The 109,617-nt window shown below is 70.8% G+C and carries 108 protein-coding genes and 1 tRNA gene; 56 read left to right on the forward strand and 53 right to left on the reverse strand.

What is annotated here, in order from left to right:
• The 5 genes from ACFQZY_RS11630 to ACFQZY_RS11650 form a co-directional block, all read left to right on the forward strand.
• Nucleotides 1-254: electron transfer flavoprotein subunit alpha/FixB family protein (locus tag ACFQZY_RS11630; RefSeq protein ID WP_377415874.1), on the forward strand; the 254-nt coding region annotated here is incomplete at its 5' end.
• Nucleotides 255-325: 71 nt separating this feature from the next.
• Nucleotides 326-2,146: an acyl-CoA dehydrogenase gene (locus ACFQZY_RS11635; protein ID WP_377415876.1), complete on the forward strand. Its 1,821-nt coding sequence runs from the start codon at nt 326-328 to the stop codon at nt 2,144-2,146.
• A gap of 10 nt (nt 2,147-2,156) precedes the next feature.
• Complete coding sequence (locus ACFQZY_RS11640; protein ID WP_377415878.1) at nt 2,157-3,116, forward strand: NAD(P)H-dependent flavin oxidoreductase; 960 nt, start codon at nt 2,157-2,159, stop codon at nt 3,114-3,116.
• Between the two features lie 69 nt (nt 3,117-3,185).
• Nucleotides 3,186-4,292 (forward strand): PA0069 family radical SAM protein, encoded by a 1,107-nt coding sequence (locus ACFQZY_RS11645; protein WP_377415880.1) that lies wholly within the window; start codon nt 3,186-3,188, stop codon nt 4,290-4,292.
• 133 nt (nt 4,293-4,425) lie between these two features.
• A complete protein-coding gene (locus ACFQZY_RS11650) occupies nt 4,426-4,980 on the forward strand; it encodes a hypothetical protein (RefSeq protein ID WP_377415882.1) in 555 nt (184 codons plus the stop codon).
• Here the strand turns inward: ACFQZY_RS11650 and ACFQZY_RS11655 are convergent.
• From ACFQZY_RS11655 to ACFQZY_RS11710, 12 genes are all read right to left on the reverse strand, one after another.
• Nucleotides 4,967-5,557 (reverse strand): hypothetical protein, encoded by a 591-nt coding sequence (locus ACFQZY_RS11655; RefSeq protein WP_377415884.1) that lies wholly within the window; start codon nt 5,555-5,557, stop codon nt 4,967-4,969. The two genes, ACFQZY_RS11650 and ACFQZY_RS11655, sit on opposite strands and share 14 nt — an antisense overlap.
• Nucleotides 5,558-5,677: 120 nt before the next feature.
• The gene (gene dnaJ, locus ACFQZY_RS11660) at nt 5,678-6,823 is read right to left on the reverse strand and encodes a molecular chaperone DnaJ (RefSeq protein ID WP_377415886.1); all 1,146 of its coding nucleotides are present in this window, start codon (nt 6,821-6,823) and stop codon (nt 5,678-5,680) included.
• 111 nt (nt 6,824-6,934) lie between these two features.
• On the reverse strand, nt 6,935-8,878 hold the full coding sequence (dnaK, locus tag ACFQZY_RS11665) for a molecular chaperone DnaK (protein WP_377415888.1): 1,944 nt from the start codon (nt 8,876-8,878) through the stop codon (nt 6,935-6,937).
• Between the two features lie 89 nt (nt 8,879-8,967).
• The gene (grpE, locus tag ACFQZY_RS11670) at nt 8,968-9,531 is read right to left on the reverse strand and encodes a nucleotide exchange factor GrpE (protein ID WP_377415890.1); all 564 of its coding nucleotides are present in this window, start codon (nt 9,529-9,531) and stop codon (nt 8,968-8,970) included.
• Between the two features lie 129 nt (nt 9,532-9,660).
• The gene (locus tag ACFQZY_RS11675; RefSeq protein WP_377415892.1) at nt 9,661-10,011 is read right to left on the reverse strand and encodes an FKBP-type peptidyl-prolyl cis-trans isomerase; all 351 of its coding nucleotides are present in this window, start codon (nt 10,009-10,011) and stop codon (nt 9,661-9,663) included.
• Between the two features lie 52 nt (nt 10,012-10,063).
• Nucleotides 10,064-10,366 (reverse strand): winged helix-turn-helix transcriptional regulator, encoded by a 303-nt coding sequence (locus ACFQZY_RS11680; protein WP_377415893.1) that lies wholly within the window; start codon nt 10,364-10,366, stop codon nt 10,064-10,066.
• Nucleotides 10,367-10,530: 164 nt separating this feature from the next.
• Nucleotides 10,531-11,013, reverse strand: coding sequence for a MarR family winged helix-turn-helix transcriptional regulator (locus tag ACFQZY_RS11685; protein WP_377415894.1), 483 nt, complete (start codon nt 11,011-11,013; stop codon nt 10,531-10,533).
• A gap of 13 nt (nt 11,014-11,026) precedes the next feature.
• Nucleotides 11,027-12,724 carry an acyl-CoA dehydrogenase family protein gene (locus tag ACFQZY_RS11690; RefSeq protein ID WP_377415895.1) on the reverse strand — a complete coding sequence of 566 codons (1,698 nt, stop codon included), beginning with the start codon at nt 12,722-12,724 and terminating at the stop codon, nt 11,027-11,029.
• The gene (locus ACFQZY_RS11695; protein WP_377415896.1) at nt 12,724-13,713 is read right to left on the reverse strand and encodes a Bug family tripartite tricarboxylate transporter substrate binding protein; all 990 of its coding nucleotides are present in this window, start codon (nt 13,711-13,713) and stop codon (nt 12,724-12,726) included. The genes ACFQZY_RS11690 and ACFQZY_RS11695 overlap by 1 nt, the downstream gene beginning before the upstream one ends.
• A gap of 38 nt (nt 13,714-13,751) precedes the next feature.
• Nucleotides 13,752-14,516 (reverse strand): SDR family NAD(P)-dependent oxidoreductase, encoded by a 765-nt coding sequence (locus ACFQZY_RS11700; protein ID WP_377415897.1) that lies wholly within the window; start codon nt 14,514-14,516, stop codon nt 13,752-13,754.
• Nucleotides 14,517-14,518: 2 nt separating this feature from the next.
• Complete coding sequence (locus tag ACFQZY_RS11705) at nt 14,519-16,387, reverse strand: feruloyl-CoA synthase (protein ID WP_377415898.1); 1,869 nt, start codon at nt 16,385-16,387, stop codon at nt 14,519-14,521.
• A 16-nt stretch (nt 16,388-16,403) separates the two neighbouring features.
• On the reverse strand, nt 16,404-17,198 hold the full coding sequence (locus ACFQZY_RS11710) for a crotonase/enoyl-CoA hydratase family protein (RefSeq protein WP_377415899.1): 795 nt from the start codon (nt 17,196-17,198) through the stop codon (nt 16,404-16,406).
• 93 nt (nt 17,199-17,291) lie between these two features.
• Between ACFQZY_RS11710 and ACFQZY_RS11715 the strand changes: the two genes are divergently transcribed.
• The 7 genes from ACFQZY_RS11715 (at nt 17,292) to ACFQZY_RS11745 (ending at nt 24,321) form a co-directional block, all read left to right on the forward strand.
• Nucleotides 17,292-18,155 carry an amidohydrolase family protein gene (locus tag ACFQZY_RS11715; RefSeq protein ID WP_377415901.1) on the forward strand — a complete coding sequence of 288 codons (864 nt, stop codon included), beginning with the start codon at nt 17,292-17,294 and terminating at the stop codon, nt 18,153-18,155.
• Between the two features lie 251 nt (nt 18,156-18,406).
• Nucleotides 18,407-20,329 (forward strand): PrkA family serine protein kinase, encoded by a 1,923-nt coding sequence (locus ACFQZY_RS11720; protein WP_377415903.1) that lies wholly within the window; start codon nt 18,407-18,409, stop codon nt 20,327-20,329.
• Nucleotides 20,330-20,351: 22 nt separating this feature from the next.
• Nucleotides 20,352-21,650, forward strand: a complete 1,299-nt coding sequence (locus ACFQZY_RS11725; RefSeq protein ID WP_377415905.1) for a YeaH/YhbH family protein — start codon at nt 20,352-20,354, stop codon at nt 21,648-21,650.
• A complete protein-coding gene (locus ACFQZY_RS11730; RefSeq protein ID WP_377415907.1) occupies nt 21,647-23,179 on the forward strand; it encodes a SpoVR family protein in 1,533 nt (510 codons plus the stop codon). Before ACFQZY_RS11725 ends, ACFQZY_RS11730 begins: the two co-directional genes overlap by 4 nt.
• Nucleotides 23,180-23,314: 135 nt before the next feature.
• The gene (locus ACFQZY_RS11735; protein WP_377415909.1) at nt 23,315-23,629 is read left to right on the forward strand and encodes a YqjD family protein; all 315 of its coding nucleotides are present in this window, start codon (nt 23,315-23,317) and stop codon (nt 23,627-23,629) included.
• 6 nt (nt 23,630-23,635) lie between these two features.
• The gene (locus ACFQZY_RS11740; protein WP_377415911.1) at nt 23,636-24,043 is read left to right on the forward strand and encodes a phage holin family protein; all 408 of its coding nucleotides are present in this window, start codon (nt 23,636-23,638) and stop codon (nt 24,041-24,043) included.
• Nucleotides 24,040-24,321, forward strand: coding sequence for a YqjK family protein (locus tag ACFQZY_RS11745; protein ID WP_377415913.1), 282 nt, complete (start codon nt 24,040-24,042; stop codon nt 24,319-24,321). Before ACFQZY_RS11740 ends, ACFQZY_RS11745 begins: the two co-directional genes overlap by 4 nt.
• A gap of 69 nt (nt 24,322-24,390) precedes the next feature.
• On the opposite strand, the gene ACFQZY_RS11750 is transcribed toward ACFQZY_RS11745, so the two are convergent.
• Entirely contained in the window at nt 24,391-25,902 is a 1,512-nt protein-coding gene (locus ACFQZY_RS11750; protein ID WP_377415915.1) for an MFS transporter, read from the reverse strand.
• Nucleotides 25,899-27,026 (reverse strand): family 1 glycosylhydrolase, encoded by a 1,128-nt coding sequence (locus ACFQZY_RS11755; protein WP_377415917.1) that lies wholly within the window; start codon nt 27,024-27,026, stop codon nt 25,899-25,901. The genes ACFQZY_RS11750 and ACFQZY_RS11755 overlap by 4 nt, the downstream gene beginning before the upstream one ends.
• Before the next feature lie 144 nt (nt 27,027-27,170).
• Between ACFQZY_RS11755 and ACFQZY_RS11760 the strand changes: the two genes are divergently transcribed.
• Nucleotides 27,171-27,620 carry a hypothetical protein gene (locus tag ACFQZY_RS11760; protein ID WP_377415919.1) on the forward strand — a complete coding sequence of 150 codons (450 nt, stop codon included), beginning with the start codon at nt 27,171-27,173 and terminating at the stop codon, nt 27,618-27,620.
• Between the two features lie 231 nt (nt 27,621-27,851).
• Here the strand turns inward: ACFQZY_RS11760 and ACFQZY_RS11765 are convergent, their stop codons facing one another.
• Nucleotides 27,852-28,208 carry a Bug family tripartite tricarboxylate transporter substrate binding protein gene (locus tag ACFQZY_RS11765; RefSeq protein ID WP_377416325.1) on the reverse strand — a complete coding sequence of 119 codons (357 nt, stop codon included), beginning with the start codon at nt 28,206-28,208 and terminating at the stop codon, nt 27,852-27,854.
• Nucleotides 28,209-28,260: 52 nt separating this feature from the next.
• Between ACFQZY_RS11765 and ACFQZY_RS11770 the strand changes: the two genes are divergently transcribed.
• Complete coding sequence (locus tag ACFQZY_RS11770) at nt 28,261-28,653, forward strand: LysR substrate-binding domain-containing protein (protein ID WP_377416327.1); 393 nt, start codon at nt 28,261-28,263, stop codon at nt 28,651-28,653.
• Between the two features lie 411 nt (nt 28,654-29,064).
• Here ACFQZY_RS11770 and ACFQZY_RS11775 read toward each other — a convergent pair whose 3' ends face one another.
• From ACFQZY_RS11775 to ACFQZY_RS11785, 3 genes are all read right to left on the reverse strand, one after another.
• Nucleotides 29,065-30,177 (reverse strand): 5-methyltetrahydropteroyltriglutamate--homocysteine S-methyltransferase, encoded by a 1,113-nt coding sequence (locus ACFQZY_RS11775; protein WP_377415921.1) that lies wholly within the window; start codon nt 30,175-30,177, stop codon nt 29,065-29,067.
• A gap of 66 nt (nt 30,178-30,243) precedes the next feature.
• Complete coding sequence (locus tag ACFQZY_RS11780) at nt 30,244-31,194, reverse strand: PDR/VanB family oxidoreductase (protein ID WP_377415923.1); 951 nt, start codon at nt 31,192-31,194, stop codon at nt 30,244-30,246.
• A gap of 22 nt (nt 31,195-31,216) precedes the next feature.
• Nucleotides 31,217-32,269 carry a Rieske 2Fe-2S domain-containing protein gene (locus ACFQZY_RS11785; RefSeq protein ID WP_377415925.1) on the reverse strand — a complete coding sequence of 351 codons (1,053 nt, stop codon included), beginning with the start codon at nt 32,267-32,269 and terminating at the stop codon, nt 31,217-31,219.
• Nucleotides 32,270-32,416: 147 nt separating this feature from the next.
• On the opposite strand from ACFQZY_RS11785, the gene ACFQZY_RS11790 reads away from it, so the two are divergent.
• From ACFQZY_RS11790 to ACFQZY_RS11835, 10 genes are all read left to right on the forward strand, one after another.
• Entirely contained in the window at nt 32,417-33,190 is a 774-nt protein-coding gene (locus ACFQZY_RS11790) for a GntR family transcriptional regulator (RefSeq protein ID WP_377415927.1), read from the forward strand.
• Nucleotides 33,191-33,318: 128 nt separating this feature from the next.
• Entirely contained in the window at nt 33,319-34,491 is a 1,173-nt protein-coding gene (locus ACFQZY_RS11795) for an ABC transporter substrate-binding protein (RefSeq protein WP_377415929.1), read from the forward strand.
• A gap of 232 nt (nt 34,492-34,723) precedes the next feature.
• Nucleotides 34,724-35,893: an ABC transporter substrate-binding protein gene (locus tag ACFQZY_RS11800; RefSeq protein WP_377415931.1), complete on the forward strand. Its 1,170-nt coding sequence runs from the start codon at nt 34,724-34,726 to the stop codon at nt 35,891-35,893.
• A 94-nt stretch (nt 35,894-35,987) separates the two neighbouring features.
• On the forward strand, nt 35,988-36,863 hold the full coding sequence (locus ACFQZY_RS11805) for a branched-chain amino acid ABC transporter permease (protein WP_377415933.1): 876 nt from the start codon (nt 35,988-35,990) through the stop codon (nt 36,861-36,863).
• Nucleotides 36,860-37,864, forward strand: coding sequence for a branched-chain amino acid ABC transporter permease (locus ACFQZY_RS11810; protein WP_377415935.1), 1,005 nt, complete (start codon nt 36,860-36,862; stop codon nt 37,862-37,864). The genes ACFQZY_RS11805 and ACFQZY_RS11810 overlap by 4 nt, the downstream gene beginning before the upstream one ends.
• Entirely contained in the window at nt 37,861-38,658 is a 798-nt protein-coding gene (locus ACFQZY_RS11815; RefSeq protein WP_377415937.1) for an ABC transporter ATP-binding protein, read from the forward strand. Before ACFQZY_RS11810 ends, ACFQZY_RS11815 begins: the two co-directional genes overlap by 4 nt.
• The gene (locus tag ACFQZY_RS11820) at nt 38,651-39,355 is read left to right on the forward strand and encodes an ABC transporter ATP-binding protein (protein WP_377415939.1); all 705 of its coding nucleotides are present in this window, start codon (nt 38,651-38,653) and stop codon (nt 39,353-39,355) included. Before ACFQZY_RS11815 ends, ACFQZY_RS11820 begins: the two co-directional genes overlap by 8 nt.
• Before the next feature lie 46 nt (nt 39,356-39,401).
• The gene (locus ACFQZY_RS11825) at nt 39,402-40,394 is read left to right on the forward strand and encodes a Bug family tripartite tricarboxylate transporter substrate binding protein (RefSeq protein WP_377415941.1); all 993 of its coding nucleotides are present in this window, start codon (nt 39,402-39,404) and stop codon (nt 40,392-40,394) included.
• Between the two features lie 43 nt (nt 40,395-40,437).
• Nucleotides 40,438-41,331 carry a DUF1932 domain-containing protein gene (locus tag ACFQZY_RS11830; RefSeq protein WP_377415943.1) on the forward strand — a complete coding sequence of 298 codons (894 nt, stop codon included), beginning with the start codon at nt 40,438-40,440 and terminating at the stop codon, nt 41,329-41,331.
• Nucleotides 41,332-41,335: 4 nt separating this feature from the next.
• Nucleotides 41,336-42,298 (forward strand): AEC family transporter, encoded by a 963-nt coding sequence (locus tag ACFQZY_RS11835; RefSeq protein ID WP_377415945.1) that lies wholly within the window; start codon nt 41,336-41,338, stop codon nt 42,296-42,298.
• Nucleotides 42,299-42,356: 58 nt separating this feature from the next.
• Here the strand turns inward: ACFQZY_RS11835 and ACFQZY_RS11840 are convergent, their stop codons facing one another.
• From ACFQZY_RS11840 to ACFQZY_RS11855, 4 genes are all read right to left on the reverse strand, one after another.
• A complete protein-coding gene (locus tag ACFQZY_RS11840) occupies nt 42,357-43,301 on the reverse strand; it encodes an alpha/beta hydrolase (protein WP_377415947.1) in 945 nt (314 codons plus the stop codon).
• Nucleotides 43,302-43,314: 13 nt separating this feature from the next.
• On the reverse strand, nt 43,315-44,298 hold the full coding sequence (locus tag ACFQZY_RS11845; RefSeq protein ID WP_377415949.1) for a Bug family tripartite tricarboxylate transporter substrate binding protein: 984 nt from the start codon (nt 44,296-44,298) through the stop codon (nt 43,315-43,317).
• A gap of 132 nt (nt 44,299-44,430) precedes the next feature.
• Nucleotides 44,431-45,930 carry a hypothetical protein gene (locus ACFQZY_RS11850; RefSeq protein WP_377415951.1) on the reverse strand — a complete coding sequence of 500 codons (1,500 nt, stop codon included), beginning with the start codon at nt 45,928-45,930 and terminating at the stop codon, nt 44,431-44,433.
• A 97-nt stretch (nt 45,931-46,027) separates the two neighbouring features.
• Nucleotides 46,028-46,933 (reverse strand): LysR substrate-binding domain-containing protein, encoded by a 906-nt coding sequence (locus ACFQZY_RS11855; RefSeq protein ID WP_377415953.1) that lies wholly within the window; start codon nt 46,931-46,933, stop codon nt 46,028-46,030.
• 112 nt (nt 46,934-47,045) lie between these two features.
• Between ACFQZY_RS11855 and ACFQZY_RS11860 the strand changes: the two genes are divergently transcribed.
• The 10 genes from ACFQZY_RS11860 (at nt 47,046) to ACFQZY_RS11905 (ending at nt 55,662) form a co-directional block, all read left to right on the forward strand.
• On the forward strand, nt 47,046-47,747 hold the full coding sequence (locus ACFQZY_RS11860) for a substrate-binding domain-containing protein (protein WP_377415955.1): 702 nt from the start codon (nt 47,046-47,048) through the stop codon (nt 47,745-47,747).
• Nucleotides 47,748-47,776: 29 nt separating this feature from the next.
• A complete protein-coding gene (locus tag ACFQZY_RS11865) occupies nt 47,777-48,811 on the forward strand; it encodes an amidohydrolase family protein (protein WP_377415957.1) in 1,035 nt (344 codons plus the stop codon).
• A 23-nt stretch (nt 48,812-48,834) separates the two neighbouring features.
• Entirely contained in the window at nt 48,835-49,518 is a 684-nt protein-coding gene (gene ligK, locus ACFQZY_RS11870) for a 4-carboxy-4-hydroxy-2-oxoadipate aldolase/oxaloacetate decarboxylase (RefSeq protein WP_377415959.1), read from the forward strand.
• Between the two features lie 17 nt (nt 49,519-49,535).
• Nucleotides 49,536-50,393, forward strand: a complete 858-nt coding sequence (locus ACFQZY_RS11875) for a transporter substrate-binding domain-containing protein (RefSeq protein WP_377415961.1) — start codon at nt 49,536-49,538, stop codon at nt 50,391-50,393.
• Between the two features lie 56 nt (nt 50,394-50,449).
• Nucleotides 50,450-51,433 (forward strand): tripartite tricarboxylate transporter substrate binding protein, encoded by a 984-nt coding sequence (locus ACFQZY_RS11880; protein WP_377415963.1) that lies wholly within the window; start codon nt 50,450-50,452, stop codon nt 51,431-51,433.
• A 36-nt stretch (nt 51,434-51,469) separates the two neighbouring features.
• Nucleotides 51,470-52,396 carry an amidohydrolase family protein gene (locus tag ACFQZY_RS11885; RefSeq protein ID WP_377415965.1) on the forward strand — a complete coding sequence of 309 codons (927 nt, stop codon included), beginning with the start codon at nt 51,470-51,472 and terminating at the stop codon, nt 52,394-52,396.
• Nucleotide 52,397: 1 nt separating this feature from the next.
• Entirely contained in the window at nt 52,398-52,787 is a 390-nt protein-coding gene (gene ligA / locus ACFQZY_RS11890) for a protocatechuate 4,5-dioxygenase subunit alpha (protein WP_377415967.1), read from the forward strand.
• On the forward strand, nt 52,787-53,644 hold the full coding sequence (locus ACFQZY_RS11895) for a class III extradiol dioxygenase subunit beta (protein ID WP_377415969.1): 858 nt from the start codon (nt 52,787-52,789) through the stop codon (nt 53,642-53,644). The genes ligA and ACFQZY_RS11895 overlap by 1 nt, the downstream gene beginning before the upstream one ends.
• Nucleotides 53,641-54,588: a Gfo/Idh/MocA family oxidoreductase gene (locus ACFQZY_RS11900; protein WP_377415971.1), complete on the forward strand. Its 948-nt coding sequence runs from the start codon at nt 53,641-53,643 to the stop codon at nt 54,586-54,588. Before ACFQZY_RS11895 ends, ACFQZY_RS11900 begins: the two co-directional genes overlap by 4 nt.
• Before the next feature lie 72 nt (nt 54,589-54,660).
• Complete coding sequence (locus ACFQZY_RS11905; protein ID WP_377415973.1) at nt 54,661-55,662, forward strand: aldo/keto reductase; 1,002 nt, start codon at nt 54,661-54,663, stop codon at nt 55,660-55,662.
• 1 nt (nt 55,663) lies between these two features.
• Here the strand turns inward: ACFQZY_RS11905 and ACFQZY_RS11910 are convergent, their stop codons facing one another.
• The gene (locus ACFQZY_RS11910; protein ID WP_377415975.1) at nt 55,664-55,987 is read right to left on the reverse strand and encodes a 2Fe-2S iron-sulfur cluster-binding protein; all 324 of its coding nucleotides are present in this window, start codon (nt 55,985-55,987) and stop codon (nt 55,664-55,666) included.
• A gap of 11 nt (nt 55,988-55,998) precedes the next feature.
• Nucleotides 55,999-57,186, reverse strand: a complete 1,188-nt coding sequence (locus ACFQZY_RS11915; RefSeq protein WP_377415977.1) for a cytochrome P450 — start codon at nt 57,184-57,186, stop codon at nt 55,999-56,001.
• Nucleotides 57,187-57,294: 108 nt separating this feature from the next.
• Here ACFQZY_RS11915 and ACFQZY_RS11920 point away from each other — a divergent pair, with 108 nt between their 5' ends.
• The gene (locus tag ACFQZY_RS11920) at nt 57,295-58,209 is read left to right on the forward strand and encodes a helix-turn-helix domain-containing protein (RefSeq protein WP_377415979.1); all 915 of its coding nucleotides are present in this window, start codon (nt 57,295-57,297) and stop codon (nt 58,207-58,209) included.
• Nucleotides 58,210-58,246: 37 nt separating this feature from the next.
• Here the strand turns inward: ACFQZY_RS11920 and ACFQZY_RS11925 are convergent, their stop codons facing one another.
• Nucleotides 58,247-59,158, reverse strand: a complete 912-nt coding sequence (locus tag ACFQZY_RS11925; RefSeq protein WP_377415981.1) for a LysR family transcriptional regulator — start codon at nt 59,156-59,158, stop codon at nt 58,247-58,249.
• A gap of 86 nt (nt 59,159-59,244) precedes the next feature.
• Here ACFQZY_RS11925 and ACFQZY_RS11930 point away from each other — a divergent pair, with 86 nt between their 5' ends.
• Together ACFQZY_RS11930 and ACFQZY_RS11935 are read left to right on the forward strand one after the other, a co-directional pair.
• Nucleotides 59,245-59,610: a protocatechuate 4,5-dioxygenase subunit alpha gene (locus ACFQZY_RS11930; protein ID WP_377415983.1), complete on the forward strand. Its 366-nt coding sequence runs from the start codon at nt 59,245-59,247 to the stop codon at nt 59,608-59,610.
• A gap of 23 nt (nt 59,611-59,633) precedes the next feature.
• On the forward strand, nt 59,634-60,467 hold the full coding sequence (locus tag ACFQZY_RS11935; RefSeq protein WP_377415985.1) for a class III extradiol dioxygenase family protein: 834 nt from the start codon (nt 59,634-59,636) through the stop codon (nt 60,465-60,467).
• A 70-nt stretch (nt 60,468-60,537) separates the two neighbouring features.
• Here the strand turns inward: ACFQZY_RS11935 and ACFQZY_RS11940 are convergent, their stop codons facing one another.
• From ACFQZY_RS11940 to ACFQZY_RS11970, 7 genes are all read right to left on the reverse strand, one after another.
• Nucleotides 60,538-60,756, reverse strand: a complete 219-nt coding sequence (locus tag ACFQZY_RS11940; protein ID WP_377415987.1) for a DUF1059 domain-containing protein — start codon at nt 60,754-60,756, stop codon at nt 60,538-60,540.
• 129 nt (nt 60,757-60,885) lie between these two features.
• Nucleotides 60,886-63,300 (reverse strand): RNA polymerase sigma factor RpoD, encoded by a 2,415-nt coding sequence (gene rpoD / locus ACFQZY_RS11945; RefSeq protein WP_377415989.1) that lies wholly within the window; start codon nt 63,298-63,300, stop codon nt 60,886-60,888.
• Nucleotides 63,301-63,556: 256 nt separating this feature from the next.
• Nucleotides 63,557-65,533, reverse strand: a complete 1,977-nt coding sequence (gene dnaG / locus ACFQZY_RS11950; RefSeq protein ID WP_377415991.1) for a DNA primase — start codon at nt 65,531-65,533, stop codon at nt 63,557-63,559.
• A gap of 40 nt (nt 65,534-65,573) precedes the next feature.
• Nucleotides 65,574-67,352 (reverse strand): gamma-glutamyltransferase family protein, encoded by a 1,779-nt coding sequence (locus tag ACFQZY_RS11955; RefSeq protein ID WP_377415993.1) that lies wholly within the window; start codon nt 67,350-67,352, stop codon nt 65,574-65,576.
• Between the two features lie 203 nt (nt 67,353-67,555).
• Nucleotides 67,556-68,314: a 3-hydroxyacyl-CoA dehydrogenase gene (locus ACFQZY_RS11960; protein ID WP_377415995.1), complete on the reverse strand. Its 759-nt coding sequence runs from the start codon at nt 68,312-68,314 to the stop codon at nt 67,556-67,558.
• 130 nt (nt 68,315-68,444) lie between these two features.
• Entirely contained in the window at nt 68,445-69,488 is a 1,044-nt protein-coding gene (locus ACFQZY_RS11965; protein WP_377415997.1) for an extracellular solute-binding protein, read from the reverse strand.
• Between the two features lie 242 nt (nt 69,489-69,730).
• A complete protein-coding gene (locus tag ACFQZY_RS11970) occupies nt 69,731-70,276 on the reverse strand; it encodes a phasin family protein (protein ID WP_377415999.1) in 546 nt (181 codons plus the stop codon).
• Between the two features lie 188 nt (nt 70,277-70,464).
• Between ACFQZY_RS11970 and ACFQZY_RS11975 the strand changes: the two genes are divergently transcribed.
• The 6 genes from ACFQZY_RS11975 to ACFQZY_RS12000 are packed head-to-tail and all read left to right on the forward strand — an operon-like array spanning nt 70,465 to nt 76,546.
• Entirely contained in the window at nt 70,465-71,394 is a 930-nt protein-coding gene (locus tag ACFQZY_RS11975; RefSeq protein ID WP_377416001.1) for a histone deacetylase, read from the forward strand.
• Nucleotides 71,391-71,837 carry an acyl-CoA thioesterase gene (locus ACFQZY_RS11980; RefSeq protein WP_377416003.1) on the forward strand — a complete coding sequence of 149 codons (447 nt, stop codon included), beginning with the start codon at nt 71,391-71,393 and terminating at the stop codon, nt 71,835-71,837. Before ACFQZY_RS11975 ends, ACFQZY_RS11980 begins: the two co-directional genes overlap by 4 nt.
• The gene (locus ACFQZY_RS11985) at nt 71,834-72,559 is read left to right on the forward strand and encodes a nitroreductase (protein WP_377416005.1); all 726 of its coding nucleotides are present in this window, start codon (nt 71,834-71,836) and stop codon (nt 72,557-72,559) included. Before ACFQZY_RS11980 ends, ACFQZY_RS11985 begins: the two co-directional genes overlap by 4 nt.
• 16 nt (nt 72,560-72,575) lie before the next feature.
• Nucleotides 72,576-73,982, forward strand: coding sequence for a sodium:proton antiporter (locus ACFQZY_RS11990; protein ID WP_377416007.1), 1,407 nt, complete (start codon nt 72,576-72,578; stop codon nt 73,980-73,982).
• Nucleotides 73,983-74,028: 46 nt separating this feature from the next.
• Complete coding sequence (locus ACFQZY_RS11995; RefSeq protein WP_377416009.1) at nt 74,029-75,375, forward strand: DNA recombination protein RmuC; 1,347 nt, start codon at nt 74,029-74,031, stop codon at nt 75,373-75,375.
• Entirely contained in the window at nt 75,356-76,546 is a 1,191-nt protein-coding gene (locus ACFQZY_RS12000) for an MFS transporter (protein ID WP_377416011.1), read from the forward strand. The genes ACFQZY_RS11995 and ACFQZY_RS12000 overlap by 20 nt, the downstream gene beginning before the upstream one ends.
• Here ACFQZY_RS12000 and ACFQZY_RS12005 read toward each other — a convergent pair.
• The 3 genes from ACFQZY_RS12005 to efp all read right to left on the reverse strand — a co-directional run bounded on the left by ACFQZY_RS12005 (nt 76,534) and on the right by efp (nt 78,906).
• Nucleotides 76,534-77,397: a TIGR00730 family Rossman fold protein gene (locus ACFQZY_RS12005; protein ID WP_377416013.1), complete on the reverse strand. Its 864-nt coding sequence runs from the start codon at nt 77,395-77,397 to the stop codon at nt 76,534-76,536. The two genes, ACFQZY_RS12000 and ACFQZY_RS12005, sit on opposite strands and share 13 nt — an antisense overlap.
• Nucleotides 77,372-78,202 (reverse strand): heme-dependent oxidative N-demethylase subunit alpha family protein, encoded by an 831-nt coding sequence (locus ACFQZY_RS12010; protein ID WP_377416015.1) that lies wholly within the window; start codon nt 78,200-78,202, stop codon nt 77,372-77,374. Before ACFQZY_RS12010 ends, ACFQZY_RS12005 begins: the two co-directional genes overlap by 26 nt.
• A 149-nt stretch (nt 78,203-78,351) precedes the next feature.
• Complete coding sequence (efp, locus tag ACFQZY_RS12015) at nt 78,352-78,906, reverse strand: elongation factor P (RefSeq protein WP_377416017.1); 555 nt, start codon at nt 78,904-78,906, stop codon at nt 78,352-78,354.
• Nucleotides 78,907-79,140: 234 nt separating this feature from the next.
• Between efp and ACFQZY_RS12020 the strand changes: the two genes are divergently transcribed.
• Nucleotides 79,141-80,823: a phosphoethanolamine transferase gene (locus ACFQZY_RS12020; RefSeq protein WP_377416018.1), complete on the forward strand. Its 1,683-nt coding sequence runs from the start codon at nt 79,141-79,143 to the stop codon at nt 80,821-80,823.
• Here ACFQZY_RS12020 and ACFQZY_RS12025 read toward each other — a convergent pair.
• The 4 genes from ACFQZY_RS12025 to earP are packed head-to-tail and all read right to left on the reverse strand — an operon-like array spanning nt 80,798 to nt 84,643.
• A complete protein-coding gene (locus ACFQZY_RS12025) occupies nt 80,798-82,135 on the reverse strand; it encodes an ATP-binding protein (RefSeq protein WP_377416020.1) in 1,338 nt (445 codons plus the stop codon). The genes ACFQZY_RS12020 and ACFQZY_RS12025 overlap by 26 nt on opposite strands.
• 37 nt (nt 82,136-82,172) lie before the next feature.
• Entirely contained in the window at nt 82,173-82,856 is a 684-nt protein-coding gene (locus ACFQZY_RS12030) for a response regulator (protein ID WP_377416022.1), read from the reverse strand.
• Entirely contained in the window at nt 82,837-83,535 is a 699-nt protein-coding gene (locus tag ACFQZY_RS12035; RefSeq protein ID WP_377416024.1) for a phosphatase PAP2 family protein, read from the reverse strand. Before ACFQZY_RS12035 ends, ACFQZY_RS12030 begins: the two co-directional genes overlap by 20 nt.
• 31 nt (nt 83,536-83,566) lie before the next feature.
• Complete coding sequence (earP, locus tag ACFQZY_RS12040) at nt 83,567-84,643, reverse strand: elongation factor P maturation arginine rhamnosyltransferase EarP (protein ID WP_377416026.1); 1,077 nt, start codon at nt 84,641-84,643, stop codon at nt 83,567-83,569.
• 20 nt (nt 84,644-84,663) lie between these two features.
• Here earP and uvrC point away from each other — a divergent pair, with 20 nt between their 5' ends.
• The 5 genes from uvrC (at nt 84,664) to ACFQZY_RS12065 (ending at nt 88,931) form a co-directional block, all read left to right on the forward strand.
• The gene (gene uvrC / locus ACFQZY_RS12045) at nt 84,664-86,685 is read left to right on the forward strand and encodes an excinuclease ABC subunit UvrC (protein ID WP_377416028.1); all 2,022 of its coding nucleotides are present in this window, start codon (nt 84,664-84,666) and stop codon (nt 86,683-86,685) included.
• Between the two features lie 73 nt (nt 86,686-86,758).
• On the forward strand, nt 86,759-87,325 hold the full coding sequence (gene pgsA, locus ACFQZY_RS12050) for a CDP-diacylglycerol--glycerol-3-phosphate 3-phosphatidyltransferase (protein ID WP_377416030.1): 567 nt from the start codon (nt 86,759-86,761) through the stop codon (nt 87,323-87,325).
• Between the two features lie 9 nt (nt 87,326-87,334).
• On the forward strand, nt 87,335-88,243 hold the full coding sequence (locus ACFQZY_RS12055; RefSeq protein ID WP_377416032.1) for a DMT family transporter: 909 nt from the start codon (nt 87,335-87,337) through the stop codon (nt 88,241-88,243).
• Nucleotides 88,244-88,556: 313 nt separating this feature from the next.
• A complete protein-coding gene (locus tag ACFQZY_RS12060) occupies nt 88,557-88,829 on the forward strand; it encodes an HU family DNA-binding protein (protein WP_275697278.1) in 273 nt (90 codons plus the stop codon).
• Nucleotides 88,830-88,855: 26 nt separating this feature from the next.
• Nucleotides 88,856-88,931, forward strand: a tRNA-Val gene (locus ACFQZY_RS12065).
• 66 nt (nt 88,932-88,997) lie between these two features.
• Here the strand turns inward: ACFQZY_RS12065 and ACFQZY_RS12070 are convergent.
• Nucleotides 88,998-90,860, reverse strand: coding sequence for an ATP-binding protein (locus ACFQZY_RS12070; protein WP_377416034.1), 1,863 nt, complete (start codon nt 90,858-90,860; stop codon nt 88,998-89,000).
• Nucleotides 90,857-91,495, reverse strand: coding sequence for a response regulator (locus tag ACFQZY_RS12075; RefSeq protein WP_377416036.1), 639 nt, complete (start codon nt 91,493-91,495; stop codon nt 90,857-90,859). The genes ACFQZY_RS12070 and ACFQZY_RS12075 overlap by 4 nt, the downstream gene beginning before the upstream one ends.
• Before the next feature lie 274 nt (nt 91,496-91,769).
• Here ACFQZY_RS12075 and ACFQZY_RS12080 point away from each other — a divergent pair, with 274 nt between their 5' ends.
• Entirely contained in the window at nt 91,770-93,053 is a 1,284-nt protein-coding gene (locus ACFQZY_RS12080; RefSeq protein WP_377416038.1) for a sigma-54 interaction domain-containing protein, read from the forward strand.
• Nucleotides 93,054-93,137: 84 nt separating this feature from the next.
• Here ACFQZY_RS12080 and ACFQZY_RS12085 read toward each other — a convergent pair whose 3' ends face one another.
• Genes ACFQZY_RS12085 through ACFQZY_RS12140 form a run of 12 tightly spaced genes read right to left on the reverse strand, consistent with a single transcriptional unit; the run spans nt 93,138 to nt 102,427 of the window.
• Complete coding sequence (locus ACFQZY_RS12085) at nt 93,138-94,133, reverse strand: hypothetical protein (protein WP_377416040.1); 996 nt, start codon at nt 94,131-94,133, stop codon at nt 93,138-93,140.
• Between the two features lie 15 nt (nt 94,134-94,148).
• Nucleotides 94,149-94,523, reverse strand: coding sequence for a hypothetical protein (locus ACFQZY_RS12090; protein ID WP_377416042.1), 375 nt, complete (start codon nt 94,521-94,523; stop codon nt 94,149-94,151).
• Nucleotides 94,524-94,525: 2 nt separating this feature from the next.
• Nucleotides 94,526-95,614, reverse strand: a complete 1,089-nt coding sequence (locus ACFQZY_RS12095; protein WP_377416044.1) for a hypothetical protein — start codon at nt 95,612-95,614, stop codon at nt 94,526-94,528.
• Between the two features lie 14 nt (nt 95,615-95,628).
• Entirely contained in the window at nt 95,629-96,795 is a 1,167-nt protein-coding gene (gene flhB, locus ACFQZY_RS12100; protein WP_377416046.1) for a flagellar biosynthesis protein FlhB, read from the reverse strand.
• Nucleotides 96,788-97,564, reverse strand: a complete 777-nt coding sequence (fliR, locus tag ACFQZY_RS12105) for a flagellar biosynthetic protein FliR (RefSeq protein WP_377416048.1) — start codon at nt 97,562-97,564, stop codon at nt 96,788-96,790. The genes flhB and fliR overlap by 8 nt, the downstream gene beginning before the upstream one ends.
• A gap of 25 nt (nt 97,565-97,589) precedes the next feature.
• On the reverse strand, nt 97,590-97,859 hold the full coding sequence (gene fliQ / locus ACFQZY_RS12110; protein WP_377416050.1) for a flagellar biosynthesis protein FliQ: 270 nt from the start codon (nt 97,857-97,859) through the stop codon (nt 97,590-97,592).
• 56 nt (nt 97,860-97,915) lie between these two features.
• Entirely contained in the window at nt 97,916-98,728 is an 813-nt protein-coding gene (gene fliP, locus ACFQZY_RS12115; protein WP_377416328.1) for a flagellar type III secretion system pore protein FliP, read from the reverse strand.
• Nucleotides 98,729-98,730: 2 nt separating this feature from the next.
• On the reverse strand, nt 98,731-99,057 hold the full coding sequence (gene fliO, locus ACFQZY_RS12120) for a flagellar biosynthetic protein FliO (RefSeq protein ID WP_377416052.1): 327 nt from the start codon (nt 99,055-99,057) through the stop codon (nt 98,731-98,733).
• A complete protein-coding gene (gene fliN, locus ACFQZY_RS12125; protein WP_377416054.1) occupies nt 99,054-99,362 on the reverse strand; it encodes a flagellar motor switch protein FliN in 309 nt (102 codons plus the stop codon). Before fliN ends, fliO begins: the two co-directional genes overlap by 4 nt.
• 19 nt (nt 99,363-99,381) lie before the next feature.
• The gene (gene fliM / locus ACFQZY_RS12130; RefSeq protein ID WP_377416056.1) at nt 99,382-100,377 is read right to left on the reverse strand and encodes a flagellar motor switch protein FliM; all 996 of its coding nucleotides are present in this window, start codon (nt 100,375-100,377) and stop codon (nt 99,382-99,384) included.
• Nucleotides 100,378-100,412: 35 nt separating this feature from the next.
• Complete coding sequence (gene fliL, locus ACFQZY_RS12135; RefSeq protein ID WP_377416058.1) at nt 100,413-101,033, reverse strand: flagellar basal body-associated protein FliL; 621 nt, start codon at nt 101,031-101,033, stop codon at nt 100,413-100,415.
• Nucleotides 101,034-101,050: 17 nt separating this feature from the next.
• Nucleotides 101,051-102,427 (reverse strand): flagellar hook-length control protein FliK, encoded by a 1,377-nt coding sequence (locus ACFQZY_RS12140; protein ID WP_377416060.1) that lies wholly within the window; start codon nt 102,425-102,427, stop codon nt 101,051-101,053.
• A gap of 201 nt (nt 102,428-102,628) precedes the next feature.
• On the opposite strand from ACFQZY_RS12140, the gene flhA reads away from it, so the two are divergent.
• The 6 genes from flhA to ACFQZY_RS12170 are packed head-to-tail and all read left to right on the forward strand — an operon-like array spanning nt 102,629 to nt 109,139.
• The gene (flhA, locus tag ACFQZY_RS12145; RefSeq protein ID WP_377416062.1) at nt 102,629-104,737 is read left to right on the forward strand and encodes a flagellar biosynthesis protein FlhA; all 2,109 of its coding nucleotides are present in this window, start codon (nt 102,629-102,631) and stop codon (nt 104,735-104,737) included.
• Between the two features lie 12 nt (nt 104,738-104,749).
• Nucleotides 104,750-106,390, forward strand: a complete 1,641-nt coding sequence (locus ACFQZY_RS12150; protein ID WP_377416064.1) for a hypothetical protein — start codon at nt 104,750-104,752, stop codon at nt 106,388-106,390.
• On the forward strand, nt 106,387-107,217 hold the full coding sequence (locus ACFQZY_RS12155; protein WP_377416066.1) for an AAA family ATPase: 831 nt from the start codon (nt 106,387-106,389) through the stop codon (nt 107,215-107,217). Before ACFQZY_RS12150 ends, ACFQZY_RS12155 begins: the two co-directional genes overlap by 4 nt.
• A 19-nt stretch (nt 107,218-107,236) precedes the next feature.
• Nucleotides 107,237-107,971 carry an RNA polymerase sigma factor FliA gene (gene fliA, locus ACFQZY_RS12160; RefSeq protein WP_377416068.1) on the forward strand — a complete coding sequence of 245 codons (735 nt, stop codon included), beginning with the start codon at nt 107,237-107,239 and terminating at the stop codon, nt 107,969-107,971.
• A gap of 30 nt (nt 107,972-108,001) precedes the next feature.
• A complete protein-coding gene (locus ACFQZY_RS12165; protein ID WP_377416070.1) occupies nt 108,002-108,550 on the forward strand; it encodes a hypothetical protein in 549 nt (182 codons plus the stop codon).
• Between the two features lie 13 nt (nt 108,551-108,563).
• Entirely contained in the window at nt 108,564-109,139 is a 576-nt protein-coding gene (locus ACFQZY_RS12170) for a hypothetical protein (RefSeq protein WP_377416072.1), read from the forward strand.
• Nucleotides 109,140-109,617 lie beyond the last annotated feature (478 nt).

Consider the following 109,617-nt stretch of genomic DNA (forward strand, 5'->3'; position numbering starts at 1 on the left):
CCTCGCGCGCCGCGGTCGACGCGGGCTACGCCCCGAACGACCTGCAGGTGGGCCAGACCGGCAAGATCGTGGCGCCGCAGCTGTACATCGCCGCCGGCATCTCGGGGGCGATCCAGCACCTGGCGGGTATGAAGGACTCCAAGGTGATCGTGGCGATCAACAAGGACCCCGAGGCCCCGATCTTCAGCGTGGCCGACTACGGCCTCGAGGCGGACCTGTTCACTGCAGTTCCCGAGCTGACCAAGGCCCTGTAAGACCTGCACAAGCCCACCAAGGCATCGTTCGCGATGCCTTTTTCATATCTGGACGAGTTGGAGACAAGACCATGAGCTACCGCGCCCCCGTCAAGGACATGCTGTTCAACCTCCGCCACCTGGCGGGCATCGACGAGATCGCGAAGATCCCCGGCTTCGAAGACGCCGGTTTCGAGACCGCCCAGGCCGTGCTCGAGGAGTGCGCCAAGTTCAACGAAGGCGTGGTCGCACCCCTGAACCGCGCCGGCGACCTGGATCCCTCGTCCCTCGCCAACGGCGTGGTCACCACCACCCCGGGCTTCAAGGAGGCTTACCGCCAGTACGCCGAGGGCGGCTGGCAGGGCCTGCAGCACCCGGCCGACTTCGGCGGCCAGGGCCTGCCCAAGGCCATCGGCTCGGCCTGCGGCGAGATCCTCAACGCGGCGAACCTGAGCTTCGCGCTGTGCCCGCTGCTCACCGACGGTGCGATCGAGGCGTTGCTCACTGCCGCCTCCGACGAGGTCAAGGCCATCTACCTGGAGAAGCTGGTGACCGGCGAGTGGACCGGCACCATGAACCTCACCGAACCCCAGGCCGGCAGCGACCTGTCGCTGGTGCGAACCAGCGCCGAGCCGCAGCCGGACGGCACCTACAAGGTGTTCGGCACCAAGATCTTCATCACCTACGGCGAGCACGACATGGCGGACAACATCGTCCACCTGGTGCTGGCCCGCGTGAAGGGCGCGCCCGAGGGCGTCAAGGGCATCAGCCTGTTCGTGGTGCCCAAGTTCCTCGTGAACAAGGACGGCTCGCTGGGCGCGCGCAACGACGTGCAGTGCGTGAGCATCGAGCACAAGATGGGCATCAAGGCCTCGCCGACCGCGGTGCTGCAGTTCGGCGACGGCACGGCCGCGAGCATCGCCGACAGCGCCGGCCCTGGCGCCGTGGGCTACCTGGTGGGCGAGGAGAACCGCGGCCTCGAGTACATGTTCATCATGATGAACAGCGCGCGCTACGCGGTGGGCGTGCAGGGCATCGCGATCGCCGACCGCGCCTACCAGAAGGCCGTGCAGTACGCGCGTGACCGCGTGCAGTCCCGGCCGGTGGACGGCAGCATCAACGCTGCGGCGCCCATCATCCACCACCCCGACGTCAAGCGCATGCTCATGACCATGCGCGCCTACACCGAGGGCTGCCGCGCCATGGCCAGCGTGGCTGCTGCCGCCTACGACGCCGCCCACCACCACCCCGACGCCGAGGTGCGCAAGCAGAACCAGGCCTTCTACGAATTCCTGGTGCCGCTGGTGAAGGGCTACAGCACCGAGATGAGCCTGGAGGTCACCTCGCTGGGCGTGCAGGTGCACGGCGGCATGGGCTTCATCGAGGAGACCGGCGCGGCGCAGTACTACCGCGACGCCAAGATCCTCACCATCTACGAAGGCACGACCGCGATCCAGGCCAACGACCTGGTGGGTCGCAAGACCGCGCGTGACGGCGGCCAGGTGGCGCGCGCCATCGCCGCCCAGGTCGAGAAGACCGAGGGCGAGTTGGCCGCCCGGGGCAGCGTCGCCGCCCGCGCCGTGCACAAGCGCCTGGCCGCCGCGCGCAAGGCCTTCCTCGACGTCGTCGACTTCGTCGCCGGCCAGACCAAGGCCTCGCCCAACGCGGTGTTCGCCGGCTCGGTGCCGTACCTGATGCTGGCGGGCAACCTCGTCGCGGGCTGGCAGCTGGCGCGCGCGCTGCTCGCTGCCGAGACCCTGGCCGCCCAGGGCGAGGACGCCGACTTCATGAACGCCAAGGTCGCCACCGCCCGCTTCTACGCCGACCACCTCCTGGCCAAGGCGCCCGGCCTGCGCGACGCCATCGTCGAGGGCGGGGACAGCGTCACCGCCATGGCCCTGGACGCCTTCTGAGGCCCGCGCCGTGACCCGCGTCCTGCCCGGCGCCCTCGGCCGCGTCCCGCTGCCCATCATCGGCTCGCCGCTGTTCATCATCAGCAACCCCAGGCTGGTGATCGAGCAGTGCAAGGCCGGCGTGCTGGGCGCGATGCCCGCGCTCAACGCCCGCCCGGCCTCGCAGCTGGACGAGTGGCTGCACGAGATCACCGAGGCCCTGGCGGCCCACGACCGCGCGAACCCGGACCGGCCGGCCGCGCCCTTCGCGATCAACCAGATCGTCCACAAGAGCAATGACCGGCTCGAGCGCGACATGGAGCTGGTGGTCAAGCACAGGGTGCCGGTGGTGATCACGTCGCTGGGCGCGCGCACCGACGTCAACGACGCGGTGCACGCGTACGGCGGCGTCGTGATGCACGACATCATCAACAACGCCTTCGCCCGCAAGGCGATCGAGAAGGGGGCCGACGGCCTGATCGCGGTGGCGGCCGGTGCCGGCGGCCATGCCGGCACCAAGAGCCCCTTCGCCCTGGTGCAGGAGATCCGCCAGTGGTTCGACGGCCCGCTGGCGCTCTCCGGCGCCATCGCCACCGGCGGCGCGGTGCTGGCGGCCCAGGCCCTGGGGGCGGACTTCGCCTACATCGGCTCGGCCTTCATCGCCACCCTCGAGGCCCGCGCCAGCGAGGCCTACAAGCAGGCCATCGTCGAGGGCTCGAGCGACGACATCGTCTACACCAGCCTGTTCACCGGCGTGCACGGCAACTACCTCAAGCCCTCGATCCTGGCCGCCGGCCTGGACCCGGAGAACCTGCCCGAACGCGACCCGAGCCACATGGACTTCGGCGGCGAGCGCGCCGCCAAGGCCTGGAAGGACATCTGGGGCAGCGGCCAGGGCATCGGCGCGGTCAACGCGGTGACCTCCACCGCAGACCTTGTGGCACGCCTGGCGCGCGAGTGGCGCGAGGCGCGGGCCCGCGTCTGCGGCTGAAGCCCCGGCGTCCCCGGGAGGGCAGGCCCGGGCCTTGCGCGGCGGGCATCGCGATGGAATACTGTATGGATGAACAGTCGTTTCGTCGCCGTGCCCGTTTCCGCCCTCAAGGGCCGGGGCGCGGCCACGCGGCTCGCCCACCGCTTCTCCCGCGAGGCGCGTGACGCCTTCGACGACGGCTGGGAGACCCTGGCCGAGGCCCGGGCCGAGGGCGCGCCCGCGCCGGCCACCGAGATCACCTGGGAAGACCCGCGCAGCGCCATCACCTACAGTGACTCGCCCGACCTGTACTTCGACCGCTCCCTCAACCCCTACCGGGGTTGCGAGCATGGCTGCATCTACTGCTACGCGCGGCCCACGCACAGCTACCTGAACCTCTCCCCGGGCCTGGATTTCGAGACCCGGCTGGTCGCCAAGCGCGGCATCGCGCAGGTGCTGCGTCGGGAGCTCGCCAGCCCCCGCTACCGCCCCGGTTCGTTGGCGCTGGGGTCGGCCACCGATGCCTACCAGCCGATCGAGCGCGAGCTGCGGCTCACCCGCTCGGTGATCGAGGTGCTGCACGAGGCCTCCCACCCGTTCACCCTGGTCACCAAGTCCAGCGGCGTCGAGCGCGACATCGACCTGATCGCGCCGATGGCCCGCCAGGGCCTGGCCTCGGTCTTCGTCACCCTCGTCACCCTCGATGCCGGCCTGACCCGCCGGCTCGAGCCGCGCGCCGCCGCGCCGCACCGCCGCCTGCGCACCATCCGCACGCTGGCCGAGGCGGGCATCCCGGTGGGCGTGAGCCTCGCGCCGCAGATTCCCTTCCTCACCGAGGACATGGAGCAGGTGCTGGAGGCCGCGCGCGAGGCTGGCGCGACCAGCGCCTTCTACCAGGTGCTGCGCCTGCCCTGGGAAGTGAGCCCGCTGTTCCGCGAGTGGCTGGCCTTGCACTACCCGCAGCGCGCGCAGCGGGTGATGGCGCGCCTGCAGGACATGCGTGGCGGCAAGGACTACGACGCCGACTACGCCACCCGCATGAAGGGGGGCGGCCCCTGGGCCGACCTGCTGGCGCAGCGGTTCCGGCGCGCCAGCACGCGGCTCGGGTTCAACCGCGAGCGCTGGGCCGAGAACACGGCGCTGTTTCGCCGGCCCGCGCTCGACGGACAGCAGTCCCTCTTCGACGCCCCGGCCTGAGCCTCGGGTGTGGACGAGTCCACGCTTGAGGCCACGGCCGGCCTCGTGGCGCCGGCGTGTTCAGCAATTGTTAATTCAAAAGTATCTGTTGGTGGATAGCATCCGGCTCCCTTTCCATTTCCAGAGAGCCACCATGCCACTGAATCCCAGCCTCAAGCGACTGTTGTCCCTGTCCTGCCTCCTCGCCCTGGCCGCCTGCGGCGGCGGTGGCGGTGGCAGCGAAACGGCCGGCTCGGAACCCGGCGGCGGAATCGACCAGCCCTCGGGGGCCGCGAAATACGTCGGCACCTGGGTCGCCTGCACGCCGGTCGATGCGACGCATTCCATCCGGAGCACCCATGTCATCCCGCCGATGGCGTCCGACGTGATCCGCGTGAACTCCAGCGTCGAGATCCTCGCCAGCGCGGACTGCAGCGGGCCGGTGACCGGCCGGCAGGAGGTGGTCAGCGACGTGGGCTGGCTCGGCGCGACCAAGGTGGTCGACGGCACCACCGCGGACAAGGTGGGCGTCGCCCCCCGGAGCAGCATCACCAGCGGCAGCATCACCCTGATCGGCGATCCGCTGCAGCCTTTCAACCAGGTGATCGCCCTCGTTGACGGCCGGTTGCGTGAAGGCGACCTGAACGCCATCGGCCTCGATGGCTTCCCCGAGCAGCTGAGCGCCACCCTCTACATCAAGCAACCGTAAACCGCAGGAGCGCCCGCCAGACCCAGGCGGCCGCTCCCAGCATCACCAGGGAAATCGCCGCGCCCGCCAGGTTCACGCGCCACTGCTGCGCGTTCCCCAGCCGGCGCCACTGCCGCAGGCAGGCCCAGGCCATGGGCGGCAGGGCGAGGGCGGCCCACAGCGTGGGCACCGGCCACCGCCCCCAGCTCGCCAGCTCCGGAACCAGCGAGGCCGCGCCGGCAGCCAGCACCGCCGGCGCGGCCTCCAGTCCGCGTTGCCACAGGCCGGTGGCCACCGTGGCGGCGAGCATCAGCACGAGCGCAGCCGCGGCCTTGCGCGTGCGCTTCCAGTCCAGCGCGAACAAGACGAGGCAGGCGGCAGCGGCCTGCAACAGCCCCAGCGCCAGGGCCTGCAACAGGCCGGCCGCCGTCGGGTGCACCAGCGCCCGCCACAGGGCGACGTTGCAGGCCAGGGCGATCCAGGCGCCCACGCCGGCCACCATCCACGCAGGATGCGGCGCCAGGCGCGCTTCCCCGGGCATCAGGGTGGAGCGCACGAAGTCGGTGGCCCGGAACAGTTTGAGTCGCTGGGAAGGCATGGGCAGGAAACCTCCCGGCGATTGTTTGGCCGTGCCCCCGCCTTGGCAAGCGTCCGGCACCACCCGGCGGGCAATAAAAAGCCCGGCCGGAGCCGGGCTGGTTGCAGCGGGCAGGGCGCCTTACTGGAAGAAACCCTTGAGCTTGTCGGCCCAGGTCTCCTCGCTGGGCGTGTGCTTGTGGCCGCCCTTCTTGAGCGACTCGTCCAGCTCCTTGAGCAGCTTGCGCTGGTGCTCGGTGAGCTTGACCGGCACTTCCACGCCGATGTGGCAGTACAGGTCGCCGGGGTAGCTGGAGCGCACGCCCTTGATGCCCTTGCCGCGCAGGCGGAACTGCTTGCCGTGCTGCGTGCCCTCGGGGATGTCGATGGCCGCCTTGCCATTGAGGGTGGGCACCTCGATCTCGCCGCCCAGGGCGGCGCGGGCCATGCTCACCGGTACCACGCAGTGCAGGTCGTCGCCCTCGCGCTCGAAGATCTCGTGCTTCTTCAGGCGGATCTCGATGTACAGGTCGCCCGGCGGGCCGCCGTTCATGCCCGGCTCGCCGTTGCCGGCGCTGCGGATGCGCATGCCGTCGTCGATGCCGGCGGGGATCTTCACCTCCAGCGTCTTCTGCTTCTTCACCTTGCCCTGGCCATGGCAGGTGGTGCAGGGCTCGGGAATGATCTTGCCCGCGCCGCGGCAGTGCGGGCACGTCTGCTGCACGCTGAAGAAGCCCTGGCGCATCTGCACCACGCCCTGGCCATTGCAGTGGGTGCAGGTCTTGGCCTGGGTGCCGGGCTTGGCGCCGCTGCCATGGCAGGTCTCGCACGAGTCCCAGGTGGGAATGCGGATCTGCGCCTCCTTGCCGGCGGCGGCTTCCTCCAGGGTGACCTCCATCGCGTAGGAGAGGTCGCTGCCCCGGTACACCTGGCGGCCCCCGCCGCCACCGCGCCCGCCGCGGGCCTGGCCGAAGATGTCGCCGAAGATGTCGCCGAAGGCCTCGGCAAAGCCGCCGAAGCCCTCGCCGCCGCCCGGCCCGCCGCGCATGTTCGGGTCGACGCCGGCGTGGCCGTACTGGTCGTAGGCCCCGCGCTTTTCGGCGTCGGAGAGCATCTCGTAGGCCTCCTTGGCCTCCTTGAACTTGGCCTCGGCATCCTTGGCGGCGTCCCCCTGGTTGCGGTCAGGGTGGTACTTCATCGCCAGCTTGCGATAGGCCTTCTTGATCTCTTCTTCCGTCGCGTTCTTGGGCACGCCCAGGACGTCGTAGTAGTCGCGTTTGCTCGCCATGTTCCTATCTCAGGCAGTGTCGTTCAGGCAGTGTCCTGCGTTCCAGCAAAAAAGCCGCGCCGGCCTTGCGGGGCCAACGCGGCGAGCTGTCGCTGCGGTGCGAAGCCGCGATCAGCCCTTCTTGACTTCCTTGACCTCGGCGTCGACGACGTTGTCGTCGGCCGGCTTGGCCTGGGCCTGGGCGTCGGCGCCGGGGGCCGCGCCGCCGGCGGCCTGGGCGGCCTGCTGCGCCTGCATGTCGGCGTACATCTTCTCGCCCAGCTTCTGCGACACGGTCATCAGCGCGTTGGTCTTGTCCTCGATCGCGGCCTTGTCCTCGCCCTTGAGGGCTTCTTCCAGCTCCTTGACCGCGGCTTCGATCTTGTCCTTCTCGCCGGCTTCCAGCTTGTCGCCGTACTCGCCCAGGCTCTTGCGCACCGAGTGGACCATGGCCTCACCCTGGTTGCGGGCCTGCACGATCTCGAGCTTCTTCTTGTCCTCGGCGGCGTTCAGCTCGGCGTCCTTCACCATCTTCTGGATTTCCTCCTCGGACAGGCCCGAGTTGGCCTTGATGGTGATCTTGTTCTCCTTGCCGGTGCCCTTGTCCTTGGCGCCCACGTGCAGGATGCCGTTGGCGTCGATGTCGAAGCTCACCTCGATCTGGGGCAGGCCGCGCGGGGCCGGCGGGATGCCCTCGAGGTTGAACTCGCCGAGCAGCTTGTTGCCGGTGGCCATCTCGCGCTCGCCCTGGTAGACCTTGATGGTCACGGCCGGCTGGTTGTCGTCGGCGGTGGAGAAGGTCTGCGCGAACTTGGTCGGGATGGTGGTGTTCTTGCTGATCATCTTGGTCATGACGCCGCCCAGGGTCTCGATGCCCAGGGACAGGGGGGTCACGTCCAGCAGCAGCACGTCCTTGCGGTCGCCGCCCAGCACCTGGCCCTGGATGGCCGCGCCCACGGCGACGGCTTCATCGGGGTTGACGTCCTTGCGCGGCTCCTTGCCGAAGAACTCCTTGACCTTCTCCTGCACCTTGGGCATGCGGGTCATGCCGCCCACCAGGATCACGTCATGGATGTCGGACACGCTCACGCCGGCGTCCTTGATGGCGGTGCGGCACGGGGCGATGGTGCGCTCGATCAGCTCGTCGACCAGGCTTTCCAGCTTGGCGCGGGTCAGCTTGATGTTCAGGTGCTTCGGGCCCGAGGCATCGGCCGTGATGTACGGCAGGTTGATGTCGGTCTGCGAGCTGTTGGACAGCTCGATCTTGGCCTTCTCGGCGGCTTCCTTCAGGCGCTGCAGGGCCAGCACGTCCTTCGACAGGTCGACGCCCTGTTCCTTTTTGAACTCGCCGATGATGTAGTCGATGATGCGCTGGTCGAAGTCCTCGCCGCCCAGGAAGGTGTCGCCGTTGGTGGACAGCACCTCGAACTGCTTCTCGCCGTCGACGTCGGCGATCTCGATGATCGACACGTCGAAGGTGCCGCCGCCCAGGTCATAGACGGCGATCTTGCGGTCGCCCTTTTCCTGCTTGTCCAGGCCGAAGGCCAGGGCCGCGGCGGTGGGCTCGTTGATGATGCGCTTGACTTCCAGGCCGGCGATGCGGCCGGCGTCCTTGGTGGCCTGGCGCTGGGCGTCGTTGAAGTAGGCCGGCACCGTGATCACGGCCTCGGTCACGGGCTCGCCCAGGTAGTCCTCGGCGGTCTTCTTCATCTTGCGCAGCACCTCGGCGCTGATCTGCGGCGGGGCCAGCTTCTGGCCGCGCACGCCGACCCAGGCGTCACCGTTGTCGGCCTTGGTGATCTCGTAGGGCATGAGGTGGATGTCCTTCTGGACTTCCTTTTCCTCGAACTTGCGGCCGATCAGGCGCTTGACCGCGTACAGGGTGTTCTTGGCGTTGGTGACGGCCTGGCGCTTGGCCGAGGCGCCCACGAGGATCTCGCCGTCCTCCTGGTAGGCCACGATCGACGGGGTGGTGCGGGCGCCCTCGCTGTTCTCGATGACCTTGGGCGTGTTGCCCTCCATGACCGAGACGCACGAGTTGGTCGTGCCCAGGTCGATGCCGATGATCTTGCCCATGTGTTTCTCCTGATTCCTGATTCGTTGGCCCGCTGCGCGGGCCGGATGCATTGATGTCGTGTGCTTACTTGCGGCTCACCGGCGCGGTTTCAAGGCTGCGCGACGGTCACCAGGGCGGGGCGCAGGGTGCGCTCGGCGATGGTGTAGCCCTTTTGGAGTACGGTCACCACGGTGTTGGCCTCCTGCTGGCTGCCTTCGGGGCGGGGCACCATGGAGATGGCCTGGTGCTGGGCGGGGTCGAACTTCGCGCCGGCGGCGGGGTTGATCTCCAGGACCTTGTTGCGCTCCAGCGCGGACTTGAGCTGGCGCAGGGTCGCTTCGGCGCCCTCGCGGATCTGCTCCGGAGTGGCTTCCTTGATGGCCAGGCCGGCTTCCAGGCTGTCGGCCACCGGCAGCAGGCTCTCGGCGAAGGCCTCGACCGCGAACTTGCGGGCCTTGGCCATTTCCTCGTCGGCGCGGCGGCGGGTGTTCTGCATGTCGGCCTGGGCGCGCAGGTACTGCTCGTTCAGTTCGGCGACCTTGGCCTGCAGCGCGGCGACCTCGGCCTGCAGGGCGCCGGCGTCGGCGCTGGTGGCGGCCAGGGCGGCCTCGAGTTCCTCGGGCGTGGCGTCCTGCGGGACGCCCGGAGCGGGGGCTTGGGAGGGTTCGGACATGGTGGTGCGGGAAAAACGCAAAAAACTTCCGCGTTAGCTGGGGGCGCGGAAGGCCGGTTCAAGGCCGGGCCGGCAAAAAAAGCGGCCGGTCGAACGCGCGGGGCCGCACGGGCCCCGCCGGGCGGGCGGTCAGTGGACGGCGAGCAGCTCGACGTCGAACTTCAGCGTCGCATTGGGCGGGATCACGCCGCCGGCGCCGCGGGCGCCATAACCCAGCTGCGCCGGGATGATCAGGGTGCGGCGGCCGCCGACCTTCATGCCGGCGACGCCCTCGTCCCAGCCGCGGATCACCATGCCGGCGCCCAGGGAGAACTCGAAGGGGTCGTTGCGGTCGCGGCTGGAGTCGAACTTGGCGCCCTGCTGGCCGTCCTTCCAGAGCCAGCCGGTGTAGTGCACCTGCACGTCCTGGCCGGGCTTGGCCTCGGCGCCTTCGCCGACGTTGGTGTCTTCGTACTGCAGGCCGGAGGGAGTGGTGTTCATGGTCGGGTCCTCGGAAAACCCGCGAGTTTACCGGGGGCCTCTTTCCGCGGGCCTACTTGCGCCGGCCCTGGGACCACTTCACCGCGAAGGGCTGGACCTCGCCCAGGCGCCTGGCCAGCTCGGCGCCCGCCGGCGTGATGCCGTAGCCCTCGGGGCCGTGGTCGACGAAGCCGGCCTCGCGCAGCTCCTTGATGCGGGTGTTCAGGGTGTTGGGCGTGATGCCGCCCACGCTGTCCTGCAGCAGCCGGAAGGTCTGGGGGTGGCCATCGCGCAGCGCCCACAGCACCCGCAGGGCGTAGCGGGCCTCCAGCAGCGCGAAAAGCTGGCTGACGGCGGCGGTGTCCTTCACGGTCATGGGAGGGGCAGTCGGGGGGAGGCGGGGGGCGGCGTGGGCGGGGGTCGGGGCTTCGCGGAAGTTTACGCGCTCTTGCTACACAAACAATAGCAGAGCGCAGCGGGCGGCCGCCGCGTGCTACAGGATTTGTAGCTTCCGGGCCACACCACGCGCGGCGCGGCGGGTCAGAGGTAGATTTTCTTGAGGAGCCGCACCAGGGTCTGGCGCTCGGCGTCGGTGAGGCGGCCGGTGGCTTCCAGGTCGGCCTCGTGGGCCATGGCGGCCGCCTCCTGCAGCAGGCTGCGGCCGGCCGGGGTCATGTGCAGGCCCATGGCCCGGCCGTCCTTGGGGTGGGGGCGGCGGTCGATCAGGCCGCGATCGAGCAGCTGCTTGACCAGGGCCACCAGGTTGGACGACTGGATGCCCAGTTGCGCGCACAGCTGGCTGGAGGTGATGCCCGGGTTGCCGTCCACCAGCGTCAGCAGGGTGAAGCCCACCGGCCGCAGCTCCAGCGGCGCCAGGTGCCGGATGAAGTTCTCGACGATGGCCAGCGAGGCCCGCCGCACGCTGTAGCCGATGAAGCCCTCGATGACGGTGGTGTCGATGTCTTCGGGGGCGGCGTCGGCGGCAGGCGCGGAATCGGGGGAGGCGGGCTGGCGGGCGGGCACGGGGCGGCAGGTCTCAGGCGGTGTCGGTGGCGGGAACCGCGGCGAGGCGGTCCTCGATGATGCGCACGCGCATCTCGAACTCCGGCAGCACCCAGGTGCGCAGGGCCTGCAGCGGTTCGCTCCAGCGCGGCTCGCCCGATTGTGGCACCGCCGCCAGGCGCGAGCCGGCCCACCCCAGGAGCGCCAGGGCGCAGGCGCGCAGGAAGTCGTCGGCCACCCAGGCGGGCAGGTCCACCCGGGCCGGCGCGGCCTCGGCGATGCGCCGCGCCAGCGCGGCCAGGGTGGCGAAGCGCGCCGCGTCGGCCGTCGCCGGCTGCAGGTCGGCGAAGGCCGCCGCCAGGGCGGCGCCGCCATCGGGCACCACCTTGCGTTGCAGCAGGTCCAGCGCCTGGATCTCGTTCGTGCCCTCGTAGATCATGGCCACCCGCGAGTCGCGCACGATCTGCTCGATGCCCCACTCGCTCACGTAGCCGTGGCCGCCGAACACCTGCAGGCAGGCGCTGGCGCCATGGAAGCCCTGGTCGGTGAAGGCGGCCTTCATGATCGGCGTGGCCAGCGCGCACCAGCGCTGCGCGGCCTCGCGGCGTGCGGCGTCGGGGTGGTGCTGGGCCTCGTCCAGGGCCACGGCGGTGCGGTAGGCGAGCACCCGGCCGCAGTCGACCCAGGCGCGCTGCGTGTCCAGGATGCGGCGCACCGCGGGGTGCTCGCCGATCAGGCTGGTCTCCTTCGCGCCCGGGGCCCGCATCTGGCGGCGCTCCAGGGCGTAGGCGGCGGCCTTCTGGTGGGCGGCGTCGAGCAGGCCGATGCCCTGCAGGGCCACGTGCAGGCGCGCCGCGTTCATCATGATGAACATGGCGTTCAGGCCCTTGCCCGCCTCGCCGACCTGCCAGGCCACCGTGTCCTCGAAGCGCATCACGCAGGTGGGGCTGCCGTGCAGGCCCATCTTCTCCTCGATGCGGTCGCAGAACACCGCGTTGCGCGTGCCATCGGGCAGCACCTTGGGCGCGACGAACAGCGACAGGCCCTTGGGCCCGGGCGGCGCGTCGGGCAGGCGGGCCAGCACCAGGTGGACGATGTTGTCCGTGAGGTCGTGCTCGCCGCCGGAGATGAAGATCTTGCCGCCGGTGAGGCGATGGGTCGCCCCGTGCGGGCCGGCCTGGGGCACGGCGCGGGTGCGCACCAGGCCCAGGTCGCTGCCGGCGTGGGGCTCTGTCAGGCACATGGTGGCCAGCCACTCGCCGGTGGCGACCTTGGGCACGAACAGCGCGCGCACCGTCTCGTCGCCGTGGTGGCGCAGGGTCTCGTAGGCGCCCGTGAGCAGGCCCGGGGCCATGGTCCAGCCGTGGTTGGCGGCGCTGAGCATCTCGTACAGCACCATCTCCAGCACCACCGGCAGGCCCTGGCCGCCATCCTCGGGCGCGTGCGAGAGTGCGGGCCAGCCGCCTTCCCAGAAGGCCTGGTGGGCCTCGCGGAAGCCGGGCGGCATGGTGACCTTGCCAGCGTCCCAGCGGGCGCCGACCTCGTCGCCCACCCGGCTCAGGGGGGCGACCACGCTGGCGACGAACTCGCCGGCGGCCTCGAGCACCTGGCGCTGCAGGTCCAGGTCGTAGTCGCCATGCGGGGGCAGGGCGCCCAGCACCCCGGGGGCGCCGAGCACCGCGGTCAGGACATGGTCGATGGCGCCCGTGTCGGGCCGGTAGTGCTGTGACATCAGGACTCCGCGGTGAAGCCGATCTTCTTGATCAGGGGGCCCCAGTGCGCCGACTCGGAGGCCTGCCACTTGGCGGCGCCCTCGACGGTGGAGCCCTGCGGGATCAGGCCGACGATGGCCAGGGAGTCGGTCACGGCCTTGTCCTTGAGGGCGGCGTTGATCGCGGCGTTGGCGGCGGCGATCACCGGCGCCGGCGTCCTGGCGGGCGCCCAGAAGCCGAACCATTCCTCGGTGGTCAGCTCGGGGAAGCCCTGCTCGGCGAAGGTGGGAACGTCGGGCACGTAGGGCGAGCGCTTGGGGCCGGAGGTGGCCAGGATGCGCATCTTGCCGGCCTTGTGGTTGGCAATGAAGTCGCCATGCGGCGTCACCATCGCGGCGATCTGGCCGCCCACCACGTCGGTCACGCCGGGGACCGATCCGCGATAGGGCACGTGCTTGAGTTCAGTGCCGGTGTTCAGGCCCAGCAGCGCGCCGAGGAAGTGCGGCGTGGAGCCGGCGCCCGGCGAGCCGAAGCTGGCCTGCTGCGGATTGGCCTTGGCCCAGGCGATGAAGTCCTTCACCGTCTTGACCGAGGCCGGCACCATCGGCCCCACGGCCAGGCCGTGGTGGACGATGGCGGCCACGGAGACCGCGGTGAAGTCCTTCGGGTCGTAGGCGAGCTTCTGGTAGATGTGGGGGTAGTTGGCCAGGGCCGAGACCGGGGCTACCGCCAGCACCGAGCCGTCGGCCGGGGCGGCCTTGAGCGACTCCAGGGCGATGCGGCCGCCCGCGCCGGGCTTGTTTTCCACCACCGCGGCGTTGCGCGCGAAGGCGGTGCCGGCGAACTTCTCGCCGACGCGGCGGGCCACGGTGTCGCCGGAGCTGCCGGCGGGGAAGCCGTAATAGATCTTGACCTGGTCGAGGGCCTGGGCCAGGGCCTGCAGCGGGGCGAGGGCGCCCAGGGCGGTGGCGCCGGCGGCGGCCTGGATGAAGTGGCGGCGGGTCGTCATGCGGATTTCCTCTCGAAGTGGGATCAGGGTCGGGCGCGTCAACGGGGCGCCATGCGCAGCGCGCCGTCGAGGCGGATCACCTCGCCATTGAGGTGGGTGTTGGTGGCGATGTGGCAGGCCAGCTCGGCGAACTCCGAGGGCTTGCCCAGGCGCGGCGGGAAAGGGATGGAGGCCGCCAGCGAGGCCTGCACCGGCTCGGGCAGCTCCTTGAGCAGCGGCGTGGCGAACAGGCCGGGCGCGATGGTGCAGACGCGGATGCCGTGCTGCGCCAGGTCGCGGGCCATCGGCAGCGTCATGCCGACCACGCCGGCCTTGGAGGCGCTGTAGGCCTCCTGGCCCACCTGACCGTCGAAGGCGGCGACCGAGGCGGTGAGCAGGATCACCCCGCGCTCGTTGTCCTCCAGCCCGGGCAGGGCGGCGCATTGTGCGGCGAACAGCCGGCACATGTTGTATGCGCCGATCAGGTTGACCTGCACCACGCGGCTGAAGTCCGCCAGCGGGGCGGCGCTGCCGTCCTTCTGCACGATGCGCTTGGCCGAGCCGATGCCGGCCACGTTCATCAGCAGGCGTGCCGGGCCCTGGGCCTCGCGGGCCTGGGCCAGGGCGGCGGCGGCGCTGGCCTCGTCGGTGATGTCGCAGGCGCAGGCGATGCCGCCGATCTCGGCGGCCACGCGCTGCGCCGCCTCGGCGTTGCGGTCGAACACGGCGACCTTCGCGCCGCGCTGGGCCAGCAGGCGGGCCGTGGCCTCGCCCAGGCCGGATGCGCCGCCGGTGACGATGGCGGCTTGTCCTTCGATCTTCATGGTCAGGCTTTCTTCGGGGTCGGGGTGACGATGCCGGGCGCGGTGCCCGCATGCAGGGCCTCGACCAGGTCGGCGCGGTGCTTGAGCACGGCGCGCTGGTTGATCGAGCCCTTGTCGGTGACCTCGCCCTTGTCCATGTGCAGGGGCTCGGTGAGGATCAGGGCGCGGGCGACGCGGTTGGAGCTGCCGGTGGCGTCCGCGGCGAGGCGGTCGACCAGGTCCTGCAGCCAGGCGCGCACCGGGGCGGCTTCCGCCACCGCCGCCAGGGACGCGCCCGCGGGCAGGCCGGACAGCTTGGCCAGCGCCTGGGTCGGCACCACCAGGGCGCCGATCTCGTTCTTGTTCAGGCCGGTGATGACCGCGTCCTGGACGTAGGGCGCGCCGGCGGCGGCGATCCTGCCGCGCAGGGGGCCGACGCTGACGAAGGTGCCCGTGGCGAGCTTGAAGTCCTCGGCGATGCGGCCGTCGAACTTCACGCCCAGGTGCACGTCCTGCGGGTCGATCCAGGCCACCGCGTCGCCGGTGCGGAAGAAGCCCTCCTCGTCGAAGTGCTCGGCGGTCTCCTCGGGGCTGCGCCAGTAGCCCGGGGTGATGTTGGGGCCGCGGTAGCGGATCTCGCGCTTGTCGCCCATGTCGACCAGCTTGATCTCCAGGCCGGCGGCGGGCAGGCCGACGTGGCCGGCCTGCGCGTGCGGGTTGGTGACGAACAGCGCGAAGGGGCCGGACTCGGTCATGCCCAGGCCGGCGGTCATCACGATGCGCTCGCCGTACTCGCGCTCGGCCAGGGCGTAGAGCGCGTCCTGCACCTGCTGCGACAGCGCCGCGCCGGCATAGAGCATGGAGCGCAGGCGCGAGAAGAAGTTGCGGCGCAGGGTGTCGTCGGTCTCCATGGCGCGGGCCAGGGCCTCGTAGCCGACCGGCACGTTGAAGTACCAGGTGGGCGCGACCTCGCGCAGGTTGCGCAGGGTCTCGCCGATCAGGGCCGGCGTGGGCTTGCCCTCGTCGAGGTACATCGAGCCGCCGTTGTAGACGACCATGTGGAAGTTGTGGTTGCCGCCGGCGGTGTGATTCCAGGGCAGCCAGTCCACCAGCACCGGCGGCTCCTCGGCCAGCACCGGGATCGACTGCACGATCTGCTGCTGGTTCGAGCAGATCATGCGCTGGGTGTTGACCACCGCCTTGGGCTGCTTGGTCGAGCCGCTGGTGAAGAGGAACTTCACCACCGTGTCGGGGCCGGTGGCCTGCATCGCGGCGTCGACCGCCGCGGTGGGCTCGGTGGCCAGCAGGGCGGACATCGGCGTGATCCGGTGGCCCCTGGCGCTGGTGGCGCCGGCGGCGTCGTCCAGCACCACTTCCACGTCGGCCGGGACCACCGCCTCGATGGCGTGCTGGAAGCGCGGCCAGTCGGTGGCGAACACCAGGCCGGGGGTGAGCGTGTCCAGCAGGTGGCGCAGCTTGTCGTAGTCCTTGCTCACGAGCGAGTAGGCCGGCGAGGCGGCGCTGAAGGCCACGCCGGCGTACATGGCACCCAGCGCCAGCATCGCGTGCGACAGGCTGTTCTCGCTCAGGATCACGAGGGGACGCTCGGCGCTCAGGCCGCGATCCAGCAGGGCCTGGCCGATGCGGCGGGCCGCGTCCAGCGCCTGCGCGAAGGACAGGCGGCGCCAGTCCCCGCCGAGCGCCGGGTCACGCTGCGCGAAGAGCGTGTGGTCGGGCTTCACCTTCGCCCAGTGGACCAGGCGGTCGGTCATGCGCCCGGGGTAGGGCGCCAGCGCCTGCTCGCTGGTGACGTAGGTGCAGCCGGGGGCCTCGCGCAGCACCGCGCGGGTGATGCCGAAGGTGAAGGGGCGGTAGGTGGCGGTGGCGGACATGGCGCGGGTCCTCGGGTCAGGCCTTGACCTTGGGGCCGGTGCCGTCCAGGAAGGCGCGCACGCGGGCCTTGGCCTCGGGCGCCGACTGGGCGATGGCGGCGAGCATGGATTCGGAGAAGAACCCGTGGTCGGCCGGCTGCTCGGCGATGCGGGGCAGGCCCTGGATCAGGGCGTAGTTGGTCATGGGCGCGTTCTGCGCGATGCGCTCGGCCAGCTCGATCGCCTTGGCCAGAGCCTCGCCGGCGGGCACGTGGTACTGCGCCAGGCCCACGGCCACGCCTTCGGCGGCCTTGTAGACGCGGCCGGTCAGCATCATGTCCAGCATGCGGTGAGCGCCGATCAGCTTGGGCACGCGGACCGAGCCGCCGCCGCCCACGAAGATGCCGCGCGAGCCCTCGGGCAGGGCGAAGAAGGCGGTGTCGTCGGCCACCCGGATGTGGCAGGCCGAGGCCAGCTCCAGGCCGCCGCCGACCACCGCGCCATGCAGCGCCGCGACGACGGGGACCGGGCCCTGCTCCAGCTCCCGCAGGATGTAGAACCAGGAGCGGGAGTGGTGCAGGCCCTGCACCGCGTCGCGCTCCTGCAGCTCGCTCAGGTCCAGGCCGGCGCAGAAGTGGTCGCCCTCGCCATGCAGCACGACGGCCCGGGTGGTGGCGGGCAGTTCGGCGAAGCGCTGGCCGATGGCGGCGATCAGGCCGTCGCTGATGGCGTTGCGCTTGCGCGGACGGCACAGGCGGAGAATGGAGATCGCGCCGCGATGCTCGACCTGCACTTCGTCCAGGCTCGGGTTGACGGTGGAATTGCTTGACATGGGACTCCGTGTGACCTGTAATAAGGCTATAAAACATAGCCAGTTTAGGAAGCCGGCCCGCCAGCCGTATCAGTGAAAACCCGAGGAGACGCCATGGACCACAAGAACCTCATCGCCATCGACATCCACACCCATGCCGAGGTGAGCTGCTGGAATCCGTTCGACAACTACGCCGAGGAGTACGACCGCGCGGCGGACAAGTACTTCCGGAACTCGCGCCGCCCGACGATCGCCGAGACGGTGGCCTACTACCGCGAGAAGAAGATCGGCCTGGTGATGTTCACGGTGGACAGCGAGAGCCAGATCGGCCGCCGCCGCATCCCCAACGAGGAGATCGCGCAGGCCGCGCGCGAGAACGCGGACATGATGGTGGCCTTCGCCTCGATCGATCCGCACAAGGGCAAGATGGGCGCGCGCGAGGCCGAGCGCCTGATCAAGGAGGAGGGCGTCAAGGGCTTCAAGTTCCACCCCACGGTGCAGGGCTACCACCCCTACGACAAGATGGCCTGGCCGATCTACGAGGTGATCAACGCGCACAAGCTGCCGGCGATCTTCCACACCGGCCACAGCGGCATCGGCTCGGGCATGCGCTGCGGCGGCGGCCTGCGCCTGGAGTACTCCAACCCCATGCACCTGGACGACGTGGCGATCGACTTCCCCGACATGCAGATCGTCATGGCCCACCCCAGCTTCCCCTGGCAGGACGAGGCGCTGTCTGTTGCGACGCACAAGCCCAACGTCTGGATCGACCTCTCCGGCTGGAGCCCGAAGTACTTCCCGAAGCAGCTGGTGCAGTACGCCAACACCCTGCTGAAGGACCGCGTCCTGTTTGGCAGCGACTACCCCCTGATCACGCCCGAGCGCTGGATGAAGGACTTCGAGGAGGCCGGCTTCAAGCCCGAGGTCATGCCCGGCATCCTCAAGGACAACGCGGTGCGCCTGCTCGGTCTGGCCTGAGCGCGCCGGCGCGCGGTCGAAGCCGCGCTTCGTCCGCGCCGCCATCGCCCGCTGTTGCTGAAACACGCCAACCAAAGAATTTGTTTTCCAGGGAACCTTGGCCCCTTCCACTTTCTCTATCGTTCACCTACAGTGAAGACGGGTGCTGGCCGACATTGGCACGAACGGAGCAGAAACCCGGCGCGCTAAAGTGGTTCGCACTGCGGTGACCGCAGGACCCTCGCGGTCACCCGTGGACGGAAGGAGGCTCCATGGACGTGATTCGCAACTTCCTTGCGCGCTACGAGCAGACGCGCGAGGAGGACATGTCTCTCGAGGACTACCTCGAGTTGTGCCGGAAGGACCCCCTCGTCTATGCGACGGCGGCCGAGCGCATGCTCGCCGCCATCGGCAAGCCCGAGGTCATCGACACCCGGCATGACCCGCGGCTCTCGCGCATCTTCGGCAACAAGATGGTGCGCATCTACCCGGCGTTCAAGGATTTCTACGGACTCGAGGAGCCGATCGAGCAGGTCGTCTCCCACTTCCGCCACGCCGCGCAGGGGCTCGAGGAGAAGAAGCAGATCCTCTACCTGCTCGGCCCCGTCGGCGGCGGCAAGTCCTCCATCGCCGAGCGGCTCAAGCAGCTGATGGAGCAGGTGCCCTTCTTCGCCATCAAGGGATCGCCGCTGAACGAGTCGCCGCTGGGCCTGTTCTCCAACGACGAGGATGGCCCGTTGCTCGAGCAGCAGTACGGTATCCCGCGGCGCTACACGCAGAAGATCATGTCGCCCTGGGCCGTCAAGCGGCTCGAGGAGTACGGCGGGGACATCCGCAAGTTCCGCGTCGTCAAGCGCTACCCCAGCGTGCTGCGCCAGGTCGCCATCGCCAAGACCGAGCCGGGCGACGAGAACAACCAGGACATCTCCTCCCTCGTCGGCAAGATCGACATCCGCAAGCTCGAGCAGTACGCCCAGGACGACCCGGACGCCTACAGCTATTCGGGCGGCCTGTGCCTGGCCAACCAGGGGCTGCTGGAGTTCGTGGAGATGTTCAAGGCGCCGATCAAGGTGCTGCACCCGCTGCTCACCGCCACCCAGGAAGGCAACTTCAAGGGCACCGAGGGCTTCGGCGCGATTCCCTTCGACGGCATCGTGATGGCCCACTCCAACGAGAGCGAGTGGAAGGCCTTCAAGAACAACAAGAACAACGAGGCCTTCCTGGACCGCATCTACATCGTGAAGGTGCCGTACTGCCTGCGCGTGGCCGAGGAAGTGAAGATCTACGAGAAGCTGCTTCGCAACTCCTCGCTCAAGGACGCGATCTGCGCGCCCGGCACGCTCAAGATGATGGCCCAGTTCGCGGTCCTGACGCGGCTGAAGGAGCCGGAGAACTCCAGCATCTTCTCCAAGATGCAGATCTACGACGGCGAGAACCTGAAGGACACCGACCCCAAGGCCAAGAGCTACCAGGAGTACCGCGACTACGCGGGGGTCGACGAGGGCATGACCGGCATTTCCACGCGCTTCGCGTTCAAGATCCTGTCCAAGGTCTTCAACTTCGATTCGCACGAGATCGCGGCCAACCCGGTGCACCTGATGTACGTGCTCGAGCAGCAGATCGAGCGCGAGCAGTTCCCGGCCGAGACCGAGCAGAAGTACCTGGCCTACATCAAGGAGCACCTGTCGGCTCGCTACGCCGAGTTCATCGGCAAGGAGATCCAGACCGCCTACCTCGAGAGCTACTCCGAGTACGGCCAGAACATCTTCGACCGCTACGTCACCTACGCCGACTTCTGGATCCAGGACCAGGAGTACCGCGACACCGACACCGGCGAGATCTTCGACCGCTCCGCGCTGAACGCGGAGCTCGAGAAGATCGAGAAGCCCGCCGGCCTGTCCAACCCCAAGGACTTCCGCAACGAGATCGTCAACTTCGTGCTGCGTGCGCGCGCCAACAACAACGGCAAGAACCCGGTGTGGACCAGCTACGAGAAGCTGCGCACCGTGATCGAGAAGAAGATGTTCTCCAACACCGAGGACCTGCTTCCCGTCATCAGCTTCAACGCCAAGGCCAGCGCCGACGAACAGAAGAAGCACGAGGACTTCGTCAACCGGATGGTCGAGAAGGGCTACACGCGCCGCCAGGTGCGGCTGCTGTGCGAGTGGTACCTGCGCGTGAGAAAGAGCTCGTAAGGGCCGCACCGGGGAGGCAGCAGTGACCGGGCCGACCGCCAACAAGCTCCACCAGATCATCGACCGGCGCCTGTCCGGCAAGAACAAGTCGATCGGCAACCGGGAGCGGTTCCTGCGCCGCTACCGGGAGCAGATCCGCGAGGCCGTGCGCAAGGCGGTGGGCGACCGCAGCATCCACAACATCGAGGAGGGCGCCGACATCTCCCTGCCTCGCCGGGATGTCTCCGAGCCGGTGTTCCACCATGCGCCCGGCGGCAGCCGCGAGATGGTGCACCCGGGCAACCAGGAGTACGTGCGCGGCGACCGCATCCCCCGGCCCCAGGGCGGCGGGGGCGGCTCCGGCCGGGGCGAGGCCTCGCCGGACGGCCAGGGCGAGGACGACTTCACCTTCCGCATCACGCGGGAGGAGTTCATGAACTACTTCTTCGACGACCTGGCCCTGCCGCGGATGATCCGCACCCAGCTGCTGGCCGATGCGCCGGAGTGGAAGACCCGACGCGCCGGCTTCATCTCCGAAGGCAACCCGACCAGCCTGCATGTGGTGCGCTCGATGCGCGTTGCCCTGGGCCGGCGCATCGCCATGGGCGGCGAGGCGCGCGCCGCGCTGCGCGAGGCCGAGGCCCACCTGGCGCGCCTCGAGCAGCGGCCCGACACGCCGCCGCGCGAGCTCGAGCTGGCCCGCGAGGAGGTGGAGGCCCTGCGCGCCCGCCTGCGCCGCGTGCCGTTCCTGGACCCGTTCGACCTGCGGTTCCGCCACCGCGTCCGCGAGCCGCTGCCCACCAGCAAGGCGGTGATGTTCTGCCTGATGGACGTCTCCGGCTCGATGGACGAGGGCCGCAAGGACCTGGCCAAGCGCTTCTTCATCCTCCTGTACCTGTTCCTGTCGCGGCACTACAAGCAGACCGACGTGGTCTTCATCCGCCACCACACCCAGGCCGCCGAGGTGCCCGAGGAGGAGTTCTTCCACGCCACCGAGAGCGGCGGCACCGTGGTCTCCAGCGCGCTGGTGCTGATGAACGAGATCGTCCGTGAGCGCTACATGGGCAGCGAGTGGAACATCTACGGCGCCCAGGCCTCCGACGGCGACAACTGGCAGCAGGACTCCACCAAGTGCCGCGACCTGCTGGAAAACAAGCTGCTGCCCCTGTGCCGCTACTTCGCCTACGTGCAGGTGGCCGACGAGGACCAGAACCTGTGGGAGGAGTACGGCGCGGTGCGCGAGGCCCATGCGAACTTCGCCATGCAGAAGATCACCTCGCCCGAGCAGATCTTCCCGGTGTTCCGGGACCTGTTCAAGAAGCATCCGCAGGGGGCCGCATGAAGGACGACCTGCCCCGGGGTGCGGACCGCCTGCCCGCCGGTTCGGACTGGACCTTCGACCTGATCGAGACCTACTACGACGCGATCCGCGAGACCGCGGCGGGCTTCAAGCTCGACACCTACCCCGTGCAGCTGGAGCTGATCTCCGCCGAGCAGATGCTCGACGCCTACGCCTCGGTGGGCATGCCGGTGAACTACCGGCACTGGTCCTTCGGCAAGCAGTTCATCACCAGCGAGAAGAGCTACCGGCGCGGGCACATGGGCCTGGCCTACGAAATCGTCATCAACTCAGACCCGTGCATCGCCTACCTGATGGAGGAGAACACCCTGCCGATGCAGGCGCTGGTGATGGCCCATGCCTGCTTCGGCCACAACAGCTTCTTCAAGGGAAACTACCTGTTCCGCATGTGGACGGACGCCTCGTCCATCATCGACTACCTGGTCTATGCCCGCAGCTACATCGCCGACTGCGAGGAGCGCCACGGGCTGGACGCGGTGGAGGAGGTGCTCGACGCCTGCCATTCCCTCATGAACTACGGCGTGGACCGCTACCGCCGGCCGCAGCGCCTGTCGCTGGCGCAGGAGGAGGCGCGGCGCAAGGAGCGCGAGGCCTACCTGCAGCAGCAGGTGAACGACCTGTGGCGCACGCTGCCGCGCTCGCCGGGCAAGGAGGCGCGCAAGGAGCGGCGCCGCTACCCCGAGGAGCCGCAGGAGAACCTCCTGTACTTCATCGAGAAGAACGCGCCGCTGCTGGAGCCGTGGCAGCGCGAGGTGGTGCGCATCGTGCGCAAGGTCGCCCAGTACTTCTACCCGCAGCGCCAGACCCAGGTGATGAACGAGGGCTGGGCCACCTTCTGGCACTACACCCTGCTCACCTCCCTGTACGAGCAGGGCCGCCTGGCCGACGGCTTCATGATCGAGTGCCTGGCCTCGCACACCAATGTGGTGTTCCAGCCGCCGGTGACCGACCCGCGCTACAGCGGCATCAACCCCTACGCGCTGGGCTTCGCCATGTTCAGCGACCTGCGCCGCATCTGCGAGCACCCGACCGACGAGGACCGCGAGTGGTTTCCCGGCATCGCCGGCACGGACTGGCTCACGTCACTGGACTACGCGATGCGCCACTTCAAGGACGAGAGCTTCATCGGCCAGTACCTCTCGCCGCGGCTGATGCGCGAGTTCCGCCTGTTCACCATCGTCGACGACGCCACCCGCAGCGAGCTGGAGGTGGCCGCCATCCACGACGAGTCCGGCTACCGGCGGGTGCGCGAGTCGCTCTCGCGCCAGTACGACCTGAACTTCCGCGAGCCCTCCATCCAGGTCTGGAACGTGAACCTGCGCGGCGACCGCTCCCTGACCCTGCGCCACACCCGCCAGGGCGACCGCCCCCTGGACGACAGCGCCGAGGAGGTGATCAAGCACGTGGCGCGCCTGTGGGGCTTCAAGGTGCGCCTGGAGAGCGTCGATTCACAGGACCGGGTGGTCCAGCACTGGGAAGTGACGCCGCCGCCGCACCACAACGGCAATTGAGGCGCCGGCCGGCGTCGCGGACCCAGGTCGATACGACCACGATGACCAGCTTGATATTCATCAAGGGCGCAGGGTGATGACTTCTGTTCGAGCTTTGCAGGCCCTACCATGGATGCCCAAGCACAAGGAGAAGCCATGACCGAAAGCCAAGCCGCCGCACAGCGCGACAAGCTGATGTCCGACCTGAAGCTCGTGATCGAGGATGCGGAGGAACTCCTGCACCTCACCGCGGGCCAGACGGGCGAGAAGGTCGCCGAGATGCGCGCCCGCATCCAGGACCGCATGCAGCGGGCCCGCGCCGAGCTGGGCCGCCTGCAGGACGCTGCCGTCCACCAGGCGCGCCAGGCCGTCCGGGCGACGGACGAATTCGTTCATGAGCGACCCTGGACCTCGATCGGCATCGCCGCCGGCGTCGGCATGCTCGTGGGCATGCTGATCGCGCGCCGGTAAGCCGGCATGGGTGACCCGAAGGACGCCCCCGGCTTCCTGGCCTCCCTGCGCGCCTCGCTGGACGCGGGCCTGGAACTGCTCCAGGTCCGGCTTGCGCTCCTGGGCAACGAGCTCGAGGAGCAGAAGCTGCGTCTGGCCGAGGGCCTGGCGCTGACCCTGTTCGGCGCCATGCTGCTGGCGATCGCCACCCTGCTGGCCTGCGCCTTCGTGCTGGTCCTGTTCTGGGACAGCTACCGCCTGCCGGCGCTGGGCGTCATGACGGTGCTGCTCGGCGGCGGCGGCCTCTGGCTGCTGGCGGCCGGCCGGGAGCGGGTGCGCTCCAGCGGCTCGATGTTCCAGTCCAGCCTGGACGAACTGGCGCAGGACCGCGAGGCCCTGAGGCCGGCCCCGTCCGAGCCGCCGGAGGGCCGGTGAGCCGCGCCCTGCGTGACCTGCAGCGCCGCCGCGCCGTGCTGTGCGCGCGCAGCGGCATGGAGCGCCGGCGCCTGGCCGGCGAGCTCGCGGTGGTGGCCCAGCCCCTGGCCTGCGCCGACCGCGCCGTGGGCCGGGCGCGCCGGCTGGTGTCGCAGCCGGCCCTGGCGCTGGGCCTGATCGGCGCGCTCCTGGCGATCCGCCCTCGCCGCATCCTGAAGTGGTCGGGGCCGCTGCTGGCGGCCTGGCGCCTGTGGCGCGCCTTCCGCGGCCAGCGCTGACGCGCCGGGGTCCACACCGAACGCCCTGCCATCGCCCTTCGCCGGCCTGCCCGGCGCCCCTCGACGCCCTCAACCCCGGTTCTGCCGCTGCCGCGGCCGCCACCACTTGCGGCGTTCGCCGAGGCGCTCGAAGGGAAACAGGCTGCCCAGGTTGCCGGCCACCGACGAGAGCTGGCTGAGGCCGCGCCAGCCTTCCAGCAGGAATTCCTGGACCACCTCGCGCTCGCCCACCTCGCGGCCCTCGGCCACCCGCGAGAGCGCGTGCATCACGTACAGCCCGAGCAACGCCGAGGCGGCGAACAGGAAGTCCCAGTGGGCGAAACCGATCACCGCGAATTCGCCGCCGCCGCCGGGCGCGTTCCAGCGGATCACCGCGGACAGCTCGCGCGTGGCGGCGGCCTCGGCCAGGGCGCCGGCCAGCACCGGCGCCACGCCGCCGCCGAGGGCGCAGACCAGGCCGATGGCCGCGAGGTAGGCCGTGGCATTGGCCGCCGGCGCGAGCTTCAGCCCCAGGTTGCCCACGCCCAGGCCGATGCCTGCCGCGGCCACGCCCATGGCCACGTGCAGCAGGTGCAGCAGGGCCAGCCGCCAGCCCGGGTCGGCGACGCCGTCCACCGCCACCATCGCCAGCATCGCGCCGAAGTGCAGGGGCAGGGCCACGGCGAGGACGCCCTTGTTCGTCAGGCGGTCCGACAGCCGGCCCCACAGCACCAGCGTGAGCGCGTTGGCGACCTGGCTGACGACCCACAGGCGGGTGACCACGCCCAGCGGGTAGTCGAGCTGCTCCATGAGGAACACCGCGATGAAGGGCACGGCCAGGTTGGAGGCGATGGTCCAGGCGCCCAGGAACACCAGCACCCGGCGGAAGTTGCGATCGCGCAGCGGCGCGCGCAGGCGCGCGGCCAGGCCGGTGACGGGGCCGGCCTCCCGCATCTGCGGCTCGGGCGCGCGGGCCAGGTGGAAGGAGCTGACGAGCCCCGCCAGCGAGGCGGCCACGAAGGCCAGCGCGTAGGCCTCCAGCGGCGCGGCGGTGGCGGTGGCCGGGCGCGCCACCAGCGCGCCGGCGGCCAGCGTGCCCGCGCAGGACAGGGCGGTCGCCCAGAACAGCCGCCGCGCGAAGAAGCCGCCCAGCTGCGAGGGCGGTATGAGCTGGTGCAGCCAGGAGTTCACCGCGCAGCCGGCCACCGCGTGGAGCAGGGCGATGAGTGCCTGCGCCGCGAGCAGCGCCCACAGCGCGAGGCGGGGCGAGGGCAGCAGGGGCAGCAGCGCCATCGCGAGCAGCAGCAGGCGCGCCAGCGTCAGCAGGGTCACGCCGATCAGGCGGCGCCGGCGTACCCGTTCAACGAGCAGGGTGGCCGGCCACTGCGCCGCCTGGGTCACGAACGGGATCGCGGCCAGCAGCCCCACCTGCAGGGGCGTCGCGCCCAGCGCCAGGGCGAAGGCCACCAGCACGACGCCGCCGGAGAATGCGCCGGAGAGGCTGGCCCAGGCGAGGTCCTGCACCAGGGCGCGCTGGCCGGCCTGCAGCGCGCGGGGCGGGATGTCGGCGACCGGCCCCAGCACGCCGCCAGCGGGACTCATGGCCCCCAGCCCCCCGGCAGCCGGCGCTGGGCGTCGCGCAGCGCGTCGAGCAGCGGCTGGTGCACCACCCGGCCCATGCCGTTGGCGCCGTCGATATCCCACAGGCCCATGGGCAGCCAGTCGCGCGGGGCATGCCAGTCCTGCATGGCGAGGATCGGGTAGAGGCACACGCCGCGCAGCGGGATGCCCAGGGCGAGGATGCGCTCGACCTCGCGGGCCAGGCCGCGGAACCAGTCGGCGCGGTGCTCGCCCCAGTGCATGGTCTCGGTGATGAGGAGGTCGCCGCCATAGCGCTCCCAGACCCGGCGCACCAGCTCGGACAGCGGCTGGCGGCGCGGGTCGCCGTCGTGCAGCCATTCCTTGTGGCGGCCGTGGACCCACTGGCAGGTCCAGTAGTAGTTCACGCCGACCACGTCGAGCAGGGCGCGGCTGCCGCCCAGCTCGGGGTGCAGCCGCCCGCACAGGATGTCCCACGACTCGAACACGTGGCGTTCGTTGAACTCGCGCGCCGCGGCCACGGACTCGGGGCGGTCGTCCGGCGGCACCACCCGGCACAGCGGGTCGGCGTGGACGAAGCGCGCGCCGGGCACTTCGTCGCGGATGGCGCGCATGCCGCGCAGGGCCGCGCGCACCAGGGCCAGCTTGAGGTCCGCGGCCTGGCCGCGGCGGTGCGGCGCGAACTGCGCGTCATGGCCCGCGGCCCAGGCGAAGAAGGAGGGCTCGTTGACCGGCGTGAACCACAGCGTGCCCGCGGTGCGCCGGCGCAGGTGGCGGGCGCAGGCGGCGCAGTAGTCGGCAAAGCGCTCGGCGAAGGCCGGCGAGAGCAGGTCCAGGCCGGCGGGATAGCCGTAGTGGAACAGGTCCCAGATCACCTCCACGCCATGGCGCTGCGCCGCGCGCACCACCGGCTCGAGGCTGGTGAAGTCGTAGCGGCCGCCGCCGCGGTCCACCAGCGGCCAGCGCACCGCGTCGCGCGCGGCCAGGATGCCGACCTCGCGCAGGCGGCGGTAGTCGTCGTCCGCATGCAGGTCGTGCCAGGTGGCCGAGACCAGGTCGATCCAGTGGCCTTCTCGGTTGAATCCCGTGGCGCATTCGAAGCCGCCGAGGAAAAAGCTCTTGAACATGGGCGCGCGCGCTCCCCGGGCGAGGCATGGCCCGGCAGGGGGGAGGGGCAAGGGGCGTGCCTGGGGGATGCGTGCCGGCTGATCGAGGGCGGACGGGATGGCCCTGCCGAGTGACCGTTATTCAACGAGCGCGACCTGCGCGCCGTGAAATTTCTCGCCCACCTGATCGAAAGTCAGATCCAGCGCGGGCCGCGGACGAGCCGCGAGGGCAGAGAGCGACGCGAACGAATCGGGTCCGTGCTGGGCGGTGATGGCATGGCCATCGTGTTCCAACCGATCCTCGAAATCGCCGCGGAGAGGATGGCGGGCGGTGAAGCGCTGCCGCGGTTTACGTTGCATCCGCAACGCACCCCCGACGTCTGGTTCAGGGAGGCCGATGAAGCAGGCCTCCCTATCGAGCCGGAGGTGATGTCTGTTCAGAAGGCGACCGAAGCGTTTGATGCGCTGCCAGAGCCGCTGTATCTGGCCGTCAACGTCTTGCCGGCCACCGCGAAGAGCCGCGAGTTCCCAGGCTCCCTGGGTCGCCGTGACTTGAAAAGGGGCGTGCTCGAAGTGACCGAGCATTCGGCCGTATCTTGCGCGCGCTCGGTGTGACGTTCGCGCAAGGCTACTTTCTGGGCAAGCCCGGCCAACTTCCGACGGTGCATTAGGCACGGCCTGGCCACTGCCCACCTCCTGCTTGCCACCGATGCGGACGTCCGCGGGTTGAACGGGCACCCCTTCACCCGCCGGCCTGCAGGCGGGCGGCTCGGGCGGGCCAACCTCGCCCCGACGGGAGTCCCCGAACTGATGCAGCAGCGGGTGTTCGGGGACCCCGGCAATGACTCAGTTGTTGGTGATGCCCGCGGCCTTGATGACCGGGCCAAATTGCCTGCGATAGGCGGCGATCTGGTTCTCGAAGGCCTGGGCCGTGCCGCCCTCCACGGTGCCGCCAGACTCCTCGATGCGCTTGCGGATCGCCGGGTCCCGCAGGACCGCATTCACATCACGGTTGATCGCTGCAATGACGTGGGCTGGCGTGGTCCGCGGCGCGACGATGCCCCACCACAGCTTGCTCTCCAGGTTGGCCAGGCCCGACTCTTCCATCGTCGGGACGTCCGGGAGCATGGGCGAGCGGCTCTTGTCCATCACGGCCAGCGCCTTGAGTTTTCCTGCCTTCACGAACGTCTGGATTGGGCTGATGCCGGCCTCGTAGACACCGACCTAAGCTTCTCGAGTTTTCTCGAACTGGACGCTGCTCAGGCAGGAGCCCCTGGTGGCCCTGGTGCCGCAATCCCAGTCGCACCAGGAGCCGCTGGACCTGCTGCGAACCCAACCCTTCATACGCTATGACCGTTCGCTCGGCGGCGGCAAGCATGCCGACCGCTTCCTGCGCCAGCACGGCATCGAGCCGGCCGAGCGCTTTGAACTGAGCTCGCTGCTGGCGATCGCCATGATGGTCCATGAAGGCCTGGGCGTGTCCCTGGTGCCCGACATCGGCTCGCCCCTGACGGCCGGCCTGCGGGTGGCCTCCCTTCGCGTGGACGACAGCGGCGAGGCGCGCCGGTTCGGTGTGCTGTGGCAGCGGGGCTCGCCCAAGTCCCAGTTGATTTCGGCTTTCCTCCAGCAGACGCAATCGCAGGCCTGACATCCAGGCCTCGCCGCGTGGCGGGACACCCCCTCAGTCCAAGCCCTCCGGCGCCTCATCCCCGGAGGGCTCCAGCGGCGCATCCAGGGAATGCAGGAGCTGCCGGATCTCGCTTTTGACATGCTCCGAGCAATACCTCGCCAGGTCGCCGTGAAGCATGCGCAGGAGCACGTCGGTACGTGCGCAAAAGACATCGTCGTGGACAGGGCACATGGCGGACCTCCCCGGGGCAGAACGGATGGACCTAACCCATCCGTTAAGTGCACAACGATGGACGGACGGTTCCTGCCGACAAGGGGCTGAAGCCGTGCCGCCTGCCGCATCGGGTGCCCGGGCGATGCCCCCGGCTTCCAGGCCCCATGAAAAACGCCCGCGCAAGGCGGGCGTTCATTCAGCGAAGGCAGGCGCCGATCAGAGATCGCCCCACACTTCCTGCGCGGTCTCCACCACCAGGCGCAGCTTGGTGCGCTGGTCCTCGACGGCGATGTTGTTGCCGTGCACGGTGCTGGAGAAGCCGCACTGGGGCGACAGGGCCAGCTGCTCCAGCGGCGCATAGCGGGCGGCCTCGTCGATGCGGCGCTTGAGGTCGTCCTTGCTTTCCAGCTGGCCGAACTTGGTGGTCACCAGGCCCAGCACCACGGTCTTGCCCTTGGGCAGGTAGCGCAGCGGGCGGAAGTCGCCGGAGCGGTCGTCGTCGTACTCGAGGAAGTAGGCGTCGAGGTCCATTTCCTTGAGCAGGGCCTCGGCCACCGGCTCGTAGTTGCCGGCCGCGGCGTGCGTGCTCTTGAAGTTGCCGCGGCACAGGTGCATGGCCAGCAGCATGCCCTCGGGCTTCTGCGCCACCACCTTGTTGATGAAGGCGGCGTAGCGGTGCGGCAGCTCGTTGGGGTCGTCACCGCGCTGGCGGGCGGCCTCGCGCATCTTCTCGTCGCACAGGTAGGCGAGGTTGGTGTCGTCCATCTGCACGTAGCGGCAGCCGGCGGCGTAGAGGGCGCGCAGCTCGTCGCCGTAGGCCTTGGCCACGTCGTCGTAGAAGGCGGGATCCAGCTCGGGGTAGGCCTCGCGGCTGATGCCGGCGCGGCCGCCGCGGAAGTGCAGCATCGTCGGCGAGGGGATCGTCATCTTCGGGGTGCAGCCGGCCGGGGTCAGCGACTGCACGTACTTGAAGTTGTCGACCTCGATGTTCTTGGCGTGCGTGACCTTGCTGGTCACCTTCATCACCGGGGGCGCCAGGGCCTTGGTGCCGTCGGCATTGAGCACGCTGACCGGAATGTCGGCCACCACGCCACCGAGCTGCTCGAGGAAGTCGATGTGGAAGTAGGTGCGGCGGAACTCGCCGTCGGTGATGCTCTTGAGGCCCACGTCCTGCTGGAACTTGACGATCTCGGCGATCGCCTTGTCTTCCACGGCGCGCAGCTGCTCGGGGGTGATCTTGCCCTGGGCCTTCTGTTCACGCGCCTCGAGCAGGTATTGCGGGCGCAGGAAGCTGCCCACGTGGTCGTAGCGGGCGGGTAGTTTCATCATGGAGTCGTCTCCTCGGGGGACTGAAATGGAAAAGGGGGCCGAAGCCCCCGATCGTAACGCTGTGCCTCAGAGGTCCAGGACCAGCAGCTTGCCCTTGGCGCGCGAGCAGCAGGGGAGGAACTGGTCGTGGCAGGCCTTCTCGGCGTCGGTGAGGTACAGGTCGCGGTGGTCGACCTCGCCTTCCAGGACGCGGGTCAGGCAGGTGCCGCACACGCCCTGTTCGCACGAAACCATGATTTCCACGCCCTGGGCGGCCAGGGCGGTGCTGACCGGCTGGTCGGCGGGCACGGTGTAGGTCTTGCCGGTGGAGGCGATGCGCACCTCGAAGGCCTGGTCGCCGGTGGTGTCCTGCGGCGCGGCGCCGAAGTACTCCAGGTGCACGTGGTCGGCCGGCCAGCCCTGGGCCTTGGCCGTGTTCACCACGAAGTCGATGAAGCCGCCCGGGCCGCAGACGTAGATGCGGCTGCCGGCGGGGGCCTTCTTCAGGAGGGCGGGCAGGTCCAGCTTCTGGGCGGCGTCGCCGTCGTCCAGGTGCAGGTGGAAGCGCTCGCCGAAGGCCTGCATCTCGCCCACGAACGCGCTGCGCGCCAGCGAGCGGTTGCAGGCATGCAGCTCGAAGCTCACGCCGGTGGCGGCCAGGCGCTGGGCCATGCACAGCAGGGGCGTGACGCCGATGCCGCCGGCCAGCAGGATGATGTGCGGCGCGGCCACCAGCGGGAAGTGGTTGCGCGGCTCGCTGATGGTGAGCACGTCGCCCTCGCGCACCTGGTCGTGCATGGCGACCGAGCCGCCGCGCGAGGCCGGGTCGCGCAGCACGCCGATGCGGTAGTGGGTGGCATCGTGCGGGTCGTTGGCCAGCGAGTACTGGCGCACCAGGCCGCCGGGCAGGTGGACGTCGATGTGCGAGCCGGCGCTGAAGGCGGGCAGGGGGCCGCCGTCGGCGCGCGCCAGCTCGAAGCTGGCGATGCCCTCGGCTTCCTCGCGGCGCCGCAGCACCTTCACTTGGAGTTGGGTCATGGAGTCAGGCAGGAAAGGGCGGTCACAGGGCCGAGGGCGCCGGCTCCGTGGACTGCTCGGCGGCGATCAGCCGGTCGATGATACGGCGCGACTGCACGCCGCCGGCATCGATGTTCAGCATCAGCAGCTTGCGGTTCTTGTAGAGGGTGAGGTTGCGCTGCTGCGCCTCGAGCACCGCGGTGTCCTCGGCGAACACCTTGCCCTGGCCCTCGCGGATCTGGGCGGTGAGGTTGGTGTCCTTGGGGCTGAAGTTGCGGGCCATGCCCCAGAAGTACCACATCGTGGTCTCGGTCTCGGGGGTGATGAAGTCCACCACCGTGGCCGACACCTTGTACTCGGGGGGCGCGTCGTAGCCGCCCTTGCCGGCCACCGCCACGCCCACCTCGATCATGATGTGGCTGGGGGGCGTGAAGTGGCAGATCTGCCAGCGGTCCACCGGCTGGTGTTCGTCCAGGCCCTTGGCGCGCATGTTGGCGCGCCAGAAGGGCGGGGCGATCACGTTGTTCATGAAGCGGCTGGTGATGACCTCGTCGCCCACGGTCTTGGTCGACACCGGCGTCTCGTCGATCTCCTTCTGGCCGATGCTGGTGGTGTGCACATAGGTCTCGTGCGTGAGGTCCATCAGGTTGTCGACCATCAGGCGCCAGTCGCACTTGATGTGGTACAGGCCGCCGCCGTAGGCCCACTCGGGGTTGTCGGACCAGTGCGGGTGGTGGATGGTGGCGGGGTCGGCCTTGGCCGGGTCGCCGGGCCAGACCCAGATGAAGCCGTGGCGCTCGACCACCGGGTAGGCCTTGATGGCGGGGAAGCCGCCCACCCGCTGGCTCGGCATGGCGTGGGTCTTGCCGTCGCAGCCCATGACCAGGCCGTGGTAGCCGCACACCAGCTTGCCTTCGCAGACGTAGCCCAGGGACAGGGCGGCGCCGCGGTGGGGGCAGAAGTCCTCGAGGGCTGCGACTTTGCCCTCCTCGCCCCGGTAGAACACGATCTGCTCGCCGCAGATCATGCGGCCCAGGGGCTTGCTGTCGATTTCGTCGGGCGTGCAGGCGACGTACCAGGCGTTCTTCGGAAACATGGGAGTCCAGCGGTCAGTGAAGGGAAGGCCGCATTATGGTGTTCTGGATACTCGTTGTATACATTCACCTAGGGAAAACACTGATATTGGGGGTATGTTCGGGTTTGATCTGGGTCAAACGGTGATTTCTGCTGATACATTGAATACATGTCGAAGTCGACGGAACACGAAATCGCCCGCCCCGCCGAGTCCGAGCCCTCCGGCTCGCAGGCCGTGCGCGCCCTGTTGCGGCTGCGCGAGATGGTGCTGGCGGGCGAGCTGCCCTCGGGCAGCCGGATCGCCGAACTGTCGATCGTGGAGAAGCTGGGCGTCTCGCGCACCCCGATCCGCGCCGCCCTGCTGCGGCTGGAGCAGGAGGGCCTGCTCGAGGCCCTGCCCGCGGGCGGCTACGCCGTGCGCTCCTTCACCGAGCGCGACGTGCACGATGCGATCGAGCTGCGCGGCACCATCGAGGGCCTGTGCGCCCGCCTGGCCGCCGAGCGCGGCGTGGCCCCCGGCATCCTGGCCGACGCGCGCGAGTGCCTGGACGGCATCGACGCGGTGCTGGGCCAGCCCGCCCTCGACGACGAGGCCTTCGCCCGCTACACCGAGCACAACGAGCGTTTCCACAACCTGCTGTCCGAGATGGTGGGCAGCGGCACCCTGGCCCGCGAACTCGACCGGGTGGTGCGCCTGCCCTTCGCCTCGCCCTCGGGCTTCGTGGTGCTGCAGGCCAACTCGCCCCGCTCGCGGGACATGCTGATCGTGGCCCAGGACCAGCACCGCCAGGTGCTCGACGCCATCGAGGCGCGCGAGGGCGGCCGGGCCGAGGCCATCATGCGCGAGCACTCGCGGCTGGCGCAGCGCAACCTGCGCGAGGCGGTGGCGACCCGCAGCCTCGACCGCATGCCGGGTGTGCGCCTGATACGACAACGTGGCTGAGACGGACCGCCTCGGAGTACCATCCGCGAGCACCCGTCGCTCGGTCATAGCACGGCGTCGGAAATAGCAAACTGCAATAACTGATATCGCCCACCGATCCAACCGGAATCCAAACTAGGAGAGAGACCATGAAGAAGCGCACCCTCGTCCAGGCCCTCGTCGGCGCGGCCCTGATCTCCGCCAGCGGCCTCTCGCTGGCGCAGCAGGCCCCGTTCAAGATCGGCCTGATCCTCCCCATGACCGGCCAGCAGGCCACCACCGGCCGCCAGATCGAGGCCGCCGCCAAGCTGTGGATGGCGCAGAACGGCGACACCGTCGCCGGCCGCAAGGTGCAGCTGATCGTCAAGGACGACACCAGCCTGCCCGACGTCACCCGCCGCCTGGCCCAGGAACTGATCGTCAACGACAAGGTCGACGTGATCGCCGGCATGGGCATCACCCCGTCCGCGATGGCCGTCGCGCCGCTGGCCACGCAATCCAAGACGCCGCTGGTGGTGATGGCCGCCGCCACCTCCAGCATCACCGAGGCCTCGCCGTACATCGTGCGCACCAGCTTCACGCTGCCGCAGGCCTCCGTGGCCCTGGCCGACTGGGCGCCCAAGAACGGCATCAAGCGGGTCGTGACCCTGGTGACCGACTACGGCCCGGGCATCGACGCCGAGCGCTTCTTCAAGGACCGCCTCCTGTTCAACGGCGGTACCGTCCCCGAGTCGCTGCGCGTGCCGCTGCGCAACCCGGACTTCGCCCCCTTCCTGCAGAAGGTGCGTGACATCAAGCCCGACGCCCTGTTCGTCTTCGTGCCCTCCGGCGCCGGCGCCGCGGTGATGAAGCAGTTCCTCGAGCGCGGCATGGACAAGGCCGGCATCAAGCTCATTGGCACCGGCGACGTCACCGACGACGACCAGCTGAACGACATGGGCGACGGCGCCCTGGGCGTGGTCACCTCGCACCACTACTCGGCGGCCCACCCCTCCGCCGCGAACAAGAAGTTCGTCGAGGCCTTCATGAAGGCCAACAAGAACCTGCGCCCCAACTTCATGGCCATGGGCGGCTACGACGGCATGCGCGTGATCTACGAAGCCCTCAAGAAGACCGGCGGCAAGGGCGGCGGCGACGCCCTGCTGGCCGGCATGAAGGGCCAGATCTTCGAGAGCCCGCGCGGCCCCGTCTTCATCGACGCCCAGACCCGCGACATCGTCCAGAACATCTATCTGCGCAAGGTCGAGAAGAAGGACGGCCAGCTCTGGAACATCGAGTTCGACGTGATCAAGGACGTCAAGGACCCGGGCAAGACCAAGTAAGGACGCACCCGAGCGAGTGCCGTCCGGCCCCCGCCGGACGGCACTTTTTGCAAGAGGGGGCGTTCGCCCGCCGGGCCATGCCGTCGCGGCATAGCTGGTAGATCAGGTTCTCTTTGAGGTTATCCATCCGAAATGGTTGCGCGCGCAACAAAATATGGGGTTTACCCGGAAGGTCCGGGAGCCCATGGCCCGTTCGCGGGCTGATTGTTGTTCCGTGCAAGGAGAGAACCCCATGAAGAAGCGAATCCTGATCCAGGCCCTGGCCGCCGCAGCCCTGCTGCCCGCGGCGGGCGTCGCGGTCGCCCAGCAGGCCCCGTTCAAGGTCGGCCTGGTCCTGCCCATGTCGGGCCCCTTCGCCACGCACGGCAAGCAGATCGAGGCGGCGGTGCGCCTGTACATGGCGCAGAACGGCGACGCGGTCGCCGGCCGCAAGGTGCAGGTGATCGTCAAGGACGATACCGGCATCCCCGACGTGGCCAAGCGCCTGGCGCAGGAGCTGGTGGTCAGCGAGCAGGTGGACGTGCTGGCCGGCTTCGGCCTGACCCCGCTGGCGCTGGCCTCCGCGCCGGTGGCCACGCAGTCCCGGACGCCCCTGGTGGTGATGGGCGCGGCCACGTCCAGCATCACCCAGGCCTCGCCCTACATCGTGCGCACCGGCTTCACCCTGCCGCAGGTGACCATCGGCATCGCCGACTGGGCGCCCAAGAACGGCATCAGGAAGGTCGTCACCCTGGTGACCGACTACGGCCCGGGCCTGGACGCGGAGAAGTACTTCAAGGACCGCTTCACCTTCAACGGCGGCCAGGTCGTCGAGAGCGTGCGCGTGCCCCTGCGCAACCCGGACTACGCGCCCTTCCTGCAGAAGGTGCGTGACCTCAAGCCCGACGCGCTGTTCGTCTTCGTGCCCTCGGGGGGCGGCTCGTCCCTGATGAAGCAGTTCGCCGAGCGTGGCCTGGACAAGGCCGGCATCAAGCTGATCGGCCCTGGCGACGTCACCGACGACGACATCCTCAACGCCATGGGCGACGTCGCCCTGGGCGTGGTCACCTCGCACCACTATTCCGCCGCGCACGAGTCGCCCCTGAACAAGAAGTTCGTCGAGGCCTTCGAGAAGGCCAACAAGATGCGCCCCAACTTCCACGCGGTGGGCGGTTACGACGGCATGCGCGTGATCTACGAAGCCCTGAAGAAAACCGGCGGCAAGAGCGGCGGCGACGCCCTGCTGGCCGGCATGAAGGGCCAGCTGTTCGAGAGCCCGCGCGGCCCCATCTTCATCGATGCGCAGACCCGCGAGGTCGTGCAGAACGTCTACATCCGGAAGGTTGAAAAGAAGAACGGACAACTCTTTAACATCGAGTTCGCCACGATCAAGGACGTCAAGGACCCTGCCAAGGGTTCCTGATGCCCGAGGAGGCGGCGCGCCACGGCGCGTCGCCTCGCCGCCCGCCCGCACGGCACCCCTGCGGGATTGACTGCCTGCGTCACTTTATCGATCCATGCTCACCATCCTCTTTGACGGCATCGCCTACGGCATGCTGTTGTTCATCCTGGCCCTGGGGCTGGCGGTGACGATGGGCCTGATGAACTTCATCAACCTGGCCCACGGCGCCTTCGCCATGACCGGCGGCTACATCACCGTGCTGCTGATGCAGCGCGCCGGCGTTCCCTTCCTGGCCTGCCTGCCGCTGGCCTTCCTGGGCGCGGCCTTGCTGGGCGGCATCCTCGAACGCACCCTGTACCGCCCGCTGTACAAGCGCCCGCACCTGGACCAGGTGCTGTTCACGATCGGCCTGGTCTTCATGGCCACCGCCGCGGTGGACTACTTCATCGGCTCGACGCAGCAGATCATCCAGCTGCCCGACTGGCTCAAGGGCCGCACCGAGATCGGCGAGGGCGCGCTCATGCTGGGCATGGGCCACTACCGCCTGTTCATCATCGCGGTGTGCGCGGCGCTGACCATCGGCCTGCAGTACATCCTCTCGAGCACGCGCTTCGGCAGCCGCCTGCGCGCCTCGGTCGACGACCAGCGCGTGGCCGCCGGCCTGGGCATCAACGTGAACATCGTGTTCCTCTCGACCTTCGCCTTCGGCTGCGGCCTGGCCGGCCTGGGCGGCGCACTGGGCGCGGAGGTGCTGGGCCTGGACCCGAACTTCCCGCTGAAGTTCATGTTCTATTTCCTGATCGTCTGCGCCGTCGGCGGCACCTCCTCGATCACCGGCCCGCTGCTGGCCGCGCTGCTCGTGGGCATCGCCGACGTGGCGGGCAAGTACTACATCCCCAAGCTGGGCGCCTTCATCGTCTACACCGTCATGATCGCCATCCTGATCTGGAAGCCGCAGGGCCTGTTCGTTCGCCAGGGAGGCAAGGCATGAGCGCCACCAAGACCGACAACAACAACCGCGAGCAGGCCCAGCGCTCGCTGCTGGACGCGGGCCGCATGCGCGCCTGGGAGCCGGTGCTGTGGCTGGCGATGTTCGCCGCCCCGCTGCTGTTCACGCAGCATGCCGCCATCGTCAACGAGATCGCCATCGTGGCGCTGTTCGCCATCTCGCTGGACCTGGTGCTGGGCTACACCGGCATCGTCTCGCTGGGCCATGCGGCGTTCTTCGGCTTCGGCGCCTACGCCGCGGCCCTGTTCGCCAAGCACCTCAACCCGGACCCGCTGCTGGGCCTGCTGGTCGCCACCGTGCTGACCACCGCGCTGGGCGCGGTCGCCAGCCTGACCATCCAGCGCGGCACCGACCTGACCCGCCTGATGGTGACCCTGGGCGTGGCCCTGATCCTGCTGGAGCTGGCCAACAAGCTCGACTGGCTCACCGGCGGCGCCGACGGCCTGCAGGGCGTGGTCATCGGCCCGCTCCTGGGCACCTTCGAGTTCGACCTGGCCGGCCGCACCGGCGCGCTGTACTCGCTGGCGATGCTGCTGGTGGTGTTCATCATCGCCCGCCGCCTGGTGAACTCGCCGTTCGGCGGCACGCTCAAGGCGATCCGCGACAACCGCCTGCGCGCCATGGCCATCGGCATCCCGGTGGCCCAGCGCCTGGCCGTGGTCTACACCGTGGCCGCGGCCATGGCCGGCGTTTCCGGCGCGCTGCTGGCCCAGACCACCGGCTTCGCCTCGCTGGACGTGTTCGACGTGCACCGCTCGGCCGACGTGCTGCTGATGCTGGTCATCGGCGGCACCGGCTGGCTGTGGGGCGGCGTGTTCGGCGCGATCGTGTTCAAGCTGATGTACGACGTGCTTTCGAGCATCACCCCGCAGTACTGGACGTTCTGGCTGGGCCTGTTCCTGGTGGTGCTGGTGCTGGTCGGCCGCGACCGGCTGCTGCGCCCCTGGACCTGGTTCGGCGGCAAGAAGGGAGGCGCGCAATGAGCGGCCATCACGGCGATACCCAAGAAATCGTGCTGTCGGCCCAGGGCCTGGTGAAGCGCTTCGGCGGCATCACCGCCACCGGCAACGTCAACCTCGACCTGCGCAAGGGCGCCCGCCATGCGCTGATCGGCCCCAACGGCGCCGGCAAGACCACGCTGATCAACCTGCTCACCGGCGTGCTGCCGCCCACCGAGGGCAAGATCGTCCTCAATGGCGTGGACATCACCCGCCTGGCGCCGCACGAGCGCGTGCGCCGCGGCATGGTGCGCACCTTCCAGATCAACCAGCTGTTCTCGTCGATGACCCCGCTGCAGACGCTGGCGCTGGTCATCTCGCAGCACCGCGGCCTGGGCGGGCGCTTCTGGCAGCCCCTGGGCGGCGACAAGGCCGTGACCGAACGCGCCTACGAGCTGCTGGAGCACTTCCACCTCGCGGAGGTGATGGACCAGGTGACCGAGCAGCTGGCCTACGGCAAGCGCCGCCTGCTGGAGATCGCCATCGCCTTGGCCTGCGAGCCCAAGGTGCTGCTGCTCGACGAGCCGGTGGCCGGCGTGCCGGCCGGCGAGCGCGAGGAGATCCTGGCGACCGTGGCGGCCCTGCCGTCCGATGTCTCGGTGCTCCTGATCGAACACGACATGGACCTCGTCTTCAGCTTCGCCAAGCGCATGACGGTGCTGGTCAACGGCACGGTGCTGACCGAGGGCGACCCGGAGCAGATCGCCAACGACCCGCAGGTCAAGGCGGTTTACCTGGGCCATGGAGAAGACGCGCATACGGAGGCCGCGCATGGCTGAACTTCTGAAAGTGCAGGACCTGTCCGCCGGCTATGGCGAGGCGGTGGTCCTCAATGGCGTGTCGTTCGAGCTGGAGGAGGGCCAGACGCTGGCCCTGCTCGGTCGCAACGGCACCGGCAAGACCACGCTGATGAACACCATCGCCGGCGCCACGCGCCAGCATGGCGGCAGCATCTCCCTGGGGGGCGTCGCGCTGCACAAGCTGGCGCCGCACCAGCGCGCCGCGGCCGGCATCGGCTGGGTGCCGCAGGAGCGCAACATCTTCAAGTCGCTCACCGTGCACGAGAACCTCACCGCCGTGGCCCGCCCCGGCAAGTGGACGCCCGAAGGCGTCTACCAGATGTTCCCGCGACTGGCCGAGCGCAAGGGCAACCTGGGCACGCAGCTGTCCGGCGGCGAGCAGCAGATGCTGGCCGTGGGCCGGGCCCTGGTGCTGAACCCGAAGCTGCTGCTGCTCGACGAGCCGCTGGAGGGCCTGGCGCCCATCATCGTGGAGGAACTGCTCAAGGCCATCCGCCGCATCACCCGCGAGGAGGGCCTGTCGGCCATCATCGTGGAGCAGCATCCGCAGGCCATCCTCGCCATCTCCGACAGCGCGGTCGTCCTCGACCGCGGCACCATCGTCCACCGCGGCACCGCGCGCGAGCTGCGCGAGGACCTGGCCCTGGTCGACCGGCTGCTCGGCGTGGCGCGCTGACGCCGTCCTTCCCTTGACGGGCCCTGCGGGGCCCAGGAGACCTTCCATGACGCAACGTCGCCAATTCCTGCTCCAGTCGGCCGCCCTGGCGGGCGCCGGCCTGGCCCCCCTGGGCGCCTTCGCCCAGCAGCCCGCCGGCTTCCCGAGCAAGCCGATCCGCATCGTCGTGCCCTTCGGCGCTGGCGGCGTGGCCGACCTGACCGCCCGCGCGGTGGGCCAGGCGCTGTCCGACCGCGTCGGCCAGTCGGTCGTCATCGAGAACAAGCCGGGCGCCGGCGGTGTCGGCGCCGGCGAGGCGGTCGTGCGCTCCGACGCGGACGGGCACACCCTGCTTCTCATGAGCAATGCCACCGCGGTCAGCGCCACGCTGTTCCGCAAGCTGCCGTTCGATGCGCAGAAGGACTTCGCGCCGGTGTCCCTGCTGGCCGTGTTCGACCTGGCGATCGTCGTGCCCGCGAACTCGCGCTGGCGCACCTTCGCCGACTTCCTGGCCGAGGCCAAGGCCAACCCCGGCAAGATCAACCTCGGCACCATCGCCATCGGCAGCACGCAGAACCTGGCGGCGGAGCTGTTCAAGTCCACCGCCGGCGTGGACGTGCAGGTCGTGCCGTTCAACGGTACGCCCGCGGTCATCACCGCGCTGCGCGGCGGCTCGATCGACGCCGCCGTCGAGATCCTCGGCCCGGTGCGCACCCAGATCACCGCCGGCGCATTGCGCCCGCTGGCGATCATGGGCGAGAAGCGCGAGCCCACCCTGGCCGACGTGCCCACCGTGGCCGAGGCGCGCGGCCCGCTGACCGGCTTCAACGTGGCCTCCTGGAACGCGCTGGCCGCACCTGCCGCCACGCCGCGTGACCGCATCGCCTACCTGAACCGCGAGCTGAACGCGGTCCTCACCCAGCCCGCGCTGAAGCAGAAGCTGGCGGCCCTCGAGGTGGATGCCCGCCCGAGCACGCCCGAGCAGCTCGGCCAGCTGCTCGCCAGCGAGACCAAGCGCTGGGGCGACGTGATCACCCGCGCCAACATCCCGCGCCAGTAAGCGCGCCAGCCAGCGCGCCGCGAGGCGGCGCCAAGGATCCCCCATGCGTCTCGGAGTCATCGGCTACGGCGAGGTCGGCAAGACCTTCGCCGCCGGCCTGAAAGCCCAGGTCAGTGCCGTCTCGGCCTGGGACCTGAAGTTCGGCCACGGCGCCGACCCCCGCCAGCGCGAGGCCGAGGCGGCGCACGCCGCGGCGGCCGGCGTCACCGCCCAGCCCTCGATGCAGGCCTTGTGCGAGGCCAGCGACCTGGTGATCTCCGCGGTCACCGCGTCGAACACGCTGGCGGTGGCCGGGGAGGCGGCCGCCTTCCTGCGCCCGGGCATGGTCTTCCTCGACCTGAACTCGGCCTCGCCCGGCACCAAGCAGCAGTGCGCCGCGCGCATCGACGCCACCGGCGCGCACTACGTGGAGGCCGGCGTCATGACCTCGGTGCCGCCCTACGGCATCAGGGTGCCGATGCTCCTGGGCGGCGCCCGGGCCGCCGAACTGGCGGCGCGCCTGCAGGCCTGGGGCATGGATGCCCGGCCCGTGTCCGAGCAGCTGGGCGTGGCCAGCGCCATCAAGATGTGCCGCAGCGTGATGATCAAGGGCCTGGAGGCGCTGGTCATCGAGAGCTACACCACGGCCCGCGCCTACGGCGTCGAGGACCACGTGCTGCCCACGCTGGCGGAGACCTTCCCGCAGATCGACTGGTCGGCGCAGGGCGCCTACTTCTTCAGCCGCGTCGTGCAGCACGGCAAGCGCCGCGCCGAGGAGATGCGCGAGTCGGCCAACACCGTGCGCGAGGCCGGCTTCGAGCCGGTCATGACCGCCGCCATCGCCGGCAAGCAGCAGTGGGTGGCCGACCAGGCCGCCGGCGGCGTGTTCCGCGAGGTGGCCCCGGGCGCCCGCTGGCAGGACTATGCCGACGCGCTGATCGCGGCGCGAAAGGGCTGACGACTTGCTCGCGATCCTCAGCGTCACCACGCCCATCTACCTCCTCATCGCCCTCGGTTACGTGTGCGTGCGCGCCGGCCTGTTCGCGCGGGCCGACATGCGCCTGTTCGGCAAGTACGTCATCAACCTCGCGCTGCCCGCGCTGATCTTCGGCTCGCTGGCTCAACGCCCGATCGGCGACGTGGTCAACCCGGTCTACCTGCTCGCCTATGCCGCCGGCTCGCTGGCGACGATGGCGCTGGGCGTGCTGTGGGCGCGCAAGGCCGGGGGCAAGCCGATGTCGGCCGCGGCCATCATGGGCATGGGCGTGGCCTGCCCCAACAGCGGCTTCGTCGGCCTGCCCCTGGTCACGCAGGTGTTCGGCAGCAGCATCGGCGGCCTGAACCTGGGGCTGGCGGTGATCGTCGAGAACATCGTCCTGATTCCCGCGGCCCTGGCCCTGGCCGAGAGCGACCTGGGCGAGGCCGGGGCCGGCGCCACCCGGGCGCAGCGCCTGCGCAATGCCCTGGCGCAGTCCCTGCGCGGCATGGCGCGCAACCCGATGGTCTGGGGGGTGGTCGCCGGCCTGGCGTGCTCGCTCGCCGGGCTGCAGCTGCCGGCGCCGCTGGGGCGCGCGGTCGGCCTGCTGGCCACCTCGTGCTCGGCGATCGCGCTGTTCGTGGTCGGCGGCACCCTGGTGGGCTTCGGCCTGCGCGGGGCCTGGCGCGACGTCTCGGCGATCGCGGTGGGCAAGCTGCTGGTGCACCCGCTGCTGGTGATGCTCCTGGTGATGGTGCTGCCGCCGATGCAGCGCGAGCTGCAGATGGCGCTGGTCCTCACCGCGGCGGTGCCGATGATGGGGATCTACCCGATCCTGGCCCAGCGCCATGGCCACGACGGCATGGCGGCCTCGGCCCTGCTGGGGGCGACCATCGCCTCGTTCTTCACGCTGACCGGCCTGCTCTGGCTGCTGCAGGCGCCGGTCTGAGGCGCGCTATCGCGTGACCTGAAGGCGGGGCCGGTGCGGCGTGGGGGCGGCCGCCGCGTCAGCGGCAGGCCCGCCCGATCCAGTCCGCGGCCTGCTGCAGGGCCTGGTCCGCGGCGGGCGTGGGAAAGGCCAGGAAGCCGTGGACCATGCCCTCGTACCGGCGCATCGTCACCGCGACGCCCGCGGCCTGCAGTCGCTGCGCGTAGCGTTCCGCCTCGTCACGCAGCGGGTCGTAGCCGGCCGTGAGCACCAGCGCCGGCGGCAGGCCGTCGAGGCGCTCGGCCCGCAACGGCGCGGCATAGGGGTGGGTGCGGTCGGCTTCGCGGGCCAGGTACTGCGCCCAGAACCAGCGCATGTCCGCCGCGGTCAGGTAGTAGCCCTCGGCGAACTCGCGCATCGAGCCGGTGGCCGGCTCGGGGTGGTCGGCCACCGGGTAGAACAGCACCTGCCCGCGCAGCGCCGGGCCGCCCAGGTCGCGCGCACGCAGCGCCGTCACCGCCGCCAGGTTGCCGCCGGCGCTGCCGCCCGCCACGAAGACCCGCGCCGGGTCCACGCCCAGCGCGCCGGCCCGGGCCACGGCCCACTGGAGGGCGGCCCAGGCGTCGTCGGGCGCGGCGGGGAACTTGTGCTCGGGCGAGAGCCGGTACGCCACCGACATCACCCGCACGCCCGCACGGGCGCACAGCACGCGGCAGACATGGTCGTAGTTGCCCTCGATGGTGCCAAAGACAAAGCCGCCGCCGTGGAACAGGACCACCAGGGGCAGGGCCTGCGGCGCGCCGGGCGCGTCATGCGTACCCGGCGGCGGCGCGTACAGCCGTACGCGGATCGTGCGGTCGCCGGCGTCGATGTGCCGGTCCTCCACCGCGCCCACGGGCTGGACCGGGCCGGCGCCGCCGATGCGCTCGCGCGGCTGGCGCAGCTGGGCCAGCGGCCGCTGGTGCATCGGGGGCTGGGCGTTGATCGCGGGCAGCAGGGCGGCGATCTCGGGCGCGAGCGTCATGCCGGGCCCCCGTTCACTGTTCGGCCGTGATGCCGTACTCGCGCACCAGCGCCTCCCACTTCTGCTGGTCGCTGCGGATCAGGGCCTGGAACTCGGCCCGGCTGGTCGGGGCCGGCACCATGTTCTGCGACAGCAGCAATTCGGCGAAACGGGGCGTGCGCAGGATGGCGGTCGCCTGGGCGTTCAGCTTGTCCAGCACCTTGGGGTCGGTGCGCGCCGGGGCCAGCAGGCCCCACCAGATCGCCTGGTCGTAGTCGGCCAGGCCCGGGATGCCGGACTCCGCGATGGTGGGCACGTGGGGCAGCGCCACGAAGCGCTTGCCCGAGGTGACGGCCAGCGCCCGCAGCTCGCCCGACTTGATGTGGGGTCCGGCCACCGCCGGCGTGGCGAACTGGATCTCGAACTGCTGGCTCAGCTGCGCCATCACCGCCGGGCCCGAGCCCTTGTAGGCGATGTGCACCAGCTGGATGCCGGCCAGCTTGTTGAACAGCAGGGGCGCGAGGTGGCCGGGGGTGCCCACGCCGGCGCTGCCGAAATTCAGCTTGCCCGGGTTGCGGCGGGCCAGCTCGACGAAGTCCCGCAGGGTCTGGATCGGCGAGGACTTGTGCACCACCACCACCAGCGGCGCGGTGGCCAGCACCGTGACCGGCGCGAAGTCGGTCGCCAGGTCGTAGCCGGGGTTCTTGTAGATGAAGGGGTTGATGACGTGCGAGTTGTTGGCCGCCAGCAGGGTGTAGCCGTGGGGCTGCGCCTTGGCGGTGAACTGCGCGCCGATGTTGCCGCCCGCGCCGCCGCGGTGGTCCAGCAGCACCGGCTGCTTCAGGCGTTCGCCGAGTTCGGCCGCCAGCGGCCGCATCACCACGTCGGTGCCGCCGCCCGGGGCGTAGGGGATGACGACCTGGATCGGCTGGGCCGGGTAGTCCTGCGCCTGGGCCAGCAGGGGCGCGGCGCCGGCGCACAGGATGGCGGCAGAAGTTTTAATAAATCGAAAAAACATTCGAACTCCTGAATTTTTCGGGCGGTTCGATGCTAACGCCGGCGGGCCGGCTGCGGGCCGGTTCCCGACCGATTCCCGGGGCCGCCGCAGGCGATGGGTGTCACCCCGGCGTCACCGGGCCGGGCCTCGCGTTCAGTGCTCGCCGAGGTCCATCCCCGGCCCGGCAGGGCTGCGCGGGATGACGTGGCCGGGGATGGAGGAGGACGAGGTCGACGAGGTCGCGGTGGTCGTGGAGGCCGCGGGGGGCGTGGAGGTCGTCGTCGTGGACGTGGACGTGGCCTCGGGGAGCGGCGCGGCCTCCTCGAGCCACTGCGCCCATTCGGCGCGGGTGGACGGCCGGACCAGGTCCAGGATCCTCTGGCGGGTGCGCGCCAGGTCCATGGCCAGGTTCCCGGGGCCGCCGGACGTGAGGTCGAGGTCATAGCGGCCCGCCGGGTCGATGCGGGCCACGGCCAGCGCGGCCGCGCCCTTGTGCGCCGCCGGGCGGGGGCAGTGCCTGAGGTCGGCGAGGTGGTCGCGGACCTGGTCGTCGCTGGCGGGCCTGCCCCAGGACGCCAGTGCGCCCAGGCAGCCGGCCAGCTGCCCCGGGGTCAGGGGGATACGGTCCTCCAGCAGCGCGCCCGTCATCAGCCGGGACTGGAGCAGGTCACCCGCGGTGCCGCCCGCCAGCCCCTCGACGATGGAGGCGCAGGTCTCGGGGGCGAGACGGGTGGGCGCGCCGGACGCGGCATCCACGACCGGGGCCAGCATCCCGCGCAGCAGGTCCACGCGCAGGTGGGCGGGCTGGGCCACCGCCTCGCTGGCCGTACGCAGGGCGCCGACCAGGCGGTAGGCGTGCATCGGGACCGCGTTGCGCCCGCCGCGGGCCTGGTAGATGCCGGTCGCGAAGGTGGCGAGGCGGCGCTCGTAGTCCCCGGCGCCGGTGCAGGCCGAGGCCATGCCCCGCACCAGGTCGCCCAGTGCCGCCCTCAGGCGGCCCGGTCGCACCGGCCGGTCCTGGCTCCCCGCCCAGCGGCCGGCCTCGAGGACCTCCCGCAACTCGCGGGCCTGGGCCGCGGGGCCCACGCCCACCGCCTGCAGCCGACCCGCCAGGGCCACGCCCAGGGCGAGCCGGTCGGCGCGCCGGCCCAGGTTGCGGCAGGCGTAGCGCAGGACTTCGCCGAGGGCGGCGGCGCGCTGCCCCGGGTCCTCCAGGTCCCGCTCGCCGAAGATCACTTCCATGCTCCGCCAGGCCGAGCCTTCCTGCGGCCAGTGGAAGCCGGTGCCCAGGGCGGGCGTAAGGCGTACCCCGGAGGCCGGGGCCGGGGTCGCCTCCTCGGGCAGGCTGTCCAGGTCGGCCTCGGGCTCGCGCCCGCGCTTGAACTGGCCGGAGGCCTTGCCCTCGCGCACGACCGCGACATGGCGGGCCTGCAGGGGCGCGGCGTCGCCCGCGTCCTGCGCGGGAGCGAGGGAGGTGGGGAAGGGGGGGTGGCCCGGGGCGCGCCCGAAGCGCGGGAGCGACACGCTGCGGGCCGTCCACTGGGCCGGCGTCTCGGCGGCGTCGGAGCCGGAGGTCTTGCCGTCGACGAGCAGGGGGGATGCGCCGCTCGGGTGGAGGGCGAGGGAGGGCTGGCGGGGCGGGGTCTTGTCCATGGCGGCGCTTTCGGATTGAAAAACGCCATGGGTGGGGGGGGCGGCACTCCGGTTCCCGGCTTCGGTGCGCCGTCGTCCTCGGCGGTGCCGGCCCCGCTCAGTCGGCCAGCAGCCGCAGCGCGGTCGCCCGGATCAGGTCCACCGTCGCCCGCTGCGTCAGCGTGGCCGGTCGCAGCGAGCTCACCGCCAGCGACAGCTGGCTGCGCAGCGGCGGCGTGCCGATGGGGCGCATGCTGAAGGCCTGCGGGCGCGCCGAGGTCTGCACCGCGTTGCGCGAGAGGATGGCGCTGCCGGTGCCGTCCGCCACCAGCTCGAGGATCGAGGACACGCCGTCGATCTCCAGCGCGATCGTCGGCTTCAGGCCCTGGTTGGCCATCTCGGATTCCACCAGCATCCGGATCGCGTTTGGCCGGCTGGGAATCACCAGGGGCAGCTTCGCCACGTCGCGCAGCGGCACCGGGCGCGTCGGCGCGGCGGCCTTGCCGCCGGAGCGCGCCTGCACCAGGTACAGGCTCTCGGCCACCACCGGCGTGACCTCCAGGTCGGCCGCCGCCGTGGCGTTGTACAGCAGGGCGATGTCCAGCCGGCCCGAGGCCAGGGACTCGCGCATGCCGGTGGACAGGGCCTCGGTGATGGACAGCGAGGCCTCGGGCATGTGCTCGCGGAAGGCGTGGATCAGGGGCACGGCCAGCACCTTGGCAACGGAGGGCGGCAGGCCCAGGGCGACCCGGCCGGCCAGCGCGCCGCGCACCCGGCCCAGCTCCTCGCGGGCGCGCTCCACCTGGTGGAGGATGCCGCGGCCATGTTCGAGCAGCAGCTTGCCGGCCTCGGTGGGCGTGGCGCCCCGGCCATTGCGCACCAGCAGGTTCTGGCGAAGCTCCACCTCCAGCAGGCGCACCTGGCGCGAGAGGGCGGGCTGGGCCACGTCCAGCGCGATGGCGGCGCGGGTGAAGCTGCCCATCTCGGCGACGCGCACGAAGTACTCGAGTTGCTTGAGGTCCATGTCCGGTGTCTGGCGATTTATTTATACCTTCGGTTCGATTATGCCGATCCTGTATAGCTGGTAGTGGGCGCCTCACCTTCCCCGGGCCGGCCCGCCGAACCAGAATGCGCGGATGCAACCTGAAGCGACCTCCGCCCTGCGCGGCATCTCCTCGATGGCCACCCGCCAGCTGCTCGCGGAACTGGCGCAGGCCTGGCAGGCCCGCAGCGGCCAGGCCGTCGCCATCGAGTCCGTCGGCGGCGTCGATGCCGCCAAGCGCGTGCAGGCCGGCGAGGCCTTCGACGTGGTGATCCTCGGCAGCGACGCCATCGACAAGCTCATGGCCGCCGGCTGCCTGGAGCCCGGCTCCAAGGTGGACCTGGTGCTTTCGGGCACCTCGGTGGCCGTGCCGCGCGGCGCCGCGCTGCCGGACCTCTCCAGCGAGGAGGCGGTGAAGCAGGCGGTGCTGGCCGCGCCCTCCGTGAGCTATTCCACCGGCCCCAGCGGCGTCGCCCTGGCCCGGTTGTTCGAGCGCTGGGGCATCGCCGCCCAGGTGCAGCCCAAGGTCGTCACCCCGCCGCCGGGCACGCCCGTGGGGTCGCTGGTGGCCAGGGGCGAGGTGGCCCTGGGCTTCCAGCAACTGAGCGAACTGATCCACGTCGAGGGCATCACCATCGCCGGCGCGCTGCCGCCCGCCATCGCCATCGACACCATCTTCTCGGCCGCCGCCTGCAAGGGCACGGCCCGCGGCGCCGAGGTGCGCGCCATGCTGGCCTTCATGGCCTCGCCCGAAGCGGCCGACGCCAAGCGCCGCCAGGGCATGCAACCCGTTTGAATCCAGAAAGAAAGACCCAGGAGCCCCCCATGAGCCTGATCATCGATTGCCACGGCCACTTCACCACCGCGCCCAAGGCGCTGGAAGACTGGCGCAACCAGCAGATCGCCGGCATCAAGGACCCGTCCAAGAGCCCGAAGGTCGCCGACCTGAAGATCTCCGACGACGACCTGCGCGAAGCCATCGAGACCAACCAGCTGAAGCTGATGAAGGAACGCGGCAGCGACCTCACGCTGTTCTCGCCGCGCGCCAGCTTCATGGCCCACCACATCGGCGACTTCAACGTCTCGTCCACCTGGGCCGCCATCTGCAACGAGCTGGTGTACCGCGTGAGCACGCTGTTCCCCGAGCACTTCGTCCCGGTGGCCATGCTGCCGCAGTCGCCCGGCGTGGACCCGGCCACCTGCATCCCCGAGCTGGAGAAGTGCGTCAAGGAATACGGCGCGGTCGGCATCAACCTCAACCCCGATCCCTCCGGCGGCCACTGGACCAGCCCCCCGCTGACCGACAAGCACTGGTACCCCATCTACGAAAAGATGGTGGAGTACGACCTGCCGGCCATGATTCACGTGTCCACCAGCTGCAACGCCTGCTTCCACACCACCGGCGCCCACTACCTGAACGCCGACACCACGGCCTTCATGCAGCTCATTCAGGGTGACCTGTTCAAGGACTTCCCGACGCTGAAGTTCCTGATCCCCCACGGCGGCGGCGCGGTGCCCTACCACTGGGGCCGTTTCCGCGGCCTGGCGCAGGAGATGAAGAAGCCCCTGCTGACGGACCACGTGTTGAACAACGTCTACTTCGACACCTGCGTCTACCACCAGCCCGGCATCGACCTGCTGAACACCGTGATCCCGGTGAAGAACGTGCTGTTCGCCTCCGAGATGATCGGCGCGGTGCGCGGCGTCGACCCCACCACCGGCCACTACTACGACGACACCAAGCGCTACATCGAGGCGTCGAAGATCCTCAGCGCCGAGGACAAGCACCAGATCTACGAGGCCAACACCCGCCGCGTGTTCTCCCGCCTGGACGCCCGCCTCAAGGCCGCCGGCAAGTAAACCGAACCCAAGGAATCCAAGCCATGTACGAACTCGGCGTCGTTTACCGCAACATCCAGCGCACCGACCGTGCGACCGCGGATGCCCTGGGCAAGCTGGGCTCCGCCACCGTCCACGAGGCCATGGGCCGCGTGGGCCTGCTCAAGCCCTACATGCGTCCGATCTACCCGGGCTGCCAGGTCTCCGGCACCGCCGTGACCGTGCTGCTGCACCCCGGCGACAACTGGATGATGCATGTCGTGGCGGAGCAGATCCAGCCGGGCGACATCGTCGTCGCCGCCATCACCGCCGAGTGCACCGACGGCTACTTCGGCGACCTGCTGGCCACCAGCTTCCAGGCCCGCGGCGCCCGCGCCCTGGTGATCGACGCCGGCGTGCGCGACGTCAAGACGCTTCAGGAGATGGGCTTCCCGGTGTGGAGCAAGGCGATCAGCTCCAAGGGCACCATCAAGGCCACCCTGGGCTCGGTGAACATCCCCGTGGTGTGCGCCGGCATGAGCGTCAACCCCGGCGACGTGATCGTCGCCGACGACGACGGCGTGGTCTGCGTGCCGCGCGCCCTGGCCGCCAAGACCCTCGAAGCCGCCCAGGCCCGCGAGGCCAACGAGGGCGAGAAGCGCGCCAAGCTGGCCGCCGGCGTGCTGGGCCTGGATATGTACAAGATGCGCGAGCCCCTGGAAAAGGCCGGCCTGCGCTACATCGACTGACCCCGCCGGAACCCGCCGTGACGGCCCCGACCCGACCGAGCCTGCGACCCGGCCTGCGCCTGCGCGCGCGTTCCCTGGCCCTGGCTCTGGCCCTGCCGCTGGCGCTCGGCGGCTGCGCGCACCTGGCCGCGCCCGCGGCGCCGCAGGCCGCGGCCGCCCCGGCGCCCGCCGAGGCCCGCGCCGCGCTCGCGCCCACCGGCGTGCTGCGCGTGGGCGTGTACCCCGGCAGTCCCACCTCGCTGGTCACCACCCGCTCGGGGGAGCGCGCCGGCGTGAGCCTGGAGCTGGGCACCCTGATGGCGCAGCGCCTGGGCGTGCCGGTGAAGGTGGTGGAGTTCAGCCGCGTGGCCCAGGTGGTCGAGGCCGTGCAGGCCGGCGAGGTGGACTTCACCTTCACCAACGCCACCGAGGCGCGGGCGAAGCTGGTCGACTTCACGCCGCCGCTGGTGCGCCTGGAGCTGGGCTACCTGGCGCCGGCCGGCTCGCCGATCGCCGAGGTCGGCCAGGTCGACCGCGCCGGCGTGCGCGTGGGCGTGAGCCAGGGCAGCAGCTCGCAGGGCGCGCTGCCCGGCCTGCTGAAGCAGGCGAGGGTGGTGCCCGTGCCCTCGCTGGCCGAGGCCGCCGCGCAGCTCAAGGCCGGCGGGCTGGACCTGTTCGCCACCAACAAGGGCATCCTGTTCGAGCTGGGCGACAGCCTGCCGGGCGCCCGCGTCCTCGACGGGCGCTGGGGCTTCGAGCAGCTCGCCATCGCCGTGCCCAAGGGCCGTCCCGCCGGCATGCCCTGGCTGCGCGACTTCGCGCAGCAGGTGCGCGCCCAGGGGCAGTTGCAGGCCATGGCCTCGCGCGCCGGCCTGCGCGGGCTGGCCGCCGACTGACCCCGCACGATGCCCGCCGCGCGCCCGGCGCGCGGCCACGACGACAAGGAGACTCCATGAACGCATTCCCCACCCGGCGCCGCTTCGGCCAGGCCCTGGCGGCCGCCGGCCTGCTGGCTGGCACGGCCTTCGCCCAGGCTCCGGCCTACCCGAGCAAGCCGGTGAAGGTGGTCGTCGGCTACGCCGCCGGCGGCGCCGTCGACGCGGTGGCGCGCACCATCGGCCAGAGCCTCTCGGGCAGCCTGGGCCAGCCTTTCGTGATCGAGAACAAGCCCGGCGCCGGCACCAACATCGCGGTGAAGTCGGTGATCGACGCGCCGGCCGACGGGTACACGCTGATGATGGCCGCCAACGCCCTGGCGGCGAACCCCTCGCTCTACCAGCCCGCGCCCTTCGACCCCGAGCGCGACCTCGCGCCGGTGTCGCTGGTCGGCCGCGTGCCGGTGGTGATCGCGGCCAACGCCTCGGTGCCCTACACCACGATCGCCCGCATGATCGAGGCCGCCAGGGCGAAGCCGGGCGGCATCGCCTACGCCTCGCCGGGCAACGGCTCCACGCCGCACATGGCGGTGGAACTGTTCGAGCGCGCCGCCGGCGTGAAGCTGCAGCACGTGCCGTACCGCGGCGGCTCGCCCGCCATCACCGACGTGATCGGCGGCCAGCTGCCGCTGGTGGCGGTGAACGCGCTGGAAGTGCAGCCCCATGTGCGCAGCGGCCGCCTGAAGGTGCTGGCCGTCCTCAGCCCGAACCGCACCGCCATCTTCCCCGACGCGCCCACCATCGCCGAGTCCGGCTTCCCCGGCTTCGAGGCCTCGGTCTGGTACGGCCTGGTGGCCCCGGCGGCCACGCCCAGGCCCGTCATCGCGCGCCTGCATGCCGAGGTGCAGAAGGCCCTGGCCACGCAGGAAGTGCGTGACCGCATGACCCAGGTGGGCGGCGAGGTGATCCCCGGCTCCACCGAGATGTTCGCCAGCCTGATCCGCAGCGAGCGCCAGCGCTACGAGCGCCTGGTGCGCGAGGCGCAGATCAAGCCCGATTGACCCGACGATTCATTGATCCTTTGCAGGAAGACTCCCATGAGCAAACCCACTACCGGTGATTTCACGAAGACCCCCGGCTGGCTCGACTGGTTCGAAGGCCCGAGCAAGCCCAAGTTCAAGCTGCCCGCCGGCGCGGTCGACGCGCACTGCCACGTCTTCGGCCCGGGCGCGCAGTTCCCCTACGCCCCCGAGCGCAAGTACACGCCCTGCGACGCCAGCAAGGAGCAGCTGTTCGCCCTGCGCGACCACCTGGGCTTCGCCCGCAACGTGATCGTGCAGGCCACCTGCCACGGCGCCGACAACCGCGCCCTGGTCGACGCGCTGGTGCACTCCGACGGCAAGGCCCGCGGCGTGGCCACGGTGAAGCGCTCGGTCACCGACCATGAGCTGCAGGACATGCACGCCGCCGGCGTGCGCGGCGTGCGCTTCAACTTCGTCAAGCGCCTGGTCGATTTCACGCCCAAGGACGAACTGATGGAGATCGCCGCCCGCATCGCCCCCCTGGGCTGGCATGTGGTGATCTACTTCGAAGCGGTGGACCTGCCCGAGCTGTGGGACTTCTTCACCGCCCTGCCCACCACCGTGGTGGTGGACCACATGGGCCGCCCCGACGTGAGCAAGCCCATCGACGGCCCCGAGTTCGAGCTGTTCCTGAAGTTCATGCGCCAGCACCCGAACGTCTGGAGCAAGGTCTCCTGCCCGGAGCGCCTCTCGGTGACCGGCCCGGCCGCCCTGGATGGCGAGCAGGCCGCGTACAAGGACGTCGTGCCCTTCGCCCGCAAGGTGGTCGAGGAATTCCCCGACCGCGTGCTCTGGGGCACCGACTGGCCGCACCCGAACCTGAAGAACCACATGCCCGACGACGGCCTGCTGGTGGACTTCATCCCCCACATCGCGCCCACCGAGGAACTGCAACGCAAGCTGCTGGTGGACAATCCCATGCGCCTGTACTGGAAAGACTGAGATGTCCCTCGACAAACCCTACCTGGACGTGCCCGGCACGACCATTTTCGACGCCGACCAGAGCCGCAAGGGCTACTGGCTGAACCAGTTCTGCATGTCCCTCATGAAGGCCGAGAACCGTGAGCGGTTCAAGGCCAACGAGCGCGCCTACCTCGACGAGTGGGCCATGACCGAGGACCAGAAGCTGGCCGTGCTCGCACGCGACCTGAACCGCTGCATCGCCCTGGGCGGCAACATCTACTTCCTCGCCAAGATCGGCGCCACCGACGGCAAGAGCTTCCAGCAGATGGCGGGCTCCATGACCGGCATGAGCGAAGAGGAATACCGCAACATGATGATCAAGGGTGGCCGCTCGCCCGAAGGCAACCGCTACCTTGGGGAGAAAAAATAATGGCCCGCATCACCGCCAGCGTCTACTCGTCCCACGTGCCCGCCATCGGCGCCGCGCTGGACCTGGGCAAGTCGCACGAGGACTACTGGAAGCCCGTCTTCGCGGGCTATGACTTCGTCAAGCAGTGGGAGCAGGCGCAGAAGCCCGACGTGGTCTTCCTCGTCTACAACGACCACGCCACCGCCTTCAGCCTGGACTTCATCCCCACCTTCGCGATCGGCACCGCCGACCGGTTCACGCCGGCCGACGAGGGCTGGGGCCCGCGCCCCGTGCCCATGGTCCATGGCCACCCGGAGCTGGCCTCGCACATCGCGCAGTCGGTGATCCAGCAGGACTTCGACCTCACCATCGTGAACAAGATGGACGTGGACCACGGCCTGACCGTGCCGCTGTCCCTGATGTTCGGCCAGCCCAAGGAGTGGCCCTGCAAGATCATCCCGTTCGCGGTGAACGTGGTGCAGTACCCGGTGCCCTCGGGCCGCCGCTGCCTGCAACTGGGCAAGGCGATCCGCAAGGCCGTCGAGTCCTTCGACCAGGACCTCAATGTGCAGATCTGGGGCACGGGCGGCATGAGCCACCAGCTCCAGGGCCCGCGCGCCGGCCTCATCAACCGCGAGTGGGACAACGCCTTCCTGGACCGCCTGATCGCCGACCCCGAGGGCCTGGCCGACGTGCCGCACATCGACTATGTGCGCGAGGCCGGCTCCGAGGGCATCGAGCTGGTCATGTGGCTGATCGCGCGCGGCGCGATGGGCGACCTGGCCGGCGGCAAGCCGCCCAAGACCCTGCACCGCTTCTACCATGTCCCCGCGTCGAACACCGCCGTGGGCCACCTGATCCTCGAGGAACAACAATGACCATCAAAGTAGCCCTGGCCGGCGCCGGCGCGTTCGGCATCAAGCACCTGGACGGCATCAAGAACATCGACGGCGTCGAAGTCGTCTCCCTGATCAGCCGCGACCTGGCGAAGACCCAGGAAGTCGCCGACAAGTACGGCATCAAGCACATCACCACGGACCTGAACGAGTCCCTGGCGATCAAGGAAGTCGATGCCGTCATCCTGTGCACGCCCACGCAGATGCACGCCGCCCAGTCGATCGCCTGCCTCAAGGCCGGCAAGCACGTGCAGGTGGAGATCCCGCTGGCCGACAGCCTGAAGGACGCCCAGGACGTCGTGGCGCTGCAGAAGCAAACCGGTCTGGTGGCCATGTGCGGCCACACCCGCCGCTTCAACCCCAGCCACCAGTACGTGCGCCAGCAGATCACCGCCGGCAAGTTCAACATCCAGCAGATGGACGTGCAGACGTACTTCTTCCGTCGCACCAACATGAACGCCGCCGGCCAGCCGCGCTCCTGGACCGACCACCTGCTGTGGCACCACGCCGCCCACACCGTGGACCTGTTCCAGTACCAGACCGGCAGCAAGGTGGTGAAGGCCAACGCGATCCAGGGCCCGATCCACCCGACCCTGGGCATCGCCATGGACATGAGCATCCAGCTGAAGGCCGAGAACGGCGCCATCTGCACGCTGTCGCTGTCCTTCAACAACGACGGCCCCCTGGGCACCTTCTTCCGTTACATCGGCGACAGCGCCACCTACATCGCGCGCTACGATGACCTGTTCAATGGCAAGGAGGAGAAGATCGACGTGTCCCAGGTCGACGTGTCCATGAACGGCATCGAGCTGCAGGACCGCGAGTTCTTCGCCGCCATCAAGGAAGGCCGCGAGCCCAACTCCAGCGTGGCCAAGGTCCTGCCTTGCTACGAGGTGCTGCACCAGCTGGAGCAGCAGCTGCTTTGATGCGGGCCTGCCCGTGAGATGTCGGCCCGCGGGCGCTCCTGGCGCCGCGGGCCTTTTCGTTTTGGAGACTCCATGAAGAACCGCAAGATCGGCCCGTTCGAGGTCAGCGAAATCGGCCTCGGCTGCATGAACCTGAGCCACGCCTATGGCGTGCCCCCGGGCGAGGAGCAGGGCGCGCGCGTGCTGCTGTCCGCGCTGGACCAGGGCGTGACCCTGTTCGACACCGCCGCCCTCTATGGCTTCGGCGCCAACGAGACCCTGGTCGGCAAGGTGCTCAAGCCGCACCGCAGCCGCTTCACCCTCGCCAGCAAGGGCGGCATGGCCGGCGTGGCCGGCGATGACGGCGTGACCCGCCGCGTGATCGACGGCCGTCCCGAGACGCTGCGCAGGAACTGCGAGGACAGCCTGCGCCGCCTGCAGACCGACGTGATCGACCTCTACTACCTGCACCGCTGGGACAAGAAGGTCCCCATCGAGGACAGCGTGGGCGAGATGAGCCGGCTGGTGGAGGAGGGCAAGGTGCGCACGCTGGGCCTGTCCGAGGTCTCGGCCGCCACGTTGCGCAAGGCGCACGCGGTGCACCCCATCACCGCCCTGCAGACCGAGTACTCGCTGTGGACCCGCAACCCCGAGATCGCGGTGCTCGACGCCTGCCGCGAGCTGGGCGTCGCCTTCGTCGCCTTCAGCCCGGTGGCCCGCGGCTTCCTGTGCGACACGCTGCACGACGTGGCCACGCTGGACGCCAAGGACATCCGCAAGGCCATGCCGCGCTTCACGCCGGAGAACTACGCCGCCAACCTGCGGCTGATGCCGGGTTACCGGGCGCTGGCGCAGGAGGCGGGCTGCACCCCGGCGCAGCTGGCCATCGCCTGGCTGCTGCACAAGGGCGAGGACATCATCCCGATTCCCGGCACCACGAGCCTGGACCACCTGAAGGAGGACCTCGACGCGGCCGCCGTGCGCCTGGATGCGGGCCTCATCGCCCGCCTGGAGGCCCACATCTGCGAGGCCACCGTCACCGGCAACCGCTACCCGCAGCAGGGGCGCACCGAGGTCGACACCGAGGAGTTCTGAGTCACTCCTGCGTCTCGGGCAGGCGCACCATCAGCCCCTCGAACGCGGAGACGCAGTTGACCTGGCAGGCCAGGCGGCTGTTCGGCCGGCGCTCGGCGACGACGAAGCCCAGCATTTCCTCCTCGTTGGCCGAGGGCGGCGGCAGCTCGCCCAGGCGCGCTTCGTCCACGTAGCAGTGGCAGGTGCCGCAGGTGCACGAGCCGCCGCATTCGCCGAGGATTCCCTCGACGTTGCCCTTGATCGCGCCCTGCAGCAGGCTCCAGCCGTCGGTGACGTCGACGGCGGTCTCGCGGCCGTCGGCCTCGATGTAGCGGATGGTGGTCATGGGGCAGCTCCTCAGGCGCGGGCCAGGCGCAGCACCAGCGGGCTGCGGAAGGTGGACGACGGCATCCACGACAGGGTCTCGTCGACGCGGCGGTAGGCGGGGAAGACCTTGTGGAATTCCTCGAAGGCGATCCTGCAGGCCATACGGGCGATGGAGGTGCCCAGGCAGGCATGCACGCCGCCGCCGAAGCCCAGGTGGCCGCGCGGCCTGCGGCCGATGTCGTAGCGGTCCGGGTCGGGGAAGACGCGCTCGTCGCGGTTGCCGCTGCCATAGGCGAGGCAGACGAAGTCGCCGGCCTTCATCACCTGGCCATGCAGTTCCACGTCCTTCATCAGGCGGCGGCGGAAACGCTGGGCCGAGGTGTTGAACCGCAGGCTCTCCTCGATCGCGTCCTTCAGCAGCTCCGGGTCGGCCACCACCGCGGCCTGCGCCTGCGGGTGGTCGGCGAGGTTCAGGGCGAACATCATCATGAAGCCGCCCAGCGATTCCACGCCGGCCATGATCAGCGTGGTCGTCGTGAGCAGCACCTCGCGCTCGTCGAGCCGGTCGCCGTCGATCTCGGCCAAGCTGAAGTGGCTGATCAGGTCGTTGCGCGGCGCGGCGCGGCGCATCGCGATCACCTGGGCGGCGTAGTTGCGCATCCACTCGAAGGCGGCGAGGTGCTCGGGGCCCTTGGTGCGGGTGACCGGGTCGCTCTGGACCATCAGCACCGCGTTGTCACGCACGGTCTCCTCGGGGACCAGGGCCTCGTCGCCGGTCGGCAGGCCCAGGGCCGCCATCAGCACGCGCACGGTGAACCGGGCGGAGAAGTCCTTGAAGTCGATCGTCTGCGCGCCGCTGATCTCCGCCGCCGCGGCCTGGGCGATGGCGCGCATCGGCTCGGCCAGGGCCTCGAGGTTGCGCTTCATGAAGGCATGCTGCACGAGGGCGCGCAGGCGGTCGTGGCGCGGCGGGTCGGAGCTGCCCAGGGTGGCGCCGGCGCGGCCCGGCAGCTCGGTCATGAGGTTGCCGGAGGCGGACGAATACGTCTGCCAGTCCTGCAGCGCGCTGATGATGTCTGCGTGCCGGGACAGCACCCACATGCCGGCTTCCTCGCTCCAGAAGCAGGGAAACTCGTCGCGCATGCGCTTGTAGAAGGGGAAGGGGTCCGCATCGACCTGCGGGGAGTAGGGGTCGAATCGGAAGGTACTGGTCAACATGACTGTCTCCTGTGGGGCTGGAATCCACGGCGACTTTAGGGTTGATCCACCGCAAGCGCACTGCACAAACCGGTGGGCGAAATTGCACTTTTCGTCCAGAGTCGGGGTATGTCGACGGCACGGTCCAAGGGGACGCCCCGGCTGCAGGTCCCCACGTTTGCACTTTACGGCGAGCCCCTCGCGGGGCCCGGCCAGGAGCTGCTGCATGTGGAGGCGGTGCAATCGCGCAGCCGGCTGTACCGCTGGGAGATCGATACCCATGTCCACCAGGGCCTGTACCAGGTGGTGTGGATCGCGCAGGGTGGCGCGCAGGTGGTGCTCGATGCGCAGCGCGAGGCGGTGCAGGGGCCGGCGGCCATCGTGGTGCCGCCGGGCGTGGTGCACGGCTTCCGCTTCGCGCCGGGCACCGACGGCACGGTGCTCACGCTCAGCCCGCGCTTCCTGCTGGAGGGCGACTTCCAGCCCGCGGGCGAGGCCTTCCGCGACCTGTTCTCCTCGGCCGGCGTGGTGCGCTTCGAGCCGGGCGAGGCGGCCGACCGGCTGGAGGCGCTGCTGCACGCGCTGGGCGCCGAATTCACCGCACCCGGCGCGCCGGACTCGCCAGTGGTGCAGTGGCTGGCCCGCGCCGTCACCTGGCGGCTGGCCCAGGCCCAGGTGCGCACGCCGCGCTCCGGTGACGACGCGACCTGGCGCAACCAGGCGCTGTTCACCCGCTTCACGCTGCTGGTGGAGGCGCATTTCCAGGAGCGCTGGCCGCTGGCGCGCTACGCCTCGCGGCTGGGGCTGTCCACCGCCCGCCTGAACCGGCTGGTGCGTGCCGAGGCCGGGCGCAGCGCGCTGGAGGTGGTGCACGAGCGCCTGACCCGCGAGGCCTGCCGGCGCCTGGCCTACATCGCCGCGCCGGCAGCCACGCTGGCCGCGGAGCTCGGTTTCGAGGACCCGGCCTACTTCAACCGGTTCTTCAAGCGCCGCACCGGGCTCACGCCCCAGCGCTGGCGCAAGGCCCACCAGGCCGGCGCCTGAGCGTGGTTGCGGGCACCCGCGCCGCACCTGGCCGTCGTCACGGAGGCTGCCGCAGCGCCGGCGCCACCACCGATTCCAGCTGCGCCCGCAGCCACTGGTGCGCCGGGTCCTGCTGGTGACGCGCGTGCCACAGCGCGTACATCGGCATGCGGGGGCAGGGCACCGGCGGCTCGCAGCTGGCCAGTCCCTGCATCGCGTGCGGGGCGAGCAGGCCCGGCGCGGTGGCCAGCAGGGGCGTGCCGCGCAGGAAGGCGGGCAGGGCGCTGAACTGCGGCACCATGACCGTGATGCGCCGCTGCACGCCGGCGGCCTCCAGGCGCTGGTCCAGGTCCAGCCCCCGTCGCGGCTCGTAGACCACGGTGGCATGGTCGGCGGCCAGGTAGTCCTTGCGGGACTTCGGCGGCTGGCGCACGGCGGGGTCATAGAACACGCGCCAGCGGTCCTCGAACAGGCGCTTCTGCAGGATGTCGCTGCCCTCGGGCGGGCGCGGGCTGATCACCAGCTGGCACTGGTCGTTGCGCAGCATCTCCAGCCGCGGCACGCCCGAGGGGATGACGCGCAGCGACACCCCCGGCGCCTGCGCCCGCAGGCGCGCGGCCAGGGCCGGCAGCAGCAGGTCCCGCTGGAAGTCGTTGGCGGCGATGGTGAGCGTGGCCTGCCAGCGCGCCGGCTCGAAGGCGCCGTGCAGGGCGAAGCGCTGCATCGCCCCCAGCAGCTCGCGCGCCGGCTGCGCCAGCGACTCGGCCCGCGCGGTGGCCACGATGCCGCGCCCGGATTTCACGAACAGCGCGTCCCCCGTGATCGCACGCAGGCGGTCCAGCCCGTGGCTCACCGCCGACTGCGTCACGCCCAGGCGGTGCGCCGCGCCGGTGACGCTGCCGGCCTCGAGCACGGCCAGCAGGAGTTCGAGCAGGCGGCCGTCAAGGTCCGATCCATCGATCTTGTTCATGTGTTTGATGAGAAGTCATCGGTTTATCTTTTGTATCCGCCGGCCGAGACTCCATCCCTGACCTACATCAACGGCCAGGAGACTTCATGTCCACGAAACCCGCCATTCCCGGCACCACGCTGTTCGACGGCGACCAGGCCCAGAAGGGCTATGCGCTGAACAAGATGTGCTTCTCGTTCAACGACGAAGCCAACCGCGAGGCCTTCCGCGCCGACGAGGCCGGCTACATGCGCCGCTACGGCCTGAACGAGCAGCAGGCCGCCGCCATCCGCAACCGCGACGTGCTGGGCCTGCTGGCCGCCGGCGGCAACGTCTACTACCTGGCCAAGTTCGCCGGCATCCTGAAGCTGGACGTGCAGGACCTGGGCGCGGCCCAGACCGGCATGACCAAGGAGGCCTTCAAGGCCATGCTGGTCAAGCACAACGAGCAACCCGACACCCTCGCCGCCTGAGGCGCCACCCCGAAGGAATTCACATGGCCAAGATCATCGGTGGACTGACCACCTCCCACGTGCCCGCCATCGGCGGCGCCATCGCCAAGGGCATCCAGCAGGAGCCTTACTGGAAGCCCTTCTTCGATGGCTTCCTGCCGGTCCACCGGTGGCTGGAGGACGTGAAGCCCGACGTGGCCGTCGTGTTCTACAACGACCACGGCCTCAACTTCTTCCTGGACAAGATGCCGACCTTCGCCGTCGGCGCGGCGCCGGAGTACCGCAATGCCGACGAGGGCTGGGGCATCCCCACGCTGCCGCCGTTCAAGGGCCAGCCGGACCTGTCCTGGCACATCATCAACCAGCTGGTGGAGAAGGAATTCGACATCACCACCTGCCAGGAGATGCTGGTCGACCACGCCTTCACGCTGCCCCTCAAGCTGTTCTGGCCGGAGGGCGTGCCGGTGACCACGGTGCCGGTGTGCATCAACACCGTGCAGTTCCCGCTGCCGTCGGCCAAGCGCTGCCTGGCGCTGGGCAAGGCGGTGGGCGAGGCGATCCAGTCCTGGGACAGCGACAAGAAGGTGGTGGTGATCGGCACCGGCGGCCTGTCGCACCAGCTCGATGGCGAGCGCGCCGGCTTCATCAACAAGCCCTTCGACCTGAAGTTCATGGACAGCCTGGTCAACGACCCGGCCTGGGCCACGCAGTTCTCCATCCACGAGCTGGTGGAGAAGACCGGCACGCAGGGCGTGGAGCTGCTGATGTGGCTGGCCACCCGCGCCGCGGTGCCGGGGCCCGTGCGCAAGGTGCACACCAACTACCACATCCCGATCTCCAATACGGCGGCGGGCATGATGGCGCTCGAGGCGGTGTAAGCCGTCCCTGTGCGGGCCGGCCGGGAGGCGGCCCGCGGGGGCTGAAGTCATGGGGCCGCTTCGAGCGGCCTCATGCATGTTCGGGGTGCGGATGCTCCAGCGGCGGGTTGCCGGCCTTGAACAGTTGCCGGAGCTGCTCGCGCAGCTCCGGCGTGTCCTGGTGGCCATGCACCGATACCGCGTGCTGCACGGCGGCCTCGAGCAACTCGGGGTCGGAGTCGGCGACGATGGACACGGTGCAGTGCATGTCGCTCGGGTACTCCCGGCAGTCGACGTACTTGCGGGTCATGGGACCTCCTGCCTGCGGCGATGGAAATTCGCCACGATCCACGATAGGCCGGCCGAGCCCCCGCTTCAAGCGCGGCGGCCATGAAAAAAGGGACCCGCAGGTCCCTTTGTCTCGCACCGTGCTGGCCGGTCAGAGCGAGTCGATGAAGCTGCGCAGCTTGTCCGAGCGGCTCGGGTGCTTGAGCTTGCGCAGGGCCTTGGCCTCGATCTGGCGGATGCGCTCGCGGGTGACGTCGAACTGCTTGCCGACTTCCTCCAGCGTGTGGTCCGTGCTCATCTCGATGCCGAAGCGCATGCGCAGCACCTTGGCCTCGCGCGGGGTGAGGCTGTCGAGGATGTCCTTGACCACGTCGCGCAGGCCGGCCTGCATGGCGGCCTCGATCGGCGCGGTGTTGGAGGTGTCCTCGATGAAGTCGCCCAGGTGGGAGTCGTCGTCGTCGCCGATGGGGGTTTCCATCGAGATCGGCTCCTTGGCGATCTTCATGATCTTGCGGATCTTGTCCTCGGGGATCTCCATCTTGGCCGCCAGGATGGACGCATCGGGCTCGAAGCCGAACTCCTGCAGGTGCTGGCGCGAGATGCGGTTCATCTTGTTGATGGTCTCGATCATGTGCACCGGGATGCGGATCGTGCGGGCCTGGTCCGCGATCGAGCGGGTGATGGCCTGGCGGATCCACCAGGTGGCATACGTGGAGAACTTGTAGCCGCGGCGGTATTCGAACTTGTCCACCGCCTTCATCAGGCCGATGTTGCCTTCCTGGATCAGGTCCAGGAACTGCAGGCCGCGGTTGGTGTACTTCTTGGCGATGGAGATCACCAGGCGCAGGTTGGCCTCGATCATCTCCTTCTTGGCGTCGCGCGAGGCGGCCTCGCCCTCGTTCATGCGGCGGTTGATTTCCTTCAGCTCGGCCAGCGGCACCACGACCTGGGCCTGGATGTCGGCCAGCTTGGTCTGCAGCTCCTGGATCGGGGGCACGTTGCGGGCGATCACGGCGCTCCAGGGCTTGCCGGCGGCGGCCTGCTTCTCGACCCACTTGAGGTTCAGGATGTTGGGCGGGAATTCCTTGATGAAGGTTTCCTGCGGCATGCCGCACTTGTCGACGATGATGCGGCGCAGCTCGCGCTCCTTCTTGCGCACGTCGTCGACCTGGCCGCGCACCATGTCGCACAGCTTCTCGATGGTCTTGGCCGTGAAGCGGATGGTCATCAGCTCGGCGGACAGCGCATGCTGGGCCTTGGCATAGGCGGGCGAGCCCCAGCCTTCCTTGTCGTAGATCTTGTGGATCTTCTCGAACAGGTCGGCGATGCGGTCGAAGCGCTCGAGCGCCTGGTTCTTCAGCTCCTCGAGCTTCTTGGTCAGGGCCTTGGAGCCGCCGTTGCCGTCGTCATCGTCGTCGGCGTCGAACTCGTCGAAGTCTTCCTCGGCCACGTAGTCGTCGGCCTCGTTGGGGTTGGAGAAGCCGTCGACGATGGTGGAGATGACCACCTTGCCCTCGCGGATCTCGGCGGCCATGCGCAGGATCTCGGCGATGGTGGCGGGCGAGGCGGAGATCGCCTCCATCATGGCCATCAGGCCGCCCTCGATGCGCTTGGCGATCTCGATCTCGCCCTCGCGCGTGAGCAGTTCCACCGTGCCCATCTCGCGCATGTACATGCGCACCGGGTCGGTGGTGCGGCCGAATTCGCTGTCCACGGTGGACAGGGCGGCTTCGGCCTCTTCCTCGGCTTCTTCAGCCGTGGCCGCCGTCGGGGTGGTGTTGTTCAACAACAGCATCTCGGCGTCGGGCGTCTGCTCGTACACCGCCACGCCGAGGTCGTTCAGCATGGTGACCACGACTTCCAGGGTCTCGGCCTCCACCAGCTTCTCGGGCAGGTGGTCGGTGATCTCGGAGTGCGTGAGGTAGCCGCGGGTCTTGCCCAGCGTGATCAGGGTCTTCAGGCGCTGGCGGCGCTTGAGCATTTCCTCTTCGGTGAGGACGGTCTCGTCCAGGCCGAATTCCTTCATCAAGGCGCGTTCCTTCGCCTTGCTGATCTTCATGCGCAGGGGCTTGACCTTCTCGGTCGTCTCGGCGACTTCGGTGCTTTCCTCGGCGAACTCGGCCTCGATGTCGGACATGTCCTCCTCGTCACCGCCCTCGGCCTTGGCGGCCGCCTTGGGCTTGCGGCCCCGCTTGGCGGGAGCCTTGGGAGGCGCGTCGGATTCGGCGGCGGCGGCCTTGGGCGGGCGGCCCGGCTTCTTCTTGGCGACCGGGGCGGCGGACGTATCGTCGGCCGGCGCGGCGGCCTTGGCGGTCTTCTTGACCTCTTCCTTGGCGACCGCCTCGTCGGTGGTCTTCTTGGCTTTGACGAGCTTGACGGTGGTCTTCGTAGCTGACACTGGCTTGGCTTTCGCTTTCGTTGCGGGCTCGGCAGCGGCCTTGGCCTTGCCCGTCTCGGCGACGGACTTCAGCGCGGTCTTGGCGGCTGGCGAGCCAGGTTTGATCACTTTCTTGGCAACGGGTTTCGCGGCAGTCTTGCTGGCTTGGGCTGACTTTTGAGCGGGCATCTACGAATACTCCGGGACATCAAAAACAACGGCAGGAACACAAGCGCGCCACGAACCCGGCGCGAGGAGACAGGGGGCACCACCCCTCAGCGGGCAGGCGCGACCCAGTGGCAAGATGGGAGGGCGAACATTTGGTGTGCAGTCCTTGCGGTAAGGGGGCGGGTCGTGCGCTGTTGGCACAGTTGGCCGGGCCCGGAGGTGCTGCTGTCGCTCTTGCCGAGTAGCAAACCTTACATTATATCGGAGCGGGGCGTTTTCAAGCGCCCGGGTTGCGGCTTCGCGCCACCAGCTCCTTCAATCTTTCGTAGGCGGCGGGGTCGGTGGCGGCCCGTTGGGCGAGGTCCTGCATCTCCTCGGCGCGTCGCTTGGCGTGCTCCAGCGAGAGGATGTTGCCCAGCTCGCCCGGGTCGGCCTGCACATCGGCCGGCAGTTTGCCCATCAGGCTGACCGCGAAGGCCTCGTGCTCATGCCCCTGCAGCTCGCCGCGCAGGTCTTCCCAGGGCTGCGGGCCGTGGTCCTGCATGCGCGCGTCCAGCCAAGCGAACAGCGGGCCGTAGGGCGCGGCCAGCTCGCACAGCAGGTGGTGGTCGTCATTGGACAGGCGGCCCCAGGCGGCGGCGTCGGCCAGCAGGATCTGCAGGGCCCGGTCGGCCCGGCCCGGCGGCAGGCTGCGCCCGCGCGTGCGGCGCGGCGCCGGCTCATCGCCGAAGCCGCCCCCGCCGCCGCGGCGGCCCTTGCGGCGCCAGGCGGAGCGTTCGCCGCCGGACGCGCTGCGCCCGCCGCGTTCACCGGACCCGTCTGCCGACGGCTCGCCGTGCCACCCGCCGGCGCCTTCACCCGGCCAGTCACCCGGGCCGTCGTACTCGGCGGGCTCGTGCCGCTCCCAGCCCCCGCGGCGTTCGCCGCGCCCGCCGCCCTCGCGGCGGCCGCCCGCGGGCTTGCCGCTCCACAGGGCGGCCAGCTCGCGGGCATCGAGTTCCGCGAGATCGGCGAACTCCCCGAGCAGCTGGCGCTTGAGCGCGCCGTCAGGCAGCAGCCCCCACAGGGGCTTGGCGTTGGCCGCCATGTGGGCGCGGCCTTCCGCGGTGGACAGGTCGCAGCCCTCGCGCGCGCTGTCCACCAGGAAGCGAGAGAGCGGCGTGGCCTCGCTGACGTAGCGGGAGAAGGCGTCGGCGCCGTGCGCGCGGATGTAGCTGTCCGGGTCGTGCTCGGGCGGCAGGAACAGGAACTTCACCGAGCGCACGTCGGTGGCATAGGGCAGGGCGCCCTCCAGTGCCTTGCGCGCGGCGCGGCGGCCGGCGGCGTCGCCGTCGAAGCTGAAGACCACGCTGTCGGTGAAGCGGAACAGCTTCTGCACGTGGTCGGTGGTGCAGGCCGTGCCCAGCGTCGCCACCGCGTTGGGAAAACCCAGCTGCGCCAGGGCCACCACGTCCATGTAGCCCTCGGTGACCAGCACGAAGCCCTTCTCGCGTAGCGCCTGCCGCGCCTCGAACAGGCCGTACAGCTCGCGGCCCTTGCTGAAGACGGGGGTCTCGGGCGAGTTCAGGTACTTGGGCTTCTCGTCACCCAGGACCCGGCCGCCGAAGCCGATGCACTCGCCCTTGACGTTGCGGATCGGGAACATGATCCGGTCGCGGAAGCGGTCGTAGCGCTTGTCGTCCTCCTCGTGGACGATCACCAGGCCGCTCTCGGCGAGCAGCGGGTCGTCGTAGTCGGGGAAGACGCTGGCCAGGCTGCGCCAGCCCTCGGGCGCATAGCCGAGGCCGAACTGCTTGGCGACCGCGCCCGAGAGGCCCCGGCCCTTGAGGTAGGCCACCGCCCGCGGCGAGGCCTTGAGGTGCTTGCGGTAGGACTCGCCGGCCTTCTCGAGCACCTCGGTCAGCGTGGCCTGCTTCTGGCGCTGCTGCGCGGCGCGCTCGCGGTCCTGCGGGGAGCGGTCGTCGTCGGGCACCTGCATGCCGTACTGGCCGGCGAGGTCCTTGACCGCCTCGACGAAGCCCATGCCGGCATGCTCCATCAGGAAGCCGATGGCGTTGCCGTGCTTGCCGCAGCCGAAGCAGTGGAAGAACTGCTTGGTGGGGCTGACGGTGAACGAAGGGGACTTTTCCGTGTGGAACGGGCACAGGCCGGAGAAATTGGCCCCGGCCTTCTTCAGCGGCACGTAGCGGCCGACGATCTCGACGACGTCGGCACGTGCCAGCAATTCCTGGATGAACGACTCGGGGATGGCCATGCGAAGGGGCGATTGTGCCCCGGCGCGGGGCCGGCGGTCCTCAGTCGCCGCGGACCACGCCCTCGCGGCGCGGGTCGGCCCCGCCGGACCAGCCGGCCGGCGTGCGGCTGAGGGCGTGCAGGCCGCTGGTCAGGGGCACCTCGCGGACCTCGGCGCCGCGCGCGCGCAGGGCCTGCACCGTGGCGGCGGGGAAGCGGCCGGCCTCGAGCAGGGTGGGGCCGCCGACCGAGCCGAAGTTGGGCAGGTCGATGGCCCGCTGCGGGTCCAGGCCCCAGTCCAGCGTGCCGACCAGGGCCTTGGCGGTGTAGTGGATGATCATCGCGCCGCCCGGGCTGCCCAGCGTGGCCGCCAGCTGGCCGCTCGCCTTGTCGAACACCAGGGTAGGAGACATCGACGAGCGCGGGCGCTTGCCCGGCTCCACCCGGTTGGCGACGGGGCGGCCCTGGGCGTCGGCGGGCAGGAAGCTGAAGTCGGTCAGCTCGTTGTTCAACAGGAAGCCGCGGACCATCTGGCGCGCGCCGAACTGGTCCTCGATGGTCGAAGTCAGGGCGACCGCGCGACCCTGCGCGTCGACCACGCTGAGGTGGGTGGTGCCGCGCTCGGGCTGGTCGTGCATGGGCGCGAAAGCGGTGGGAACGCCGCCGGGGCGGCCGGGCGGCGCCTCGCGCAGGCTGCGGGGACCGACCAGGCGGGCTCGGGCGTCGAGGTAGGCCGGTGCCAGCAGGCTGCGCCAGTCGCCGGCGGGCGGCGCGACGAAGTCCGGGTCCGCCACGTACTGCGCGCGGTCGGCGAAGGCCAGGCGCGCGGCCTCGGTGTACAGGTGCAGCCAGTCGGCCGAAGGCAGGCCGTCCTGCGGCGGCTGGGTGCCCGCGCCGGTGCGGGCCAGCAGGCCCAGCACCTGCCCGATCGCGATCGCGCCGGAGCCCGGGGGCGGGAAGCCGCAGATGCGCCACTCGCGTCCGCCCGCGGCATGGTCGTGGCACAGCGGCTCGCGCTGGCGGGGCGTGTAGCCGGCGAGGTCGGCCCGCGTGAGCCGGCCCGGGTTCGTGGGGTGGCCGCGCACCTTGTCGACGATGGCCTGCGCGATCTCGCCCTCGTGCAGGGCCTTCGAGCCCTCCGCGGCGAGGCGGCGGAACACGCCGGCCAGCGCCGGGTTGCGCAGGAGCGCGCCGGTGGCGAGGGGCGCGCCGCCGCCGTCATAGAAGTAGGCGGCGGCTGCCGGGTCCCGGCGCAGGTGGGGGTCGCCGCGCAGCAGCGTGTTCAGGCGCTCGCCGACCGGGAACCCGCCCTCGGCCAGTGCGATGGCCGGCTCGAACAGCCGGGCCCAGGGCAGCCGCCCGTGCGCGCGGTGGGCCATCTCCAGCATGCGGACCGCGCCCGGTACGCCGACCGCGCGGCCGCCGACCACGGCGTCGGGGAAGGCGAGGGGGCGGCCCTCGGGATCGAGGAAGAGGCGCTCGTCTGCTGCCGCGGGGGCGGTCTCGCGGCCGTCGTAGGCCTCGACTGTGCGGCCGTCCCAGTGCATCAGGAAGGCGCCGCCGCCGATGCCGCTGGACTGGGGCTCGACCAGGGCGAGCACCATCTGCGCCGCGATCGCGGCATCGAGCGCGGAGCCGCCGGCACGCAGGAGGCGGTCGCCGGCCTCGGCGGCCAGCGGGTGCGCCGCCGCGACCGCGTGGGTGCGCAGGGTCCAGCCGGCCTTGGCCACCAGGGCCGAAGGCGCCTCCGGCGCGCTCGCCTCGACGGGCGGGACGGGCGAGGGCAGGGTGCAGGCCGCGAGCAATGCCGCGGCCAGCAGGGCGCTCAGGCGGGCCTTCACGGTGCGATCACGGGCGGGCTCACGGGCGGGCTCACGGGCGGGCTCACGGGCGGGCTCACGGGCGGGCTCACGGGCGGGCTCACGGGCGGGCTCACGGGCGGGCGGCCGCGGCGGATGCCGCCGCTCGGGCCAGGGCAGCGCCTGCCCGGCCGAAGGGCGCTCCGGCCGCGGGACAGCCTGGGGGGCGCATCGCAGGGGCAGGCTCAGCGCGGCGCCAGGCGGATCGCGCCGTCGAGGCGGATCACCTCGCCGTTGAGCATGTCGTTCTCGAAGATGTGGCGGGCCAGCTTGGCGTAGTCCTGCGGGGTGCCCAGGCGCGAGGGGAAGGGCACGGCGGCAGCCAGCGAGTCCTGCACCTCCTTCGGCATGCCGAACATCATCGGCGTGCCGAAGATGCCGGGGGCGATGGTCATCACGCGGATGCCGTTGCGCGAGAGGTCGCGGGCGATGGGCAGGGTCATGCCGACGACGCCGCCCTTGGAGGCGCTGTAGGCGGCCTGGCCGATCTGGCCGTCGTAGGCGGCGACGGAGGCGGTGTTGATCACGCAGCCGCGCTCGCCGGTGGCCTCGGGCTCGTTCCGGCACATGGCCTCGGCGGCCAGGCGGATCATGTTGAAGGTGCCCACCAGGTTGACGTTGATCACCTTCTGGAAGACGGCCAGGCTGTGGGCGCCGTTCTTGCCCACCGTCTTCTCGGCGGGGGCGATGCCGGCGCAGTTCACCAGGCCCATCAGCTTGCCCAGGGACAGGGCCTGGGCCACCACGGCCTGGCCGTCGGCCTCGCTGCTCACGTCGCACTTGACGAAGGCGCCGCCGATCTCGCGGGCGATCTGCTCGCCCTTGTCCGCCTGCATGTCGGCGATGACGACCGTGCCGCCGGCGCCGGCGAGCATGCGCGCCGTGCCCTCGCCCAGCCCCGACGCGCCGCCGGTGACGATGAAGACCTTGCCCTTGATGTCCATGGAATGCCCCTTGTCTCGGTTTGATTTGACGTTTACGTAAACGTCAGATTATGCGGGTGGATCCGGAAATGAAAAAGGCCCGGCATGGCCGGGCCCCGTCAGGCAGGCGCGCGGGGCGCCTCGCGCGAACTCACTTGAAGCCGACGCGGTCCAGCATCTGCTGCACCTTGACCTGGTTGGCGCCCACCGCGGCCAGCGGGATGGTCTCGGCCTTGAAGTTGCCGCCGCCGCTCATGGCGGCCAGGGCGGGGTTGGCCACCTTCACGCCCTTGGCGGTGGGCCACTCGTTGTTGCCATTGGCGAAGTAGTTCTGCGCCTCGGCGCTGGCCAGGTACTCGAGGAATCGGACCGCGGCCGTGGGGTTCTTGCTGTGCTTCGCGACGGCGCCGCCGGCGATGTTCAGGTGCGTGCCCCAGGACGCCTGGTTCGGGAAGACGATGCCGACCTTCTCCATCAGCGCCTTGTCCTCGGGTGCGTTGGAACGCATCAGGCGGGCGATGTAGTAGGTGTTGGTCACGCCGACCTGGCACTCGCCGGCGCCCACGGCCTTGATCTGGTCGGTGTCGCCGCCCTTGGGGTCGCGCGCCAGGTTGGCCACCAGGCCCTTGAGCCACTGCTCGGTCTGGGCTTCGCCCAGGTGCACCATCACCGAGCCGAACAGCGAGAGGTTGTACGGGTGCGAGCCGGAGCGCAGGCAGACCTTGCCCTTGTTCTTCGCGTCGGCGAGTTCCTCGTAGGTGTCGACGTCCTCGCGCTTGACCTTGAGCTTGTCGTAGACCACCACGCGGGCGCGGGTGGAGAAGCCGTACCAGGCGGTGCCCTCGGCGGTGGCCTGGGCGTGGTACTGGGCCGGGATGGCGTCGTCCAGCAGCTTGGACTTGACCGGCTTGAACAGGCCGTCCACCTCGCCCTTGTGCAGGCGCGCGGCGTCCACCAGCAGGATCACGTCGGCCGGGGAGGCGGCGCCCTCGGCCTTGAGGCGGGCGAGGATGCCGGCGTCGTCGGCGTCGACCCGGTTGATGCGGATGCCGGTGGCCTTGGTGAAGTTGGCGTAGAGCGCTTCGTCGGTCGAGTAATGGCGGGCCGAGTACAGGTTCAGCACCTGGTCCTGGGCTTGGACGGGCAGGGCGGCGGCGAGCATCAGGCCGGCGACGGCAAGGGCATGGCGGGGCATCGGGTTCCTCGTGGATGGTTCAGGCTGGCCGGATCATAAGGCAAACGAGAATTATTCGCATTAATTCCCGGGCTGCACATAAAAAAACCCCGGCTGGAGGGCCGGGGTTGGAAGGATCCCTGAACCTTGGAGGTGTCGAAAGGACCCGAGGAGACAACCTGAAGGACTCCCGCGAAGGACAGGAGTCACGTGTTCTGTAACAGGCACCGCCGGGAAGTTCCTGGCGGGCCCGGTGCGATCGATCAGCGCTTGGCGCGGCTGGTGGTCTTGGCGGCGTTCACGGCCGTGTTGGCGACGGCGTTGAAGTTGGCTTCGGCCACGTCGGCGGCTTGCTTGACGGCCTTCTGCACCGACTCCAGGGCGTTGTTGCCGGCGGCAACGGCGCTCTTGAACATGGCGACGGCGGTCTCGCTGCCGGCCGGGGCGTTCTTGGCGGCGTTGTCCACGACGGACATGAACTTCTTCTGGGTGTCGGCGGCCTGGGCTTCGAAGGCCTTGCCGAACTCGACGCTGGTGCCGGAGGCGATCTCGTACAGGTGACGGCTGTAGGAGGCAGCCTTCTCGGCCAGGGGCTGGAACAGGGAGGCCTGCAGGGCCAGCAGCTCCTGGGCGTCCTTGACGGACAGGGCGGCGGCGGTGGTGCCGGCGGCTTCGACCAGGGCGGCCTTGGAGGCGGTCAGGTTCAGTTCGACCAGCTTCTCGACGCCTTCGAAGGCCTTGGAGGTCAGGCCGAAGAGGGTCTCGATGTTGGCCTTGTGGGAAGCGATCAGTTGTTCGGCGGTCAGCATTTCAATTAACTCCTGGTGGATGGGTTGCTTGGTCGCTGCTCGCTGGCTTCACCTTTGTTGCGCTGCAGCATGGCTCGAAGTATGCGGACGGCCGAAGCGCTTTGCAAGCATTTTTTGTTGCGGCGCACAAAATTAGGAGTGCCTGCCTAGAAGCCTCGGATTTCGCCCAGCCGACACAATCACGCGCCATGCAGGTGTTCTACGCCACCCAGTTCGTCTTGCACCTGCCGCCGGGGCACCGCTTCCCGATGGCGAAGTACCAGTTGCTGCGCGACCGCCTGGCCGTCGAGGCCGGGGACGTGCGGCTGATGCAGGCCCAGCCGGCGAGCGACGGCGAGCTGGCCCTGGCCCATGCCCCCGCTTACATCCGCGCGATCTCGGACGGTACGGTCGATCCGCAGGTCCTGCGGGAGATCGGCTTTCCCTGGAGCGAGGCCATGGCCGAACGCGCCCGCCGCTCGGTGGGCGCCACCATCAGCGCCTGCCGCGCCGCCTTCCGCGAGGGCGTGGCCGCCAACATCGCCGGCGGCACCCACCATGCCCTGGCCGACCGGGGCGGCGGCTTCTGCGTGTTCAACGACGCCGCGGTCGCGGCCCGCCTGATGCAGGCGGAGGCGGCGCGGGCCGGCCGGCGGCCGCTGCGGGTGGCGGTGATCGACCTCGACGTGCACCAGGGCAACGGCACCGCGGCCATCTTCCGGCGCGACCCCACCGTCTTCACCCTGTCGATGCACGGGCAGAAGAACTTCCCGTTCCGCAAGGAGCCGGGCGACCTGGACATCGACCTGCCCGACGGCTGCGCCGACGATGCCTACCTCGAGGCCCTGGAGGGCGCGCTGGGTGAGCTGGAGCGGCGCTTCGAGCCGGGCCTGGTGATCTACCTGGCCGGCGCCGATCCGCATGAGGGTGACCGCCTCGGTCGCCTGAAGCTCACCTGGGACGGCCTGGAGGCGCGCGACCGGCGCGTCTTCGACTGGGCCTTCCAGCGCCGCGTGCCCCTGGCCTTCGCCATGGCGGGCGGCTACGGCCACCGCATCGAGGACACGGTGCAGTGCCAGGTCAACACCTTCCGCGTCGCGACCCAGTACTGGCGCCGCTGGCAGAATCGGCTGACATGACCGAGCCTGTCGCCCCGCGTCCCCAGCCTGAACCCCGCAGCGCCTACCGCGCCTTCCGGCCCATCGCCACCCGCTGGGCCGACAACGACATCTACGGCCACGTCAACAACGTCGTCTACTACGGCTGGTTCGACACCGCGGTGAACGGCCACCTGATCGAGCAGGGCGCGCTGGACATCCACCACGGCCAGACCATCGGCCTGGTGGTCGAGACCCAGTGCAACTACTTCGCGCCGCTGGCCTTCCCGCAACGGGTGGAGGCCGGCCTGCGGGTCGCCCGCCTGGGCGGCAGCAGCGTACGCTACGAGATCGGGCTGTTCGCCGAGGGCGCGGCGCTCACCGCCGCCCGCGGGCACTTCGTCCATGTCTACGTGGACAAGGCCACGCGCCGGCCGGTTCCCCTTCCCGAAAAACTCAGAGAGACCCTGGAGACACTCCGATGACCCCTCCCCAAGTCAGCACCCGCGTCGAGGACCCGGGCAGCGTCGACACCGCGATCACCAGCCGCTTCTCGGCGCGCGCCTTCCTGTCCCGGGCCGTGCCGCGCGAGATGCTCGAGTCGATCCTGGAGGTGGCCAGCCGTGCGCCCTCGGGCTCCAACACCCAGCGCTGGAACGTGTACGTGCTCCAGGGTGCCAGCCGCGACGCCCTGGTGGCCAAGGTCTGCGCCGCCCACGACGCGCTGGCCGCCGACCCGTCGCTGGCCGCGCAGTACCGCGACGCCTACGACTACTACCCGCCCAGGTGGGAGTCGCCCTTCATCGAGCGCCGCCGCGAGAACGGCTGGGGCCTGTATGGCCTGCTGGGGATCGGCAAGGGCGACAAGGACAAGATGCACGCGCAGCACCAGCGCAACTTCCGATTCTTCGACGCGCCGGTGGGCCTGATCTTCACCGTCGACGCGGGCACGGGCCAGGGCGCGCTGCTCGATTTCGGCATGTTCCTGCAGAACGTGATGGTGGCCGCCCGCGCGCGCGGCCTGCACACCTGCCCGCAGGCCGCCTGGAACACCTTCGCCTCGATCATCTTGCCGCATGTCGGCGCGAAGGAGGGTGAGATGGTGGTGTGCGGCATGTCCCTGGGCTGGGCCGACGAGGCCGCCCCGGTGAACGCCTTCCACACGCCGCGCGAGCCGGTGTCGGCCTTCACCCGTTGGCTGGACTGACCGGGGCGCCCGCCGGATGACGCCGACGCGCGCCGCCCTCGCGGCTTCCCTTGCCCTTCCCCAGCTCGCGCTGGCGGCCGACCTCGACGGTCGCGCGCTGTCCCCGCTGTGGGGCCTGCCGTTCGCTGGCATCCTGCTGTCCATCGCGCTGGTGCCGCTGCTGGCGCCGCGCTTCTGGCACCACCACTTCGGCAAGGTCTCCGCCGCCTGGGCGCTGGCCTTCCTGCTGCCCTTCGCCGCGGTGTTCGGACCGGCCGCCGCCGGCGCCGGCCTGGTGCACGCGCTGGTGGCGGAGTACATCCCCTTCGTGATCCTGCTGACGGCGCTCTTCACCGTGGCCGGCGGCATCCACATCCGCGGAAACCTGCATGGCAGCCCGGGCCTGAACACCGCGATCCTGGCGATCGGCGCGGTGCTGGCGAGTTTCATGGGCACCACCGGCGCCTCGATGCTGCTGGTGCGCCCCCTGATCCGCGCCAACGACAACCGCCGCCACAAGGCGCACGTGTTCGTCTTCTTCATCTTCATCGTGGCCAACGCCGGCGGCTCGCTGACCCCGCTGGGAGACCCGCCGCTGTTCCTGGGGTTCCTCCAGGGGGTGGACTTCTTCTGGACGGTGCGCCACATCTTTCCGGAAACGCTGTTCCTGGTCTGCACGCTGCTGGCGCTGTTCTTCGCGTTGGACGCGTGGTACTACCACCGGCGCGAGGAACTGCTTCCGGTCGATCCCACGCCCGACACGCGCGCGATCGGCATCGACGGCGGCCGCAACCTCCTCCTGCTGGGCGCGGTCGTGGCCCTGGTGCTCCTGAGCGGGTTCTGGAAGTCGCCGGTGTCGTTCGACATCGCTGGCACGCCGGTGGGCCTGCCCGGCCTGGTGCGCGACATCGGCCTGATCGCGGTGACGCTGGCCTCGCTGAGGATCACCCCGCCCTCGGTGCACGAGGACAACCAGTTCTCCTGGGCGCCGATGCAGGAGGTGGCCAAGCTGTTCGCCGGCATCTTCCTGACCATCATCCCGGTGATCGCGATGCTGCGCGCCGGCACCGAGGGACCCTTCGGCGCCGTCGTGTCCGCGGTCACCCGGCCCGACGGCACGCCCGACCCGGCCGCCTACTTCTGGGCCACCGGCGCCCTGAGCTCCTTCCTGGACAACGCCCCGACCTACCTCGTCTTCTTCAACACCGCCGGCGGCGACGCCCAGGTGCTGATGAACGCGCTCGCGCCCACCCTGGCCGCGATCTCGGCGGGCGCCGTGTTCATGGGCGCCAACACCTACATCGGCAACGCGCCGAACCTGATGGTCAAGGCCATCGCCGAGGACCGGGGCGTGCGCATGCCCGGCTTCTTCGGCTACATGCTCTGGTCCGGCGGCGTGCTGGTGCCGCTGTTCATCGTCATGACCTTCGTGTGGTTCCGGTGAACGCGCCCCTCCCATTTCCCTTGAATCCCGACTTCCTGGAGCGACGTTGAGTCCCGAAACCTGGATCCTGGCCGCCCTCGGGCTGGCCAACCTCGGCCTGCTGGCGGCGCTGCTGCTGCGCAAGCCGCCCTCGCAGGACGCCCTGCGCACCGAACTGCTGTCCGCCAGCGAGCGGCTCGAGCGCGAGCTGCGCCGCGAGGTCAGCGAGTCCTCGCGCGGCGCGCGCCAGGAACTGACGCACACGCTCACCGCCTTCCAGGAGACGCTCACCCGCCAGTCCGCCGAGGCCACCCGCACGCAGAACGCCCAGATCGACGCCTTCGGCCAGCAGCTGGCCCTCCTGCAGAAGGGCCTGGGCGACACCCTGGCCTCGCAGCTGCAGGCCCTGAGCGAGTCCAACGCCCGGCGCATCGCCGAGGTGCGCGGCACGCTGGAGGCGCAGCTGGCGATGCTGCAGCAGACCAACGCCGCCAAGCTCGACGAGATGCGCCAGACCGTCGACGAGAAGCTGCAGTCCACCCTGGAGACCCGCCTGGGCGAGAGCTTCAAGCAGGTGGCCGAGCGGCTGGAGCAGGTGCACCAGGGCCTGGGGCAGATGCAGTCGCTGGCCCAGGGCGTGGGCGACCTGCAGCGGGTGCTGACCAACGTGAAGACGCGTGGCATGTTCGGCGAGGTGCAGCTCGAGGCCCTGCTGGAGCAGGTGCTGACGCCGGAGCAGTTCGGCAAGCAGGTCGAGACCAAGCCGGGCAGCCGCCAGCGGGTCGACTTCGCGGTGCGCTTTCCGGGCCGCAGCGCCGACGGCGAGCCGGTCTGGCTGCCGCTGGATGCCAAGTTCCCGCGCGAGGACTACGAGCGCCTGCTCGAGGCCCACGACCGCGCCGATGCCGCCGGCGTCGAGTCCGCCTCGCGCGCGCTGGAGACCCGCATCCGCACCGAGGCCAAGTCGATCTGCGAGTCCTACCTGTGCCCGCCGCACACCACCGACTTCGCCATCCTGTTCCTGCCGGTGGAGAGCCTGTATGCCGAGGTGCTGCGCCGCCCCGGCCTGATGGACTCGCTGCAGCGCGATTACCGCGTGACCCTCGCCGGCCCGACCACCCTGCTGGCGATGCTGAACAGCCTGCACATGGGCTTTCGCACCCTGGCTCTGGAGCAGCAGGCCTCCGAGGTCTGGAAGGTGCTCGGGGCGGTCAAGACCGAGTTCGAGCGCTATGGCGACTGGGTCGCCCGCATCAAGGACCAGATGCAGAAGGCCGCCGACACCCTGGACAAGGCCGACACCCGCACCCGCCAGATGCGCCGGGCGCTGAAGGTGGTCGAGGCCCTGCCCGAGGGCGAGGCGCAGGCGGTGCTGCCGAGGATCGAGGACGCCGTTGACGACGCCGACGCCTGAGGACGACGGCGGCGGCCTGGGCCTGGCCCGCCTGGTGCTCGGGCAGACCTTCCTGCATGCCTCCATGGCGGGCATGCGCCTGGCCATGCCGCTGCTGGCACTGCGCGAGGGCCACAGCGCCGCGGCGGTGGGCGTGCTGCTGGCGATGTTCGCGATCACCCAGGTGTTCCTGGCGCTGCCCGCCGGCCGCTACGCCGACCGCCACGGCCTGAAGCGGCCGATGGCGCTGAGCGTGGCCGCGGCCGTCCTGGGCGCGGGCCTGGCGGCCGCCTGGCCGGTGTTCCCGGTGCTGTGCCTCGGCGCGCTGCTCACGGGCGGCGCCACCGGCGCGGCGGTCATCGCCCTGCAGCGCCACGTGGGGCGTGCCGCCAGCGGCGCCCTGCAGCTGCGGCAGGCCTTCTCGTGGCTGTCGATCGGCCCGGCGGTCTCCAACTTCGTCGGCCCCTTCCTGGCGGGGCTGCTGATCGACCATGCCGGCTTCCGCACCGCCTTCGTGGTGATGGCCCTGTTCCCGCTGGGCTGCTGGTTCTGGGTCCGCCGCGCCCGCGAGGCGCCGCGCGCCGAGGCGCAGGCCGCCGCCCGGGGCGGGCGGGCCTGGGACCTGCTGCGCGAGCCGGGCTTCCGGCGCCTGATGGTGGTGAACTGGGTGCTGTCGTCGGCGTGGGACGTGCACACCTTCATCGTCCCGGTGCTCGGGCATGAGCGGGATCTCTCCGCCTCGGTGATCGGCGCCATCCTCGGTGCGTTCGCGGTGGCTGCGGCGCTGGTGCGCACCAGCCTGCCCCTGATTCCCTCGACGGTGCGCGAGTGGCAGGTGATCCTGGCGGCGATGTGGGGCGCGGCGGTGGCCTTCGCCCTCTACCCGCTGATGCCCTCCGCCCTGGCCATGGGTGCCTGTTCGGTGCTGCTGGGGCTGGCGCTGGGCGCGGTGCAGCCGATGATCATGAGCACCCTGCACCAGATCACGCCGGAGCATCGGCAAGGCGAGGCCCTGGGCCTGCGGCTGATGGCGATCAATGCCTCGAGCGTGCTGATGCCGATGCTGTTCGGCGCCGCCGGCACGCTGATCGGGGCCTCAGGGCTGTTCTGGACGGTGGGGGCGGTCCTGGCGGGCGGCACCCGCCTGGCGTCGGGCCTGCGCCACCACGACGCCGGCGATCACAGGCCGTAGAAATCGCTGATCGCCCGCCAGGCCTGGTCGGGCTCGTCGGCGAAGGTGAACAGGGACAGGTCGGCGGGCGAGATCATGCCTTCCTCGACCAGCACCTCGAAGTTGACCAGCCGCTTCCAGAAGGCCGACCCGTACAGGACGATGGGCACCTGCCGCGCCTTGCGCGTCTGCACCAGGGTCAGCACCTCGAACAGCTCGTCCAGCGTGCCGAAGCCGCCGGGGAAGGCGACCAGCGCCTTCGCGCGCATCATGAAGTGCATCTTGCGCAGCGCGAAGTAGTGGAACTTGAACGACAGCTGCGGCGGCACGTAGGGGTTGGGCGTCTCCTCCATCGGCAGGGCGATGGACAGGCCCACGCTCACGCCGTCGGCCTCGAAGGCGCCGCGGTTGGCGGCCTGCATGATGCCGGGGCCGCCGCCGGTGCAGACGAACAGCTTGTCGGCGTCGGGTTTGCCCTCGCTGTAGCGGGCAACGTGCTGGCCGAAGGCGCGCGCATGCTCGTAGTAGTGCGCGTTGCGCGCGGCGGTGCGGGCCCGGGCGATGGTGACGGGATCGCCGCCCGCCTCGGCGGCGGTGAGCAGGGCGTCGGCCTCTTCCTGGCTGCGGATGCGGGCGCTGCCGAAGACGACGATGGTGTTCTCGATGCCGCGCTCGGCCTGCTCCAGGTCCGGCTTGAGCAGCTCGAGCTGGAAGCGGATGCCGCGGGTCTCGCGGCGCAGGAGGAATTCAGGGTCGGCGAAGGCCAGGCGGCTGGCATCGGCCTGCAGGGGCAGGCCGGCATCGGAGTGGGCCTTCAGCGTGGCCCAGGCATCGGCCAGGCGGCTGTCATGGATGTTGCGGGGAGAGGGCATGGGCGGATTGTGGACCGAACCGGTGCGCCAACCACGCGAGCAACCTTGGCCGCGCCACGGTCAGGCCCTTGTACGCGAGCACGGCCTCGCTCATGGAGGCCAGGCTGTCATGCAGCCGCCGGGCCTTGTCCGGCGTGTCCACCGCCTCGGCCAGCGGCTGCAGCTGCACGCGGATGGTGAAGACGGCCTGGCGCGTGCCGCCGCCCACCGGGAAGAAGGTCTGGCGCTCCACCCGCAGCCAGCAGCCGGCGGCGAAGGCCTGCGGGTCGCCGTCCGCGGGCCAGGCCGGCGGGGCGTGGCGGCGCGGGTGCTGGTCATGCCGGCCCGAGGGGCTGACGGTCCAGACATGCCGCTCCCAGCGCTCGCCGCCGGTGGCCAGGGCCACCAGGCTGGCGGCCGCGGCGCGCAGGCGATCGCCATCGCCCACCGGCGCATGGGCCGCGGCGAAGTCCATGCCGAGCTTGTCCTCCGGCGCCCAGTGCGAGGGCGCGCACACGCACAGCCAGGGCAGGGTGCCGGTGGCGCCATCGAGCACCGCGAAGTCCTCCTCGAAGGCCAGCTCCAGCGGGCCCTCGAACGGCAGGCCCTCGGCCGCGGCCTGGCGGGCGATCGCCGCGAGCGCGGGCCGCGGGTCGAAGCCCGGCACGCAGGCGCGCGAGGCGCCGGCCGCGAGCACCGCGCGCTTGCCGGCGGCCAGGGCGCTGGCCGGGTCCAGGGCGGTGAGGTGGCGGGCGCCCGCAGGCAGCCGCTGCAGCCCGGGCTGCATGCGGAAGGGGACGGCGATGCGGGCGAAGTCGAAGTCCATGCCGGGCGGGCGCAGGGCGCCGAAAAGACAAAAGGCTCTCGAAGGAGCCTTGTTGTAAAAGATAAAAGGCTCTCGAAGGAGCCCTGTCGTAAAAGACAAAAGGCTCCCGAAGGAGCCTTGTTGTAGCAGAGGCGCCCGAGGGCGGGGCCTCAGACGCGGCGGCGGTACTCGCCGGTGCGGGTGTCGATTTCGACCTTGTCGCCCTGGGCCACGAAGATCGGCACGCCGATCTCGAAGCCGGTGGCGATCTTGGCGGGCTTGAGGACCTTGCCGGAGGTGTCGCCCTTGACGGCGGGCTCGGTCCAGGTGATCTCGCGCTCGACGCTGGTGGGCAGTTCGACGGAGATGGCCTTGCCCTCGTAGAACACCACCTCGGCGGCCATGCCGTCTTCCAGGTAGTTCAGGGCGTCGCCCATGTTCTCGGCTTCGACTTCGTACTGGTTGTACTCGGTGTCCATCCAGACGTACATCGGGTCGGCGAAGTAGGAGTAGGTGCACTCCTTCTTGTCCAGGACGATCTGGTCCATCTTGTCGTCGGCCTTGAACACGATTTCCGTGCCCTGGTTGGCCAGCAGGCTCTTGAGCTTCATGCGCACGGTGGCGGCGTTGCGGCCGCCGCGGGCGTATTCGGTCTTCAGGACGACCCAGGGGGCGCCGTTTTGCATGATCACGTTGCCGGCGCGGATTTCTTGAGCGATTTTCATGGCGAGTAGTTCGTCAGGGTAGGCCGCATGGTCCGCATGGAGAAGGCCGGGCGCAGCGGTCGCATCGACCGGCTCCGGTCCCCTCCGGGCGCGGCGGGGGCGGCGGGGCGCGAAGCCCACCCGAAATATCCGGCGTGCCGCGCAAAGCCCGCTATTTTAGCCTCTTTCGGTGACGGTGCCGCGGGTGGCCGGGGCTTAAGTCGGGCTTAAGGGTGGCCGGCCGATCCTCGCCGCATGACCCTTTCCCCGCGCCGTCCCCTCCTGTCCGTGGAGACCCTGATCCTGCTGTCCGTGGCCTGGCTGCTGGCCACCGCCAACGGCCCGTTCTGGCGCGCCGCCCTGGCCGGGCGCGACCTGGCCGCCCCCGCCACCTGGGGCTTCGCCGCGGCCCTGGCCGGCCTCCTGGGCGGCCTGTCCTTCGCGGCCCTGGCCCTGGTCTCCGCGCGCTGGTCGGTGCGGCCGCTGCTGGCGGCGTTGCTGGTGGCCTCGGCCGGCGCCGCCTGGTACATGGACCGCTACGCCATCTACGTGGACCGCGCCATGGTGCGCAACGTCCTGGCCACCCATGTCGGCGAGGCGCGCGAGCTGCTGTCCTGGCGCATGGCGGCCCATGTGGCGGTGTTCGGCCTGCTGCCGGCCGCTGCCCTGTGGTGGCCGCGCCTGGCGCCGCGCACCTGGCGCCAGGCGGCGGCCTGGCGGGGCGCCAGCGTGGCGCTGGCCCTGCTGCTCGCGGTCGCCGCGATCCTGCCGGTCTTCGCCGACTTCGCCTCCCTGATGCGCAATCGCAAGGAGGTGCGACACCTGGCCACCCCGGGCAACCTGGTGGCGGCCCTGGCCGGCAACGCCTGGGGCCGCACGCCGCGCACCGCCGCCGCGCGCATCCCCGTGGGAGCCGACGCGCAGCTCGCCGAATCCTGGGGGCAGCGCCGCCGGCCCCTGCTGTTCGTGCTGGTGGTGGGCGAGACCGCGCGGGCGCAGAACTTCGGCCTCAACGGCTACGCCCGCGACACCACCCCGGAGCTGGCCGCGCGCGGCGTGGTCAATTTCCCCGACGCCTGGGCCTGCGGCACCTCCACCGAGGTCTCGCTGCCCTGCATGTTCTCGCCCTTCGGCCGCCGCCGCTACGACGAGGACCGCATCCTCTCCCACGAGTCCCTGCTGCACGTGCTGGCCCGCGCCGGCCTGCAGGTGCAGTGGCGCGACAACCAGTCCGGCTGCAAGGGCGTCTGCCAGGGCCTGCCCGAGGCCCGCCTGGACCATGCCGGCGTGGAGGGCCTGTGCCCCGAGGGCCAGTGCCTGGACGAGATCCTCGTGCATGGCATGGACCGGGTCCTGGCCGACGCGAAGGGCAACCTGTTCGTGGTGCTGCACCAGCTCGGCAACCACGGGCCGGCCTACTACCGCCGCTACCCGGCCGCCTTCCGCCGCTTCACGCCGGCCTGCGAGTCCGACGACCTGCGCCTGTGCTCGCCCGCCGAGATCCGCAATGCGTATGACAACGCGCTGCTCTATACCGACCATGTCCTGGGCCGGGTGATCGACTTCCTGCGCGCGCGCCAGGACCGCTGGGACACCGCCATGCTGTACCTGTCCGACCACGGCGAGTCGCTCGGCGAGTCCGGCCTGTACCTGCACGGCGTGCCGCACCGCGTGGCCCCCGAGGTGCAGCTGCGCGTGCCGATGGTGGCCTGGATGTCGCCAGGCTTTCGCGCGTCCTTCGGCGTGGACGAGGGCTGCCTGCGCCGCGTGGCCGCGACGCGGCGCACCGGCCATGACGACCTGTTCCACTCGGTGCTGGGCCTGCTGGACGTGCGCACCGCGGCCTACGAGCGCGAGCAGGACCTGTTCGCGCCCTGCCGCCCGGTGCCGGGCGGGGCGGGGGCGCCCCCGGTCAGCCGGCCGGAAAGAGCACTCTGACCTGCAGCCCGCCGCCGGGCGCATCGCCCAGTTCGACCCGGGCGCCGTGGCGCACCGCCACCGCCCGCACGATGGACAGGCCCAGGCCGCTGCCGTAGCCCGAGGCCTGCGGACCGCGGTAGAAGCGGTCGAAGACGCGCCCGCGCTCCTCGGCCGCGATGCCGGGGCCGGTGTCGTTCACCAGCAGGCAGGGCGCCGCGCCCTCGCGCGCCGCCGCCACGTCGATGCGGCCGCCGCGGGGCACGTGGCGCAGGGCGTTCTCCACCAGGTTGTCCAGCAGCATCGCCAGCTGCTGCGGGTCGCCCGCCACCACCGGCGCGGCCTGGTTGGTCGCGCCCAGGTCGATACCGGCGTGCTCGGCCCGCGCGGCGAAGCGCGAGACGCAGTCGCGCACCAGGGCCGAGAGGTCGACCGCCTCCTCGGGCGTGGGCGGCGCGTCCGGCGAGACGCGGGCCAGCTGCAGCAGGCGCTCCACCAGCCGCTGCGTGCGCTCGATGCCTTCGCGCAGTTCGTCCAGGGCCATGGCGCGCTGCGCCGGCTCCTGGGCGCGTTCGAGCAGCTGCGCCTGCAGGCGCAGGGCGGTCATGGGTGTGCGCAGCTCGTGCGCCGCGTCGGCCATGAAATGCCGCTGCTGCGCCAGCGCGTGGCCGAGGCGGGCCATCAGGTCGTTGACTGCGCCCACCAGGTGGTGCAGCTCCGGCGGCTGGCTGGACAGCGCGATCGGGTGCAGCGACTCGGCGCTGCGCGCGGCGACTTCGTCGGCGGCGCGCGCCAGCGGCTCCAGGCCGCGGCGCAGTGCCAGGGTCACCAGGCCCGCGATCAGCGCCAGCACCCCCGCGGCCGGCAGCACCAGCGCGCCCGCGGTCTCGCGGGCCAGGATCTCGCGCTCGCTGGCGCGCTGGGCTGCCTGGACGATGCCGTCCTCGAGCACGATCGTGTAGAGGTGCCAGCTTTCGCCGCTGGCGCGGACCTGGGTCAGGCCGCTGCGGGAGTGGAACGGCAGGCGCACGTCGCGGTGGGAGCTTGCCAGCAGCGCCCCCTCGCGCGACCAGACCGCGGTGACGAACTCGAAGCTGCCGAATTCCTCGTAGACCCGGGGCAGCTCCTGGGCCAGCCGGGGCGCCGCGCCGGGCGCGGCCCCGTGGTGGTGGACCACGGCCAGGGCCACCTGCTTGAGGTTGTCCTCGAAGACCTCCTCCATCTCCTCGGCCAGCACCCACCAGGTGGCGGCGATCAGGATGCCCGCGCCCAGGCCGAGGGCGCCCAGCACCCACCACAGCACCTCGCGGTGGATCGATCGTCCCGGACTCATGCGGCTCCCCTCTCCAGTTCTCCGTTCCAGGCGGCGTTCATGGCGCCGGCTCCGGCCCATCCACCGGCGGCACCAGCCGGTAACCCACCCCGCGCACGTTGCGGATGGTCTCGGCGCCGAGCTTGCGGCGCAGGTTGTGCAGGTGGACCTCGACCGCGTTGCTGCCCACCTCCTGCTGCCAGCCCCAGACCGCGTCCTCCAGCTGCTCGCGCGAGAGCACGGCGCCGGGGCGCTGCATCAGCGCCTCGAGCAGGGAGAACTCGCGCGCCGACAGGGCCACCGGCTCGCCGCGCAGGTGCACCTCGCGCCGCGCCGGGTCGAGCGCCAGCGAGCCGCAGGCCAGCACCGGGCTGGCATGGCCGGCGCGCCGCCGCAGCAGGGCGCGGATGCGGGCGACCAGTTCGTCCAGGTCGAAGGGCTTGAGCACGTAGTCGTCGGCGCCGGCATTGAGGCCGGCGATGCGGTCGCTCACCGCGTCGCGCGCAGTGGCCACGATGACGGGCAGCGTGTCACGGCGCGCGCGCAGCTCGCGCAGCAGCACCATGCCGTCCTTGCGGGGCAGGCCCAGGTCCAGCACCGCGAGGTCGTAGACGTCGTGGGCCAGGGCCAGTTCCGCCTCGCGGCCGTCGAGGGCCCAGTCGACGGCGAAGCCGGCGTCCTGCAGGCCCAGGCGCACCGCGCGGCCGATCATCGGGTCGTCTTCAACGAGCAGCAGGCGCATGGCCATCCGCCGGCAGGAAGGCGCCGAGGAGCCAGGCCCAGGTCCAGCAGGTCCAGGCGGTCCACAGCGTGTGGCTCATGAAATGCGCGCCGCGCAGCTGCTGCGCCACGCCCAGCGCCAGGCCCGCGGCCAGCGAGGCGGCCAGCCAGGCGCGCGCGGCCGCCGAGCCGCGCGGCCAGGCGAACCAGCCCGCCACCCAGGCGAAGCCCGCCGAGGCGTGGCCGGCCGGGAAGCAGTGGCCGGCGCCGCCATCGCGCAGCCCCAGCCGCCAGTGCGGCACGTAGGGCAGGCTGCCGCCGAAGGCCTGCAGGTCCCAGGGGCAGGAGGTGGCGGAGACGCGCTTGATCGCGCTGACCGCGAGCATGGCGCCCACCGCCACGGCCAGCAGCCAGGCGCGGCGCGCGCGCGGCAGGCGGCGCAGCGGGCCGAAGGGACGCACCAGGGACAGGGCCAGCAGCGCCGCGACCGTGGCGGAGAGCAGGCGCGCGCCGTCATGCAGCACGCGGGTCAGGAGCCAGTGGTCGCGGGCGGGAAAGCCGCCGGCGTCGCCGGCGAGGCGGGCCAGGGGCAGGTCCAGGCCCGCGGCTTCCCAGGTGGCGAGGGCGGCGAGGCCGGCCAGTACCGCCCAGGCCGCGGCGCGGTCGCGGGCGAGGCGCTGGAGGGGGGCGGGAAGCGTCATCGGCACGGGAAGGGACAGTACCACGCCAGGCTCAGGCGGGCGCCCAGGCGGAAGGCGCAGCGGCGCGCAGCAGCTGCGTGAGCAGGTCGTCCTGCGCCAGCAGGCGCTCGCGGGCGGCGACGGCGGCGGCCGTCCACCCGGGCAGGTCGATCGGGGGCAGGGTCGCGGCGGCGGTGCCGTTCCACGCCTGGTGGAAGGCGCGCAGCGAGGGCGGCGCCTGCAGCCAGCCGAGGAAGGCCTCGAGCTTGGCGTGGTGCGCATCGTCGTCCTGCGGGTAGATGTGCCAGGCGAAGGCGCGGCCGGCCCACAGCGCGCGCACCAGCGAGTCCTCGCCGCGCACCAGGTTCAGGTCGCAGGACCACAGCAGCTCGTCGAACGCGGGCTGGGGCAGGGCGGGCAGGTGGGAGATGGCGGGGCGCGGCGCATCGCCCAGGGCGGCGAGCGCGGCATCGACCGCGGCGCGCGCGCGGCCGGGGGTGACCAGCAGGCGCACCGGCCCGCCCGCCAGGCCGGCCTCGCCGAGCTGCCGCAGCAGCGCGGGCAGGGCCGGCGGCTCGTAGCAGAACAGGCTGACCCGGCGCTCGGCGCCGGCGGGCAGGCCCAGCGCGCCGAGGAAGGCCGCCGGGTCGAAGGCGCGCTGGCGCGCCGGCAGGCCGGGCTCGCGCAGCAGGCCGCCGGTGCGCGGCGTGAAGCCGGGATAGAAGAAGCGCTTGGTCAGGCCCTTCGCCGGGCCGCTCATGACGGGCGAGGCCAGGCCGTGGCAGCGTTCCACCCAGGGCTCGGCGCTGAGGTACTCGAGGTTGATCCAGGCGGGCTGGCGGCCCTCGCGCCGGGCCTTGGCGGCGACGGCCGCGACGAAGGCCTCGTGCGGGTCGCAGCCGAACGCCTCGACCACCACCTCGCCGGGTTCGGCGGCGGGGGAGCCGGCCGTCCAGTGCACCACCTCCACGCCGGCGAGGCCCTGCGGCGCCATCCAGGCCAGGGCCGCGGGCTCGTCGACCCACAGGCGGGCGCGCTCGCCGCGCGCGGCGAGGTCGGCGCACAGGCGCCAGCACACGCCCAGGTCGCCATGGTTGTCGATCACGCGGCAGAAGATGTCCCAGAGCATGGGCCCGGATAATAGGCCGCATGTCCGAAGCGCATTCCGAGCAACTCCTGGCCGAGGTCGCGGCCCTGCCGCAGCTGCCCGGGGTCTACCGCTACTTCGACGCCGAGGGCGCCGTGCTGTACGTGGGCAAGGCCCGCAACCTGCGCAAGCGCGTCTCCAGCTACTTCCAGAAGAACCATGGCGGCACGCGCATCGGCCACATGGTCTCGAAGATCGCGCGCATGGAGACCACGGTGGTGCGCTCCGAGGCCGAGGCGCTGCTGCTGGAAAACAACCTGATCAAGGCGCTCAACCCGCGGTTCAACATCCTGTTCCGCGACGACAAGAGCTACCCCTACCTGCGCATCTCCGGCGAGTCCGACCCGTACCCGCGCATGGCCTACTACCGCGGCGCGGTGGACCGCCGGCACCGCTACTTCGGCCCCTACCCGAGCGCCTGGGCGGTGAAGGAGTCGATCCAGCTGCTGCAGAAGGTGTTCCGCCTGCGCACCTGCGAGGACACCGTCTTCGCCAACCGCACCCGGCCCTGCCTGCTCTATCAAATCAAGCGCTGCTCGGGGCCCTGCGTCGGCCTGGTGTCCAAGGAGGATTACGACCGCGACGTCGCCAGCGCCGAGGCCTTCCTGCGCGGCGAGACGCAGCAGCTGCTCGACGAGCTGCAGGCACGCATGATGGCCCACGCCGAGCGGCTCGAGTTCGAGCAGGCGGCGGAGGTCCGCAACCAGGTCTCCGCGCTGTCGCGGGTGCTGCACCAGCAGGCGGTGGAGACCACCAGCGACAAGGACGTGGACATCCTCGCCGTGAAGGTGCAGGGCGGCCGCGCCTGCGTGAACCTGGCCATGGTGCGCGGCGGCCGCCACCTGGGCGACCGGCCGTACTTCCCTTCCCACGTGGAGGACGCCGCCGCGGTGCGCCAGCGCGAGGACGACGCGGGCGGCGCCGGCGACGACACGCCGGTCGAGGTGCAGGTGCTCGAGGCCTTCATCGCGCAGCACTACCTGGGCGTGCCGGTGCCGCCGGCGCTGGTGACCAGCCACCCGGTCTCCAAGGCCCTGGTGGCGGCGCTGGGCGAGCAGGCCGGCGTGAAGGTCGGCGCGGTGCACCAGCCGCGCGAACAGCGCCGGGTCTGGCTGGAGATGTGCGAGAAGAATGCCGCGATCCAGCTGGCGCGCCTGCTGGCGGAGGAGGGCTCGCAGCAGGCCCGCACCCGGGCGCTGGCCGAGGCCCTGCAGCTGGAGCCGGACGACCTGGAGAACTTCCGCATCGAGTGCTTCGACATCTCGCACACCGCGGGCGAGGCCACGCAGGCCTCGTGCGTGGTGTTCCACCACCACCGGATGCAAAGCGCCGAGTACCGCCGCTTCAACATCGACGGCATCACCCCGGGTGACGACTACGCCGCCATGCGCCAGGTGCTGACGCGCCGCTACAGCCGGCTGGCCGGGGCAGGGCGCGACGTGCCGGAGGCGGTGCCTGCCGAGGGCGTGGAGGCAGGCGAGGGCGCGCAGGACCGTGAAGGGGCGGCCGGCGCCGAGGGCCTCCCGGCGGGCGCGCCCGTGCCGAAGAAGCGCGCTGCGGCCGGCGGCGCCCACCGCCTGCCGGACCTGGTGCTGGTCGACGGCGGCAAGGGCCAGGTGAGCATGGCGCGCGAGGTGTTCGCCGAGCTCGGGCTGGACCTGTCGGTCATCGTCGGCGTGGAGAAGGGCGAGGGCCGCAAGGTCGGCCTGGAGGAACTGGTCTTTGCCGACGGCCGCGAGAAGGTCTGGCTGGGCCGCGACTCCGCGGCGCTGATGCTGGTGGCGCAGATCCGCGACGAGGCGCACCGCTTCGCCATCACCGGCATGCGCGCCAAGCGGGACAAGGTGCGCGTGGGCGGCAGCCGGCTGGAGGAGATCCCCGGCGTCGGCGCGCGCAAGCGCGCGCGCCTGCTGCAGCGGTTCGGCGGCATCCGCGGCGTGGCCGCGGCCAGCGTCGAGGACCTGGCCACCGTCGAGGGCGTTTCGCGCGCGCTGGCCGAGGAGATCCACCGGGCGCTGCATTGAGCCGCGGCGCTTGCGGGAAGCGCCTCGCGCTCATGCGCCGGAAGCGCCTCGCGCTCATGCCAGAATCGGGCCCATGTTCTTCACGGTTCCCACCCTCCTGACCTGGACGCGCATCATCGCCATCCCGCTCATCGTCGGGGTGTTCTACCTGGGGCTTGAGCCGCGTTTCCAGAACCTGGTGGCCACGGTGATGTTCATCGCCTTCGCGCTCACCGACTGGCTCGACGGCTGGCTCGCCCGCCGCCTGAACCAGACCTCCTCCTTCGGCGCCTTCCTCGACCCGGTGGCCGACAAGTTCCTGGTCTGCGCCAGCCTGCTGGTGCTGGTGCACCTGGGCCGGGCCGATGTCTTCGTCGGCCTCATCATCATCGGCCGCGAGATCGCGATCTCCGCGCTGCGCGAGTGGATGGCGCAGATCGGCGCCTCGCGCAGCGTGGCGGTGCACATGATCGGCAAGGTCAAGACCACCGTGCAGATGGTGGCCATCCCCTTCCTCCTGTACGACGGCGACCTGTTCGGCGTGATCGACACCGGCCGGTGGGGCGCCTGGCTGATCTGGGTGGCCGCCATCCTCACCGTGTGGTCGATGGTGTACTACCTGCGCAAGGCCCTGCCGGAGATCCGGCGCCGGGTGCGCTGACCGCCCTCCATGACCGACACCGACGACCGCGCCTGGCTGCTGCGGGCCATGCCCGCCGTGTTCGTGGCCATCTGGAGCACCGGCTTCATCGTGGCGCGCTACGGCATGCCGCATGCCCCGCCCATGACCTTCCTGAGTTGGCGCTACGCGCTCTCGGTGGCCTGCTTCGTCGCCTGGGCCACGCTGGCGCGGGCGGCCTGGCCCGAAGGCCGGCGGCAGTGGCTGCACCTGGCCGTCACCGGCATCCTGATGCACGCGGGCTACCTCGGCGGCGTGTGGGCCGCGGTGAAGGCCGGCATGGGCGCCGGCCTGGCGGCCCTGCTGGTGGGCCTACAGCCGGTGCTCACCGCGCTGTGGATCTCCGGCCGCGGCGGCACCGTCACCGGGCGCCAGTGGGCCGGGCTGGCCTTCGGCCTGGCCGGCCTGGTGCTGGTGGTGTGGCAGAAACTGGGCCTGGGCGAGGTGCATCCGTTCAACTTCGCCTGCGCCCTCGTCGCCCTCGTGAGCATCACCGCCGGGACCCTCTACCAGAAGCGGTTCGTGGCGCCGTGCGACGTGCGCACCGCCAACCTCGTGCAACTGGCCGCGGCCTTTGCGGTGACCCTGCCGCTGGCCCTGCTCGAGCCCGAGCCGGTGCGGTGGGTGGCCGCGGGGGGCGGGTTCAACCGCGAACTGGCCGGCGCGCTCGCCTGGTCGGTGCTCGCGCTCACGCTGGGGGGCAGCTCGCTGCTGTACCTGTTGATCCAGCGCGGCGCGGCCACGCGCGTGACCAGCCTGATGTACCTGGTGCCGCCGACCACCGCGCTCATGGCCTGGGTGCTGTTCGCGGAGCCGATCACCGTGGCGACGGTCGCGGGCGTGACGCTGACCGCGCTGGGCGTGAGCCTGGTCGTTCGCGCGCCGGCGCCGCGCTCGTGAGGACCCCCAGATCCGCACCGCCGCGGGGCACTCCGCGGGCCTGGCCGCGCGCCCGTTCGCCGATGGACGCGCGGTGCAGTTTCCAGTCAGTGCCTGCGGCTAGAATGCGCACCCTTGCAACGCGCGCCAATGGCTCGAAGCCGTATTGACAGCGCTGGAGGGCGTGGCTCTAATCAATCCGGCGTCCGCAAGAGAATGACACCGCGCCAGACGCCCCCCCGCTTGATGCCCATGTGACACCTGCGAATCGCAGGGCGGGGAATGATTGAGCCGGCAACCTGAAGATCAACTTTTCTCTCATCGAGGGGACCCAGTGAACAAAACCGAACTCATCGAGCACATCGCGAAACATGCCGACATCTCCAAGGCCGCCGCCACCCGTGCGCTGGAGTCCATGATCGGCGCCGTCAAGACCACCCTGAAGAAGGGCGGCTCGGTTTCGCTGGTGGGCTTCGGCACGTTCGCGGTCGGCAAGCGCGCCGCCCGCAGCGGCCGCAACCCGCGCACCGGCGCCACCATCAAGATCAAGGCCGCCAAGGTGCCGAAGTTCCGCCCGGGCAAGGCCCTGAAGGACGCGCTGAACTGATCAATCTGAACATCATGGTCACGGTGGGGTGCTTAGCTCAGTTGGTAGAGCGGCGCCCTTACAAGGCGTAGGTCGGGGGTTCGAGCCCCTCAGCACCCACCACCCAGGACAGGCAAAGGGCCCGCAGCGATGCGGGCCCTTTTGCTTGGGAAGTCGGGTTGGCGCGCCTCAGCGCGGCTCGGGCGGCAGGTCCCAGGCGAGGCGCACGCAGGTGCCCGAGGGGCTGCTGTCGATGTCCAGTGACGCGCGCAGCTGGCCGGCCCGGTAGCGCAGGTTGGCCAGGCCGCGGCCGCCGGCGCCGCTGCCCGGCGGGCGCAGCGTGGAGAAGCCTTGGCCGTCGTCCTCCACCGCCAGGTGCAGGCGGCGGGCGTCCGCCTCGTAGCGCGCGGTGATGCGGATGGTCGTCGCGCGGGCATGGTGCAGGGCGTTCGCCGCCGCCTCCTGCAGCACCCGCAGCAGTTGCAGGCGCGGGCTGGCCGGCAGCAGCGGCAAGCCGGCCAGCGCGATGTGCCAGCGAAGCTGCGGGCCGCCCTGCAGCCGGCGCCTCTCCAGGCGCCAGCGCAGGTCGGCGATCGACTCGCCGAGGTCGCCGTCGCCGGCGGAGGTGGCCAGCAGCAGGCGCATGTCGTCGAGGCACTCGTCGATCATGCGGCGCACCTGGGGCAGCGTCATCTCGTCGTCCAGGCGCAGGCGCGTGGCCGAGAGGCTGGAGCCCAGGCCGTCGTGCAGGTCGCGCAGGAAGCGTTCGCGCTCCTGCACGCGGGCCTGGTTGCGCTCCAGGGCCAGGATGGTCTGGTGCTTGCGCAGGAGGTCGGCCTCGTGGGCGGCGACGCGATCGGCCAGGATGGCGTTGAGGTTCTGGCTGGTGTGCAGCCCGCGCGTGACGCGCCGGACGATCACGCCGCCCATGGCCACCAGCAGCAGCGCGCTGGCGAAGGGCAGCAGCAGGATGCGGGTGAAGGCTTCGTCGTCGTTCAGGCGCCACAGGTCATGGGCGCCGGTGGCGATCAGCGCCAGCACCGTGGCCATCAGCAGCAGGCCGCGCCAGCTCGGCGAGCGCCAGGTCCAGCGCGCGGCCAGCACGGCCAGGACCGCGCCCACGGCCAGCAGCGGCACGCCGAGCCCGATGACGACCTGCGGCTGGCTGCGGCCCAGGGCCAGGACCGCCGGCACCGCGATGGCGTAGCCCACCAGCAGGCGCTCCAGGCGCGGCATGTGGCGGGCGAAGAGCGCGAGCATCGCCAAGATGGTCAGGGCCGCCGCGGAGATGCGCGCGCTCAGGAAGGCCCAGTGCACCCAGTGCGGGTCGCCCCAGATGGTGGTGACCACGGGGTACATGCCGCCCAGGCCGCGCAGCACCGCGGCGAGGCCGAACCACAGGTACAGCGGCTGGCTGCGCAGCACCGCGGCCACGCCCAGCGACACCAGGCCGAGCACCAGGGTGGCCCAGGCCAGCGCCTGCGCCAGCGTCACCCGCAGCAGGCGCTGCGGCAGGTACTGCGTGCGCCAGACTTCCTCGGCCGGGCCCACGATGACCTCGGACAGGCCGTTCAATTGCAGGTTCGTGCCCCAGACCTCGACCTCGACCAGGTTCGGCCCCTGCCGCCAGAGGCTGGGGCCGGCGTTCAGCCACAGCGGCTGGTTGGCGCAGCGAAGCTGGGGCAGGGGGGCGGCGCCGCAGCTGCCCAGGTCATGCCCGTTGAGGGTCACGCGCCCGGCGAGGCTGGCCTTCTCGATGAACAGGCCCAGCGGCGCCTCGGGACGCTGTGGCAGGTCCACCACGACACGGAAGGTGACGCTGCGCCCGCCGTCCTGGAACAGCGCCTCGTCCAGCACGTGAGGCAGGCCCACCGGCTGCGAGCCGGCAGGCGTGAGGAGGACGGCGCGCTCGATGCGCAGGAGCGACGCCGGCGTCTGCGAGGCCGGGTGCGCCGTCGCAAGGGGCAGCCATGCCAGCAGGCCGGCCAGCAGCCCGGCCACGAGCAGCCACAGCGGCAGCGTCCGCGCCGCCCGGAAACGGCCCGCCTTCACAGCAGGCCCTGCCCCCGGGCCTTTTCGACGGCCTGCACCTGGGAGCGCACCTCGAGCTTGCGGTAGAGGCTGCGGATGTGGGATTGCACCGTGGACAGCGACACGCCCATCCGGTGGGCGCTCTCGTTGTAGGACAGGCCCTGGGCGATGCATTGGAGGGTTTCAGTCTCCTTGGGCGTGAGCCGCACGGGCTCGCCGCCGGCGGGGACGCGCTCGGCGCCGACCTGGCTGAACACGTAGCGCGCCAGCGAGGGGCTGATCGGGTAGTGCCCCTGCAGCACCTGGGCGATGCCGTCGGTGAGGGCGCGCACCGGCTCGCTCTTGTGCAGGTAGCCGCGGGCGCCACGCCGGATGGCGGCGAGCACGCCTTGCTCGCTGGAGACGCTGGAGACCACCAGGGCCGGCACGTCGGGGCGCGCCTGGCGCAGGGCGGCGATGACATCCAGGCCCGAGCCGTCGGGCAGGTTCATGTCGATGATGGCCAGGTGCAGGTCGCGGTGCGGGTCGGCCACCAGGGCACGGGCTTCGGACACCGCCTGGCAGGCGTGCACGCGCCAGGCGTCGCCGAGAGCGGCGACGGCGCGGGTGAGGGCAGAGGCGAAGACCGGGTCGTCTTCGAGCAACAGGGCGTTCATGGCGTGCGACCGGCGCGTACGGCGGGCCGGAGTGTCATGCGAGAGGGTCGATGCGAGGCAGTCCACATTTTCATGCGATTGTGGAACAGCCCGAAAAGCGAGATATTGTCCCACGACATAACGTCGGTCTAAGTGTGCCCTCGCTCGAGATGGGTTTGACACTGTAAGAAAGATCGATTTCAAAAGTATTGGTCAGGGCGCCCTGGCCCGCGTCGCGGCGACTACCAAAGGGTGGCGTTGGCGGCCCGGGCGGCCCTGAAAGTTCAAGGACCGGATGGCTGCCAGCTTCACCCCCATCATCGGCAAGAGTGAGCCCACGCAGGCGCTGCTCGGCCTGGTGAAGGTGCTCGCCTCCTCGAATTCGACGGTCCTGATCACCGGCGAGAGCGGCACCGGCAAGGAACTCGTGGCCCAGGCGCTGCACCGGCAGGGCCGGCGCAAGTCCGGTCCCTTCGTGCCGATCAACTGCGGCGCCATCCCCCGGGACCTGCTCGAGAGCGAGCTGTTCGGCCACCGCAAGGGCGCCTTCACCGGCGCGGTGAGCGACCGCATCGGCCGCTTCGAGATGGCCAATGGCGGCACGCTGTTTCTCGACGAGATCGGCGACCTGCCGCTGGACATGCAGGTCAAGCTGCTGCGCGTGCTGCAGGACCGCAGCATCCTGCCGGTGGGCGCGGCCCGGCCGGTGGACATCGACGTGCGCGTGGTCGCCGCCACCCACAAGGACCTGGCGCAGGCGGTGGTCGACGGGCGTTTCCGCGAGGACCTGTATTACCGCCTCAACGTGCTGCCGTGCCACACCACGCCGCTGCGCGAACGCACCGACGACATCGCCGACCTGCTGGACTTCTACGCCGCGCGCCATGCGCAGGACGGTTTCGAGCCGATCCGCTTCGCGCCGGACCTGCTCGCCGCCTTGCGCGCCTACCGCTGGCCCGGCAACGTGCGCGAGCTGTCGAACCTGGTGGACCGCTTCACCACGCTGTTCCCGGGCCAGTCGGTCTCGCTGCCGGCGATCCCGCCGTCCATGCTGCCGCCGGGCATGCGCGCCCTGGCCGCGCCGGCTGCTGCGGGACCCTCGGCAACGCCGTTCGCACCGGCGCCTGCGCAGCCCGCGGTGACGCTGCCGGCTGCCACGGCGCCCGCCGCGTTCGACCCCGCTGCCGGGCGTGACGACTCGGCCGACGATGCCCTGTTCACCCTGATCGGCTCGAGTGGCGAGGCACCGGCCTTCCCGCTGCCCCCGGGCCGGCTGGACGAAGGCGCGCGCGAACCCTCGGTGGCCGCGAACGCGCCGGCGCAGGCCGCCGAGGCGCTGTCGGTGGAGGGCTCGCCCTACAACGTGGTCGAGGAAATCGTCTGCCTGGCGCAGGGCATCGTGACCCTGCCGCCCGAGGGCGTGCCCCTCAAGCAGCAGCTGGTGCGCATCGAGCGCAGCCTGATCGAGCAGGCGCTGGCCCGCACCAACGGCAACGTCTCGCAGACGGCGCGCCTGCTGCAGCTGCAGCGGACCACGCTGATCGAGAAAATCCAGAAGTACGAGCTGCGCGCGGGCTGAGGCCTGCGCCGTGCGTTGCCGCGCCGCGCCGGACAGCGGCCGGCAGGCCGCCGGCCTCGCTCACGGGGTTCCGGCGCCCCGGCCTCAATTCGTCTTCGCGTTCGGGCTTGCCGCCGGCGGCGACACGCGCGGGTACTGCAACAGGCGATCGCGCTGCTCGGCGGCCGCGGCGGCCCCCGCGTTCTGGGCGGCGGCCGTGGCGGCGGCGTTCTTCTGCAGTGCCTCGAGATAGCGCTCGCGCTGGAGCGTCACCAGCGACTGAACCTCGCGATTGAGCTTGTCCACGTTGCCGACCGTCGCCTTGAGCGACTGCACCTCGCGGCCCAGTCCCTGGACCGCGCTGGCCTGCGCCTGCAGGCGCGAGTTCAGGCCCTCGACCTGCTGCGCCAGCCCCTTGGCGGAGGAGGCGACCTGTTCGGCCGTCTTCGCCGGGATCTGCTGCGTCAACGCCTCGGCCTGCTTGACCGACTGGTCGATGCGCCCGCCCACCTCGCCCACGCTCTTGCCCAGGCCGTCGACCTGCTCGGTGAGCTTGGCCATGGAGGCGGTCGCCTGCTCCAGCGACTCCAGGCCCTCGTTCAGGGCGACGGCGCGCTTGGCCACCGCCAGCAGCGTGGCGTCGAGCTGGTTGAGGCGGCTGTTCATGCGGATGCCGGTGACCACGAAGAACATCAGCGCCAGCAGCATCACGCCGCCGATGCTGGCCATGATGATCATCATCTGCTTCTGCGACTTCAGCTGGCCGGTGTTCAGCTCCTGGGTCGCCTCGTGCAGCCGGGCACTCACGCCGGCCGCGGCCTGCGCGCCGCGGTTGGCGAGTTCGGCAGCGTCGAGCACGGCGGCGGCGAGCTGGTCGAGCGCTGTACGGGCGGCGGCGACGGCGGGAGCCGCCGCCGCGGCAGCGGCGGCTTCCTCGGGGCTGGCGGTGGCGGCGGCGCCGGAGCCTGCGGACGCCGGGGGCTCGCCGTCCGGGGCGGCATCGGTCAGCACCGGCGGCTCGGGCTGGGGCTGGAAGCCGGGCGCGGCGGCGGGTGCGGCCTCGGCCGCGGGGGCCTCGGCGACGGATGCGGGTGCGTTCATGGCGGTCTCCTGCGGTCAGCGTTTCGCGCCGGTGGGCACCGGCAGCTGGTCCAGCGCGGCGCGGACCTCGTCATTGCGTTGGCGCAGGCCCTGCAGGCGCTGCATGATGTCCGCGCCGAAGCCGACCTGTTCGACGGCGGGGGCGGGCGGGGGCGGCAGCGGCGCGGCGGCCTTGCGCTTCTCGGCCTTCGGTGCGGCCTTGGGGGCCGGGCGCGCGGCGGGCTTGGGTGCCGCGGGGAGGGGCCGGGCCTCGGGCGGCGCGACCTCGGGAACCTCGGGCGCCGGCGGCGGCTTGCGCGGCGCCTTGCGCGCGGCCACCGTGCTGCCGGTGGGCAGCGAGACGGTGTGCGGCTGGTTGTTCGAGATGATCTGCGGCTTGGAGGAGGCCATGCTTACCTCGGGGCGATGGCGGCCAGCGTGGCCGCGGTGGAGGGGGTGGCGCCTTTCGGGGCGGCAGGCAGGGCCGGCGCAGCGGGCTGCGACTTCGCCGCGCGCGGGGCCGGCTGGTGCATCTGCAGCCACATGCCCAGCGCGCCGGCGAGGGCGGCGCTGAGGAAGACGCCGCCCACCAGCACCATGCGGTTGCTTCGGGCCTTGGGTGATTCCCGGCGGGGCGCCGCCTTGGGTGCGGACTTCGCGGCGGCCTTCGCGACGGCGGTCGCGGCCGGACGTGCGGCGGATTTCGGCGCGGCCTGGGCGGCCGGCTTCGCGCCGGGCTTCACGGACGGATTCAAGGACGGCTTCACGGCGCTTGCCGCGGCCGATCGCGTGGCCGATCTCGTGGCCGATGGGGCCGCGCCAGCCGCCGTGTCGCGGCGCCAGAACGCCAGGCGCCAGCGGCGGCGCGGCGCCTGGCTCGCGGGCTGGGCCCACGCCGGCAGTGCGCCGGTGTCCGCCGCGCCGGGCGCCTCGCGCAGCGCCTCCTGCAGCGACACGCGCGCGGCCTCGCTGGCGGCGGCCGGCCTGGAGGCCTTGCCCCCGATCTGCCAGTGCAGCGCCTGCGGGCCCAGGGCGGCCAGGCGCGGGCCGAGGTCGGTGTCGCCGTCCTGGACGAGGACGATGCGCAGGTTGGCGCCGGGCAGGTCGTTGACCAGGCGCAGCAGCAGGGTGAACTCGGCGTTCGACAGCTGCGGGCCGTCGTGCACCACGAACACGTGGACCGGCCGGCCGGCCGCGGCGCCGCGGTCGATCACGTGGTCCACGCGCACGTCGGCGACCAGGGCATTGACCTGCTGCACCAGTTGCTCGGTGCTCCCGGGCTGGTGGGCGACGATGCGCACGTTCTCCTGCTGGCGCAGGTCGCGCACCAGCAGGCGGCTGTAGTGTTCCAGCGTCGCGGTGCTGGCGGCGGACAGGGCGATCGGGCGGCGGCCTTCCAGCAGCGCCCGCGCCATCGCCTGCATCTGGCGGGCGTCGTGGGCGCTGTGGTAGCCGGCATGGGCGGCGTTCGCGGCGTTCGGGTTCTTCGGGTCGTTCGACATGGTGGGGTTCGGGGTCAGGCCGGCGCGGCGGCGGCCTCGTCGAGGCGGTGGCCTTCGGCATCGAAGCGCATGGAGCGCGGCACCACCGGCAGCGGCCGGGCCATGGCCTGGCGCCCGGGCTGCGCGCCCTCGAGGCTGTAGACGTAGGCGATCACCTGGGCCACCGCGTGGTACAGGGCCTCGGGAATCGGGTGCTCGGGCTCGGTGGTGAAGTACAGGGCACGCGCCAGCTCGGGCGCCGGGAACAGGTGGATCCCGTGCGTGCCGGCCTCGGCGCGGATCTGGGCCGCCATGAAGTCGGCGCCCTTGGCCACCAGCACGGGCGCGCCGTCGCCGGTGGGGTCGTACTCCAGGGCCACGGCGAAGTGCTCGGGGTTGGTGATGACGACGTCCGCGTCCTTCACCCGCTGCAGCATGCGGGCGTTGGCCATCTCGCGCTGGCGGCGGCGGATCTGGGCCTTCACCTCGGGGCGGCCCTCGACGTCCTTCATCTCGTCCTTGATCTCCTGGCGTGTCATGCGCATGCGCTTCATGAACGAGTGGCGCTGCCAGGGCACGTCCAGGGCGGCGATGACGACCAGGCCGAAGGCCACCGACAGGGTGGACTCCAGGATCACCTTGCCCGCCAGGCCCAGTGCGGGCTCCAGCGCCATCGCGCCGATGCGCAGGATGTCGTCCATGCGCAGGGCCACACTCATCCAGAGTGCACCGCCGACGATGGTGACCTTGAGGAGGGCCTTGAGCAGCTCGATCGCGGCATGCGGGCCGAACATGCGCTTGAGGCCCTGCATCGGGTTCAGCTTGGACGGGTTGGGCGCGACGGCCTTGGTCGCGAACAGCAGGCCGCCGCTCATGACCGAGGCGATGATGGCCATGACCAGCGTGACCCCCATCACCGGCAGCACCAGCAGGAAGGCGTGGCCGGCCTGTTCGGCCAGGGCGGCGGGCAGCAGCAGGGGCTTGTCCAGGGTCTTGCGGTCGAAGACGAAGCCGGCGGCGAACTGCGCGGAGAGCTTGTGCACCAGCCAGCCGCCGGCCAGGGTGAGCGCCAGCAGGGTGGAGACCACCACCGCCGCGCCGGGCAGCTCGGTGGAGCGCGGAACCTGGCCTTCGTCGCGGGCCTTCTGCAGGCGCCGTGCGGTAGGTTCCTCGGTGCGGTCCTGCGAGTCGCTGCTAGACACGGGGCACCCCCAGCAGGTCGCGCACGACGCCGAAGCCCTGGGTCCACAGCCACTCGGTGCGGCCGACCATGGTGCCCAGGAAGACGAGCAGGATCAGGAAGCCGGCGGCCAGCGAGGCCGGCACGCCGACGGCGAAGACGTTCAGGCTGGGCGCGGCGCGGGTGATCACGCCCACGCCCAGGTTGACGAACAGCATGGCGACCATCACCGGCAGGGCGACCAGCACGCCGCCCAGGAAGATCATGGAGCTCCAGCGCACCAGCAGGCCCAGGCTGTCGGGCGTGAGGATGGAGCGGCCCACGGGCAGCGAGTGGAAGCTCTCGAGGATCAGCCCCAGCAGGATGGCGTGGCCGCCCGAGCCCACGAACACCAGCAGGCCCAGCACCAGCAGCAGCTGCGAGATCACGGGCACGTTGCCCAGGTTGGGGTCCATCAGGCTGGCCATGGACAGGCCGATGGCCGTGGCCACGATCTGGCCGGCCACCACCAGCGCCGCCACCACCACCTGCAGCACCAGGCCGGCGAGCGCGCCGATGGCGACCTGGTTGAAGACTTCCTTGAGGCCGGCGGCCGACGCCGGGTCGATCACCGGCCAGGTGTGCAGCGGGTAGACCAGCCAGGCCAGCACCAGGGCCAGCAGCACGCGCAGGCGCAGGTTGAAGGCGCTGTTGGCGAAGATCGGCGCGGTGACCATCAGCGCCGAGATGCGCAGCATCGGCCACAGGAACGTGGAGAACCGTTCCATGATGTCGATGGCCAGCAGCTGCATGCGGGGCGTCTCCGGCGCGCGCGGCTTACCCGAACAGGGCGGGGATGCGCTGGAAGATGCCGCGGGTGAAGTCCACCAGCATGGCCAGCATCCAGCTTCCGAACAGCAGCATCGCCAGGCCGATGCACACCAGCTTGGGGATGAAGCTCAGGGTCATCTCGTTGATCGAGGTGGCGGCCTGGATCACGCCCACCACCAGGCCGACCACCAGGGCCACGCCGAGCAGCGGCGCGCTGACCACCAGCGTCGCCCACAGGGCCTGCCGGCCGATGTCCACCACCATGGCTGAATCCATCTCGTTCCTCGCTGTGCTGAGTTGCTTGTCGGTTGTTCGTTCGGTCGGGCCGGGACCTAGGGCATCACGAAGCTGGAGGCCAGCGAGCCCATGATCAGGGACCAGCCATCGACCAGCACGAACAGCATCAGCTTGAACGGCATGGAGATCATCATCGGGGACAGCATCATCATGCCCATGGACATGAGGACGCTGGAGACGATCAGGTCGATGACCAGGAAGGGGATGTAGATCAGGAAGCCGATGGTGAAGGCGCTTTTCAGCTCCGAGGTCAGGAAGGCCGGCACCAGGGTCGTGAAGGGGATCTGGTCGGGCGTGGCCACCGGGCGGTTGCGCGCGATCTCCATGAACACCGCGATATCGTCCTCGCGGGTCTGCTTCATCATGAAGCCGCGGATCGGCTGTTCGGCGGCCGCCAGGGCCTGCTCGAAGCCGGCCTTGCCGTCCATGTAGGGCACCAGGGCGCTGCGGTACACCTCGTCGAAGACCGGCGACATGATGAACACCGTGAGGAACAGCGCCAGCCCGGTGAGGACCAGGTTCGGCGGGGTCTGGCCGGTGCCCAGCGCCTGGCGCAGGATCGACAGCACGATGATGATGCGCACGAAGGCCGTCATCATCAGCACCGCCGAGGGCAGCAGCGTGAGCGACGTCATCAGCGCCAGCAGCTGCAGGGTCAGGCTGTACTGGGTGCCGCCGGCGCCCTGGGTCACGGTCACGCCGGGCAGGCCGGGGGCGGCCGCGGGCGCCGCCGCCGCGGCGGCCGCCTTGCCGGCGGCCCAGGCCTCGGGGGCGAAGGCGAGCAGGCCCAGGCCGGCCAGCGCGATGCAGGCGGGCAGGGCGGTGCGGGAAGCAGTCAGGCCGCGCAGGCTCACAGGCGCGGCTCCTGCGGGAACAGGGAGGCCATCGTGTCCGCCGGGCCGGCGGCCGGGGCGTCGCCGGCGGCGCGCCAGCTGCCCAGGGGCGTGATCTGCGCGGGCGTCACGCCCACCAGGACCTCGCGGCCGTCCACCCGCACCAGGGCGACCTTCATGCGCGCGCCCAGGGACAGGCTCTCGACCACGCGCAGGCGCTGCTCGCGGCGCGCGAAGGCCGGCGACCCCTGCAGGCGCTTGAGCGCCCACAGCAGGCCGACCAGCAGGGCCACGACCAGCGCGAAGCTGCCGATGTACTGCGCGATGCCCAGGGAGGTGCTCACAGCGACTCCAGCCGCTCGCTCGCCGGCACCACGCGGGTCAGGCGGATGCCGTAGCGCTCGTTGACCAGCACCACCTCGCCCTGGGCGACGACGGTGTTGTTCACCAGCAGGTTCAGCGGCTCGCCGGCGATGCGATCGAGTTCGACCACGCTGCCCTGGGTCAGGCGCATCAGGTCGCGGATCTTGATGGTGGCGCGGCCGACCTCGACGGACAGCGAGACCGGGATGTTCTGCAGCACGTCCGGGTGGATCTGCTTGCTGTCGCCGCCGTCGATGACGGAGGTGTCTTCTTGGATGTCGCTCATGGGGGCGTCCTCTGGAAAATCAGTTCAGCGCCGGCGGCTTGACCGGGTGGGCCACCATGACGGCGGCGGTGGTGCCGACCGAGCCCACCTCGACGTCGAACACCGGCTTGTCGGCGACGTACATGCGCGCGTAGTCGGGCTTGCGGAAGGGGATCACGTCGCCGGCCTTGAGGTTGCGAAGCTGCTGCATGGTGATGTCCAACTTGCCCAGCGAGACATGGGCCTCGACCGAGGCGTCCTGCACGGCGTGCTCCAGCGCGTCGTGCCAGGCCTTGTCGGATTCCTCGTTGCCGTCGCCGCTTTGCAGGCGGCTGCGCAGGAGGTCGCGGATCGGCTTGAGCGACATGTAGGGGATCACCATGTCGATCGCGCCGGAGCCGGCGGTCGGGGACTCGGCCTCGAAGCGCGAGACCACCACCAGGTCGTTCTCGTCGGCGATCTGGGCGAACTGCGGGTTGATCTCCGAGCTCACGTGCTCGAAGTCGATCTGCATCAGCGGCGCCCAGGCCTCCTTGAAGGAGCGGAACAGGATCTGCAGCAGCAGCTTGATGATCCGCGTCTCGGTGGGGGTGAACAGGCGGCCGGGCGGCAGCTGGCCCACGCCCTTGCCGAAGCCGCCGAAGAAGCTGTCCAGCGAGCTGAAGATGACGGTGGGCTCGATGACCACCATCGAGTAGCCGCGCAGCGGGTTGACCCGCAGGATGTTGACCGACAGCGGCGCGCGCAGGTCCTTGAGGTAGTCGCCGAAGCGCACGATCTGCGCGCGGGTCGGGTTGACCCGCGGCGACACCCGCAGCACCTCCAGCATCCCCAGGCGGAACAGGCGGATGAAGCGCTCGTTGACCATGTCGATGGACACGAGGTTCACGCCGAGGCTGCTGTCCTCGGAGGCCAGGTCGTGCCGCTGGACGGCCAGGTCGGTGTTGTAGCCGTCCCCCTCGGCGACGGGCAGCTCGCGCATCGTCTCGGTGAGCGCGGCGAGTTCCTCGGGGGTGAGCAGGGGCTGGTGGGCCATGGGCGGGCGCGGGGGACGTGGCTGGGGAAGCGCGGTTACTGGACGATGAAGTTGGTGAAGTGCACTTCCTCGAGGCCGCCGAAGTCCTCGAGCTTCTGCAGCACCGCGTTCATCTCGTCGCGCAGCTTCTCGGCCAGGCGCTTGCGGAAGTCGGGCTGGTCGATCTCCTCGGCCTTGGTCTGGCGCAGGATGTCCAGGCCGGCCGAGCGCAGCGCGAACTCGTGCTTCTTGATGTTGTTGATCACGCGCTCGTCGTAGCGCGTCATGATGGCGATCTTGACCTGCATGACCTTCTTGGAGCCGGTGAGGTTGGCCACCAGGTCCTTCTCCATCTCGTAGTAGCGGGACTCGAAGCGCTGCAGCTCGCCAGCGGCCTTGGCCACCGGCTGGGGCGCGCTGGCGCCGGCGGCGGGCTTGCCGTGGCCGTCGTCCTTCTTGCCATGGCCGTCGTCCTTGCCCTTGCCGCCCTTGCCCTCGAGCTCGGCGAGCTGGGCCTCGGCGGCCTTCTTGTCCTTGCTGTCGAAGAACCCGGTGGCGAACAGCGTGCCGCCGATGGCCGCGACGAGCAGCACCAGCAGGACCACGCCCGCGACGATGATCATCACGATCGGCTTCTTCGGTTTCGCTTCTTCCGCTTCGACGACTTCTTCTGCCATTTGGCTTGCTCCTTCGATCAGACCAGCACGTCCAGGCCCGAGGCCGTCGTCCGGCGCGCGGCGGGCGCGGCGGCGAGGGCGGCGGTGTCCGGGGCTTGCGCCTCGGCCGGCGCGCCAGGGGCGGCCGGGCCAGGGGACTGGCGGGGTGTCGGATTTCCGCCAGCGTGCTGGCCTTTTCCGGTTCCTACGTTCAGGTCCGCAATCTCCATGCCAGCCTGCGACAGCACTTCGCGCAGGCGCGGCAGGCCTTCGTTGAGGAGGTCGCGGGTCACCGGGTTGGAGGCCTGGAAGGCGGCGTCGACCTGGCCGGCGCGCATCTTCAGGTCGATCTCCACCTCACCGAGCTTCTCCGGCCGCAGCATCAGCCGGACCTGCCAGTGGCCCTTCTCGATCTGCGCCATCACCCGCTGGGCCACCGCCTCGCCCAGGCGCTGGGCCAGGGCCTGGTAGCCCTGGGCGCGCTGGGCCAGGGTGGTGGTGGCGGCGGGCTCGTCGGGCAGGGACTGCGCGCCGGCGTCGCCGCCCGCGCCGGCCGAGGCCGCGTCGCTGCCCGGCGCGGGCGCCGCGGCGCCGGCATCCGGCTCCCACAGCGACTCCAGTCCTGGCTCGACCTCGATCTCCAGTGCCAGCACCTCGGCGCCCGCCTGCGCGCCGGTCGGGGCCTGGGGCGCGGCGGCGGCCTGCGCGCTGCGACCCGAGGGCGTGGCCGCAGCGGCCAGGGCGGCGGCGAAGGACTGCAGCTGCATCGCCGCCGGGGCGGCGGCGTCGGGTGCGGCACCGGCGTCGGCAGCCGGCGCGGTGGCGGGGGTGGCGGCGCCGGCCTGCTGCAGCCAGGCCGGCAGGCCGGTGGCGGCGCCGGCCAGGACGGCGGCGGCCTGCGCCGCGCCGGTCGCCGGGGCGGGCGTGCCCGGGGTGCCGGGGGTGCCCGCGCCGGCCGCCAGGGTGGCCATCAGGCTCACCTGGGTCAGGGCGCTGTTGCTGGTGGCGCCGTCGGACAGGGTGGCGCCGGCCGGCATCGCGCCGCCCGGCACCGCGCCAGGCGGCACGCCCGCCAGGGCCTGGCCCTGGGCCAGCGCGGCGGGGTCGCCGAACAGCCAGGCCACCACCTCCTCGTCCAGGCCCTGGGCCTTGGCGAATTCGGCCAGGGCCTCGCTGTCCGGGCCGTCGGCGGCGGGGGTGACCAGCTCCATCGTCGGTCCCAGCGCCAGGGCCTGCAGGGGCAGGGCGCCGGCGGCAAGGTTTTGCCCCTGCGGCAGGGCCGACTGGGCGAGCGCCAGCCGCTGCGCGAAGGCCGCGCCGCCGTCGGCGGGCAGGGCGTTCGCGCCCTGCGCGGCGCCGGCGGGGTCGCCCGCCGCGGCGGCGGCAGCGGGCGAATCGAGGGAAATCGTTGGCATGAACATGTGAGGCGATACCTTGCTGTGGCATGGAGTCCTGCGGCCGGTGGACCGCGGTGCGCGGGTGTCCTGCAAGAACCGTGACCGGAAAGAACTTGCCGCCGCGCGGGCCGGCCCGGCGCGCGCGCGGGGGCGGCGCAGGGTGTCGGACGCGGTGGCACGGGCTTTGCGTGACAGGCTCGATTCCTCACGAAAACCGCCATGAGCCTCGCCTCACTGTCAACGATCCGACAGGGCCTGTCCCAATACGACAGGTCGGGCCTCGCCGTGCCGGCGATCGTGATGCTGATCATCGCGATGCTGGTGCTGCCCCTGCCGGCGCTGCTGCTGGACGTGCTGTTCACGTTCAACCTGCTGGTGGGCCTGGTGGTGATCATGATCTCGATCAACACCCGCAAGCCGCTGGAGTTCTCCTCCTTCCCCACGGTGCTGCTGTTCGCCACCATGCTGCGGCTGGCGCTGAACGTGGCCTCGACCCGGGTGGTGCTGTCGCACGGCCACGAGGGCCATGACGCGGCGGGCAAGGTGATCGCCGCCTTCGGCGAGTTCGTGATCGCCGGCAACTACCTGATCGGCTTCATCATCTTCATCATCCTGACCATCGTGAACTTCGTGGTGGTGACGAAGGGCGCGAGCCGGGTCTCCGAGGTCAATGCCCGCTTCACCCTGGACGCGATGCCGGGCAAGCAGATGTCGATCGACGCCGACCTCAACGCCGGCGTGATCGACCAGGAGACCGCCAAGCGCCGCCGCGAGGAGCTCTCGCAGGAATCGGACTTCTTCGGCTCCATGGACGGCGCCTCCAAGTTCGTCAGCGGCGACGCCATCGCCGGCATCCTGATCCTGCTGATCAACCTGATCGGCGGCATCGCCATCGGCCTGGGCCAGCACGGCATGTCCCTCAACGAGGTGACCAAGGTCTACGTGCTGCTGGCGATCGGCGACGGCCTGGTGGCCCAGATCCCCGCGCTGCTGCTGTCGCTGGCCACCGCCATCATCGTCACCCGCGTGACCACCGCCGAGTCGGTGACCGAGCAGGCCGTCTCGCAGCTGGCCAACCCCTCGGCCCTGTTCATCGCCGCCGGCGTGCTGGGCGTGCTGGGCGTGGTGCCGGGCATGCCGCACGCCGTCTTCCTGTTCCTCGGCGCGGCCGCCGCCGGCCTCGGGCTGATGATGGTGGAGCGCAATCGCAAGGCCGAGGCGCCCAAGGCCGACGACAAGCCCGCCGCCGAGGCGCCCAAGGAGCTCGACTGGGACGACGTCGAGTCGGTGGACCTGATCGGCCTGGAGATCGGCTACGGCCTGATCCCCCTGGTCAACCCCGAGACCGGCGGCCAGCTGATGACGCGGGTCAAGGGCGTGCGCAAGAAGCTGTCCTCGGAGCTGGGCTTCCTGGTCTCGCCGGTGCGTATCCGCGACGTCCTGAGCCTGGAGCCGGACTCGTACCACATCGTCCTGCACGGCGTGGTGCGCGCGCGCGGCTCGGTCAAGCCGGGTCGCGAGCTGGCGATCAACCCGGGCAGCGTCTACGGCAAGCTCGAGGGCGTGGCCACGCGCGAGCCGGCCTTCGGCCTGGAGGCGGTGTGGATCGACCCGTCGCAGCGGGACATGGCCCGCACCCTGGGCTACACCGTGGTCGACGCGGCCACCGCCATCGCCACCCACATGAACAAGGTGCTGCGTGACAACGCGCACGAGCTGCTCTCGCACGACGAGACGCAGAAGCTGCTGGACAAGCTGGCGGCGCGCCATCCCAAGCTGGTCGAGGAGCTGGTGCCGGGCAAGATGCCGCTGGGCGTGGTCACGCGCACGCTGCAGAACCTGCTGGCCGAGGGTGTCCCGATCCGCGACATGCGCACCCTGGCCGAGGCCCTGCTGGAAGCCGGCGCGCGCACCCAGGACCCCGAGGTGCTGACCTCGCTGGTGCGCCCGAAGCTGGGACGCATGATCGTGCAGAACCTCCTGGACAGCGGCGACACGCTGCAGGTGATGACCCTGGCGCCGAACGTCGAGCAGCTGCTGCACAACGTGCTGCAGCAAAGCCCGGCCGGCTCGCCGCCGGTGCTGGAGCCGGGCATGGCCGAGAGCCTGTTCGGCGCGCTGCGTGACAGCTCGCGCCAGGTGGAGGACAAGGGCGTGGCCGCCGTGCTGGTGGTCTCTCCCTCGGTGCGTGGCTGGCTCTCGCAGGCGGTGCGCCACCGCATCCCCGACCTCACCGTGCTGTCCTACAGCGAAATCCCCGACGACCAGGCCGTGAAGGTGGTGTTCACCGTCGACGCCGATGTCAAGAACCAACGCCAAGTTTCCTGAAAGGCCTGAGCCATGGAACTCAAACGCATCCTCGCCAAAGACAGCCGCACGGCCATGGACCTCGCCATGGCCCGGTATGGCAAGGACGTCCTCGTCGTCTCCAGCCAGAGCGTGAACGGCCAGGTGGAACTGGTGGTGGCCCTGGACGTCGCACCCGAGCCGGCGGCCGCGCCGGCGCCGGCGTCCTCGAAGGAGCCCAGCGCCTTCACCCAGGCCTTCCGCCGCGCGCTCGGGCCGATGCCCGAGCCGGAGCCGGCGGAATTGCCCGAGTCCGCACCCGCCGCGGCGGTGCTGGAGGCGCGGCTGATGGCGCAGTCGCAGGCCCAGGCCCAGGCCCAGGCCCAGGCCCAGGCCCAGGCCCAGGCCCAGGCCCAGGCCCAGGCCCAGGCCCAGGCGCGTGCCGATGCGGCCGGGGGGGAGGCCATGCCCGCGACGGCCCGTGCCGCACAAGCCGCACAAGCCGCACAAGCCGCACAAGCCGCACAAGCCGCACAAGCCGCACAAGCCGGGCGCGCTCCCGCCACCGACGCCGCCGCCCGCGACCGCCAGGTCGTGGACCTGGTGCGCCGCGAGATCGCCGCATTGCGCCAGGAGTTCGCCCTGGGCCGCCAGGTGCAGGCCTGGGCCGACACCCAGGCCTGGCCCGCCGCGGTGCAGCCGGTGCTGCACGCCCTGAACGACGCCGGCGTGCCGGCCGGCCTGCGCGCGCTGCTGCTCGACGGCGCCCGCGAGGCCACCGACGCCCGCGAGGCCCTGGCGGCGATGCGCGAGCAGATGGCCGGCGCGCTGTCCGCGCTGCCGGCCGCCGCGATCGACCGCGGCGTCCACGCCATCTGCGGCCCGTCGGGCGCGGGCAAGACCCACATGGTCACCCGGCTGGCGCGCGCCGCGGCGCTGCGCCAGGGCGCCGAGCGCGTGGCCATCATCACCTTCAACGACCAGCGCGTGGGCGCCTGGAGCCAGGCGCGCGTGCTCGCCGCCCAGGCCGGCGTGGCCTGCTACCGCGCCGGCGACGAGGCCGCCCTGCGCCTGCTGCTGGACGAACTCGCCGGCCTGGACTTCGTGCTGGTGGACACCGCCGGCGTGGACTGCGAGGCCCAGGCCCGCGCGCTGCGCGCGATGGACGCGGGCATCCGCACCCACCTGCTGCTGCCGGCCGATGCCTCGATCGGCAGCGTGCGCCGGCTGCTGGCCGCCGGCCAGGGCTGGACCAGCCTGATGGTCGGCAAGGTCGACGAGTGCGCCTCGCCCTGGCCGCTGCTGCAGGCCCTGTGCGACCGGCCGCTGCCCGTGGCGGGCATGTCCGCCTCCGGCGACGTGGCCGCACCGGCCCGCGGCTTCGACGGCCAGCGCGTGCTCGATGCCGCCTTCGGCCGGCTGCAGGCCGACATGGAGTCCGCCCTGGAGGCCGCCGTCGAGGCCGGCCTGGAGGCGGACCCGGCGCAGGACGCCGTGGCCATGATGGACGCGCGGGCGGGAGAGCCGGCGCTCCAGGAGGCCTTCCTGCCGGGGACCGCGCCCGCGCCCGCACGCACCGCCGCCCAGGCGGCCCCCGAGGCCGCCCCCGCGTCGCGGGTCGTCTACCTCGCCGGGCGCGTGCCCGGGGACCCGGCGCAGCGCGCCACCGCCCTGCGCACCGGGAGCCTGGCATGAGCAACCTGCATCGCAGCCCGCAGGTGATCGGCGTCGCCAGTGGCAAGGGCGGGGTGGGCAAGACCACCGTCGCCGTCAACCTCGCGGCGGCCCTGGGCCAGCGCGGGCACCGGGTGCTGCTGCTGGACGCCGACCTCGGCATGGCCAACGCCCAGGTGGCACTGGGCGTGCGCTCGCCCTGGAACATCAGCCACCTGCTGTCCGGGGAGAAGACGCTGTCCGAGCTGCTGGTGCAGGCCGCGCCCGGCGTGCAGCTGGTGCCCGGCGCCTCCGGCCTGCGGGACATGGCGGCCCTGGACATGACCCAGGTCGCCACCATCATCCATGCCTTCGACGAGCTGCACGAGTCGGTGGACTACCTGATCGTCGACGTCGCCGCCGGCATCTCTCCCTCGGTGCTGACCTTCATGGCGGCCTGCCAGCGCCGGCTGGTGGTGCTGCAGGACCAGCCCGCCGCCATCGCCGACGCCTACGGCCTGATCAAGGTGATGTCGCAGGACCAGGACCTGGACGAGATCTACCTGGTGGCCAACGCCGCGCGCAGCGAGGCGCATGGCCAGCAGCTGTCCCATTTCATCAACGACGTGACGCTGAAGTTTCTGGGCCGCACGGTGAAGTACCTGGGCTGCGTCGGCGCCGACGAGATGGTGCAGCAGTCCCAGCGCAAGTACCGCAGCGTGGTCGATTTCGCGCCCAGCACCCGCGCCTCGGCGGACTTCCGCCGCATGGCGCAGGCGCTGGAGAAGCTGGCCCCGATCGAGTCGGTCGGCGGGCAGCTGCAATTCTTCATGGAGCGCCTGCTGCACGCGCAGCAGGGCGGCGCCTGAGGCCGCAGGGAGAGACGCGATGGACGCCGCCCTGGACCTTTATGACGACACCGCGGGCCGCCAGGAGAACCTGGTGCTCTCGCACATGCCCATGGTCAAGCGGGTGGCGATCCACCTGAAGGGCCGCATCCCGCCGCTGCTGGACCTCGACGAACTGGTGCAGCTGGGGATGCTGGGGCTGATCGAGGCCGCGCGCGGCTACGACCCGCGCCGCGGCATCCCGTTCGAGCACTTCGCCCTGAGCCGGGTGCGCGGGGCCATGCTCGACGAGCTGCGCCGGGTCTCCGACCTCTCGCGCGCCTCGATGACGTTCAACCGCGAGGAGAACGCGCACGCCCACAAGCTGGTCGCCGAGCTGGGCCGCCTGCCCACGCAGGCCGAGCTGGCCCAGTCCATGGGCAAGGACATCGCCGAGTTCCACAAGGAGCAGGGCCAGGCCTGGCGCAGCGAGACGTTCTCGATCGAGGAGGTGACCGAGGAGGTCATGGGCATCGCCGGCGACGCCCAGCACCAGCCCGAGGTGCAGGTGGAGCGCGCCCAGCTGCTGGAGGCGCTGGCCGAGGCGATCTCCGAGCTGCCCGAACGTGACCAGTTGATCATTTCCCTCTACTACGTCGAAGAGCTCAACCTCAAGGAGATCGGTGAGATACTCGGCGTGAGCGAATCCCGGATTAGCCAGCTGCTAAGTGCAATCGCCAAAAAGTTGCGTGCAGAGCTGCAGCCCGGAAGCGTTCCAGCGAAAAAAGCTAGTTAAAAAGTATCGAATAGACGGGCATCCAGCACCATGTTCAGTATTTTCAAGAAGCCGGCCGAGGACGACCGCACGCGTGCGGTCGCCGCGTACGAGAAGGTGGCGGGCATCACCACCGAATCGCACGAGGCGCACAGCCTGCGTCTGCGAATGAGCATGTTGTGCCGCGCCCACCTGGACAAGACCTTCGTCGCCGGCGCGCAGCAGGCCGAGGCCTACGACATGGCCTGTGCCCTGGCCGTGCGCGATGGCAAGACCAAGCCCGAGCCGCCGGCCGCGCCGCTGTTCCAGAAGGTGAAGTCCAGCGCGGGTGACGTGATGGTCTACCTGCCCCGCGAGTTCGCGCAGGAGGCCTTCCAGATCGGCATGCTGTACCAGCGCACCGAGCTGAGCGCCGAGCAGGCGATCGCCGCGGCGCAGCGCCTGGCCGACCGCATTTCCTACGACGCCCTCAAGCTGACCACCGCCTTCACCGCCGTGCAGTTCCTGCGCGACGAGTTGGCTGCGGAGGCGGGCGAGGAGGAGGGCGGCGACGGCGAGGGCGCCGGTGAGGGCGACGCGCCCGCTTCCGCCAGCTCATAACCGGGCCATGGGCATGTTCGGTACCGCCCTGATGATCCTGATGGCCCTGGCCATCCTGGTCCTGGTGGTGCTGGTGATCTACCTGGCCGACCGTTTCAACGGGCTGGAGCGGGAGACGCAGGCCCTGATCCAATCCCTCAAGGACAGCAAGGCTGCGTCGGCCTCGGGGGCGGCCGCGAGCGGGCCTTACGCGGGGCTTTCCGGCAAGGCGCTGTGGGAGGCCGTCACCGGCCAGGCCAGCGGCGGGCTGGACGAACTCACCCTCGATGGCGTGCGCAAGCGCTACCGCGCGCTGATCGGCGAGCACATCAGCCAGATCTTCAGCCAGGGGGCGGAGGACCAGGCGCGCAACATCGACAGCGTGCCCGCCAGCAGCCGCATCATCCGCACGCCGCGGGCGCAGGTGGAGTCCTGGCTGCCGGGTGAGGCGGTGGAGGCCATCTACCGCTGCGGCCAGGCCTTCGCCCGCAACGACCCGGCGGAGCTGCCGGGGGTGCGTCAGCGCCTGGACCAGGCCTGCGCGGCGCTGCAGGTCGAGGCAGGGCTGGAGGTGCTGCAGCCGGCGTCGCAGGTGCTGATGGCGGGCTGAGGTTTCCGGTTTCCTTGCTCAGGCCTTGGGTTTCCGGGTTTCCGGGGTCAGGTCTTGCATTAACGCGACAGCTCGTTTGTCGGTCGGGTTCGCGTGGCGCCTGTTGCCCGCCTTTCCCCGGCGAGGTTCGCGTCGCGGGGCTGGCGGGTGGGCTCCTCCCGGGGGCCTGGTGCACTCCCGTGCACGGGCCCACGGGTCCCTCCGCCCACCCGCCAGCCCCACGCCGCTCACGCCGCACAAGTCAAGGCTTCGCGCCGGAGCGATCACGGCCGTCTTCTCCGGCCGAGTCACTTCGGTGGTGGTGGCCGTGAGGGGGGAAGCAGTGGCTTCGCGTGAGCGTGGGCCATGGCTTCGAAGGAGCGGTGCCCACGATTTCGAGTGCACGTTGGCGCGAAGAATGCCCGGGCTCCTTCCGGCGCGAAGCCTTCACGTGTTCGTGCGCGATGCGCGGGTGGGGGCGGCAGGCGGAGGGGCCCGT

This window comes from Ramlibacter sp. GCM10027632 (assembly GCF_042675325.1).
Classification (GTDB): Bacteria; Pseudomonadota; Gammaproteobacteria; order Burkholderiales; family Burkholderiaceae_C; genus Ramlibacter.

Bases quoted from the DNA above. Each gene is read 5' to 3' on its own strand.
- fliL (WP_377416058.1), bottom strand. From the start codon at position 101,033: ATGGCAGAAGAAGTCGTCGAAGCGGAAGAAGCGAAACCGAAGAAGCCG.
- ACFQZY_RS12090 (WP_377416042.1), bottom strand. From the start codon at position 94,523: ATGGCCTCCTCCAAGCCGCAGATCATCTCGAACAACCAGCCGCACACC.
- ACFQZY_RS11975 (WP_377416001.1), top strand. From the start codon at position 70,465: ATGCAGGTGTTCTACGCCACCCAGTTCGTCTTGCACCTGCCGCCGGGG.
- ACFQZY_RS11885 (WP_377415965.1), top strand. From the start codon at position 51,470: ATGAGCAAACCCACTACCGGTGATTTCACGAAGACCCCCGGCTGGCTC.
- ACFQZY_RS12150 (WP_377416064.1), top strand. From the start codon at position 104,750: ATGGAACTCAAACGCATCCTCGCCAAAGACAGCCGCACGGCCATGGAC.
- ligA (WP_377415967.1), top strand. From the start codon at position 52,398: ATGTCCCTCGACAAACCCTACCTGGACGTGCCCGGCACGACCATTTTC.
- ACFQZY_RS11990 (WP_377416007.1), top strand. From the start codon at position 72,576: ATGACGCCGACGCGCGCCGCCCTCGCGGCTTCCCTTGCCCTTCCCCAG.
- ACFQZY_RS11680 (WP_377415893.1), bottom strand. From the start codon at position 10,366: ATGACCGTGAAGGACACCGCCGCCGTCAGCCAGCTTTTCGCGCTGCTG.
- ACFQZY_RS11815 (WP_377415937.1), top strand. From the start codon at position 37,861: ATGAGCGGCCATCACGGCGATACCCAAGAAATCGTGCTGTCGGCCCAG.
- fliA (WP_377416068.1), top strand. From the start codon at position 107,237: ATGGACGCCGCCCTGGACCTTTATGACGACACCGCGGGCCGCCAGGAG.
- ACFQZY_RS11965 (WP_377415997.1), bottom strand. From the start codon at position 69,488: ATGCCCCGCCATGCCCTTGCCGTCGCCGGCCTGATGCTCGCCGCCGCC.
- ACFQZY_RS11695 (WP_377415896.1), bottom strand. From the start codon at position 13,713: ATGACGACCCGCCGCCACTTCATCCAGGCCGCCGCCGGCGCCACCGCC.
- ACFQZY_RS11960 (WP_377415995.1), bottom strand. From the start codon at position 68,314: ATGGACATCAAGGGCAAGGTCTTCATCGTCACCGGCGGCGCGTCGGGG.
- ACFQZY_RS11845 (WP_377415949.1), bottom strand. From the start codon at position 44,298: ATGTTTTTTCGATTTATTAAAACTTCTGCCGCCATCCTGTGCGCCGGC.
- ACFQZY_RS11980 (WP_377416003.1), top strand. From the start codon at position 71,391: ATGACCGAGCCTGTCGCCCCGCGTCCCCAGCCTGAACCCCGCAGCGCC.
- ACFQZY_RS12155 (WP_377416066.1), top strand. From the start codon at position 106,387: ATGAGCAACCTGCATCGCAGCCCGCAGGTGATCGGCGTCGCCAGTGGC.
- ACFQZY_RS12055 (WP_377416032.1), top strand. From the start codon at position 87,335: ATGACCGACACCGACGACCGCGCCTGGCTGCTGCGGGCCATGCCCGCC.
- ACFQZY_RS11930 (WP_377415983.1), top strand. From the start codon at position 59,245: ATGTCCACGAAACCCGCCATTCCCGGCACCACGCTGTTCGACGGCGAC.
- ACFQZY_RS11920 (WP_377415979.1), top strand. From the start codon at position 57,295: ATGTCGACGGCACGGTCCAAGGGGACGCCCCGGCTGCAGGTCCCCACG.
- ACFQZY_RS12165 (WP_377416070.1), top strand. From the start codon at position 108,002: ATGTTCAGTATTTTCAAGAAGCCGGCCGAGGACGACCGCACGCGTGCG.
- fliN (WP_377416054.1), bottom strand. From the start codon at position 99,362: ATGAGCGACATCCAAGAAGACACCTCCGTCATCGACGGCGGCGACAGC.
- ACFQZY_RS12030 (WP_377416022.1), bottom strand. From the start codon at position 82,856: ATGCGCCTGCTGCTCGTTGAAGACGACCCGATGATCGGCCGCGCGGTG.
- ACFQZY_RS11935 (WP_377415985.1), top strand. From the start codon at position 59,634: ATGGCCAAGATCATCGGTGGACTGACCACCTCCCACGTGCCCGCCATC.
- ACFQZY_RS11825 (WP_377415941.1), top strand. From the start codon at position 39,402: ATGACGCAACGTCGCCAATTCCTGCTCCAGTCGGCCGCCCTGGCGGGC.
- earP (WP_377416026.1), bottom strand. From the start codon at position 84,643: ATGCTCTGGGACATCTTCTGCCGCGTGATCGACAACCATGGCGACCTG.
- ACFQZY_RS11795 (WP_377415929.1), top strand. From the start codon at position 33,319: ATGAAGAAGCGCACCCTCGTCCAGGCCCTCGTCGGCGCGGCCCTGATC.
- ACFQZY_RS11940 (WP_377415987.1), bottom strand. From the start codon at position 60,756: ATGACCCGCAAGTACGTCGACTGCCGGGAGTACCCGAGCGACATGCAC.
- ACFQZY_RS11880 (WP_377415963.1), top strand. From the start codon at position 50,450: ATGAACGCATTCCCCACCCGGCGCCGCTTCGGCCAGGCCCTGGCGGCC.
- ACFQZY_RS12020 (WP_377416018.1), top strand. From the start codon at position 79,141: ATGACCCTTTCCCCGCGCCGTCCCCTCCTGTCCGTGGAGACCCTGATC.
- ACFQZY_RS11860 (WP_377415955.1), top strand. From the start codon at position 47,046: ATGCAACCTGAAGCGACCTCCGCCCTGCGCGGCATCTCCTCGATGGCC.
- ACFQZY_RS11910 (WP_377415975.1), bottom strand. From the start codon at position 55,987: ATGACCACCATCCGCTACATCGAGGCCGACGGCCGCGAGACCGCCGTC.
- dnaJ (WP_377415886.1), bottom strand. From the start codon at position 6,823: ATGGCGAGCAAACGCGACTACTACGACGTCCTGGGCGTGCCCAAGAAC.
- ACFQZY_RS11775 (WP_377415921.1), bottom strand. From the start codon at position 30,177: ATGATGAAACTACCCGCCCGCTACGACCACGTGGGCAGCTTCCTGCGC.
- ACFQZY_RS11900 (WP_377415971.1), top strand. From the start codon at position 53,641: ATGACCATCAAAGTAGCCCTGGCCGGCGCCGGCGCGTTCGGCATCAAG.
- fliR (WP_377416048.1), bottom strand. From the start codon at position 97,564: ATGCAGCTGCTGGCCATCGACATCATGGAACGGTTCTCCACGTTCCTG.
- ACFQZY_RS11705 (WP_377415898.1), bottom strand. From the start codon at position 16,387: ATGTCCGCCACCGCCACCTACCGCCCCTTCACCTTCGGCATCACCCGC.
- ACFQZY_RS11850 (WP_377415951.1), bottom strand. From the start codon at position 45,930: ATGGACAAGACCCCGCCCCGCCAGCCCTCCCTCGCCCTCCACCCGAGC.
- fliM (WP_377416056.1), bottom strand. From the start codon at position 100,377: ATGGCCCACCAGCCCCTGCTCACCCCCGAGGAACTCGCCGCGCTCACC.
- fliQ (WP_377416050.1), bottom strand. From the start codon at position 97,859: ATGGATTCAGCCATGGTGGTGGACATCGGCCGGCAGGCCCTGTGGGCG.
- ACFQZY_RS11830 (WP_377415943.1), top strand. From the start codon at position 40,438: ATGCGTCTCGGAGTCATCGGCTACGGCGAGGTCGGCAAGACCTTCGCC.
- efp (WP_377416017.1), bottom strand. From the start codon at position 78,906: ATGAAAATCGCTCAAGAAATCCGCGCCGGCAACGTGATCATGCAAAAC.
- ACFQZY_RS11785 (WP_377415925.1), bottom strand. From the start codon at position 32,269: ATGTTTCCGAAGAACGCCTGGTACGTCGCCTGCACGCCCGACGAAATC.
- ACFQZY_RS11675 (WP_377415892.1), bottom strand. From the start codon at position 10,011: ATGAACACCACTCCCTCCGGCCTGCAGTACGAAGACACCAACGTCGGC.
- dnaG (WP_377415991.1), bottom strand. From the start codon at position 65,533: ATGGCCATCCCCGAGTCGTTCATCCAGGAATTGCTGGCACGTGCCGAC.
- pgsA (WP_377416030.1), top strand. From the start codon at position 86,759: ATGTTCTTCACGGTTCCCACCCTCCTGACCTGGACGCGCATCATCGCC.
- ACFQZY_RS11805 (WP_377415933.1), top strand. From the start codon at position 35,988: ATGCTCACCATCCTCTTTGACGGCATCGCCTACGGCATGCTGTTGTTC.
- ACFQZY_RS12035 (WP_377416024.1), bottom strand. From the start codon at position 83,535: ATGACGCTTCCCGCCCCCCTCCAGCGCCTCGCCCGCGACCGCGCCGCG.
- ligK (WP_377415959.1), top strand. From the start codon at position 48,835: ATGTACGAACTCGGCGTCGTTTACCGCAACATCCAGCGCACCGACCGT.
- ACFQZY_RS12095 (WP_377416044.1), bottom strand. From the start codon at position 95,614: ATGTCGAACGACCCGAAGAACCCGAACGCCGCGAACGCCGCCCATGCC.
- ACFQZY_RS12170 (WP_377416072.1), top strand. From the start codon at position 108,564: ATGTTCGGTACCGCCCTGATGATCCTGATGGCCCTGGCCATCCTGGTC.
- ACFQZY_RS12005 (WP_377416013.1), bottom strand. From the start codon at position 77,397: ATGCCCTCTCCCCGCAACATCCATGACAGCCGCCTGGCCGATGCCTGG.
- ACFQZY_RS11855 (WP_377415953.1), bottom strand. From the start codon at position 46,933: ATGGACCTCAAGCAACTCGAGTACTTCGTGCGCGTCGCCGAGATGGGC.
- ACFQZY_RS11715 (WP_377415901.1), top strand. From the start codon at position 17,292: ATGGACCACAAGAACCTCATCGCCATCGACATCCACACCCATGCCGAG.
- grpE (WP_377415890.1), bottom strand. From the start codon at position 9,531: ATGTCCGAACCCTCCCAAGCCCCCGCTCCGGGCGTCCCGCAGGACGCC.
- ACFQZY_RS11905 (WP_377415973.1), top strand. From the start codon at position 54,661: ATGAAGAACCGCAAGATCGGCCCGTTCGAGGTCAGCGAAATCGGCCTC.
- ACFQZY_RS11820 (WP_377415939.1), top strand. From the start codon at position 38,651: ATGGCTGAACTTCTGAAAGTGCAGGACCTGTCCGCCGGCTATGGCGAG.
- ACFQZY_RS11925 (WP_377415981.1), bottom strand. From the start codon at position 59,158: ATGAACAAGATCGATGGATCGGACCTTGACGGCCGCCTGCTCGAACTC.
- flhA (WP_377416062.1), top strand. From the start codon at position 102,629: ATGAGCCTCGCCTCACTGTCAACGATCCGACAGGGCCTGTCCCAATAC.
- rpoD (WP_377415989.1), bottom strand. From the start codon at position 63,300: ATGCCCGCTCAAAAGTCAGCCCAAGCCAGCAAGACTGCCGCGAAACCC.
- ACFQZY_RS11970 (WP_377415999.1), bottom strand. From the start codon at position 70,276: ATGCTGACCGCCGAACAACTGATCGCTTCCCACAAGGCCAACATCGAG.
- ACFQZY_RS12140 (WP_377416060.1), bottom strand. From the start codon at position 102,427: ATGCCAACGATTTCCCTCGATTCGCCCGCTGCCGCCGCCGCGGCGGGC.
- ACFQZY_RS11690 (WP_377415895.1), bottom strand. From the start codon at position 12,724: ATGTCACAGCACTACCGGCCCGACACGGGCGCCATCGACCATGTCCTG.
- ACFQZY_RS11750 (WP_377415915.1), bottom strand. From the start codon at position 25,902: ATGAGTCCCGCTGGCGGCGTGCTGGGGCCGGTCGCCGACATCCCGCCC.
- ACFQZY_RS11840 (WP_377415947.1), bottom strand. From the start codon at position 43,301: ATGACGCTCGCGCCCGAGATCGCCGCCCTGCTGCCCGCGATCAACGCC.
- ACFQZY_RS11865 (WP_377415957.1), top strand. From the start codon at position 47,777: ATGAGCCTGATCATCGATTGCCACGGCCACTTCACCACCGCGCCCAAG.
- ACFQZY_RS11735 (WP_377415909.1), top strand. From the start codon at position 23,315: ATGACCGAAAGCCAAGCCGCCGCACAGCGCGACAAGCTGATGTCCGAC.
- ACFQZY_RS11655 (WP_377415884.1), bottom strand. From the start codon at position 5,557: ATGCCTTCCCAGCGACTCAAACTGTTCCGGGCCACCGACTTCGTGCGC.
- ACFQZY_RS12080 (WP_377416038.1), top strand. From the start codon at position 91,770: ATGGCTGCCAGCTTCACCCCCATCATCGGCAAGAGTGAGCCCACGCAG.
- ACFQZY_RS11635 (WP_377415876.1), top strand. From the start codon at position 326: ATGAGCTACCGCGCCCCCGTCAAGGACATGCTGTTCAACCTCCGCCAC.
- ACFQZY_RS12025 (WP_377416020.1), bottom strand. From the start codon at position 82,135: ATGAGTCCGGGACGATCGATCCACCGCGAGGTGCTGTGGTGGGTGCTG.
- ACFQZY_RS11740 (WP_377415911.1), top strand. From the start codon at position 23,636: ATGGGTGACCCGAAGGACGCCCCCGGCTTCCTGGCCTCCCTGCGCGCC.
- uvrC (WP_377416028.1), top strand. From the start codon at position 84,664: ATGTCCGAAGCGCATTCCGAGCAACTCCTGGCCGAGGTCGCGGCCCTG.
- ACFQZY_RS11730 (WP_377415907.1), top strand. From the start codon at position 21,647: ATGAAGGACGACCTGCCCCGGGGTGCGGACCGCCTGCCCGCCGGTTCG.
- ACFQZY_RS11915 (WP_377415977.1), bottom strand. From the start codon at position 57,186: ATGTTGACCAGTACCTTCCGATTCGACCCCTACTCCCCGCAGGTCGAT.
- dnaK (WP_377415888.1), bottom strand. From the start codon at position 8,878: ATGGGCAAGATCATCGGCATCGACCTGGGCACGACCAACTCGTGCGTC.
- ACFQZY_RS11710 (WP_377415899.1), bottom strand. From the start codon at position 17,198: ATGTCAAGCAATTCCACCGTCAACCCGAGCCTGGACGAAGTGCAGGTC.
- ACFQZY_RS12010 (WP_377416015.1), bottom strand. From the start codon at position 78,202: ATGGACTTCGACTTCGCCCGCATCGCCGTCCCCTTCCGCATGCAGCCC.
- ACFQZY_RS11780 (WP_377415923.1), bottom strand. From the start codon at position 31,194: ATGACCCAACTCCAAGTGAAGGTGCTGCGGCGCCGCGAGGAAGCCGAG.
- ACFQZY_RS11645 (WP_377415880.1), top strand. From the start codon at position 3,186: ATGAACAGTCGTTTCGTCGCCGTGCCCGTTTCCGCCCTCAAGGGCCGG.
- ACFQZY_RS12075 (WP_377416036.1), bottom strand. From the start codon at position 91,495: ATGAACGCCCTGTTGCTCGAAGACGACCCGGTCTTCGCCTCTGCCCTC.
- ACFQZY_RS11790 (WP_377415927.1), top strand. From the start codon at position 32,417: ATGTCGAAGTCGACGGAACACGAAATCGCCCGCCCCGCCGAGTCCGAG.
- ACFQZY_RS11895 (WP_377415969.1), top strand. From the start codon at position 52,787: ATGGCCCGCATCACCGCCAGCGTCTACTCGTCCCACGTGCCCGCCATC.
- ACFQZY_RS11985 (WP_377416005.1), top strand. From the start codon at position 71,834: ATGACCCCTCCCCAAGTCAGCACCCGCGTCGAGGACCCGGGCAGCGTC.
- ACFQZY_RS11720 (WP_377415903.1), top strand. From the start codon at position 18,407: ATGGACGTGATTCGCAACTTCCTTGCGCGCTACGAGCAGACGCGCGAG.
- ACFQZY_RS12085 (WP_377416040.1), bottom strand. From the start codon at position 94,133: ATGAACGCACCCGCATCCGTCGCCGAGGCCCCCGCGGCCGAGGCCGCA.
- ACFQZY_RS11810 (WP_377415935.1), top strand. From the start codon at position 36,860: ATGAGCGCCACCAAGACCGACAACAACAACCGCGAGCAGGCCCAGCGC.
- ACFQZY_RS11800 (WP_377415931.1), top strand. From the start codon at position 34,724: ATGAAGAAGCGAATCCTGATCCAGGCCCTGGCCGCCGCAGCCCTGCTG.
- ACFQZY_RS11755 (WP_377415917.1), bottom strand. From the start codon at position 27,026: ATGTTCAAGAGCTTTTTCCTCGGCGGCTTCGAATGCGCCACGGGATTC.
- ACFQZY_RS11650 (WP_377415882.1), top strand. From the start codon at position 4,426: ATGCCACTGAATCCCAGCCTCAAGCGACTGTTGTCCCTGTCCTGCCTC.
- ACFQZY_RS11700 (WP_377415897.1), bottom strand. From the start codon at position 14,516: ATGAAGATCGAAGGACAAGCCGCCATCGTCACCGGCGGCGCATCCGGC.